The sequence below is a fragment of the Herbaspirillum sp. Her3 genome (assembly GCF_057961275.1).
In genome coordinates this window covers 857,788-968,559 of sequence record NZ_CM176328.1, presented here as the reverse complement: position 1 = coordinate 968,559, position 110,772 = coordinate 857,788, and the positions used below count along the sequence as shown (strand labels likewise).

Genomic DNA, 110,772 nt, shown 5'->3' with positions numbered 1-110,772 from the left:
ATCTTCCACCGCGCGCACGCCGCCCCCCACGGTCAGGGGAATGAAGACCTGCGAAGCCACGGCTTCGATGATGTCCAGGATCAGGTCGCGGCCGTCGGAGGAGGCGGTGATATCGAGGAAGGTCAGCTCATCGGCGCCCTGCTCGTCATAGCGGCGCGCGATTTCAACCGGATCGCCGGCATCGCGCAGCTCCAGGAAGTTGACGCCCTTGACCACGCGACCTGCGGTCACGTCCAGGCAAGGGATGATGCGTTTTGCAAGGGCCATGTTATTTGCTGCCGGACAGGCGGTTGGCTTCCAGTTCGCGCGTCAGTTCATCCGCACGATCCTGGCCGCTGCGCAGGTCCAGCGTACCTTCGTAGATGGAACGGCCGCAGATGACGGCTTCGATGCCTTCATCCTCGACCCGGCACAGCGCCTCGACGTCGCCCACGTTGTGGACGCCGCCCGAAGCGATGATGGGAATGGTCACCGCCTGCGCCAGGCGCACGGTGGCCTCGATATTGACGCCGCCCATCATGCCATCGCGGCCGATGTCGGTGTAGACGATGGCTTCGCAGCCATAGCCTTCGAACTTCTGCGCCAGGTCCACCACTTCGTGGCCGGACAGCTTGCTCCAGCCATCGGTAGCGACCTTGCCGTCCTTGGCATCCAGGCCGACGATGATCTGGCCGGGGAAGGCGCTGCAGGCATCATGCAGGAAGCCGGGGTTCTTCACCGCGGCAGTACCGATGATGATGTAGGACAGGCCATCGTCCAGGTAGCGCTCGATGGTATCCAGGTCGCGGATACCGCCACCCAGTTGCACCGGGATTTCCTCGACCTCGTTTTCCTCGGCGAAGCGGGCGACGACTTTCAGGATGGACTTCACCGCGGCCTCGTTCTTGGGCTTGCCGGCGAAGGCGCCGTTCAAGTCCACCAGGTGCAGGCGGCGCGCGCCCTGCTTGAGCCAGTGCAGGGCCATTTCCGCCGGATCTTCGGAGAAAACGGTGGCTTGTTCCATATCACCTTGTTTGAGGCGTACGCAATGACCGTCTTTCAGGTCGATGGCGGGTATGAGCAGCATGGCTAGGGGATGACTAGTCAGTAAAAAAGAAGGGTTGGCGACGCTCTGCGGCGAAGTTCTTGCCGGAAAGGCAAAAAATCAAGGTTTCCAGTGTACGAAATTCCGATACAGCTGCAAACCCGCCGAGGCACTTTTTTCCGGGTGGAACTGGGTTGCAAAGATATTATCGCGTGCCACGGCACAAGCGAAATCACGACCATACGGCGTCTGGCCAACGACGTGCGACGCATCGGCCGGGACGGCGTAATAGCTGTGGACAAAATAGAAGAAGGCGGTATCGGCGATGCCTTCCCACAGCGGGTGGGCGCTGGTCTGGTGCACATGGTTCCAGCCCATCTGCGGCACCTTGAACAGCGATCCATCGTCCTGGCGCACGCCTTCGAGCTCGAAGCGCACCACCTTGCCGGGCAGCAGGCCCAGGCCGGGGGTGTCGCCTTCTTCACTCCAGTCGAACAGCATCTGCTCGCCCACGCACACACCGAACAGCGGCTTGGTGCGGGAGGCTTCGAGCACGGCATCCTGCACGCCGGATTCACGCAGGCTGCGCATGCAATCGGGCATGGCGCCCTGGCCGGGCAGGACCACGCGGTCAGCGGCGCGGATATCGGCGACTTCGCCGGAGATGCGCACGTCGGCTTCGGGCGCGACATGGCGCAGCGCCTGCGCCACCGAGCGCAGGTTGCCCATGCCGTAATCGACTACAACAATTTTATTCATGGCGACATTGAACGGTGCTCGCGCACCGGGAAACCCAGATGATGTTTAGCGATACCCTGCGATTTACAGGCTGCCCTTGGTGGACGGAATCGTACCAGCAGCGCGCGGATCGAGTTCGACGGCCATGCGCAGCGCGCGGCCGAAGGCCTTGAACACCGTCTCGGCCTGGTGGTGGGCATTCACGCCACGCAGGTTGTCCACGTGCAGGGTCACCTGCGCATGGTTGACGAAACCATGGAAGAACTCGCTGGTCAGGTCCACATCGAAGGAACCGATCATCGAGCGGGTAAAGGGAATGTGGTATTCCAGGCCGGGACGGCCGGAGAAATCGATCACCACGCGCGAGAGTGCTTCATCCAGCGGCACGTAGGCATGGCCGTAGCGGCGGATGCCCTTCTTGTCGCCGATGGCCTTGGCAAAGGCCATGCCCAGGGTGATGCCCACGTCTTCCACCGTATGGTGCGCGTCGATGTGCAGATCGCCCTTGGCGTGGATATCCAGGTCGATCAGGCCATGGCGGGCGATCTGGTCCAGCATGTGGTCCAGGAAAGGCACGCCGGTATCCAGCTTCTGCTGGCCGGTGCCATCCAGATTGATCGCAACGCGGATCTGCGTCTCGTTGGTGTTGCGGACGACTTCCGCGGTTCTCGGTGTAGACATGGTAGAGGTTAGACGGGTTCTATCGTTGGGTAATGCCTGGTGCCAGCTTGCCTGGGCGCGAGCGTACATCCTTCAATGCTCGCGCAGTGCCTCTTTCAGGGCCGTCAGGAAGATGGCGTTTTCTTCATCTGAACTGACGGTAATGCGCAAACAGTTTTGCAGCAATACGTGCATTCTACCGACATTTTTGACAAGTACCCTGCGCGCCAGCAAGGCGGCGCAGACTTTATCGGCATCCGGGACGCGAATCAAGATGAAATTGGCCGCCGAGGGGAATACTTCCACCCCCTCCAGCGCCGCCAGTTCAGCCGCCAGCACCCCGCGCGCTTCACGCAGCTGCGCCGCCTGCGCCTCCAGCACCGGCAAGTGCTCCAGCACGAACAACGCTGCCGCTTCGGTAAGCACGTTGACGTTGTAGGGCGGGCGCACCTTGTCCAATTCGCGCAACAGGGCCGGGGCCGCCGACAGGTAGCCCAGCCGGATGCCGGCCAGTCCCAGCTTGGAGACGGTGCGCATGACCAGCAGATTGTTGTGCTGCGGCAATGCCGGCATCAGCGTCGAGGCGGCGAAGGGCTGGTAAGCCTCATCCACCACCACCAGCCCGTACGGAGCAGCGGCCTCGATGATGCGCAGCACGTCAGCCATCGGATAGAGCGTGCCGGTCGGATTGTTGGGATAGCCCAGCCAGGTGATGACCGGCTGGTGCTCTTCGATGGCAGCCAGCATGGCCGGCAAGTCCAGCGTGAGGTCCGCGCGCAGCGGCACGCCCACATAGTTCAGTCCGGCCATCGCTGCCGAGATGCCGTACATGACGAAGCCCGGTTCCGGCGCCAGGACAGTACGCCCCGGAATCGCGCAAGCCACCGAGAGCATGGTGATGAGCTCATCGGAGCCATTGCCCAGCAAGACGTCATAACCGGACGGCACGCCGAGCTGCGTGCAGATGGCCGCCTTGAGCCGGGTATAGGACGGCACCGGATAACGGTTGAGCTCCAGCGCGGCCAATCGCTGCGCCAGTTCCTCGCGCAGCGCAAGCGGCAACACGTAGGGATTCTCCATTGCATCGAGCTTGACCAGCCCTTCGGCCGAGGGCACGTGATAGGACTGCCAGCCACGCACCACGGGACGGATCACATTGGCAAGCAGTTGGTCCACGGTCTCAGGCTTGGAGGGATTCATCGTCTTGACTCACAGGGGCCGGCGCGTCGAGGGCATCGATACGCTGGCGGATCAGTTCGCAATAATCGGGATTGAGTTCGAAACCGGTGAAGTGCCGCCCGCAGCGCCGCGCCGCGACGGCCGTGGTGCCGCTGCCCATGAAGGGATCAAGCACCACACCACCCGGCGGGCAGGAGGCCTTGACCATGCGCTCCACCACTTCCAGCGGCTTTTGCGTGGGATGGTCGGCGCGCTCCTTGTGCTCGCGGTGCAGGCGCGAGACGCTCCACACATCCTTGGGGTTGTAGCCCATCTCCAGCCACTTGGCGCCGACGAAGATGGAGCGTGAGCGCGCCTTCTTGGTCTGGGCATCGTAGGGAATGCGGATGGCATCGAGGTCGAAAAAGTAATCCTTGGCGCGCGCGAAGAAACCGATGGTGTCATGCACCGACGAATAACGCCGGGTGCTGCCGCCCATCGAGGGCACGCGACGGTCCCAGATGATCTCGTTGACCATGGTCATGCGCTGCTTCAACATCACGAAGATCTCCGGCGAATTGCGCCAGGTCAGGAAGATGTAGAGGCTGCCATTGGGCTTCAACTTGGGCAGCGCGGCATCGACCCATTGCTCGGTCCAGGCCAGGTAGGCGGCGGTATCGAGCTTGTCGGAATCGTTGCCGTAATCCTTGCCCAGCCCATACGGCGGATCGGCGATCAGCAGATCGACACTGCCATCGGGAATGCGCGCGAGACCAGCCTCGACGGCCAACGCGTCCTCGCAAAAAACGCGGTCCAGCCAGCCGGCGCCTGCGAGGGAGTCGGTGGCGGAGGTCATGTCACTTCTTCAGGCGCAATTCGGCCGAGCGCGCGTGCGCCTGCAAACCTTCGCCATAGGCCAGTTCGGCGGCGATCTTGCCCAGCGTCTGCGCGCCCTCTTCCGACACGCGGATGACGCTCGAACGCTTCTGGAAGTCATACACGCCCAGGGGCGACGAGAAGCGCGCCGTGCGCGAGGTCGGCAGCACGTGATTGGGACCGGCGCAATAATCGCCCAGCGATTCGGAGGAGAAACGGCCCAGGAACATCGCACCGGCATGACGGATCTGGTCAGCCCACTGCTGCGGTTCCTGCGCGGAAATTTCCAGGTGCTCGGCGGCGATCATGTTGGCGATCTCGCAGGCTTCCTCCATGTCGCGCACCTTGACCAGGGCGCCACGGTCGGTCAGCGAGGTGCGGATCACGTCCTTGCGCGGCATATCTTCCAGCAGGCGGTTGATCGAGGCTTCCACCTTGGCGATGTAGTCGGCGTCGGGGCACAGCAGGATGGATTGCGCCAGCTCATCGTGCTCGGCTTGAGAGAACAGGTCCATGGCGATCCAGTCCGGATCGGTAGCACCATCGCAGATCACCAGGATCTCGGAGGGACCGGCGATCATGTCGATGCCGACCACACCGAACACGCGGCGCTTGGCAGCAGCGACGTAGGCATTGCCCGGACCGACGATCTTGTCCACCTGCGGGATGGTGGCGGTGCCATAGGCCAGTGCGCCCACGGCCTGCGCACCACCGATGGTGAAGACGCGATCCACGCCGGCAATGGCGGCGGCGGCCAGCACCAGTTCATTCTTCACGCCATCCGGAGTCGGCACCACCATGATGACTTCCTGCACGCCGGCCACCTTGGCCGGGATCGCATTCATCAGCACCGATGACGGATAAGCCGCCTTGCCGCCCGGCACGTAGATACCCACGCGATCCAGCGGTGTGACCTTCTGGCCCAGTTCGGTGCCATCGGCTTCCCGATAGAGGAAACCATCGGAGCCGCATTCCTTCTTCTGACGCTCATGATAGGCGCGCACGCGATCAGCGGCAGTCTGCAGCGCATGGCGGCGTGCCTCGGGCAGCCCGGCCAGCGCTGCTTGCAGCGCGTCCTTGCCGATCTCAAGGCCGGCCACGGAAGCGGCCTGCACGCGGTCGAAGCGCTGGGTATATTCCAGGACGGCGGCGTCACCGCGCGCCTTCACGTCGGCCAGGATGGTGGCCGCAGCGCGGTCGATGGCTTCGTCCTCGCTGGCTTCGAAGGCCAGCACGGCCGACAGCTTGTCACGGAAGCCGGCATCGGCGGAATCGAGTTTTCGGATGGCAATGCTCATGGTCTCACCTGCTCTGCGAGGATGTCTGGGATCGTGGGAATTACTTGGCCTTGGAAGCCTTCTCGAAGGCATCGAGAATCGGCTGCAGGCGCTCGCGCTTCAACTTCAGCGCGGCCTGGTTCACCACCAGGCGCGAGGAGATGTCGATGATGTGCTCGACTTCCACCAGCTTGTTGGCGCGCAGCGTACCGCCAGTGCTGACCAGATCGACGATGGCATCCGACAGGCCCACCAGCGGGCCCAGTTCCATGGAGCCGTACAGCTTGATCAGGTCCACGTGCACACCCTTGGCAGCGAAGTGCTCGCGCGCGGTATTGACGTACTTGGTCACCACGCGCAGGCGCGCACCCTGGCGCACTGCACTGGCGTAGTCGAAACCTTCCTGCACCGCCACCGACAGGCGGCACTTGGCGATGTTCAGGTCGATGGGCTGGTACAGGCCTTCGCCACCATGTTCCATCAGCACGTCCTTGCCGGCCACGCCGAAATCGGCCGCGCCGTATTGCACGTAGGTCGGCACGTCCGAGGCGCGCACGATGATCACGCGCACGTCGGGGTCATTGGTGGGCAGGATCAGCTTGCGCGAGGATTCCGGATCCTCGGCCACGGTGATGCCGGCGGCTTTGAGCAGCGGCAAGGTCTCTTCGAAAATACGGCCCTTGGAGAGCGCCAGCGTCAGTTGTTGGGTCATGATGGTGTGCTTTTTCTGGAATCCGTCAAACTTGCTTGATGCGTTCGATATCCGCGCCGATGGCCGACAGCTTGGCTTCCATGCGGTCATAGCCACGGTCGAGGTGATAAATGCGCTCCACCACCGTCTCGCCCTGCGCCGCCAGGCCGGCGATGACCAGCGAGGCCGAGGCGCGCAGGTCGGTGGCCATCACGGGAGCACCGATGAATTTTTCCACGCCGGTAACGATGGCGGTATTGCCTTCCACATCGATAGCCGCGCCCAGGCGATTCAACTCCTGCACGTGCATGAAGCGGTTTTCGAAAATCGTCTCGGTAACGTGGCTGGTGCCTTCGGCCAGGCAATTCAGGGCCATGAACTGCGCCTGCATGTCGGTCGGGAAGCCCGGATATTCGGTCGTGCGGAAGCTTACCGCCTTGGGACGGCGCGCCATCTGGATGCGGATCCAGTCCTCGCCCGTGGTGAGGATGGCACCGGCTTCGCGCAGCTTGTCCAGCGCGGCATCCAGCAATCCCGCGCGGGTACGGCGCAGGGTGACGTCACCGCCAGTGGCCGCGACAGCACACAGGAAGGTGCCGGTCTCGATACGGTCGGCGATGACTTCATGCTCGGCGCCGTGCAGCTTGTCCACGCCCTGGATCACCAGGCGGTCGGTGCCGATGCCCTCGATCTTCGCGCCCATCTTCACCAGCAGGTTGGCCAGGTCGCCCACTTCGGGTTCGCGCGCGGCGTTTTCCAGCACGGTCTCGCCCTCGGCCAGCACGGCGGCCATCAGCAAGTTCTCGGTACCGGTGACGGTGATCATGTCGGTGACGATGCGCGCGCCCTTCAGGCGTTTGGCCTTGGCATAGATGTATCCGGCTTCGATATGAATTTCCGCGCCCATCGCCTGCAGTCCCTTGATGTGCTGGTCCACCGGACGTGAACCAATCGCACAGCCGCCGGGCAGCGACACCTTGGCCTGGCCGAAGCGCGCCAGCAAGGGGCCCAGCACCAGGATCGAGGCGCGCATGGTCTTGACCAGTTCATAGGGCGCTTCGGGGCGGGTGATGTCATTGCCGTTCAAGACCAGCTGCTCGCCGTTCTCGCGTACGCGCAAGCCCATCTGGGTCATCAGCTTGGTGATGGTGGCCACGTCCTGCAGGTGCGGCACATTGGAAAGCACCAGGTCGCCATCGGTCAGCAGGCCCGCGCACAGGATAGGCAGCGCGGCATTCTTGGCACCGGAAATGGTGAGGTCACCGGAGAGGCGCTTGCCGCCACGGATCAAAAGCTTGTCCATCGTGTTGCCTTATTTCTGGAATTCTTCGGGAGTCAGGGTCTTCATCGACAGCGCGTGAATTTCTTCGCGCATGCGGTCACCCAGCGCGGCATAGACCAGCTGGTGACGCTGGATCAGGCGCTTGCCGGCGAATGCCTCGGCGACGATGACGGCGGTGAAGTGCTGGCCATCGCCCTCCACTTCGAGGTGCTGGCACTCCAGGCCGGCGGCGATGTAGCTTTTGACGAGTTCAGGTGTGGGTAGCATGTTGAGGCTCTTCACGGGAATGGGGGAGATGGCAAGTCGCAGCGTGTTCAATGCGAACCGGCGCGCAGCTTGTAGCCGCTCTTGAGCATGCGCACGGCCAGGGTAGACAGCGCCACGAAGAACACGGCGACGATACCGAGGCTGGTCATGGGAGGGATGTCGGACTGGCCGAAGAAGCCGTAGCGAAAGCCATCGATCATATAAAAAAACGGGTTGAAATGCGATACCGCCTGCCAGAACGGGGGCAGCGAGTGTATCGAATAGAACACGCCGGCCAGGAAAGTCAGCGGCACGATCAGGAAATTCTGGAACGCGGCCAGCTGGTCGAACTTCTCGGCCCAGATACCGGCGATCAGCCCCATGGTGCCCAGGATGCCTGCGCCCAGCAGGGCAAACACCAGGATCCACAGCGGCGCCACGAAGTCCAGGTGGCCGAACCACGCGGTCACCACGAACACGCCCGCGCCCACCATCAGGCCGCGCACCACGGCCGCCAGCACGTAGCCGCCGAACAGTTCCCAGTGCGACAAGGGCGTCAACAGCACGAACACCAGGTTGCCGGTGATCTTGGACTGGATCAGCGAAGACGAACTGTTGGCAAAGGCATTCTGCAACACGCTCATCATCACCAGGCCCGGCACCAGGAAGCCGGTGTAGTTCACCCCCGGATAAACCTGCACGCGATCCTGCAGCACATGGCCGAAGATCAGCAGATACAGCAGGGCCGTGACGATGGGCGCGGTGATGGTCTGGGTGGCGACCTTCCAGAAGCGCAGGATTTCCTTGTAGAACAGGGTACGGAAGCCAATCATTTTTCATCTCCCATGATCTGGATGAAGACGTCTTCCAGGTCGGCCTGCTGCAACTGCAGATCGTCGATCTCCGCGCCCGAGGCGCGCAGCGTGGCCAGGATGGGTTCGACTTCCTTGTAGTCCGTCACGCGCAGCGTGAATTTATTGCCCGACAACAGCTCTTCCGGATGGGTGACCAGCGCCTTCAAGCCATCGGGCAGGCTACCGCGCTTGAGGCGCAGCAGCATCTGCGAACCGGAGATGCGGCGGATCAGCCCCTCGGTCGAATCCAGCGCCACCACCTTGCCGAACTTCAGCATGGCGATGCGGTTGCACAGGGCCTGGGCTTCTTCCAGGTAGTGCGTGGTCAGCACGATGGTATGGCCTTCGCGGTTCAGGCGTCCGATGAATTGCCACAGGGTCTGGCGCAGTTCCACGTCCACCCCGGCGGTCGGTTCATCGAGCACGATCACGGGCGGCTTGTGCACCAGCGCCTGGGCCACCAGCACGCGCCGCTTCATGCCGCCGGAGAGCGCGCGCATGTTGGTATCGGCCTTGTTGGTGAGGTCGAGGTTTTCCATCACCTCGTCGATCCACTTGTCGTTGTTGGTCAGGCCGAAATAGCCGGACTGCATGCGCAAGGTCTCGCGCACGGTGAAGAAGGGATCGAACACCAGTTCCTGCGGCACCACGCCCAGGTTCATGCGGGCGCCGCGATAGTCGCTCACCACGTCATGCCCGTGGATGGTGACCGAGCCCGAATCGGCCCGGTTCAGCCCGGCGATGATGGAAATGAGCGTGGTCTTGCCAGCGCCATTGGGGCCGAGCAGACCGAAGAATTCACCTTCTTCGATCGCCAGCGACACCCCGCCCAGCGCCTGCAGGGACTGGTAGCGCTTCTTGATGTCTGTGATTTGGAGAGCGGCCATTGCCTCGCCCGTTCAATACGTTACTTGCCAGAAATAAATAAGGAGGCAGGAGTTCCACCGGGGAATCCGCTGTCCGCCTCGCCCTGGCTACGTCAGGCGCTCCGCTGGGGAGGCGTGCAAGCGCAGCCATGTTGTCGTTGTGCTATGGGAATAGCGTGGTGTTTCGGTATTGCAGACCGGTGGGATACGGCATGGGCGGAAAGGAAAACCGCCGTCAACGCTGCCAGCGCGCCTGCAAAACCTTCGATTATAGGGGAATTCGATATTCCGGGCCGCCCGGGCACGGGCTTCCCGGCGCCCGGGAGACCGGACCAGAGGGGAGAAAGCGATCAGTGATGTCGATCGGTAGCGGAGGTCGGCGCGGCTGCGCCTTGCAGCAAGGCGCTCACGCCGTACAAATCGGCCAGGCTTTGCAGGTTGGCCGGCAAGGCACCGAAGTCCAGCGCCGCGCCACGGCCGGCAGCGGCGCGCCGCCAGGCCAGGAGCGTGGCCACGGCCGAGGAATCGACCACCGCCACCTCGCTCACGTCGATGCTGGCCTGGCCGGCGGCGATGGCCGAGAGGCCCTCGCGCAGGACCGTGCTGGCATTGGTGAAAGTCAGCGAGGCGCCGGGCTTGAACATGATGCGCTCTTTCGGATCAGTGGTCGGGTGTGGATGGCGATGAACGGTGACGGCGATTACTTCTTGCCGTTGCTGCGTGCGGCCAGTTGCTGGTTCTTGTCTGCCAGGGCCTTGATCAGGCCGTCGATGCCGCCCTTGCTGATCTCGTTGGCGAAGGTGCCGCGATAGGCTTCCACCAGCCAGGCGCCCAGCACGTTGACGTCATACAGCTTCCAGCCGTCGGGCTTCTTTTCCAAGCGATAGCTCAGCTGGATCGGCTCGCCGCCACGGGCGGAGATCACCTGCGAGTTCACTTCCACTTCGGTATCGGTCGGGGCAGCGCGCAGCGGCTTGAATTCGATCTTCTGGTCACGCACCTGCGACAGCGCGCCGGAATAGGTGAACACCAGCAGGCTGCGGAACTGGGTGATCAGCTGCTTCTGCTGGTCCGGCGTGGCCTGGCGCCAGTAGCGGCCGGCGGCCAGTTGGGTCATGCGTTCGAAGTCGACGTAGGGCAGGATCTTCTGCTCCACCAGTTCCATGATGCGGTTGTTGTTGCCGGACTGGATGTCCTTGTCGTTCTTGGCGGTATCCAGCACTTCCGAGCTGATGCGCTTGACCAGCGCATCCGGAGCTTCCTGGGCCGAAGCAGCGCCCGAGAAGGCGAGCGCGGGAACGGCGAAGGCGGCGATGGCAAAAAGTTTGGTAAGCATCTTCATAAGTCAGTTTCCATTCGAGTCAGCAGAAGGCGCCGGGGCTGCACGGGTGCCGTCGCAATGACGGGCGTGCAGCACAAGCAGGAGCCGGCATGTCCTTCGAAGCCCGCCCGGGAGCGGGGTTCCCGCGCCGTCACAGTTCGGCACGGATGTTACAGATTGCGCAGCACAGGCTGCAGGGAATACGTAGAGTGCGCAGATTGGGCAGTTGCGCCGCATTTCAAGGCCACGGCTCCCCGGCGGGCGGCGTGGCCTGTGCGGCCTTCCCTTGCCATCCAGCCATCAGGGCTTGATGGTTTCTTCCTTCTGCTCACGGCTGCCACCGGCAGCGCCGTTGATCTGGCTCTGGCGGCGCTGCAGGTAGGCGTCGCGCACGAAGTCATACTTGTCCAGCGCGGCGTCTTCCAGCAGGGTCGAGGCGTCCAGCAACTGGGCGCGGCGGTCGACGATACGTACCACCGTACCGACGTTGCGCCAGCGGGTCGGACGCTTGTAGGTCCACAGGTCGCCGTAGAAATCGACCGGCAGGCCGGCAGTATCACGCACCGTGGACGGACCAAAGAACGGCAGCACCACGTAAGGACCGGAGCCTACGCCCCAGCGGCCCAGGGTCTGGCCGAAGTCGGATTTCTCGCGCGGCAGGCGGGCTTCGGTCGCCACGTCCAGCACGCCGCCCAGACCGAAGGTGGTGTTGATTGCCACGCGCATGAAGGTCGAGACACCCTGCTCGATCCGGCCCTGCAGCAGCTGGTTGATGGATGACCAGACATCGCCGAGGTTGCCGAAGAAGTTGCCCACGCCATGCTGGACCGGGGTCGGCACCACGGTGTCATAGGCTTGCGCGGCCGGCTTCAGGGCCACGCGGTCCAGCGTGTCGTTGAAACTGAACATGCTGCGGTTGAAGCCTTCCAGCGGATCATTCGGATTGCTGTTGGTGCTGGCGCAGCCGGTCAGGGCGGCGGCCGCCAGGGCGAAGGCGCCGAGGCGTCCTGCGTTGGCGGTGCTGATGGTTTTTTTATTCATTTGATTCATTTGGAATCATCCTTTCCCTCTGCCGCTTTGCTGTACAGGAATTGACCGATCAGGTTTTCCAGCACGATGGCGGATTGCGTCATCTTAATCGTATCGCCCGAGGCCAGGTTAGCAGTATCGCCGCCCGGCTCGATGCCGATGTATTGTTCACCCAACAGACCCGAAGTAAGAATCTTGGCCGAGCTGTCCTTGGGGAATTTGTAGCTGGCGTCCATGTTCAGCGTGACCACGGCACGGAAGGTCTGGTCATCGAAGCGGATCGAATCCACCCGCCCCACCACCACGCCGGCGCTCTTGACGGCCGCACGCGACTTCAGGCCGCCGATGTTGTCAAAATTTGCCTTCAGGGCATAGGTCTTCTGGCCGAACGACATCGAGCTCATGTTACCGACCTTGAGCGCCAGGAAAGCCAGTGCAGCCACACCGGCCAGCACGAAGATCCCGACCCAGGCATCCAGAGATTTACGTTGCATATTGAACCCTTTTTCAACCCTTTTATTCACATCGTTGCGCCCTCACCGGGCGCTTGTCCAAGCATTGCGGCCGATCAGCTGAACATCAGTGCAGTCAGCAGGAAATCCAGGCCCAGCACGGTGAGCGAGGCGATCACCACGGTCCGGGTGGTGGCGCGGGCCACGCCTTCGGGCGTAGGCTGCGCTTCATAGCCCTGGAACAGCGCCACGAAGGTCACCGCCACGCCGAAGACGATGCTCTTCAACACGCCGTTGGCGACGTCGCTCCACAGATCGACCCCGCCTTGCATCTGCGACCAGAACGCCCCTTCATCCACCCCGATCAGCAGCACGCCGACCACATAGCCGCCCAGCACACCCACCGCACTGAAGATGGCTGCCAGCACCGGCATGGCCACCACACCGGCCCAGAAGCGCGGGGCCACCACGCGTTGCAGCGGGTTCACGGCCATCATTTCCATGGCCGACAGTTGCTCGCCCGCCTTCATCAGACCGATTTCGGCGGTCAGCGAGGTCCCGGCGCGCCCGGCAAAGAGCAGTGCCGTCACCACCGGCCCCAGTTCGCGGACCAGCGACAAGGCCACCAGCAGGCCCAATGCCTGTTCCGAACCGTACTTGTTGAGCGTGTAATACCCTTGCAGACCCAGCACGAAGCCCACGAACAGGCCCGACACCGTGATGATCACCAGCGAATAGTTGCCGATGAAGTGGATCTGGTCGGTGATCAGGCGCGGCCGGCGCAGCAGGCCCAGCGAGGCACCCAGCATGTTGATGAACATGCGCGCGGCAAAGCCCACGCCGACCACCAACTCGCGCAGGCTGCGGCCCAGGCCGCTGACGAAGTTGACGATCATGCGCCACCTCCCAGGCCCAGATCCTCGGCCAGCGACTTGCCGGGATAATGGAAGGGCACCGGGCCGTCAGCCTGGGCATGGACAAATTGCTTCACATAGGGATCGGTGGATTCACGCATCTCTTGCGGCGTCCCTTGCGCCACGATCTTGCCGGCCGACAGGAAATACACATAGTCGGCAATGGCGAAGGATTCATTCACATCGTGCGACACCAGGATCGAGGTCGAGCCCAGTGCATCATTGAGCCGGCGGATCAGGTTGGCCGTCACGCCCATGGAAATCGGATCGAGCCCGGCGAAGGGTTCGTCATACATGATCAGCGCCGGGTCCAGCGCGATGGCCCGTGCCAGCGCCACGCGGCGCGCCATGCCGCCGGAGATCTCGGCCGGCTTCAACGAGGCGGCGTTGCGCAGGCCCACGGCGTTGAGCTTCATGAGCACCAGGTCACGGATGAGCGCTTCATCCAGATCGGTATGCTCGCGCAGCGGGAAGGCCACGTTGTCGAACACCGTCATGTCGGTAAACAGCGCGCCGTTCTGGAACAGCATGCCCATCTTGCGGCGCAGCAGATACAGTTGCCTGGTCGCCAGCGAGGGCACGTTCTCGCCATCCACTTCCACCTTGCCCTGCTGCGGCTGCAACTGCCCGCCGATCAGGCGCAGGATGGTGGTCTTGCCGGATCCGGAACCGCCCATCACCGCCACCACCTTGCCGCGCGGGAAGTCCATATGCAGACCGGTCAGAATGGGCCGGTCGCCATAGCGGAAATGCAGATCGCGGATTTCGACGATATTAGTCAAAGGGATTCTTTGAGGTCTTGGGAAAACCGACATTGTAGAGCAAATTTTACAAATCGCTTTCAAGAAGGCAATACAGCCTGTAAATCACGGCCGCCGAAAAGCGCCGTTCTTAACAAGTTGCATGCATGTTCACTACAAATAACAACTATTTCCAGCAACCAACTTGATGACGAACGAGTCAGTTAAATATTGCATTGGTAAATAATTTCTCATTGCGTGGTGTGCCTGCAACGAAATGGTGCATTCCTGACAAGTCAAAGATGCGATGTATCGCTCGCATGTTACCAGTGATGGCGCGATATGACAGCGCGGGGGCGAATCGATGCTGCATCGCAAAGCTGTGGGTTGGGGCGTGCGGCTTGATACAATGTCGGTTTTGCTTTCGGAAGAATCTGTCATGAGCCTCAAATGCGGCATCGTGGGTCTGCCCAACGTCGGTAAGTCCACTCTTTTCAACGCGCTGACCAAGGCGGGCATCGCCGCCGAGAACTATCCGTTCTGCACCATTGAGCCCAACGTCGGCATCGTGGAAGTGCCCGATCCGCGCCTGAAGGCGCTGGCGGAGATCGTCAAGCCCGAGCGCATCCTGCCGGCTGCGGTAGAGTTCGTCGACATCGCCGGCCTGGTGGCGGGTGCTTCCAAGGGTGAAGGCCTGGGCAACCAGTTCCTGTCGCACATCCGCGAGACTGACGCCATCGTCAACGTGGTGCGCTGCTTCGAAGATCCGAACGTGATCCACGTGGCTGGCCGCGTGAGCCCGCTGGACGACATCGCCGTGATCCAGACCGAACTGGCGCTGGCCGACATGGGAACCGTCGAGAAAGCCATCCACCGCGAACAGAAGAAGGCCCGTTCCGGCGACAAGGATGCCGCCAAGCTGGTGGCCCTGCTGGAGCGCATCATGCCGGCGCTGGACGAAGCCAAGCCGGTGCGCGCGCTGGGGCTGGATGCCGAAGAGATGCTGCTGATCAAGCCGCTTTGCCTGATCACGGCCAAGCCGGCGATGTATGTGGCCAACGTCTCCGACAGCGGTTTCACCAACAACCCGCTGCTGGACCAGCTGACCGCCTACGCCCAGGAACAGAACGCGCCCATCGTGGCCATCTGCGCGGCCATCGAAGCCGAGATCGCCGACCTGGACGACGCCGACAAGGCCGACTTCCTGGCCGACATGGGCATGGAAGAACCGGGCCTGGACCGCCTGATCCGCGCGGCCTTCAAGCTGCTGGGCCTGCAGACCTATTTCACCGCCGGCGTGAAGGAAGTGCGCGCCTGGACGATTCCGGTAGGCGCCACCGGCCCGCAGGCGGCTGGCGTGATCCATACCGACTTCGAGCGCGGCTTCATTCGTGCGCAGACGATTGCCTTTGAGGACTTCATTGCCTTCAAGGGTGAGGCTGGGGCCAAGGAAGCGGGCAAGATGCGCGCGGAAGGCAAGGAGTATGTGGTCAAGGATGGGGATGTGATGAATTTCTTGTTCAATGTCTGAGCACACGAATAGATAGGAGACTAACCGTCATCCTTACTCTCAGCCCTATCTAAAAGCCGCGTAGTTCAGCGGCTTTTTCGCTTTTTGTAACGAGCAACCGGACTTGCTCCCAACCTCATGCCATTAGCGCAGAACTAAGCCGGCACTCTGAAAGAAACGATATCATCGGCGTGGCTGAGAGATCCAGCGCACAAGGGCCGTAAGTCCCGCAATATAACAAATGCGTTTGGCGATTGAAGTCAACTGCCAAAATGTGAAAACTATTTGAATCAGGGGGATTGCAATGAAGTTCATTAGCAACGTCGGCACCGATCGCGTCGCGGACCTAATCCGACCATGGCTCAAACGTGAGCATATGTTGGATATGGTCTCTTCCTCCCTGTCGCTCTTCGCATTTTCCGAACTGCTTGAAGATTTATTTTCACTGGATCAAGTACGCATCGTGATCCCTCCGGCTGTGGCAGTGGACGGTGCTGGCGCACCTTCATCTGACCAACTAGGCTTACTCGGCGGCACTGCTGACCGAACATCCCGCAATACGCTACAAGCCCGTTGGCTCGCTGGACAATTCTTGCATTGGTTAGAAACCAAAACAGAGATTCGTAGCGCCAAAGACTCCATTCCGCAAGGAACGATAGTGCTGCGCGACAAGAGCGGCACCGCGCGCCAAGCAGCGTTAGGGCCTTTCGGATTCAACAGCGAAGGTCTTGGGATTGCACCAGGAAATCCTCTGTCCTTGATACAAGCCTCCGAGAACGAGACAGAAGCGCAGGTTCTAAGTCAATGGTTCGAGACACAATGGGCGCAACTCGATACACAACCGCACGCCAAATCTAATTTGCTCAATGAGCTCAAGGCACTGGCCTCGCATCGCGATGCAGCCAGTATCTACGCTTTGGTCCTGCATCGTCTCTTCGCAACCGAGGAGCTTGACGAAGAAAAGATCGTCAAATCTGCAACCGGCATCAGAAACACCATCGTCTGGAAGAAACTCTATAAATTTCAGCGCGATGGCGTCGTCGGTGCGATAGAAAAATTGGAGCGCTTCGGCGGCTGCATCATTGCCGATAGCGTTGGCTTGGGTACCCTCACAGACTTCCGCATCGATCTGGCCGACTATGCCAGGGAGCATCCGGCAAAGCTGGAGGCAATGCCGCTAGGCTGTTTCGCCGTCACGACCAGCATTGACTCCGACATCGCTCCTGGCATCCTGTTCTGCCTGCGCGCAGAGGGCGTGAGTGCCGAGAAGAGCATCGACCCGAACTACCCCTTGGCACCCCACTATCTCGTTCATGTCAGCGATGAAGGTGCGGTTTTGCTTCCCTATACACAAGCCAAGCGTTTCCTTGATCGGCTCAAGCGCCTATGCGTTGGCCGCGACATGCCCGACGCCAGTGCATGTGCCCGGTTTGACCGTCTCAGCAAATTCGGCCAGGACATGCGACACGCGCAACGGCTACTGGCGGCAGCGGTTTCCTCTGTCGTAGGGAAGTCCGAGGAGCGTGCCCTCGCCAGCTTGTTCACCCCGGGTGGCACGCATGCCATGAAAGGTGAGTTTGCAGGCACTAACGACTTCGAGCTGATCGCCTACGTAATCGTATTGGCACCGGAACAAAAGGACGCAAACGCATGACCGCCCAGCATTTCCGTCTGGAGCGATTGCTGAAAGCGCTCGCCATACCTGCCGCAGCCCTGCTTGAGCAACGAATACCTGACGGCAAAGACCGGGGAAATTCCCAACGTGCGCGAGGTGTACATCGCCTTCAAGAGCTACGCCAGAGATTTCGCCGGCGACATGCGCGATCTGGTCGCGGACATCCACGCCTATGCCTCCTACTATTGCGCCATCGCGTTGGACGATGAAAAAGATGCGGGCCTCAAACAGGCTTTTCATGACCTCCGCGAATTGAAGGTCGATGTGTCCTATCCGTTCTTGCTGGATGTTTATCACGACTATCAGCAAGGAAGGCTAAACAACGAGGAAATCTTGCGCATCGTGCGCCTGGTCGAGAGCTATGTATTCCGCCGCGCCATCTGCACCCTTCCGACCAATTCGCTCAACAAGATCTTTGCCGGCATGAGTCGCTCGCTCAAGAAAGATCGCTATCTTGAAAGCGTACAGGCCGAATTTCTGCTGCTCCCCTCGGCGACTTCAAACGCAATCCGTAACAATTCATTGAACTGGCGGCTGATGCCATCAACCGATGCAAACGAATGGCCTTGGTTGACGGCATCAAATATCAGCGCCTGGGGCAGGATGAATACTATGCGCAAGAGCTTTTCGAAAGCCAGGAACTGACTGGATATCTGAAAAACCTGGTGCAAGATACGAAGAAGTCCGTTTATCAGCACGTCGTATACGACTCGGCCATTGAGCGCGATTTTGCCGTGGACCTGGAGCGAAATGAGGCCGTCAAGGTTTATGCCAAGCTGCCCGCCTGGTTCAAGGTACCCACTCCACTGGGAACTTACAACCCGGACTGGGCGGTGTTGATCGAACTGGATGGCCAAGAAAAGTTATATTTCGTGGTGGAAACCAAGAGCAGTTTGTTTGATGATGACTTGCGAACTCGTGAAGGCGGCCAGATCAAATGCGGTGCGGCCCACTTCAATGCTCTGGCTGCAGAGGAAAACCCGGTAATTTATGAAAAGCTTAAAGATGTGGACGGCTTGATCAATCGGGCGCGTGGTCTAAGTTAAATTCGGCTTTCATCAATATCGTCTAGAGACGCAAATCGCTCGAAGATGCCGTCAAGAAATGGCAACAAGGTATCTTCGAGCGCTCTCTATTCTGCATTGACCGCCAGAGCACGCAACTTATCTTCTGCCGCTAGTGAGCTGCGGCGTCAAAAACGACTGCCTGAAATACTCCCGCACCGCCTCCATCGCCGGCGTAAAACTCACCCCCTTGCGCCACGCCAGCCCCACATTCATGGCCGGCACGTGATCCATCAGCAGCACCGTCTCGATACGCAACCCCTCCAGCGACCAGGGCCGATACACCAGGTCCGACAAAATCGCCACCCCCGACCCATTGGCCACCATGCTGCGCACCGCCTCGATGGAACTGGTGCGCATGATGATGTTGGGCTTGCGTCCGCTCTGGTTCCAGTAGCGCAACGCAGTCTTGTCGGCCTCGTCCACCGTCAGCAGGATGAAGGGCTCATTGACCACCTCGGAGAGATTTACCACCGAGCGCTCCCCCAGCGGATGGCGCGCCGGTAGCCACAGCCGGCGCACCGAACCGAACAGCGTCTCATAGGCGATCTCGCGATGGCGCAGGTTGGAAGTCAGCACCACCGCCATGTCGATGTCGCCCTCCACCAGGCTCTGCTCGATCTCGGCACGCTCCTTCTCATGCACATGCAGCTTGATCCCCGGATAGGACTGCGACAACCGCTGCAAATGGTGCGGCAAGAAATACCCCAGCACCGTGTAACTGGCCGCCACCCGCAAGCTGCCGCTGGCGGTGTTGTCCGGCAGCGGACTCTTCATCGCATCGTCCACGCTGCGCAGAATCGAATACGCATGATTCAAAAAATGCCGCCCGCTGTCGGTCAAGATCATCCCCTGCGGCGAACGGATGAACAGCGGCGCGCCCAGCAAGGACTCCAGTTCCTGGATGGCACTGGTGACCGACGACTGCGAAATGTGCAGGTGGATCGCCGCCTGCGAAATCTGCCCCACTTCCGCTGTGGCAACGAAATAGCGGATCTGGCGGAGGGTGATGGCCATGTTTGATGCCCTTCATAAACTATCGGATTTTTCGATATCAAGCCCTCTGATAATACATCTATCCAATACCGTGGCCGATTTCTATACTCATTTTCACGCGCTGATTCCGGCAGCGCAGGAGACCACGAGATGAGAACAATCGATCTGAATTCGGACATGGGCGAAGGCTTCGGCCCCTGGACCATCGGCGATGGCGTCGATGCAGCCATCATGCCCCTGATCAGTTCAGCCAACATCGCCACGGGCTTTCATGCGGGCGATCCCAATACCATGCGGCGCACGGTGGAACAGGCGCGGCAACACGGTGTGGCCATCGGTGCGCATCCGGGCTTCCGCGATCTGGTCGGCTTCGGCCGCCGCCACCTCAACGCCCCGGCCACCGAGCTGGTCAACGACATGCTCTACCAGCTCGGCGCCCTGCGCGAATTCGCCCGCCTCAACGACATGGCCCTGCAACACATCAAACCGCATGGCGCGCTCTACATGCACCTGGCCCGGGATGAAGAGGCCGCACGCGTCTTCGTGCAGACCCTGCGCCAGCTGGACCCGAACTTGCTTCTGTTCTGCATGCACGGCTCGGCCGTCTGGCGCGTGGCCCGGGAACTGCAGCAGGCCGTGGTCTGCGAGTTCTACGCCGACCGCGATTACGACAACAGCGGCTCCATCGTCTTCACCCGCCGGGTCGGTGCGCTCGATCCGGCACAGGTGGCGGCCAAGGTGCTGCGGGCCTGCCGCGAAGGCGTGGTGCGCACGGTCGAAGGGCGCGATATTCCCATCGCCTTCGAGTCCGTCTGTATCCACAGCGATACACCGGGTGCCCTGGCGCTGGTGCAGGCCACGCGCAAGAGCCTCGAAGCCGCCGAGATCGTCATCGCCGCACCGCGCTGATCCACATCATTCATCACACGAAGGAGAAAAGTCATGGCAGTCCAAGAAGTGCACTCCCCTTTGCCCGGCACCTTCTATCGCCGGTCCAGCCCGGAGGCCCCACCCTATGCGCAGGAAGGCGACCTCATCCAGGCCGGTGCCGTGATCGGCCTGATCGAAGTGATGAAACAATTTACGGAATTGCAGGCCGAGCAAGGCGGCACGTTGCTGGCCTTCCACGTCGAGAACGGCGATCCGGTCGAACCCGGCCAGCTGGTCGCCGTGATCGAGACGGCAGGCTGAGGCGGCATCATGAGCACGTCCATCACCAAACTCCTGATCGCCAATCGCGGCGAGATCGCCGTGCGCATCCTGCGCGCCGCGCAAGCGCTGGGTATCCCGACCGTGGCCGCCTGCAGCGAGGCCGACGCCGATTCGATGGCTGCGCGCATGGCCGATGAAGTCCAGATCATCGGACCGGCGCGCGCCGACCGCAGCTATCTCAACGCAGATGCACTGCTGCAGGCCGCACGCGCGACCGGTGCCAATGCCATCCATCCCGGCTATGGCTTCCTCTCCGAGAACGCCGCCTTCGCGCAAGCGGTCACCGCGGCCGGGCTGATCTTCGTGGGACCGGAGGCCGATACCATCCGCCGCATGGGCGACAAGGCCGAAGCGCGCCGTACTGCGGCCGCTGCCGGCGTGCCGGTGGTGCCGGGATCGCCGGGTGAACTCGATGATCTCACCGCCGCCCTGAGCTGTGCCGAACAGGTCGGCTATCCCCTGCTGATCAAGGCCTCGGCCGGCGGCGGTGGTCGCGGCATCCGCATGGCGCGCGATGCCAACGAACTGGCGCGGGAATTTCCGATTGCACAGAGCGAAGCGCAGGCCGCTTTTGGATCAGGCGCGGTGTACCTGGAGCGCTTCATCCGCAGAGCGCGCCACATCGAAGTGCAGATCCTGGGCGATGGCCAGCGCGCCGTACACCTGTTCGAACGCGAATGCTCGCTGCAACGGCGCCGCCAGAAGGTCTTCGAAGAAGCGCCCTCCCCCGCGCTCACGCCCGCACAGCGGCAAGCCCTCTGCGAGAGCGCGGTGCGACTGGCCGAACAGTTGCACTATCGCGGCGCCGGCACGCTGGAATATCTCTTCGATGACGAGAGCGGCGAGTTCTTCTTCATCGAGATGAATACGCGCATCCAGGTCGAGCATCCCGTCACCGAAATGATCACCGGCATCGACCTGGTGCAGGCCATGCTGCGCATCGCGGGCGGCGAGCCGCTCGGCTTGCGGCAATCCGACGTCCGCATGCTGGGCGCAGCAGTGGAAATGCGCATCAACGCCGAAGATCCGGAACGCAATTTCTTCCCCTGCCCAGGCACCGTGACGGACCTGCACTGGCCGCAAGGCGAAGGCATCCGCGTGGAGAGCCATCTCTATGCCGGCTATCGCATTCCCCCGTATTACGATTCGCTGCTGGCCAAGCTGGTGGTGCATGGCAAGGACAGGGCGCAGGCCATCGAACGCGCCCAGGCGGCAGTTGCCGCCACGCGGGTCAGCGGCATGGCCACCACACTGCCACTGCATCATTGGCTGCTGGCCGATGCGCGCGTGCAGGCGGCGCGCTTCGATACCGGCGCGCTGGAAACCTGGCTGGCCGAACGCGCAGCCGAGCGCACCGCGCAACTTGAGGAGGCCTGAGATGAACAGCCCACAATCCCAGCGCTGCGCCCCCATCCGCTACAGCATCGCCGGTGACGAACACCTCTTTGCGGAAGTATCCGAATCGATGTCGCTGGAAGCCTTCTTCCGCGCCATGGCCATCACGCGCGCCGTGGAGCAACTGGCGCTGCCCGGCGTACTGGATGTCTGCCTGGCCAATGCCTCCTTCCAGATCCGTTTCAACCCCGACCTGATCCATCCGCTGACCCTGCTGGAACAGGTCAAGGCGCTGGAAGCCAGCACTACCGCCGAGCGCCGCATCCAGACCCGCATCATCGAAGTGCCGGTGCTGTATGGCGATCCCTGGACCAATGAAACCCAGGCGCGCTTCCGTGACCGCCACCAGGACCCGTCCTCCACCGACCTGCAATACGCGGCGCGCATCAATGGCTATGACGAGGTACAAGCCTTCATCGCGGCCCACTGCGGCACGCCCTGGTTCGTCTCCATGGTCGGTTTCGTGGCGGGGCTGCCCTTCATGTACCAGATGGTCGGGCAGGACAAGCAACTGCAGGTGCCCAAGTACCTGCGTCCCCGTACCGACACGCCCAGGCTGACCCTGGGCCACGGCGGCTGCTTCGGCTGCATCTACTCGGTGCGCGGCGCTGGCGGCTACCAGATGTTCGGCGTCACGCCCGCGCCCATCTACGATCCGGCGCAGGGCCTGCCCTATCTGCAGGAGTCGATGGTGTTCTTCCGTGCCGGTGACATCGTGCAGTTCAAGCCCATCGACCGTGCCGGGTATGACGCCGCCATCGCGGCGGTCGAGGCCGGCCGCTTCGACCTGCGCATCCGTGCGGCCAGTTTCGATCTCGATGCCTTCCAGGCCGATCCGGCGGCCTGCATCCATGCTCTCAAGGAGGCCCTCCATGACGATTAAGGTGAAACAGCCCGGCCTGGCCACCACGGTGCAGGACGGTGGCCGCGAAGGCTACTACCACCTGGGCATCCCGCCCTCCGGCGCACTGGACCAATACGCCCTGCGCAGCGCCAACCTGCTGGTGGGCAACCCCGCCACCAGCTCGGCCCTCGAATGCAGCCTCTTGGGGCCGCAACTGGAGTTCCAGTGCGATGCGCTGGTCGCCGTCACGGGTGCCCGCATGCAGCCGCGCGTGGATGGCAGCGACCGGCCGCTCGATACCGCCTTCAAGGTGCGCAGCGGCCAGGTGCTCAGCTTCGACTACCCCAAGGCCGGCGCGCGCAGCTATCTCGCCATCGCCGGTGGCATTGACGTGCCGCTGGTACTGGAAAGCCGCGCCACCTATGCCCTGGGCGCACTCGGTGGATGGCATGGCCGCAAGCTGGCCAAGGACGACGAACTGCCGCTGGGGCGCGCGTCCTCCCAGGCCGTCGAAGGGCGTGCCCTGCCGCTGTCGCTGGTGCCGGTGTTCGACCGCGAAGCCACGCTGCGCGTGGTGCCGGGGCTGTATATACATCGCCTCACCGAGGACGCCGTGGAGCGTTTCTTTGCCGATACCTGGACCGTGGCCTCGGAAGCGGACCGCATCGGCTACCGCTTCAAGGGCGGCCAGCCCATGCAGTTCCGGCCGCGTGAACAGCCCTTCGGCGCCGGCTCGGATCCGTCCAACATCGTCGATGCCTGCTATCCCATCGGTTCGATCCAGATCCCCGGTGGCGTGGAGCCCATCGTGCTGTTGCGCGATGCCGTTTCCGGCGGCGGTTACGCCACCATCGGCACCGTCATCAGCGCCGACCTCGACCTGATCGGACAACTGCAACCCAACCACAAGGCGCAGTTCGTGCGCGTGACGCTGGAGCAGGCGCTGGAGGCCCGGCGCCAGTACCAGCAGCGCTTCCAGCGCCTGGGCAGTCTCTTGACCAGCTAAGAGCGGCACAGCCGCGCATCCCTCCGTTTGACCCCGCCCCGGGCCGGCGTTCAGCCGCTGCCCCGGGATGGGAGCGGCTTTGCCTGCGAGTTTTGCGTACGCAAATCCGTTTGTATTTCGCTTCGGTTTTTTCGCTTTCGTTTTTCGCTCTCGCCTCTCATCCGCCTCATTGAATCATCGCTTCAACGTCTCAGGAGAAACTGACATGGCCGGCTTATCACAAACGCAGAACAAGGAAATCGACCTCTCCACCCACAGCGTTCCCGCCAGTGCGCGCATGGGCAAACTCTCGCTGACGATGGCCTGGTGGGCCGTCTGCAGCGCCATCTTCTACATCGTCGTGGGGGCGTCGCTGGCGCTGACCTATGGCGCCCGCAATGCCCTGATCGGCATGGTGCTCTCGGTCATCAGCTACGGGCTCATCAATGCCTGCATCAGCCGCTATGCCATGCGCACCGGCCTGTCGGTGGCCTTGTTCTCGCGCATCCTGTTCGGACGGCTGGGCGCCTCGCTGGCCACGCTGATCTTCTTTTCCACCGCGATCTATTACGCCGTCTTCGAGGGCTCGGTGATCGCAGTGGCCCTGCATCATCTCTACCCGTCCCTGCTCTATCCGGTGGCCGCGCTCATCGTGGTGCTCTACAGCGTGCCGCTGGTCTTCGGCAGCGTGCAGCACTGGCTCGACAAGTTCAACGGCGTGCTGCTGCCGTTCTACCTGCTGGGCCTGCTGATGGCGCTGGTACTGGCGGTGAGCCAGTACGGCTACCAGCCGCAGTGGCTGGACTTCGGCCCGGCGGTGCCGCCTGCCGATGGCTGGTGGAGCTGCTTCACGTACTACATGGGCGTGTGGGTGCTGATGATGTTCACCTTCGACTATGCCCGCTTCGGCAAGCCGGAAGATGCGACGTATCACGGCCGCTTCAATTTCGGCATGCCCTTCTACCTGGTCACGATCCTGCTCAATGGCGCAGCCGGCATCTACCTGGCCAGCGGCATTCCGCAGGATGGCCCGCTGTCTGAGGTATCGGTGGTGATGGCCATCCTCAAGCTCATGGGATTCTGGGGATTGCTCTTCGTCTGGGTCACGCAGACGCGCATCAACACCGCCAACTACTATCTCGCCACGGTCAACATGCAGGCCTTCTTCGGCAACCTGCTGGGCCTGCACGCGTCGCGCCTGGTGTGGGCGGTAGTGGTGGGTGTCGTCGTGTATGCGCTGATGCTGGCCGACGTGTTTTCCTACCTGCTCAAGGCGCTGGCCTATCAGGGTGTGTTCGTGGTGGCGTGGGTCGGGGTGGCACTGGCGCACATTCTCACCGCGGGCGACCATGGCACCGCGACTGATGGCGCAGCGGGCATCAACCGTGTCGGGCTGGGCGCCTGGTTCTGCGGCGTCGTGCTGGGCTTCGTGCTGATGGAAACGGGCGGCTTCTGGCTGTCGCTGTCGGCACCGCTGACCTTCGTGGCATCGATGGGGGTGTATGCCTTGCTGCAGCAGCGGGGACGGACAGGGAAAACCTTGCAGGCCGCAGAGTGACCGCCTGATTGCCGTTCATTCGCCGCATTTCTTACGGCAAATACCCTTGCCCCTGCGGCGAATCCCCCGCATAATCACCGCATGAATCGCGGTGATTACATCTATCTCTGGCAGGCTCCCGATTGGCCCCACTGGCGCTACGACCTGGCCGCCCTGGCTGAGCCGATGGCCCAGGTCAGCCATGCGCAAGGGCTGCTGCTGGGGCGACTGGCTGATGTGGGCCTTGGTCTGCGAGACGAAGCCAACCTGCTGGCCCTGACCGACGATGTTCTCAAGACCAGTGCCATCGAGGGCGAGCAGTTGAATCTGGCCTCGGTGCGTTCCTCGGTAGCACGGCGGCTGGGCGTCGACATCGGTGCCCTGGCCCCGGTGGACCGGCACGTGGAGGGTGTGGTGGACATGATCTTCGACGCCACCGCCCACCATGAAAAACCGCTGACCGCCAGGCGCCTCTTCGGATGGCATGCCGCCTTGTTTCCGACCGGCTACTCAGGCATGAGCGAAATCATCGTCGGCGACTGGCGTGACGACGCGCAAGGACCGATGCAAGTCGTTTCCGGTCCGCTGCATCGCCAGAAAATCCATTACGAAGCGCCACCGGCCCGGCGCCTCGGCCGCGAAGTGACCCGCCTGCTCAACTGGATCAATACCGCAAGGCCGACCGAACCTGCATTGCTGCGGGCCGGCCTGGGCCACCTTTGGTTCGTGTCCCTGCATCCCTTTGATGATGGCAACGGCCGCATCGCCCGTGCCATCGGTGACCTGCTGCTGGCGCGCGCCGATGGCAGCACCCAGCGTTTCTACAGCCTCTCGGCCCAGATCCAGCGCGAGCGCAAGGCCTACTACGAGATCCTGGAACGCACCCAGAAAGGCGACATGAATGTGACCGCCTGGCTGCTGTGGTTCCTGCAGATGCTGGCCGAAGCGGTGAACCAGGCGCATCGCACGCTCGATGCAGTACTGGTCAAGGCGCGCTTCTGGCAAAGGATGGCGGGCACTCCCCTCAATGCGCGCCAGGTGAAGGTGCTCAATCGCCTGCTCGATGGCTTCGAGGGCAAGCTGACCAGCAGCAAATGGGCGACCCTGGCAAAGTGCTCGTCCGACACCGCCTTGCGCGACCTCAATGAGCTGGTGGCGCTGGATCTTCTGCAACGTTCCGCAGCAGGGGGCCGCAGCACCAGTTATGAACTGACGCTGCGCTGAACCAGGCTCACCGTCTCTCTCGCTACCCCCAGATAACTCTCCACGATCTTCTTGTCCGTCGCCAGCACCCCGGCCGCCCCCTCGCAGACAATCTCCCCCATCTCCAGCACATACCCATAATCGGCCACCTGCAAGGCTGCGCGCGCATTCTGCTCGACCAGCAAGGTCGCCACACCGGTACTGCGCAACTGGCTGATGATGGAAAGGATTTCCCGCGTGATCAGCGGTGCCAGTCCGAGGCTGGGTTCATCCAGCATCAACACCTTCGGCTTGGCCATCAGCGCGCGCCCCACGGCCAGCATCTGGCGCTCGCCACCGGAGAGCGTGCCGGCGGCCTGCTTGCGCCGCTCCTTCAGACGCGGGAAGAGCGCATAGACGAATTCCTGCTGATCCAGATAAGCGGATTCGCCATTGCGCCGCCGCTTGTAGGCGCCCAGCAAGAGATTGTCTTCCACCGTCATGGAGGTAAACAATTCCCGCTTTTCCGGCACCAGCGACAGGCCACGCGCAACCCGCTCTTCCACTTCCATCTGGCTCACGTCCTCGCCCTCGAAAGCGATGCGTCCGCTGGCCGCCGCCCCCGCTGGCAGCGCACCCATCATGGCATTGAGCAAGGTGGACTTGCCCGCGCCATTGGGTCCGATGACGGTCACGATCTGGCCGGCACGCAGCGACAAGGCCGCCCCGGTCAGGGCCGGCACCTTGCCATAGCGGGCCGAAAGAGCAGTGACTTCCAGCAGCACGGGGGCGGTCGTGGCGTGGACCTCGGGCGCGGCGCCGGCAGAGGTCATCATGGTGGCGACGGTCGTCATTGGGCTCCTCCCAGATAGGCTTCCAGCACGGCCGGGTGGACCTGGATCTGGGCCGGCGTGCCCTCGGCAATCTTGCTGCCGAATTCCATGACCACGATGTGGTCGGTCAATTGCATCACGAAATCCATGTCGTGCTCCACCAGCAGCACCGCCATGCCCTCGCCGCGCAGCTTGTCCAGCAAGGCGGCCAGGGCCTGCTTCTCCTGCAGGCGCAGACCGGCAGCAGGTTCGTCCAGCAGCAGCAGGGCCGGATCGCAGCACAGCGCCCGGGCGATTTCCAGAATGCGCTGCTGGCCCAGTGCCAGGCTGCCGGCAGGCCGATCGATCAGCTCACCCAGGCCCACACGTTCCAGTTGCCGCCGTGCTTCGCTGAGGATGCGCGCTTCTTCCTTGCGATTGCCACGCACCAGGCTGGCCAGGATGCCGCGCTGGGGCGCAAACTCGCCGCGTCGGAATGCGCCCATGGCGGCGTTCTCCAGCACGCTCATGCCCGGCACCAGGCGCACGTGCTGGAAGGTGCGCGCAATGCCACGACTGGAGATGGCGCGCGAAGACAATCCGGCCAGCGACTGCCCGCGATAATTGAGCTTGCCGCTGGTGATGGACTGCACCCCGGTGACCAGATTGAAGGTGGTGGACTTGCCGGCACCATTCGGACCGATCAGCCCGACGATCTCCCCTGCCCTGACCGAGAAGCTCACATCATTGACCGCCACCAGTCCACCGAACTGCTTGCGCGCGGCTTCCACCTCCAGGATCACCTCGCCGCGCACCGGCTTGGGAAGCTGCGTCAGCGGGGCTGCATCCACCGGCAACTGACGCGGCAAGCGACGCGCAAAGCGCGCCTGCAGACGCGGCCACAAGCCCTCGTTGGCGAACTGCAGGAAGATCACCAGCGCGATGCCAAAGACGATGGCCTCGAAGTTGCCGCCCGTGCCCAGCACGCCCGGCAGCCACTCCTGCAGGAAATTGCTCAGCACCGCCAGCAGCCCCGCACCGAGAAGGGCGCCCCACACGTGACCGGCACCACCGACCACCACCATCAGCAGATAGTCGATGCCGTATTTCAGGCCGAAGGGCGTAGGATTGACCGCCTGTTGCAGGTGCGCATAGAGCCAGCCGGAAATGCCCGCCAGCACGGCCGCATAGACGAAGACGACGATCTTCAGCCGCGCCGTGTCCACCCCCATCGCTTCAGGCATCACAGTGCCGAACCTGAGCGCACGCACTGCGCGGCCCGCGCGTGAATCGAGGAAGTTGACCACCGACAGCAGCGCCACGATCACCACGGCCCAGATCAGCAGGTACATCGACGCCCCATTGCCGAACGTGAAGCTACCGATGGCAATGGCGGGAATGCCATTGATGCCGTCATGCTTGCCCAGCATCTCCAGGTTGCCGAACAGGTAGTACAGCGACAGCCCCCACGCAATCGTGGACAGCGGCAGGTAATGCCCGGAAATGCGCATCGTGAGCGCGCCGATCAGAAAGGCCGACAGCCCCGTGAGCGCAATACCGGCCAGCAGTCCGAGCCAGGGCGAAAGGCCGAACTGCGTCGTCAGATACGCCGTGGTATAGGCACCGATGCCGACGAAGGCCGCCTGCCCGAACGAGATCAGCCCCGCCACGCCGGTCAGCAGCACCAGCCCCAGCGCGACGATGGCGTACAGACCCACATAGGACAGCAGCGTCACCCAGAACGGTGGCAGGCCCAGCAGCGGCAGCGCCAGCACGATGGCGAAGAACAGCGCCGGCACGGCGGCGCGATGCGATGTGAATGCAGTCATGGCGGCGTCCTCAGGCTTCTTCGTCAATGTGGTGGCTGGTCAGCGAGCGCCACAGCAGGATGGGGATGATGACGGTAAAGACGATCAATTCCTTGAAGGCGCTGGCCCAGAAGGACGAGAAACTCTCGATCAGTCCCACCGCCACCGAGCCCAGCGCCGCCACCGGATAGCTGGCCAGGCCACCGAAGATGGCACCGACAAAGCCCTTCAAGGCGATGATGAACCCCGACTCATAGTTGACGATGGTGAAGGGCGCAATCAGGATGCCGCACAGCGCGCCGATCCCCGCCGACATCGCAAAGGAGAGCTTGCCCGCCTGGTTGATGCCAACCCCCACCAGGCGCGCACCGAGACGGTTGACGGCGGTGGCGCGCAGAGCCTTGCCGGTCAGGGTGCGTTCGAAGAAGACGTAGATCACGCCAATCAGCGCGGCCACCGTCACCAGCACGATCACGCTCTGGCCGGAAACCGGACTGTCGCCGAGATTGAATTGCAGCTCGGTGAAGGGCTTGGTGTTGGTCCCTTCCGGGCCGAACATCAACAGGCCCAGGCCGACCATGGCCAGATGCACGCCCAGCGAGACGATCAGCAGCACCAGCACGCTCGAATGCGCCAGCGGCTGGTAAGCCACGCGATAGATCATCGGTCCCATCGGCACCACGATCAACAGCGCCAGCAGGATCTGCCAGGGCATGGCCAGGGCTTGCAGATCGATGAAGCGCGTGAAGGCATACAGCGTCAGCGGCACACCGATCTGCGCCGCCAGCAGCAGCGGCAGGCGACGCGGCAAGCGTGCGCGGTGCGCCGCCTGCCGCAAGGCGGTGACTACCTCCACGGCCAACGTCGTGCCACCGAGCGCCACCAGCAGCAAGGCGGTAGCGGGCGCCTGGCCATTCTGGATGGCAGCCAGGGTCAAGGCGCCGAAGGCGACGAACTCCCCCTGCGGCAGGAAAATCACCCGCGTCATCGAAAACACCAGCACCAGCGCCAGCGACAGCAGCGCATAGATGGCGCCGGTCGTGATGCCGTCCTGGATCAGCACGGTCAGAATGCTCGAATCCATTTGTCTCCTCCTGTCATGGCCGGCCGCCGCAGATCGGGCTGCGGCGTGCCGGTTAAGCCCGGTTCTTCTCAAAAGTGAACCTTTGGGCTGGGTACCTTGGGTCTGGCGCGATTCCCGCCAGGCACATGAAGCTTTCTGTCAAAAAACGGGAAATTTCACCCCGCCGGTTTCTTGGCCACCAGCGTCAGGATGTCGTAGGAAGCCACCAGCTCGCCCTCCTGGTTGCTCACCTCCACGTCCCAGGCCACCACACCCTGGCCCTGGCCATTGGCATCCTTCTTGTTGCGGTCGATCTTGCGCTTGCAGGTCAGGCGTGCACAGAGGGTGTCGCCGATGCCCACCGGCTTGACGAAGCGCAGCGTGTCCAGCCCGTAGTTGGCCAGCACCGGACCGGGGGCGGGCGAGACGAACAGCCCGGCCGCCGCCGAGAGCACGAAGTAGCCATGCGCGATGCGCTTGCCGAAGGGCGACTGGCGCGCCGCGACCTCATCGAAGTGCATGTAGAAATGGTCGCCCGAGAGGCAGCCGAAATTGACGATATCGGCCTCGGTCACGGTACGGCGATGCGTGGCAAGCGAATCGCCGATCTGCAAATCTTCGAAGTAATGACGGAAGGGATGGATCTCCGATTCACGCACCTGTGCACCGCGCACGTGCTCGCCCACGACAGCGGCCAGCATGGTCGGCGAACCTTGCACGGCGGTGCGTTGCAGGTAGTGCTTCACGGCGCGCGAACCGCCCAGCTCCTCGCCGCCACCGGCACGGCCGGGACCGCCATGCTTGAGCTGCGGCAGGGGTGAACCGTGTCCGGTGGATTCCGGCGCGGCTTCGCGGTCCAGCACCAGCAGGCGGCCATGCCAGGCCGCCGCCACCGGAATGGCACGCGCCGCTACCGCCGGGCTGCGCGTGACCAGGCTGCCGACCAGGCTGCCGCGTCCACGCGCGGCCAGGGCCAGGGCTTCGTCGAGATCGTCATAGGGCAGGAGGGTGCTGACCGGGCCGAAGGCTTCCACTTCGTGGACCGGGCTGCCCGCCGCCGTATCGCGTGCCAGCAGCAGCGTGGGCGCAAAGAACGCCCCCTCGGCCACGCCCTCACCCTGCGGCTGGAAGCCGCTACCCGCACCGAGGATCAGCTCGGCGCTCTGCTTCAGCAGGGCCACGCGCTCCTGCACGTCACGCTGCTGCGCAAGCGAAGCCAGCGGGCCCATACGCACCGTTTCCAGTGCCGGATCGCCGGTCACGATCTTGGACAGGCGCGCCACCAACTTCCCGGCCACCGCATCGATATGCTGGCGCGGCACGATGGCGCGGCGAATCGCCGTGCATTTCTGGCCGGCCTTGGTGGTCATCTCGCGCGCCACTTCCTTGACGAAGAGATCGAACTCTTCATCATCGGCGGTGACGTCCGGACCGAGGATGGCGCAGTTCAGCGAATCGGCCTCGGCATTGAAGGGAATCGAATGGGCGATCAGGTTGGGATGCGCGCGCAGTTTGGCCGCCGTATCGGCCGAGCCGGTGAAGGTCACCACGTCCTGCGCCTGCAGCCGGTCCAGCAGATCGCCGGTGCTGCCGATGACCAGTTGCAGCGCGCCTTCGGGCAAGAGCCCCGACTGCTGGATCAGGCGCACTGCCGCTTCGGCGAGGTAGCTGGTGGCAGTGGCCGGCTTGACGATGCAGGGCATGCCGGCCAGGAAGGTCGGGGCGAATTTTTCCAGCATGCCCCAGACCGGGAAGTTGAAGGCATTGATGTGCACGGCCACGCCACCGCGCGGCACCAGGATGTGGGTGCCGGCAAAGCGGCCCTGCTTGCCCAGCGGCAGGGCCGGGCCTTCGTGGACCAGGTTGGAGGACGGGAATTCATTGGTGCCGATGCTGGCATAGGTGAACAGGGTGCCGCTGCCGCCTTCGATGTCGATCCAGCTGTCGGTGCGGGTGGCGCCCGTGTGCGCCGACATCGCGTAGAGCGTTTCCTTGTGGTCCACCAGGTATTTGGCCAGCGCCTTGAGGATCGCGGCGCGCTGCTGGAAGTCCAGCGCCATCATCGCGGGCAGGCCCTTCTTGCGGGCGTGTTCCAGCGCTTCGCCGAAATCGATGGCCTCATCGTGGGTGCTGGCCACGGGGCGGCCATTGACGGCGCTGTGCAGCGCCTGGGACGGGGTTGCGCCTAGCCAGCGGCCGGCGATGAAACTCTGGAGCAGGGGTGGTCGGGTGGTCATTGGAGACTCCTGATGAGGGATAAGGAATGAACAGTTTCAAGATCGGGCGGCAGCTGTTGGAGAACCGCGTGCGAATTGTTCAATGCATCCGGCGTTTGTCTAAAAATGCTCCGCTGACCGTTCGACCTGAGTAGGCCCTACGGGCCGTATCGAAGGCGCTGCGGAGTTTGTACCGTAGTCACGCCTTCGATACGCGGCTACGCCGCTACTCAGGTCGAACGGTCAGTGGGGGCTGCAAGCGCAGTCGCTACCAGCCCTCAGGGCTGGTAATGCCAGGCGCCATCGACGATCTTGACCATCACCGTGGCGCGCTGATCCAGGCCCAGGTGGTCGGTGGCCGACATGTTGTAGACGCCATGCACGCCCGTGACTTCCTTGGTGGTTTCCAGTGCATCGCGCAGGGCCGCGCGGAATTCCGGCGTGCCCGGCTTGCCGCGCTTCAAGGCCACGGGAATGGCCGACTGCAGCAGCACGCCGGCATCCCAGGCATAGCCGCCGAAGAGCGACACGCTGTCCTTGCCATGGGCAGCTTCGTACTTGCCGGTGTAGTCCAGCGCGACCTTGCGGATGGGATTGTTCAGCGGCAGTTGCGCCGCCACCAGCACCGGGCCGGCCGGCAGCAGCGTGCCATCCAGCATCTTGCCGCCCACGCGCAGGAAGTCAGCATTGGCCACGCCGTGGGTCTGGTAGATCTGGCCCTTGAAACCGCGCTCCTTCAACGCACGTTGCGGCACCACGGCCGGTGTGCCGGAAGCGGCGATGAGGATGGCATCCGGCTTGGCCGCCACCAGCTTCAAGGCTTGCGCGGTGGCGGAGGTATCGTTGGGTGCGAAGCGCTCATTGGCCACCAGTTCCAGTTTCTTGAGGCCGGCGGCCTTCTTGAATTCTTCATACCAGCCTTCGCCATAGGCATTGGCATAGCCGATGAAGGCGATGCGCTGGTAGCCACGGGCCACCATGTCCTTGGCAATGGCCAGCGACATCATGATGTCGTTCTGCGGAGTCTTGAAGACCCACTTCTTCTTCGCATCCATGGGCTCGACGATGCGCGCGGCGGCAGCCAGCGAGATCATCGGGGTCTGCGCTTCGGCGGCCACTTCGGTCATCGAGATGGAGTTGGGGCTGATGGACGAACCGACGATGACGTCCACATTGTTTTCGGTGACGAAGCGACGCGCATTCTTGACCGCCTGCGTGGTGTCGGAGGCGTCATCGAGGACGATGTAGTTGATCTTCTGCCCGGCGATGGTGGTGGGCAACAGCGCAATGGTGTTCTTCTCGGGGATGCCCAGCGAGGCGGCCGGGCCGGTGGTGGACACGGTGACGCCGACGTTGATGTCGGCGCGTGCGGCGAGCGCGCAGCCGGCCAGGGCCAGCGCGAGCAGGGGGCGAGCGAACTGCATGAAGGTCTCCTTGATGTGTTGTCATTGTGGTGCTGCACGCCTGCAATGACGCCACCGGTCAAGGGTTCACGTCATCGTTTCTTCTTTCCCGCGCCGTCCAGGCTCACGGCGCCGATTCCGCCAAACAGCAACTCCGACACGACCACCGCCATGCGTTCATGGGTCAGTTCGCCCTCGGGCTTGAACCACATGAACATCCAGTTGATCATGCCGAACAACAGCATGGCCAGCGGCTTGGCCATGCGGCTGCGGTCCAGTTCCGGCCGCACCGCGCACATCGCGTCAGCCACCGCCTTGACCACCTTGCGCTCGCCGTTGAGGATGCGCTTCTGGTCGGCCGGCTCCAGAAAACGCACGTCCTCGGTCAGTACCCGATGCTCGTTCTGGGCATCGCGGTATTCCTCCACGAAGCGCTGGATCAACAGGCGCAAACGCGGTTCAGGCGGCAACTCCTGCTGCGCGACTTCATCGACCAGCCCGCACAGGCGGTCGATGTGGTCCTCGCAGATGTGCATCAGCAACTGATGCTTGTCGGCAAAGTAGTGATACAGCGAGGCCTTGGACAGGCCGCAGGCCAGCGCTACCTCATTCATCGATGTGCCCACGAACCCATTGCGCGCAAACAGGGCCGCTGCCTGTTCGACGATGGTCTCGCGCTGGTTGTCATATCCCGCTGCACGCTTGCGTGGCATAAGTGCGTCCTCTTCGATATCTCTGCAAAAGTCATGATTGTGCCGTAAATCAAAACTCTGGCGAAACATCTCCGATCTGCCTGCACCAGCCGCCCTGCCCTTCCCGATACGTCAATGCATCTTCAGCCCGGTCAGCAAAAATCTTCAAAAACATTATTGACCAACCGGTCGGTCGAAATTATTATTCCTCAAAAAACAGCGGCAAGCAAATGGTTTTTCCGCGCAGCCGGAAGAGCCGGCAAAGGAGACAGCAATGCCTTGTTATTCGTTGGAAGGCGTGATTCCGGTGGTCGATGCGACTGCCTACGTGCATCCCACGGCGGTGCTGATCGGCGACGTCATCGTCGGTCCCGGTTGCTATATCGGCCCGGCTGCCTGCCTGCGCGGCGACTTCGGCCGCATCGTGCTGGAGCGTGGTGCCAATGTGCAGGACACCTGCGTGATCCATGGTTTCCCCGGCCACGCGACGGTGGTGGAAGAAAACGGCCACATCGGCCACGGCGCCGTGCTGCACAGCTGCACCGTCAGGCGCGATGCGCTGGTGGGGATGAATGCGGTGGTGATGGATGAGGCGGTGGTGGGTGAACAGGCCATCGTGGCGGCCTGCGCCTTCGTGCGCGCCGGCATGCAGATTGCCCCGCGCACCCTGGTGGCGGGCTTGCCGGCCAAGGTCGTGCGCGAATTGTCGGCAGAAGAAATGGCCTGGAAACAGGAAGGCACCCGCACCTATCACGACCTGGCCCGGCGCAGCCTGCACAGCCTGCGCGAGGTCAGCCCCTTGCGCGAGATCGAGGCCGACCGGCCATCGCTGGCCGCGCCCATGGTCGAGCCGCTGATTGCGGCCAAGCGGGCTTAGCAGCGGACTTAGCAACAAGCGTTACCAGTTTTCCAGTTTTGTGATTTCAGTTTCAAGCACCCGAAGCGGGCCAAGCGGCCAGGACCTCGTTCGTCCATCGTCCGGCGTGCCATTTTTCATGGAGAAGCACCATGTATGCACAACTCGTAGAAACCGGACTGTCCAAGGTGCGCAGCATCGAGGACATGTCCCCCGAAGAGCAAGCCTTCCAGGCACGCATCGATGCAGGCGTGAAGATCGAACCCAAGGACTGGATGCCCGAGGCCTACCGCAAGACGCTGGTACGCCAGATCTCGCAACACGCCCACTCGGAAATCGTCGGCCAGCTGCCCGAGGGCAACTGGGTGACGCGCGCCCCCACGCTGGAACGCAAGGCCATCCTGCTGGCCAAGATCCAGGACGAGGCCGGCCATGGCCTGTATCTCTACAGCGCGGCTGAAACCCTGGGCGTATCGCGCGATGACCTGCTGGCCGAGCTGCATGCGGGGCGCGCCAAGTATTCCAGCATCTTCAACTATCCCGCCATCAGCTGGGCCGACATGGGCGCCATCGGCTGGCTGGTGGATGGCTCGGCCATCATCAACCAGATCCCGCTGTGCCGCTGTTCCTTCGGGCCCTACTCGCGCGCCATGGTGCGCGTGTGCAAGGAAGAGTCCTTCCATGCCCGCCAGGGCTACGACATCATGCTGGCGCTGTGCCGTGGCACGCCGGAGCAAAAGCAGATGGCGCAGGATGCCCTGAACCGCTGGTGGTGGCCGGCGCTGATGATGTTCGGGCCGTCGGACGCCGATTCGGTCAACAGTGCCCAATCGATGCAATGGCGCATCAAGCTGTTCTCCAACGATGAACTGCGCCAGCGCATGGTGGACCAGACCATCCCGCAGATCGAATACCTGGGCCTGACCGTGCCCGACCCCGACCTGAAGTGGAATGCCGAACGCGGCCGCTACGACTTCGGTGCCATCGACTGGGACGAATTCAACAACGTGGTGCGCGGCAACGGCCCCTGCAACCGCGAACGCCTGGCCACCCGCAAGAAGGCCTATGACGACGGTGCCTGGTTCCGCGATGCGCTGGTGGCGCATGCCGACAAGCGCGCCGCGCGCAAGGCGGCCTGAGCCGTCGACACGCATTTTCTGAATCACTTCATCTCACAACCATGCCAGTGGCCGCCAGCCAAGCACGGTGGCCCGCCAACAAGGAAACGCATCATGAGCAAGGAATGGCCTCTCTGGGAAGTCTTCATCCGCAGCCAGCACGGTCTGGCCCATAAACACGTCGGCAGCCTGCATGCCCCCGATGGCGAGATGGCCATCAACAATGCCCGCGATGTCTACACCCGCCGCAACGAAGGCGTGGGCATCTGGGTAGTGCGTGCGGCCGATATCGTCTCCTCCAGCCCCGGTGACAAGGCGCCGCTGTTCGAACCGGCCAACAGCAAGGTCTATCGCCATCCGACCTTCTTTCCCATGCCGGCTGAGCTGAAGAACCTGTAAGAGGCGCACCATGACCGACAAAACCGATTACGTGCGACGCCTGGGCGACAACGTCCTGGTGCTCTCGCAACGTCTCTCCGAATGGTGCGGCAAGGGGCCGGCGCTCGAAGAAGACATGGCCTTGATCAACGTCTCGCTGGACCTGATCGGCCAGGCCCGCCTGTGGCTGGCCTACGCCGCCGAACTGGAGGGTGCGGGCCGCAACGAAGACCAGCTGGCCTTCCTGCGCGATGCCCACCAGTTCCACAACCTGCTGCTGGTGGAGCTGCCCAATGGCAGCTATGCCCACACGCTGGCACGCCAGTTCCTCTTCGACGTGTGGCATTACTTCCTGCTGGAAGGCCTGTGCGAAAGCCGCGATGAGCGCATCGCCGAGATCGCCCACAAATGCCTCAAGGAAGTCACCTATCACGTGCGCCGCAGCACCGACCTGCTGATCCGGCTGGGCGACGGCACCGAGGAAAGCCATCGCCGCATGCAGGACGCCATCGATGCGCTGTGGATGTACACCGGCGAACTGTTCGCCGCCGACGCGCTGGATCAGGTCATGCAGGCCAATGGCCTCGCGCCGGACCTCGGAGAGCTGCAGCAGAAGTGGCAGCAGCACGTCGTCGACGTGATGGGCGAGGCCACGCTGCACCTGCCTGCTGCCGGCCTGTGGATGCAGAGCGGCGGCAAGGCCGGCCGGCATACCGAGCACCTGGGCTACCTGCTGGCGGAGATGCAGTTCCTGCAGCGCACCTATCCGGGAGCGAACTGGTGAGCGAGCTCACTGCTCCCGCGCCGGCGCTGCAGGCGCAGATCTGGGCATGGCTGGAAGCCATCCCCGATCCGGAGATCCCGGTCATCTCGGTGGTGGACCTGGGCATCGTGCGCGAGGTCGAGGTGTCCGATGAGGATGCCGGGACCGCGCGCTGCACGGTGGTGATCACGCCGACCTACTCGGGTTGCCCGGCCATGGGCGTCATCGCGCAGGAGATCCGCGCTGCACTCAGGCAGCACGGACTGGCCGAGGTGGCCATCCGCACGCAACTGGCACCGGCCTGGAACACCGACTGGATGAGCGAGAAAGGCCGCCGCAACCTGCAGCAATACGGCATTGCACCACCGGCGCAGCAGGTCATCGACATCCGCGGCATCAGCATCAGACGCCAGGCCGCGCCCCAGGTGCAATGCCCGCATTGCGGTTCGATGCAGACGGTGTGCGTGAGCCAGTTCGGTTCCACCTCCTGCAAGGCGCTGTACCAGTGCAAGGACTGCCGCGAGCCGTTCGATTATTTCAAGGCGCATTAAGCCACACATTAAGCCGCGTTTAATGCCCCAGAACCAAGGCACAACATCATGAGCAAATTCTATCCACTGACCATCTCGGGCGTGAAACAGGAAACGCGCGATACCATCGTGGTCTCCTTCGCCGTCCCGCCCGAGCTGCAGGACACCTTCACCTATGAGCAGGGCCAGCACCTGACGCTGCGCTCGCAGTTGCAGGGCGAGGAACTGCGCCGTTCCTATTCGATCTGCTCGGCGCGCCAGGACAAGCAGTTGCGGGTCGCCATCAAGCGCGTGCCCGGTGGCCTCTTCTCGAACTGGGCCAATGAATCCTTTGCACCGGGCCAGCGCATCGAAGCGATGCCGCCCATGGGCCATTTCAACGTGCCGCTGGACGCCGCCAACCGCAAGCACTACCTGGCCTTCGCGGCCGGCAGCGGCATCACGCCGATGCTGTCGATCATCAAGACCACGCTGCTGGCCGAGCCGCATAGCCAGTTCACGCTGGTCTATGCCAACCGCGCCTCGTCCTCGGTGATCTTCAAGGAAGAGCTCACCGACCTGAAGGATGCCTACCTCGAACGCTTCAACGTGGTCTACGTGATGAGCCGCGAACAGCAGGACGTGGAATTGTTCAACGGCCGCATTGACCGCGCCAAGTGCGATGCCTTCTTCGCTTCCTGGATCAATCTCAAGGACATCGATTCCGCCTTCCTGTGCGGTCCGGAAGAGATGGTGCAGGCGGTGTCCGAATCGCTGCAGGCGCATGGCATGTCCAAGGCGCAGATCAAGACCGAACTGTTCGCCGCCAGCACACCGGCGCGCGAGCACGTATCGCGCCCGGTGGTGGGCAAGAAGGAATGCGAAGTCACCGTGATCGTCGATGGTTATCACAACGTCTTCACCATGGACAAGGAAAAGGAATCGGTGCTCGATGCGGGACTGAAGCACGGCATCGACCTGCGCTATTCCTGCAAGGGCGGCGTGTGCGCTACCTGCCGCTGCAAGGTGGTCGAGGGCAAGGTGGACATGGATACCAACTACGCGCTGGAAGACTACGAGATCGCGCGCGGCTTCGTGCTGAGCTGCCAGTCCTTCCCGGTGAGCGACAAGCTGCTGCTGGACTTCGACCAGGACAACTGACCATGGGCTACCAATCCATCCTCTTCGAGAACCATGACGGCGTGGCCGTCGTCACCCTCAACCGCCCCGACAAGCTCAACAGCTTCACGGTGGCCATGCATCTGGAATTGCGCGAGGCCATCGCCACCCTGCAAGCCGACCCCACGGTACGCGTGCTGCTGCTCACAGGCGCCGGACGCGGCTTCTGCGCCGGCCAGGACCTGGGCGACCGCGCCGTCAAACCCGGCGACGATGCGGTGGACCTGGGCGAATCCGTCGACAAGTACTACGGCCCGCTGGTGAAGTCGCTGCGCGCACTGCCCTTCCCGGTGATCTGCGCGGTCAATGGCGTGGCCGCAGGCGCGGGCGCCAACCTGCCGCTGGCCTGCGACATCGTGCTGGCAGCTCGGTCAGCCAGCTTCGTGGAAGTGTTCTGCAAACTGGGGCTGATCCCCGACACCGGTGGCACCTACTTCCTGCCGCGCCTGGTCGGCACGGCGCGCGCCATGGGCATGGCGCTGCTGGGCGAGAAGATCAGCGCCGAACAGGCCGAGCGCTGGGGCCTGATCTGGAAATGCATCGATGACGACAAGCTGATGGAAGAAGCCCGCGCCATGGCCGCACACTTCGCCTGCGCTCCGACCAAGGGTCTGGCCGCGACCAAGGCCACGCTGTACGCCAGCCCGGCGCATACGCTGAGCGAGCAGCTGGACCTGGAACGCGACACCATGCGCGCACTCGGCCACAGCCGCGATTACCGCGAGGGCGTGACCGCCTTCCTGGAAAAGCGCACACCGCACTTCACGGGACAATGACATGAGCGCACTTGAGAACAGCCTCGCCCTGCCCGCCAGCGCTGCCGTGGCCATCATCGGCGCCGGCACCATGGGTGCAGGTATCGCCCAGGTGGCGGCCATGGCCGGCCATCCGGTGCAACTCTACGACAGCCGCGAAGGCGCCGCCGCCAAGGCGATCAGCGAGATCCGCGCCAGCCTCGACAAACTGGCCAACAAGGAGAAAATCCCCTCGCAACTGGCTCAGGACGCCAGCGGCCGACTCGCGGTCGCCGGCACCTTGCAAGACCTGCGCGGCGCGCGCCTGGTGGTGGAGGCCATCGTCGAGCAACTGGCGGCCAAGCAGGAATTGTTCGGCAAGATGGAAGCCATCGTCGATGCGCAATGCATCCTGGCCAGCAATACCTCCTCGATCTCGATCACCCACATTGGCGCCGCGCTGCGCCACCCCGAGCGCCTGGTGGGCATGCATTTCTTCAACCCGGTGCCGCAGATGGGGCTGGTGGAAATCATCCGTGGCCTGGCCAGCGATGCGGCCGTGGTGCAATGCCTGCACGATACCGCACGCGCCTGGGGCAAGGTGCCGGTGGTAGCCCGCTCGACACCGGGTTTCATCGTCAATCGCCTGGCCCGGCCCTACTACGCCGAAGCCCTGCGCGTGCTGCATGAGTGCGGCGCCCAGCCGGCCACCATCGATGCCGTCATGCGCGAAGCCGGGGGCTTTCGCATGGGTCCCTTCGAGCTGATGGACCTGATCGGGCATGACGTCAATTTCACGGTGACGCAATCGGTGTTCCAGGCCTACTTCAACGATCCGCGCTTCACGCCCTCGCTGATCCAGCAGGAGCTGGTGCACGCCGGCCACCTGGGCCGCAAGAACGGGCGCGGCTTCTATCGCTACGGCAGCGGCGCCGAGCTGCCCCAGCCCGCGACCGAGCCGCCGTTCGATCCGCCCACGGTGCCGTTGCAATTGTTCGGCACGCATCCGCTGGTGGAAGTGGTGCGCGCACGCTACCAGGGCCGGGTGGAATATTGCGCCCCGCGTGCCGACCATCTGCTGATGAAGGCCGGTCCCGCCCGCGTCTACCTGACCGAAGGCCGTACCGCGACCCAGCAATCCTACGACTACAACATGCCCGACGTGGTGCTGGTGGACCTGGCGCTGGACTATGCCCGGGCCACCCGCCTGGGAATCACCCGCGCCGACCAGTGCCGCGACCGCGCCTACGAGGTGGCTGCGGGCGTACTGCAATCCTGCGGCTTTGCACTCTCGCCGATGGAGGACGTGCCGGGCATGGTGGTCATGCGCACCGTCTGCATGCTGATCAATGAAGCCGCCGATGCGGTCAACCAGGGTGTCTGCAGCAAGGCCGACGCCGACCTGGCCATGCAGAAGGGCGTCAACTATCCGCGCGGTCCGCTGGCCTGGGCCGATGCCATCGGCGTCAATACGGTTGCCGACGTGTTGCGCCAGCTCGGTGCCACCTATGGCGAGGACCGCTATCGGCTCTCGCCCCTGCTGCAACGACTGCAAGCTTCCGGGAGGAAATTCCATGAATGAGGCCGCACTGTCTTTCCCATCAAACGAGATGGACCCGCAAGCCCTGGCCGAAGCCACGGTGCAGGCGATGTACCCGCGCGACAACGCTTCCCAGGCACTGGGGATGAAGATCCTCGACATCGGCCCGGGCCGCGCGCGCATGAGCATGCTGGTGCGCAGCGACATGCTCAATGGCCATGCCACCTGCCACGGCGGTTTCATCTTTGCGCTGGCCGACAGCACCTTTGCATTTGCCTGCAACAGCCGTAACCTGAGCACGGTGGCATCGGGGTGCAGCATTGATTACGTGGCGCCGGCCGTGCGCAACGACGTCCTGACGGCCGAGGCACAGGAACGCACATTGGCCGGCCGTACCGGGGTCTACGACATCACCGTGAGCAACCAGGACGGCAAGATCATCGCGCTGTTCCGGGGCAAGTCCTATCGCATCCGGGGCGAGGTGATCAACGGCCTGCAGGCCGCGCAGTGAGCACACCGCAACAACAAGAACACAAACACCAACACAGAGAGGAGACACCATGACCACCCGCACTCCACAGCCCGGCGATCTGGAGCCCATCGAAACCGCCAGCCGCGACGAACTGCAGGCGCTGCAACTGCAACGCCTGAAATGGTCCTTGCAGCATGCCTATGACAACGTACCGCACTACCGCAACGCCTTCGACCAGGCGGGCGTGCATCCGGACGATTTGAAGAGCCTGGCGGACCTGGCCAGATTCCCCTTCACCACCAAGCAGGACCTGCGCGACCACTATCCCTTCGGACTCTTTGCCGTACCGCGCGAACAGGTGGTGCGGGTGCATGCGTCCAGCGGCACCACCGGCAAGCCGACCGTAGTGGGCTATACGCGGAAGGACATCGACACCTGGGCCACGGTAGTGGCGCGCTCCATTCGCGCAGCCGGTGGACGGCGCGGTGACATCGTGCAGATTTCCTATGGTTACGGGCTCTTCACGGGCGGGCTGGGTGCGCACTATGGTGCCGAAAAACTGGGCTGCACCGTCATTCCCATGTCGGGCGGGCAGACCGAGAAACAGGTGCAGCTCATTCGCGATTTCAAGCCCGGCATCATCATGGTCACGCCTTCCTACATGCTCAACGTGATCGAGGAATTCCAGCGCCAGGGACTGGACCCGGCGGCCAGTTCGCTCAAGGTCGGCATCTTCGGCGCCGAGCCCTGGACCGACGCCATGCGCGGCGAGATCCAGCAGCGCGCCGGCATCGATGCGGTGGACATCTATGGCCTGTCCGAAGTGATGGGGCCGGGTGTGGCCAGCGAATGCATCGAGAGCAAGGATGGCCCGGTGATCTGGGAAGACCATTTCTATCCCGAGATCATCGATCCCGATACCGGCGAAGTGTTGCCCGATGGCGCCGAGGGCGAACTGGTCTTTACCTCGCTGACCAAGGAAGCGCTGCCGATGATCCGCTACCGTACCCGCGACCTCACGCGCCTCCTGCCGCCGACCTCGCGCTCCATGCGCCGCATCGGCAAGATCACCGGGCGCTCGGATGACATGCTCATCATCCGGGGGGTGAACGTCTTCCCCACCCAGATCGAGGAACTGATCCTGAAGCTGCCGCAACTGGCCCCGCAATACCAGTTGCAGATCGAACGCCACGGCCACATGGACAGCATGTGCGTCTTCGCCGAACTGCGCGAGGATGCCTCCACCGAACACGTGGAGGCGCTGGAGAAGGAACTGCAGCACAGCATCAAGACCTATGTGGGCATCTCCACCAAGGTGACGGTGGTGCCGGCCGGGATGATCGAGCGCACCTCCGTGGGCAAGGCCAAACGGGTCATCGACCATCGCAAGAAGGCCGACAGCGCCGTCGCGTCGGCCCTCCCGGCCTGATGCACGGCCCGCAAACCCTTGATCCTGGAAGAAAGAGACCTATGCAAGCATTGATCTGTGACGCCATCCGCACACCGTTCGGCCGCTACGGTGGCGCCCTGGGCGCGGTGCGCGCCGACGACCTGGCCGCCGCGCCCATCCGCAGCCTGATGCAGCGCAACCCCGGCGTGGACTGGAGTCGCGTGGACGACATCCTCTACGGCTGCGCCAACCAGGCCGGTGAAGACAACCGCAACGTGGCGCGCATGGCGGGCCTGCTGGCGGGCCTGCCCATCGGGGTGCCGGGCACTACCCTGAACCGCCTGTGCGGCTCCAGCCTGGATGCGGTAGGCATGGCCGCGCGCGCCGTCAGGTCGGGCGAAGTGCAACTGGTGATTGCCGGGGGTGTGGAGAGCATGACGCGCGCACCCTTCGTGATGGGCAAGGCGGAGTCGGCCTTTGCGCGCAGTGCGGCGATCTTCGATACCACCATCGGCTGGCGCTTCGTCAATCCGCTGATGAAGGCGCAATACGGCATCGACTCCATGCCCGAGACAGCCGAGAACGTGGCTACCGAGTTCGGCATCAACCGCGCCGACCAGGATGCCTTCGCCCTGCGCAGCCAGCAGCGCTGGGCTGCGGCGCAGGCGGCGGGCTTTTTTGCGAACGAAATCGCGCCGCTGGCGATCCCGCAGAAAAAGGGCGATCCGCTCATCGTCACTACCGACGAACATCCGCGCCCGGACACCACCCTGGCCACGCTGGCCAAGCTCAAGGGCGTGGTGCGGCCCGATGGTACGGTCACTGCCGGCAATGCCTCCGGCGTCAATGACGGTGCCTGTGCCTTGCTGCTGGCTTCGCCGCAGGCCGCCGACCTGTATCGTTTGAAGCCCCGTGCCAGCGTGCTGGGCATGGCCACGGCCGGGGTGGCGCCGCGCATCATGGGTTTCGGCCCGGCACCGGCAGCGCGCAAGGTGCTGGCCCAGGTGGGCCTGACGCTGGCGCAGATGGACGTGATCGAATTAAACGAAGCCTTTGCCGCGCAGGGGCTGGCCGTCATGCGCGAGCTCGGCCTGCCGGACGATGCGGCGCACGTCAATCCGAATGGCGGCGCCATTGCCATCGGCCATCCGCTGGGCGCGTCCGGCGCACGGCTGGTGACCACGGCCCTCAACCAGCTGGAGCGCAGCGGTGGCCGCTATGCGCTGTGCACCATGTGCATCGGCGTGGGCCAGGGTATTGCGTTGGTGATCGAACGGGTGGCATAAGGCGGGCGAGCCTGCTGCCTGCGGCGATATTTGCCGACAGGCAACAAGCTCGCGTCCGGCGCTGCACTTCACGAGGTTGACATCGGGATCGGGTAAAATGCCCGGCCACGGCAGGCTTTCGCCGAGCTTGCGCTCGCCGCCCTGCCCCGAGTCCAACCCGCCGGCCCCTGCGCCGGCCCCTTCGCCAGTGCAGCACCATGAGCAAGCAATCCCCCAACGCCTCCGGACGCCAGCAGCGCCCGGGCAAACCCGCCGCAGAGAGCGCCGCGCAGGCACATGAAATCCGGCCCGGCCAGTCCATCGAGCTGTTGAAGGAACTGCACATCCTCACCCGCGACGGCAAGCTGAACCAGGACAGCCGCCGCAAGTTGAAGCAGGTCTATCACCTCTACCAGTTCATCGAACCGCTGCTGCAGGAAGTGCTGGACGATCATCCCGACGTGAGCCTGGTGGATCATGGCGCGGGCAAGTCCTATCTCGGTTTCATCCTCTACGACCTGTTCTTCAAGGGCCTGGCCGGTGCGCCGCGCATCTACGGCATCGAGACCCGCGAAGAGCTGGTGCGCAAGTCCGAAGAACTGGCCGCGCGCCTGGGCTTTGGCGGCATGTCCTTCCTCAACCTGTCGGTGGCCGACTCGATCACCTCGCCCGAGCTGCCGGAAAAGATCGATGTGGTCACCGCACTGCATGCCTGCGATACCGCCACCGATGACGCCATCCATTTCGCCCTGGCCAAACAGGCGCGTTTCATCGTGCTGGTGCCGTGCTGCCAGGCCGAAGTGGCCTCGGTCCTGAACCGCAACAAGGGCAAGTCGCTGGCCAATTCGCTCACCGAGATCTGGCGCCATCCACTGCACACGCGCGAATTCGGCAGCCAGGTCACCAATGTGCTGCGCTGCCTGCAACTGGAGGCGCACGGCTACAAGGTCAGCGTGACCGAGCTGGTGGGCTGGGAACATTCGATGAAAAACGAACTGATCGTCGCGCAATACCGCGACCTGCCGCGCCGCCGTCCGGCCGAGCGCCTGCAGGAGGTGCTGCGCACGCTGGGGCTGGAAGAAATGGGCGAACGCTTCTTCGCCCCGCAGGCCGCATAAGGGCCGCAAGCAAGCGCGGGAACGCTTCTTGCAGCGCATCGGGGACAAGGCGGGAAGGCTTCATTTACCGCCGTGCTTGCCGATAACATGGGATCGGACACGGCAGCACCAGCAGTCAGGCCGCACGCTACCCGCGTGGCAGGCCGAACGGAGACCGGGCGACCGGTTTGGGCAAGGGGCCGGCGACACGCCGGAAAATGCAGACGAGCACATGAGAGCCACCATCGATATGGAATCGCTGATTGCCGACAACGCGCAACTGAGAAGCGAACTGAAGGATCTGCTGCAGCAGGCGCACATCAACCAGTCCATCATCGAGCGCCACCAGGCCTTCGACCTGAAACTGATCGGCGCCAGCGAATTCCGCGAACTGATCGACGTCATCCTGACCGTGATGCCGGGCGTGTTCAGCCTGGAGACGGTGACGCTTTCCCTGATCGATGGCGACTACGCGATCCAGCGCATCCTGCGCGACCTGCAGATCGGGGTCAACGAATTCCCCAAGCTGCTGTTCCTGAAAGACCCGCTGCACTTCATCGATGAAGAAGGTCCGCTGTCGGCCGAAAAGCCGCGCCTGGGCCAGTACGCGCCGGCCCTGCACGGGCCGCTGTTCCCGCATTACCAGCCGGTGAGCGTGGCGGTACTGCCGCTGGTGCGCCAGCACCGGCTGCTGGGCTACCTGTCCTTGGGCAGCGCCTATGGCGAGCGTTTTACGCGCTCGCTGGCCACCGATTTCATCCAGCGCCTGGCCACCGTCGCCGCGATCTGCCTGGAAAACGTCATCAACAACGAACGCCTGAAGCACATCGGCCTGACCGATCCGCTCACAGGCGTGAACAACCGCCGCTACATCGAGCAGCGCATGCAGGAAGAAGTGGCGCGCAGCCAGCGTGACCGCTCGGCCTTGTCTTGCCTGTTCATCGACATCGACCATTTCAAGCGCGTCAATGATCAGTTTGGCCACCAGAGCGGCGACGACGTGCTGCGCGAAGTGGCTGCCCGCATCAAGAAGGAATTGCGCCTGTCGGATGCGCTGGCGCGCTTCGGCGGAGAAGAATTCGTGGTGCTGCTCACGCACGCCACCCGCGACGATGCCGCGCGCATCGCCGAACGCATTCGCGCCGGCATCTGCAGCCGCGGGGTGATGATCGAAGGCTCGCGCGATCCGCTGCGTATCACGGCCTCCATCGGGGCGGCCTCGCTGTCGCCGCCCGAGCGCAGCCGCCCGGCCGTCGATGTCAAGCAAGCCATGCTCAAGGCGGCCGACCTGGCGCTCTACCAGGCCAAGCAGGGCGGGCGCAACCGGGTCATGCTGGCGGACTGATCAGGCCGGCTGCACTGCTGCCTGGCGATCCCGCACGATCCACGGCGCGGCGATGATGAGCACGCCGCCGATCAGGTCTTGCGGCCGCAATTCGGCCGCCCCCAGCATCCATGCAGAGAAGGTCGCCACCAGGATTTCTGCCAGCATGATGACGGCCGCGATGTTGGCCGGCAGGCGCGCCACGCCGTATTGCAGGCACAGGTTGGAGACCAGGAACAGTCCCGCCCACAGCGCCACCACCGGCCCGGCGGCCAGCGACACGGGCAGCGGCCAGGCAATCACGCCGCCTGCCGACAGGAGCACCCCCAAAAGGCTTGCCAGCAGGCCGCTACCGGCCAGCATGGCGACCGCCCGCGCACCGTCGGAGAGCCCCTGCATGCGGCGCAACAGCACGTTGGTCAGCGCAAAGAGCAGACCCGCCAACACCGCCATCCAGTCCGGCAGGCTCTGCGGCAACGGCAGGCCCAGGCGCGGCTGGTACAGCACGATGAAGGCGCCGCCCAGCCCCAGGGCCACGCGCGCCAGTGAACGCGGGGTGATGGCTTCGTGCAGCATCAGGCGCGCCAGGATCACGGTCCATACCGGCATCAGGTAGAACAGCAGGATCACCCGCACCACATCGCCATAGGCCACCGCCATGTTGAAGGAGCAATTGGTCAGGCCCGTGGCCAGCCCCACCCACAGCAGCGCCGGATGGCGCCACAACAGCGGCAGCTCGCGGTAGTGCCGGCTCAGCAACAGCAGCGCGCAGGTGCTGAAGATGGCGGCAGTGATCCAGACCGGGTGCAGGCCCATACCTTCCAGCGCGCGCGTGCCGGTCCAGGACAGGCCCCAGATGAACGTATTGAGCAGCAGTGCCGCTACGGCGGGCTTGGGGAGGTGGTGCATGTCTCGGTGAATGGAGGGGCGCCTGGCGCTGATATCAGTATTAATGCTGGCTTAATGCTCTGCACGCGAGCATTAACAAAATCAAAATGCCGTTCAGTGCAACACTGAACGGCATTTCCTGGCGATGTCGAACGAAAAGTGTCAGCTGCTCTTGGCCTCGGCCTGCAGGCGTTCGTACTTTTCCATCAACTGCTCACGGCTTTCGCGCCAGGCCGGGTTGAAGGGGATGCAGGCCACCGGGCAGACCTGCTGGCACTGCGGTTCCTCGAAATGGCCCACGCACTCGGTGCATTTGTCCGGATCGATCTCGTAGATCTGCGGCCCCATGTAAATGGCCTCGTTGGGGCATTCCGGTTCGCAGACGTCGCAGTTGATGCAATCGTCGGTAATCATCAGTGCCATTGCCGCACCTCGCTTGCTTGAAACATCATTGCCCTAGCTTTTGCTTCCCTTCCTGTACATCGCCGGCCTCATTGCTTGGCGATCTTTTCCTTGAGCCACTTCTCCACCGAGGGGAACACGAACTTGGAGACGTCGCCGCCCAGCTGGGCGATCTCGCGCACGATGGTGCCGGAGATGAACTGGTACTGGTCAGAGGGCGTCAGGAACAGGGTTTCGACGTCCGGCAGCAGGTAGCGGTTCATGCCGGCCATCTGGAATTCGTATTCGAAGTCCGAGACCGCGCGCAGGCCGCGCACGATGACGCGGGCATTGTTCTGGCGCACGAAATCCTTCAACAGGCCCGAAAAGCTTTCCACCTGGACGTTGGGATAGTGTCCCAGCACTTCATTGGCAATCGACAGGCGCTCTTCGAGCGAGAAAAAGGGCTTCTTGTTCTTGCTGTCGGCTACGCCCACGACCAGCTTGTCAAACAATCCGGATGCGCGGCGAACCAGGTCCTCGTGCCCACGCGTCAACGGATCGAAGGTCCCCGGATATACAGCTGTGACCATGGTGTCTCCTCACCGGCTATTGAATCAGAAGGCGCATTATGCCTCAATTTGGGCACTGCTTTTGCGTTGCAATAAATGATAGAAGACCATGCCGGCCTTGTCGGAGCGCACCACTTCCCAGGCTTGCATCCATTCGGGGGCGTCTTCTCCATCGAGCGCATATTCGGCTTCGGCATAGACCAGGCCGGAGGGACTGAGCAAAGGGATGCACGCAGGCAACACTTTCTCCAGCCAGCCCTGGTGGTAAGGCGGATCGATGAAGACCAGGCCAAAGCCGCCCGGCTCGCGCTGGGCGGCGTTCTGCACGGCAGCCAGGGCGTCGCCGCGGAGGATGGCCAGCGTGTCGGCTTTGAGCTTGTCGCGGTTGGCTTCCAACTGGCGTACGGCCGGGCCGCTGTGTTCCACCATCACCACGCGGCGTGCGCCACGGCTGGCGGCTTCGAAGCCGAGCGCACCGGAACCGGCGAACAGGTCAAGGCAGGCGACCTGGTCCCACTGCCCATCGATGAGATGGGTGATCCAGTTGAAGACGGTCTCGCGCACGCGGTCGGGCGTGGGGCGCAGGCCTTCGGCATCCAGCACCGGCAGCGGCGTGCGCTTCCACTGGCCGCCGATGATGCGCACCTGGTGCGGGCCACGGTTGACGGGCTTGGCCGGCTTGCCGCCGGGGGCGGGGCCGGATCGCGGGGGACTGCTCTTGCGCATGACTTTCCTTGCTGCGGGCGGCGCGGGGCCGCCGATGCCAAATGAGGTAAATAATTTACTCGGCGGTTTCGCCGACGATGACCGTCGACAATTCTTCCGGATGCACGTGCTTGCGGAAGGCCGCGCGTACGTCCTGCACGCTCACGGCGCGGATGCGTTCGATCCAGTGGTCGAGGTAATCCAGCGGCAGGCCGTAGAAGCCGATCACGGAGAGGTTTTCCAGCAGCTTGGCATTGCTGTCGATGCGCAGGGCGAAGCCACCGGCGAGGTTGTCCTTGGCGGCCTTCAGTTCGGCGGCTGTCGGTCCTTCCTGCAGGAATTTGTCCAGTGTGGCGCGGGTTACGCGCAGGGCTTCGGCGGTCTGCTCCTTCTTGGTCTGCAGGCCGATCTGGAAGGGACCGGGCTGGGCCAGCGGCGAGAAATAACTGTAGACGCTGTAGCTCAGGCCGCGCTTCTCGCGCACTTCATCGGTCAGGCGCGAGACGAAACCGCCACCGCCCAGCACGTAATTGCCCACGGTCAGCGCGAAGAAATCATTGTCGCCACGCTGGATGGCCGGCGCACCGATGAGGATGTGCGATTGCGAGGCCGGATGGGCGATACGCTGCTCCGCCCCCTTGGGCGCGGCGACCGGCGGCAGCGCCGGCAAGGCGGTGCCCTGCGGCAGGTCGCGCGTGAGTGCGCTGGCGATGGCGCGCGCCTGCGCTTCGGTGACGTCACCGATCAGGGCGATGACGGCGCGGTTGGCCACGTAGTGGGCACGATGGAAGGCCAGCAGGTCCTCGCGGGTGATGGCTTGCAGGCTGGCTTCGCTGGCCTCGACGGCATAGGGATGGCTGCCGTAGGCCGCCGCCATGAAGGCCTTTTCAGCGATGGCCTCGGGCTTGGTCAGCTCTTCCTTGAGGCTGGCGATGGCCAGCGCCCGGTCGCGCTCCAGGCCGGCCTGCGGGAAGGCGGGATGGGCCAGCATGCGGGCCAGCAAGCCCAGCGCGGCATCGCGTTCGGCAGGCGAGGACAAGGTGCGCAGGCTCACGCCGGCGCGGTCCTCGCCGGCACCGCCATGCTGCTGGGCCGCCACGTCGGCAAAGCCGTCGAGGATCTGGGCTTCGGTCAGTGCGGGCGCGCCGCTGGCGGCATCCACACCGCGCGTCAGGCTGGCCACGGTCAGTTCGGCCAGACCGGCCTTGGTGGCCGGGTCGCGGCGCTTGCCGGCATCGAACTGCACGCTCACGTCCAGCATGGGAATGGCATGGTTGGCCACGAACAGCACACGCGCGCCGTCGGGCTGGGTCCAGGACTGGATGGCCAGGGCCGCCGAAGCGGGCGCGCTGGCCAGGAAAGCCAGCGGGAGCAGCAGGAGAGGGAAGATTTTTTTCATGGAAAGCGAAGGGTCATGCGTTCTGGTCAGTGGGCGGCTGGCCGGCCAGCCACTGCAGGATGGGCTGCCATTGTTCGAGATCGCGCTGCACGCGCGAAGGCGCGATATCCCACAGGGTCAGGCCGTGGGCGGCCAGTTGCACGTAGTTCTGGGTGTCGCGCAGATGGCCCAGCACCGGCAATTTCAGGCCTTCGATGAAGCGCTGCAATTGCTCGGCCGAGCGGGTGCGGGCATCGACGCGCATGCCGACGATACCCACATCGATCTCGCCATCGCGCACCGCCTTTTCATTGGCCAGCCGGCGCAGGAAATCCTGGGTGGCGAGGATGTCGAAGATCGACGGCTGCAGCGGCACCAGGATCTTGTCGGCCAGCTTGAGCGCATCGTTGAGGCGCCAGCCATGCAGCCCGGCCGGGGTATCGAGGACCACGTGGCTGGTGCCTTTGGGGGGCTTGGCCACGTAGTCTTCGTTGATCTCCCAGGTGGCGATGGGGCGCGCCTGTTCGGGGCGAATCGACAGCCAGGCGCGCGAGGACTGCTGGCGGTCGATGTCGCCCAGCAGCACGCCATGGCCAAGGCTTGCGAAATAACCGGCCAGGTTGGTGGCCAGAGTGGTCTTGCCTACGCCTCCCTTGGGATTGGCGACGACGATGACGGGCATGGTTTTCTCCGTGAAGAACAGAAGCCGATCAATCAGATCAATCAGGAATGGGTGAACTGTGTCACCCGGCATTCATTGAGCATTCATTGAGCATTAATGCTGTGGCAATCACCATTAAATCATCCTTAATGGTGCCAACACGCCTGCGTTCAATGCAGCAGGCCCGGCGGCGGCGCGGCAGGCTTCCTGCCGTCCAGCGGCAGGGGGACCAGCGTGGCCACGGTCAGGCTATCGTCCTTGAAGTATTTCTGCGCCACCGCCTGCACCTGCTCGGCCGTCACGCTGTTGAGACGGTCGATGATGCGGTCGATGTTCTTCTGGCCCAGGCCGATGGTTTCCATCATGCCGATTTCCATGGCCTGGCCGAAGACGGAATCGCGCTTGTAGACCTGGGAGGCGATCAGTTGCGTCTTCACGCGCTGCAGTTCCTGGTCGGACACGCCTTCGCTGGCGATGCGCCGGACCTCGGCACGCAGCAGGCCTTCCAGCTCTTCGGTGGTGACGCCATTGGCCGGGCTGCCTTCCAGCGTGAACAGCACCGGGCCGCGCGCCACGCCGCTGTAGCTGGCGCCGACTGCCGTGGCCTTGCCGCTGCTGCGGATCAGGCTGGCCGTCAGGCGGGCATTGTCATAGCCATCCAGCACGGCCGAGAGTACATCGAGGGCGTAGGCTTCCTGGTCGGCTTCGACCTTGCGCAGGGCCGGCACCTTCCAGGCCATCACCACGTAGGGATTCTCGGCCGGCGCCTTGACGGTGACGCGGCGCATACCCAGCTGCCCGGGCTCGTTCTGCGGCTTGCCCTGCGGCAAGGGATGGGCGGGGATCTTGCCGAAATATTTCTTCGCCAGCGCCAGCACGCGCTGCGCATCGACGTCGCCGGCCACGACCAGGGTGGCGTTGTTGGGGGCGTACCACTGGCGGTACCAGCTGGCGATGTCCTGCACGGTCATGTGCTGCAGGTCGTCCATCCAGCCGACCACCGGATGGTGATAGGGATGGGCGGTCCAGGCGGCGGCGTTCAGGGCTTCGTTCAACAGGCCCATGGGCTGGTCATCGGTGCGCCAGCGGCGCTCTTCCATGATGACGCGGATTTCCTTGGCGAATTCACTGGCATCGAATTGCAGGTTGGCCATGCGGTCGGCTTCCAGGGCCATCACTTTTTCGAGGTGGCTTTTTTCGATCTGCTGGAAGTAGGCGGTGAAATCATTGGCCGTGAAGGCGTTTTCCTGGCCGCCCAGCTCGGCCACGAGGCGGCTGAATTCGCCGACTTTGTGATGCTTCGTGCCCTTGAACATCATGTGTTCCAGCGCATGCGACACACCCGTGGTGCCGTTGAGTTCATCGATGCCGCCGACCTTGTACCAGACCATCTGCACGGCCGTGGGGGCGCGGCGGTCTTCCTTGACGACGACCTTCATGCCGTTGGCCAGCACGAATTCCTGTGCCGGCTCGGCCCGCACCTGGGCTGCCGTGCTGGCGAGCAGGCTCAGCAGGGCGGTGGCCAGGAGGGCTCTGATCTTCGATTTCATGGGCTGTGCTCTGATAAAATGCAGGATTCATTGACCCTGGCGGCCATGCGCGGGTCTTGTGGAGGGGGCAATTGTAACCTGTCCACTGCGGTTGTCAGGGCAGCCACGCGCCTGCCGTCCCGCCCTCCCCGCCCCGGCCGCAGCCACCATCCTGCCTATCCGCCATCCGATGTTCAGTTTCTTCAAGAGAAAACCCAAACCGGAAGCGCAACCCGCGCTGCCGCCCCAGGCCGAGCCGGCGCCCCAGCCTGTACCTGATGTTCCGGCTGCCCCTGCCGCCCCTGCCGCTCCTGTTTCCGCGGCGCCAGCCCCGGTGGCTGCGCCTGCCCCGCAACCCGAACCTGTGCCCGCCGTGGAAGAGACGGCAGAAGAGGTCGAGATCGTCGCCGCCCCGGAACCTGCCCCCGAGGCCAAGCGCTCCTGGCTGTCGCGCCTGAAGGCCGGGCTGTCCAAGACCTCGAACAACCTGACCACGCTGTTCGTGGGTGCGCGCATTGATGAAGACTTGTACGAGGAGCTGGAATCGGCCCTGCTGGTCTCGGACGCCGGGGTCGAAGCCACCCAGTGGCTGCTGGACGAACTGAAGAAAAAAGTCAAAAACGAGCGCCTCACCGAAGCCGCCCAGGTGCGCACTGCCCTGCGCACCCTGCTGATCGACCTGCTGCAGCCGCTGCAGCGTCCGCTGGTGCTGGGCCGTGACAAGCCGCTGGTGATGATGATTGCCGGCGTCAACGGTGCCGGCAAGACCACCACCATCGGCAAACTGGCGCTGCATCTGCAGGCGCACGGCCAGTCGGTGCTGCTGGCTGCGGGCGACACCTTCCGCGCCGCTGCCCGCGAGCAGCTGGCGGTCTGGGGCGAGCGCAACAACGTGCAGGTGATTGCGCAGGAATCCGGCGATCCGGCTGCGGTGGCCTATGACTCGGTGCATTCGGCCCAGGCGCGCGGCACCCACGTGGTGATGGTCGATACGGCCGGCCGCCTGCCCACGCAACTGCACCTGATGGATGAACTCAAGAAGATCAAGCGGGTCATTGCCAAGGCCATGAATTCGGCGCCGCACGAAGTGCTGCTGGTGATCGACGGCAACACCGGCCAGAACGCGCTGGCCCAGGTCAAGGCCTTCGATGATGCGCTGGGGCTGACCGGTCTGGTGGTGACCAAGCTGGATGGCACGGCCAAGGGCGGCATCCTGGCCGCCATCGCCAAGACCCGCCCGGTGCCGCTGTACTTCATCGGCGTGGGTGAAAAGATCGAAGACCTGCAACCCTTCAACGCCACCGAATTCGTCGACGCCCTCCTGAGTTGAACCGATGATTGAATTTACCCGGGTTTCCAAGCAATACGCGCGCGAGGTCTATGCCCTGCGCGACATTACGTTGTCGGTGAAGAAGGGCGAATTGATCTTTCTGGCCGGCCCTTCCGGCGCCGGCAAATCGACCCTCCTGAAGATGATCGCCGCCATCGAGCGGCCCACCTCGGGCAAGCTCACCGTCAGCGGTACCGATATCGTGGGGCTCAAGGCATCCGGCCTGCCCTATCTGCGGCGCAACCTGGGGCTGATCTTCCAGCAGCAGAAACTCTTGCTGGACCGCAATCTGCTGGCCAACGTGATGCTGCCGCTGATCGTGACCGGCTCTTCCCGCCAGGACGCCGAAAAGCGCGCCCGCGCCGCGCTGGACAAGGTAGACCTGCTGGACAAGGCCCGCTGCGAACCGCTGGAACTGTCCGGTGGCGAGCAGCAGCGGGTGGCCATTGCGCGCGCCATCGTCAACCGGCCGCAGATCATCCTGGCCGACGAACCGACCGCCAACCTGGACCGCGCCAATGCCAACAAGGTGCTGGCAGCGCTGAAATCCTTCCATGGTGTGGGCGTGACCTGCCTGATCTCGACCCATGACGAGAATTTCCTGACCGGTGCCGACCGCATCATCTACCTGGACCGTGGCCGCATCGTCGATGGCTGGCACAACGGCGTGGCCAATCCCGTGGAGGTATCGCCATGAACTGGCTCGGACAGCATTTCGCCGCCATCGCCGATGCGCTGCGCCACCTGCTGCGCTCGCCCGGCAATTTCGTGCTCAACGTGCTGGTGGTCTCGATTGCGCTGGCCCTGCCCTTTGCGGGCCTGTCGGCGCTGGAAAACGTGCGGCCGATCTCGGACCAGATGTCGGTGGAGCCGGAGATCAGCATCTTCATGAAGCCCGACGCCAGCCGAGAGGCAGCCCAGGCGGTGGGCAAGACCATCAGCCAGATCCTGAAGGACGGCAAGACCAACGGCAAGGTCGAATTCATCCCGCGCGAGAAGGCTTTTGAGGCGATGAAGAGCAAGACCGGCCTGGCCGACGTGCTCGCCACGCTGGGCAGCAATCCGCTGCCGGACAGCTACGTGGTGCGCCTGCCGGGCTTCGAGAACGCCATGAATGCCACCCGCGTGGATGACATCGCCCAGCAGTTGAAGAAGCAGCCGGGCGTGGACACGGTGCAGATCGATTCCGAATGGGTCAAGCGGCTGGCGGCACTGCTGCGCATCCTGCGGCTGGTGTTGCTGTTCCTGGGCATCACGCTGGGCGCGGTGGTGGTGGCGGTGGTGTTCAATACCATCCGCCTGCAGGTGATGACGCAGCGCGATGAGATCGAGGTGTCGCGCCTGTTCGGGGCAACCAATTCCTTCATCTATCGGCCCTTCTACTACACCGGCGCCCTGCTGGGCTTGTGCGCCGGGCTGGTGGCGCTGGGACTGGTGGTGGCGGCGCAGCAGCCGCTGAACGAAGCGATTCTGGATTTTGCCCACTTGTATGCATCGGAATTCCAGCTGGCCCTGCCCAGCCCCATGGCCATCGGCCTGCTGCTGGCCATCAGCGGCTTGCTGGGCTTGTTCGGGGCGATGCTGTCGGTGCGCAGGCAGTTGGCCAGGAAGGCTTGAGCGGCGCGCTGATCGCTGATCAGAAGAAGTAACGGTGCAGGCCTCGTGATGCGCTCTGCTTGAGGAGCGTTCGCCGCCGCGCCGCCATGGCGGGACTGGGTGGCCTGGTCACTTCCAGTACCAGGCGATAGGTTCCTGCCCGGCCGCCAGAGCGGCGATACGTCGCCAGTGCCTGCCGGTCCAGCAAGACCTGCAACGACCACCAGTGATCGCTGTTGCGCAGATGCCGGGAGATGACCGGATCAATCCAGCCTGCGAACCACGATAAATTGTCCACAAGGCGCCGCAGGCTGTTGACGGTGTGCCGGGGCCGGCGCGGGATGAGGCCGAGGATGCCGAACTGGTCGAATTCCGGAATGGTCCAGATGGCGTCGTGGTGCCCGATGCGGTTGCGTACGTCGCGGATTCTCTTGAGCAGGCTGACGACCCGTCTCCTGAATTCGGGACTGCCGTAGGTAAAAAGCTGGCTGTCAGGCGCATACGGAAATACCGCTGCCAGAATCGCAGCCTGCAATCCTGATGGCTGTGAACGATGAGCCAGTCCACCAATCAGTACTTCCCAGAAGCCGAAAGGCAAGGCCGCCACCACATCATCAGGGGTGACGACATAGGCCGACGGCTTTTTGCCGGCGACTTTTTCCATCGCACAGAGAACGTCGACACGCGATTTCGAGCTCAGCTTGTGCAATGGCGGCAGTACGCCGGGTGCGGCTGGATTGATCGCGTGCGCTGGATTTGGCCTGGGCATCATCCAGCCGAACGAGTCCACGGCACCGTAATATCGCGACAGCGCGCCGTGCAAGGCATTGCGCAGCGACACCTCGACATCGGCAAGCAATGGCAGCATCCCTGCGGCAACCGCCTGGGTCCAGGCATAACAACCCAGCGTATCCTTGTGCGAGCTCGTGAGAAAAAATCGCTGGAGTGTGGACAACCGAGGAGCCGTGAGATGTTTCAGCATGCCGCCTGCCTGTTGAAAATGATGAACGCGGAGTGATATACTCGAGCGCATAGAGACAGGGGTTTTCCAAGCAATTGGTCGTGCCCCTGTAAATTGAGGACAAAGCCCGCTTTAGCGGGCTTTGGACTTTCTGGCGGGAAATTTTAGCCAGCATGGCTTCCCACAACAATAAACCGCCGGCTCACGCGTCTCCTTAACAGACCCAATCTCGTCGTTTGACGAGTTCAGGCGCTACGATCTGTTCTTCACTACGACGCTTGGCATCACGGCTGCTGCGCTTTCCGATGGCCTTTGCGCTGCAAAAATTGTTACAAGTTTCTGAGCCGCTTTTGACCCCCATCGCAACTTTTGTCGCTCAAAGGCGACTAAGATGAAGGGGAATTAATGCAATGGTTAGCTGAACAGCAATAGATCTTGGCTATCAGCGCTTCACTATCATGCAATTAGCACTCCCGGGTGACGAGTGCTAAAATACTTTATCGAATTGCTCCAGTTTTAGGGGAGCACTGCACCAAACAGCGTCTGGCCGCGTTGGCCGGGCCGGGGAAGTTGACCACATTGCCCCCGGCAACTGAAGCATCCGCTTCCTACCGTTTCATACTGTTTCCGTAAAGGAACCAAGGAGAATCCATGAAAACTGCGTCTGCACACACTGCACTCATGCCTGCCGAGTCCAATGCACTCGCGCTGGGTTTTTCCGGCAGCCTGGGCAACATCGACGCTTATATCTCGGCAGTGAACCGCCTGCCCATGCTGACCCAGGAAGAAGAGGTCAAGCTGGCCCGCGATCTGCGTGAGAAGAACGACCTGGGCGCCGCTCAGAAGATGGTGCTGTCGCACCTGCGCCTGGTGGTGTCGATCGCCCGCGGCTATCTCGGCTACGGCCTGCCGCACGCCGACCTGATCCAGGAGGGCAACATCGGCCTGATGAAGGCGGTCAAGCGCTTCGACCCGGCCCAGAACGTGCGCCTGGTGTCCTATGCCATGCACTGGATCAAGGCCGAGATCCACGAGTACATCCTGAAGAACTGGCGTCTGGTGAAGGTTGCTACCACCAAGGCCCAGCGCAAGCTGTTCTTCAACCTGCGCAGCCACAAGGAAGGCCTGGACGCGATGACGCCGGCCCAGGTCGAGGCCCTGGCCAAGACCCTGGACGTCAAGCGCGAAGAAGTGATCGAGATGGAAACCCGTCTGTCCGGTCGCGACATCGCCCTGGAATCGCCCACCGATGATGACGATGACAAGTTCGCGCCCATCGCCTACCTGTCTTCGGAGAATTCGGAACCGACCCGCGTGATCGAGGCCAAGCAGTACGACCGCCTGCAGTCCGAAGGCCTGGAAGCCGCACTGTCCAAGCTGGATGACCGCTCGCGCCGTATCGTCGAAGCCCGCTGGCTGGCCAATGACGATGGCTCGGGCGCCACCCTGCATGAACTGGCAGACGAGTTCGGGGTCTCCGCCGAGCGTATCCGCCAGATCGAAGCGGTGGCGCTGAAGAAGATGAAGACTGCACTGCAGGCTTATTCCTGATCGGTTCTTCACCCCCGATTCAGCAGAAACAAGAAAGGCGCCCTCGGGCGCCTTTCTTTTCATCCAAACGATTTATATCGTTTATTTCTTTTCCTGCACCATCACGACAGCAACAGCTTGATGTCATGCGCCAGCGTCTGCGGTCCCTGGCCATGCTTGACGAACAGGCGGATGTGTCCCTGCGGATCGAACACGTAGCTGCCCGCAGTGTGATCCATCGTATAGCTGCCCGGCTGCTTGCCCGGCACCTTCTGGTAGAACACCTTGAATTCCTTGGCGACCTTCTCGGTCTGCTGCAGATCGCCGCGCAGGCCGAGGAAGCGCTTGTCGAAGGCCGGCACGTATTGCGATAACACTTCCTGAGTATCGCGCTCGGGATCGACGGTGACGAAGAGCACCTGCACCCGATCGGCATCCGGACCCAGTTCCTTCATGACGTTGGACATCTCGGCCATGGTGGTCGGGCACACGTCGGGGCATTGCGTATAGCCGAAGAACATCACCACCACCTTGCCCTTGAAATCGGCCAGGGTGCGCGGCTTGCCGTTGTGGTCGGTGAGCGCGAAGTCCTTGGCATAGTCCAGGCCGGTGACATCCGTATTGTTGAACTTCAGTTCAGGCTTGGACGGCCCGCAAGCCGCCAGCAGCGTCGCGCAGCCAGCCAGCAGCAGTGCCGAGAAAAATCTTTTCATGAGTTCAGAAGCTGCGGAACAGGAAATAGTGGTCCACCAGCAGCACCGCAAACAGGATGGACAGGTAGATGATCGAATAGGCAAAGGCCTTGCGCGCGATCAGGTCGGTGTAATGGCGATAGATCTGCCACGAATACCAGAAGAAGATCCCGCCCAGCACGATGGCCGTGCCCAGGTAGATCAAGCCGCTCATGCCGATGGCGAAGGGCAGCATGCTCACCGCCAGGAGCGCAATGGTGTACATCAGGATGTGCAGCTTGGTCACGTCCATGCCATGCGTGATGGGCAGCATCGGCAGGCCGGACTTGGCGTAGTCGTCGCGGCGGTACATGGCCAGCGCCCAGAAGTGCGGCGGGGTCCAGATGAAGATGATCATCACCAGCACCCAGGCCTGCATCGGCACGTCATTGGCCATCGCCGCCCAGCCCAGCGCGGGCGGCATGGCGCCGGCCAGGCCGCCGATGACGATGTTCTGCGAGGTCGCCGGTTTCAGGATGATGGTGTAGATGATGGCGTAACCGACGAAGGTGGCGAAGGTCAGCCACATGGTCAGGGGATTGACCAGGTTGTACAGCACCCACATGCCCAGGCCGCCCAGCACGCCCGAGAACACCAGGGTCTGACCCACGGTGATTTCGCCGCGCGCCATCGGGCGGCGCGCCGTACGGGCCATGCGCGAATCGATCTCGCGTTCGACCAGGCAGTTGATGGCGAAGGCCGCGCCGGCCAGGAGCCAGATGCCCAGCGTGCCGAAGATGACCTTGTGCCAGTCAGGCAGTTCAGGCGTGGAGAGGAACATGCCGATCACGGCACAGAACACCGCCAGCTGCGTCACGCGCGGCTTGGTCAGTGCCCAGTACTGGGCGATGCGGTTGGGTTGGGCGGTCAATGTGGTCATGGCGTGACGGGCCGGGCGTGCACTGGTGGAGCAGCGGTGGCCAGGCTGGAGGGTGCGTAACGGACCTTGTAGTTTAACATGACCATCAGGATGACCAGCAGCGCCGCACCGCCGTTGTGGATCACGGCAATGGCCAGCGGCCAGTTCAGATAGATGGTCGCCAGGCCAGTACAGAGCTGCAAACCCAGCACCGTCAGCATCCAGCGGGCGGTCTTGCGCAAGCCCTCATCGCGCAACGCCCGGTGTGCCAGCCATACAACATACAAGATGACGACAAAGGCAAAACTGCGATGCACCCAATGGATCGCGGTCAGCGCTTCGACCGGTAGGTAATCGCCGGAAGCGGTCATGCCGAGGTGGCGCCAGAGCGTAAAGCCGTGTTCAAAATCCATGTCCGGCACCAGCTTGCCATTGCAGAGCGGGAAGTCCGAACAGGCCAACGCCGCATAATTGGTGCTGACCCAGCCGCCCAGCGCGATCTGCAATCCCAGCAGTGCGGCCCCCACGGTGGCCGGCACCATCAGTGCGCGACCGCTCGCAGAGACGGGCAGGTGCTGCTCCTGCCGCGCTGCCAGCCAGGCCAGCATCGCCAGTAGCGTCAGGCCCAGCAGCAGGTGCGTCGTCACGATGATCGGCTGCAGCTTCATGGTCACGGTCCACGCACCGAAAGCCCCCTGCAGGCAGACGAAGCCCAGCAGCGCAGTCGGGAACCAGGGACGGAACTGCAGTTCGGTCTTGCCCGACCTGATCCAGCGGCGCCACGCCACCACCATCAGCACGATGATGAGGAAACCCACGGCCATGGCGAAATAGCGATGGATCATCTCGATCCAGGCCTTGGCCCAAGTCACGGGACCAAAGGGCATGGCCTCTTCGGCGGCATTGATGTGCTCATGCGCCAGGAGCGGATTGGCATGGCTGTAGCAGCCCGGCCAGTCAGGACAACCCAGCCCCGAGTCGGTCAGGCGCGTGAAGGCGCCGAACATGATCAGGTCGAAGGTAAAGAACAGCGTCACCCACACCAGCTTGCGGTATTTGTTGGCCACACCCTGCGCGCGCCGCACCAGCGCGAGCGGAATCAGGGCGACCACGAGCCCGGTCAGGCCCAGTTGTATCAGCGTCGTTGCATTCATCTTGAGTCAAACTTGCGTCACGGTGCGCCGGGTTCCCTCGGCATCAGCCGATGGAAGAGGCGCGCAGCAACTTGGAAATGTCCTTCTTCATCTTGCCGGGATCGGGGTCCTTGGGGAAACGCATCATCAGGTTGCCCAGCGGGTCGATCAGGTAGATGTGGTCCCGGGCGGTGGTCCCGGCATCGGCCGGCAACCAGGACTGCAATTTGCCAGCGTCAACCCGAAGGATATCGGTTCCGTCGTATTCGCGCAGCAGCAGGGTCGCAATCGGGGTGCGGTCGGTGACCAGCCAGACCCGTTCGATGCGGTCCATTTCCTTGCCTTGCATGAGCCGCAGCTGGCGCATGGTCAGCAGTTTGTTCTGGCAGGTCTCGCCGCAGTCGCCGCCATCGACCTGCAGCATCACCCACTTGCCCTTGTAATCCTCCAGCCTGGCCGGGCTGCCATCGATGGCGCTGCTGCCGAGATCGGGAATCGGATACTGCCGCGGATCGATCAGCGCGCCATAGTTGTTGCGGCTCTGCGGCTTGATGACGTAATAGGTGAGATAAGACGCGATCAGCGGTGCCGCGCACACGGCGACCACGGCCAGCATCTTCCAGCGTCCGATGCGGCGGCGGCGCGCCTCCTCGTTGGATGCGGACGGCTGGGGGACTTCAGGCTTTGTCATGACGACCACGTTTGAATCCTGTGACGATGAAAAAAAGAAGGGCCATCGCCGCCAGTGCGTACCACTGCACGGCATAGCCGCGATGACGGTCGATGCCCAGCGAGGGCGCAGGCCAGTCGCGCACCAGCGTATCGCCCGCTGCCCCGCCCTGCTCGAGCACCAGCGGTGCGATGGACAGCCCGCTCGCTGCCGCCAGCGCCGGCAGGTCCAGGTTCTGCAGGATGGCCTGCGGGCGCGGCGCATCGGCCGTGCCCAGCTGCATGACGTGGCCGGCATCCTTGCGCAAGATGCCTTCCACCTCGGTCATGCTGGACGGCGGCGGCACTTGCGGCACGCGTGTGCGATCAGCGGCATCGCGCGGCGCCCAGCCGCGTGCCACCACGACGGCCTGCGCACTGCCCTCGGGCTGGAACAGCGTGAGCACATGGAAACCCACGGCGCCGTTGTAGGGGCGGTTTTCCAGATAGAGCGTCCATTGCGCAAGGAACTGGCCGCGCAGTTGAACGTGCCGGAATTCAGCATCGGCAACATCTGCGGGCAGCGCACGCAGTGGCGCTTCACCGGAGCGCGCCTGCATGCGCTGCTGCAAGGCCAGCTTCTCCTGGGCGCGATGCGTCTGCCACTGCCCCAGCGCGATGCCGGCGGCGGCCACGATCAGCGTGGCGCAGAAAGGGATGAAGCGGAAAACGAATCGGTTCGGCATCGATGAAGTTTGGCCTTACAATGAAGCGCACACGGGACAAGAACAATCACATACACACCAGCGTCGCAGCATACCGCATGCACGCCTTCGGAGACAGGGTTCCATCCTCATGAAAATCGTCGTCGCCATCGCCTTCATCCTCATCCTGGCCAGCCTGGCCTCGGCGCTGATCTTCCTGATGCGCGACAAGGGCAAGAGCAACCGCACCGTGCAGGCGCTGACCTTGCGGGTCGGCTTTTCGGTGGCGCTGTTCCTGTTCATCCTCCTGAGCTACAAGCTGGGCTGGATACAGCCGACCGGCATCCGCTGATCTGCAGCGCGCCGCGCATGAAAAAGCCGCACCGAGGTGCGGCTTCTGCGCAGGCCACCGGCACGCTTACAGCCAGTACACCACCACGTACAGCCCCAGCCACACCACGTCCACGAAGTGCCAGTACCAGGCCGCGCCCTCGAAGGCGAAGTGATGCGTGGGCGTGAAGTGCCCGCGCAATACGCGATAGAGCACCACCGACAGCATGATCGCGCCCATGGTCACGTGGAAGCCGTGGAAGCCCGTCAGCATGAAGAAGGTCGAGCCATATATGCCGGAACTGAGCTTGAGGTTCAGCTCGGTATAGGCATGGATATATTCATACGCCTGGAATCCCATGAAGACCGCGCCCAGCAGGATGGTCAGGAACAGCCACACCGCCGTCTGCGCGCGATGGCCGGCGCGCATGGCGTGGTGCGAGATGGTCAACGTCACACCCGAACTCAGCAGCAGCAAGGTGTTGATGGTGGGGATGGGGAACGGCCCCATGGTGGTGAAGTTCTCCACCGTACCGGCCGGGCCGACATTGCCCCATTGCCCGGTGTAGTCGGGCCAGATCACCTTGTGATCGAGATCGGACAGCCACGGCATGGTGATGCTGCGGGCATAGAACAGCGCACCGAAGAAGGCACCGAAGAACATCACCTCCGAGAAGATGAACCAGCTCATGCTCCAGCGATAGGACAGGTCGATACGCTCGCTGTAGAGCCCGGATTCCGATTCGCGGATGGCATCGCCAAACCAGTAGTACAGCACCACCAGCACCATCAGGATGCCGAAGAGATTGACGTAGGGCGCCCACGAAACGCCATTGACCCAGGCCGAGGCCCCGATCATGGTGATGAGCATGGAAATGCCCGCCATCATCGGCCAGCGCGACGGGCCCGGAACGAAATAATGGGGTGCCTTGGCTTGCTGAGAACTCATGTTCTTCTCCCGGTACGAAATCTGACTGCATTGGCTGGCGGCTCGAGCATTAAGCTGCGTTGAATGCTCTTGCGATCCAGGTTCACTTTTCCTTAATGCTCTTTGAAAACCGGGCAGCTCATCCACCCGTCGCGCTGCGCAGCACCAGCTTGACGATGCTCACCAGCACGCCCACGAAGATCACCGCACCGAGGATGCCGGCGATGATCACGTGGACCGGGTTCAGTTGCGCCGCATCCGATTCATAATCCTTGCGCTTGCGCACGCCGAAGAAGGACCAGAACACCGCCTTCATCGTCGCGCCGAAGGAGGCCTTGCGCCGGGCCGCCTGTTTGAGCTCATCGTTCACACCATCTCCTCACGGCGGCTCAGCCCGCCGTCTTGTCCTTGCCGTTGATCTCGAAGAAGGTATAGGACAGCGTGATCGTCGTCACTTCCTTGGGCAGCTTGGGATCGATGTAGAACACCACCGGCATCTGCTTGGCCTGGTTCGGCCCCAGCGTCTGCTGGGTGAAGCAGAAGCACTCCACCTTCTTGAAGAAGGCCGCCGACTGCATCGGCGCATAGCTGGGGATGGCCTGGGCATCGACGTTGCGCGGCTGGGTATTGACCACTTCATAGGTGACCTGGGTCATCTCGCCCGGATGCACCTGCAGGCTGGCCACCGTCGGGCGGAAGCGCCACGGTCCCTGGGCATTGCCATCGAACTCGACCGTGATGGTGCGCGACTTGTCGACCTGCGTATTGGCCGGTGCTTCCACCGTCGCATCCTTGGGCGTGAGGAAGTTCACCCCGGTCACTTCGCAGATCTTGCGATAGACCGGAATGAGCGCATAGCCGAAGCCGAACATCAGCACCGCCACCACCAGCAGCTTCCTGAACATCACGCGGTTCAGGCCGCGTGATGCGCCGTCTTCGACCGGATCATCGTTTCTGCTCATTGCGCAAACCAGATGCGGTTGATGAAGATGCCAACGAAGAAGGCCAGCGCCACCATCCCCAGCAGCAGGCCGGTGCGCAGGTTGTTGGGTTTCTTGCGTTCGGTCATGGGCGTTGCCTTTGCATCAGGTGTGATGACTTGTCTTGTCCACAGGCGATCACTTCACCACCGGCGGTTCCTCGAAAGTGTGGAAAGGCGCCGGGCTGGGCACGGTCCATTCCAGTCCTTCCGCGCCTTCCCAGGGCTTGGCCTCGGCCTTCTTGCCGCCCTTGATCGAGGGAATCACCACGAAGAACAGGAAGTACACCTGCGACAGCCCGAACCCGAAGGCGCCGATGGAGGCGATCATGTTGAAGTCGGTGAACTGCGCCGGGTAGTCCGCATAGCGGCGCGGCATGCCGGCCAGCCCCAGGAAGTGCATCGGGAAGAAGGTGATGTTGAAGGTGACCAGCGAGGCCCAGAAGTGGAACTTGCCACGCCATTCGTTGTACATGAAGCCGGTCCACTTCGGGCCCCAGTAATAGTAGCCGGCGAAGAGCGCAAACAGCGAGCCCGCCACCAGCACGTAGTGGAAGTGCGCCACCACGTAATAGGTATCCTGCATCTGGATGTCGATGGGCGTGACGGCCAGGATCAGGCCAGTGAAGCCACCCATGGTGAAGACGAAGATGAAGCCCACCGAGAACAGCATCGGCGTCTCGAAAGTCATCGAGCCGCGCCACATGGTGGCGATCCAGTTGAAGATCTTCACGCCGGTCGGTACCGCAATGAGCATGGTGGCGTACATGAAGAACAGCTGCGCGGTCACCGGCATGCCGGTAGTGAACATGTGGTGCGCCCAGACGATGAAGGACAGGATCGCAATCGAGGCAGTGGCGTACACCATCGAGGCATAGCCGAACAGCGGCTTGCGCGCGAAGGCCGGGATGATCTGCGAGACGATGCCGAAGGCCGGCAGGATCATGATGTAGACCTCGGGATGGCCGAAGAACCAGAAGATGTGCTGGTACATCACCGGGTCACCGCCACCGGCGGCGTTGAAGAAGGAGGTGCCGAAATGGCGGTCGGTCAGCGTCATGGTGATGGCACCGGCCAGCACCGGCATCACGGCGATGAGCAGGTAGGCGGTGATGAGCCAGGTCCAGCAGAACATCGGCATCTTCATCAGCGTCATGCCGGGCGCGCGCATGTTCAAGATGGTGACGATGATGTTGATCGAGCCCATGATGGACGACGCGCCCATGATGTGCATGGCGAAGATGCCCATGTCCATGCCGGGGCCCATCTGCGTGGACAGCGGCGCATACAGCGTCCAGCCGGCCGCGGTGGCACCGCCCGGCACCAGGAAGGAACCCGCCAGCAGCAGCGCCGCAGGCGGCAGCAGCCAGAACGAGAAGTTGTTCATGCGCGCAAAGGCCATGTCGGAGGCGCCGATCTGCAACGGGATCATCCAGTTGGCGAAGCCCACGAAGGCCGGCATGATCGCGCCAAACACCATCACCAGGCCGTGCATGGTGGTCAACTGGTTGAAGAATTCCGGACGGAAGAACTGCAGCCCCGGCTGGAACAGTTCAGCCCGGATCAGCAGTGCCAGCACGCCGCCCGAGAGCAGCATGGTGAACGAGAACCACAGGTAAAGCGTGCCGATGTCCTTGTGGTTGGTGGCGAAGAGCCAGCGACGCCAGCCGTGCGGATGATCGTGCGCGTGGTCGTCATGTGCATGCCCATGCCCGTGATCGTGGGAATGATCGGGGGCGTGATCGACGGTGGTAGTCATGTCCGGTTCTCCAAACGATTACTTGCGGGCGGCCAGCACTTCGGCCGGCTGCACGATGTTTTCCTGGGCCTTGTTGGACCAGTTGTTGCGCGTATAGGTGATGACGGCGGCAATCTCGGTGTCGTTCAGCACACCCTTCCACGCCGGCATGGCGTTCTTGCCGTTGAGCAGGATGTGGATCTGGCCATCCTTGGGGCCATTGACCACGGCACTGCCATCGAGCGCCGGGAAGGCACCCGGCACACCCTTGCCGTTGGCCTGGTGGCAGGCTACGCAGTTGGCGGCATAGACCTTCTCGCCGCGCTGCTTCAACTCGTCGACCGTCCAGACCTTGTTGGGATCATCGGCCTTGGCGGCCATTTCCTTCTTCTTGCCGTCGACCCATTTCTTGTAATCGTCTTCGCTGACCACGTTGACCACGATGGGCATGAAGGCGTGATCCTTGCCGCACAGCTCCACGCACTGGCCGCGATAGGTGCCGATCTTCTCGGCGCGGAACCAGGTGTCGCGCACGAAGCCGGGGATGGCATCCTGCTTCACGCCGAAGGCGGGAATGGTCCAGGAGTGGATCACGTCATTGGCGGTGGTCACCAGGCGCACCTTCTTGTTGACGGGCACCACCACCGGATTGTCCACTTCGATCAGGTAGTTGTCGTTTTTCTTCAGGCTCGGATCGGTAACCTGCTCGCGCGGCGTAGCCAGGCTGGAGAGGAAGGAGATGCCTTCACCATCACCCTTCAGATAGTCATATCCCCATTTCCACTGCATGCCGGTGACCTTGATGGTGAGGTCGGCATTGGAGGTGTCCTTCATCGCCACCACCGTCTTGGTGGCCGGCAGCGCCATGCCGATCACGATCAGGAAAGGCACCACGGTCCAGGCGATTTCCACGGTCGTGCTTTCGTGGAAGGTGGCGGCCTTGTGGCCGACCGACTTGCGGTGCTTGATGATGGAATAGAACATCACGCCAAACACGGCCACGAAGATGACCAGGCAGATGATCAGCATCAGGATGTGCAGGTCATAGATCTGCTCGGCGATCTTGGTCACCGGCGGCTGGAAATTCATCTGCCGTACGGCCGGCCCCCCCGGACTGTCCACCACTGCCCAGGCCGGCAAGCCGGCCGCCAGCAGCGAGGCACCGAGGGTCAAGGATTGAAGGCGCTTCGCAAGTTTCATGGATTTCCTCTAGAGCCCAAAATTATAAGAATGAGGGTGCTGCCATCCCGCCACCCCTGGCGGCCAGTTCCTGTTGCAGCTCCTGCACGAAAGCGCGCCGTTGCCACAAGCTCATGAACCGACCAATTTCCACGCGCCGCCCCCGGCTTTCCAGAGCCACCAGCGACTGGCGACCGACAGGAAAAGCGATGCGCATGCCATGCAACTGCAAGCTGCTGCGGGTCGAACGACTGCCCTGGATCACTTCCACCTCCAGGCCATGATCGGCCAGCACCACTACTTCGCGATCGGTGGCGTGACGGGCGTAGACCAGCATGGCCGCGCCCACCGCCATCAGTTCAATGCATGAAAAAACCAGGATGATCCATGCGCCACGCAGCGTGAAGCCCAGCGCGACCATGAGTGAAACCGTACAAAGGATTGCGAAGACCCACGCCAACTGGCGTGGCGCAATCGAACAATTGCGCTTCAGTATCCATTCCCGCGTCTCCATAGCACCTCGCCAGCATGATTGGCGGTCGAGCGTGTCTGTGTGTCTCTGTCTCTGCTTCTAATTCTATTTCTCACCGCAGGAACATTCACTGGATGCGGGCGGCCCGGTCTGGCTGGGGACGTCCCTGGTATGGCGCTATCCGTGGCTATTCGTTTTGCGGTGCTTATTTATTCTTGCTATTCGTCTTGCCGGAATTTCTTTGTATGAATTTTTTTACCCATTTGAGTATAAGGGCTAACGTCGCCATGGATCAAGCACGCACCGCCGCATTGGCAACGGTGGCGCGCAAAAGCCGCCAGGGGCGTGGCTTTGCGACGCACGCAGGGGTGCGAAAGGAGGCGCGACGTGACGATAGGGCAACTATCCGGCAGGCCGGAGCGGGTTGCAGGACTGAGCCTTTATGAAGGATCCGGCTATCGCGAGGGCCGCTCGAAGCGGATGATGCTCTCGCCGGCCGCCGTGGTCTTGGGCACCGGGCGGAAGGCGTGACCGTAGACGATCTCGAAGGTCAGCGGGATCTTGCCGTCGGGCTTGCGCATGGCCTCGAAGGCGGCCAGCAGGCGCTGGTACTGGCTGCGGCTCAACATGCTGCGGCGCCGCGATTCCAGCGGATTGCCGCCCCAGGCGCGCACGTCTTCGAGCAGCCGTTGAGGGGTCTCATAGGTCACGGTGATGGTTTCCATGTCCATCACCGGCGTGGAAAAGCCGGCATTGACCAGCATGTCGCCGAAGTCGTGCATGTCGACGAAGGGCAAGGTGTGCGGTGCAAGATCGATCTGTTCGAAGGCACTGCGCACCTCGCGCAGCGTATCCGGGCCGAAGCAGGAAAACATCAGCAGGCCTTCCACCCGCAGCACGCGGCGCCACTCGGCGAAGACGCGATCAGGCTGCGGATGCCAGTGCAGGGCCAGGTTGGACCAGACCAGATCCAGCGCATTGGCCGCCAGCGGCAGGCGGGCGAAATCGGCGCAGGCCAGGGCCGGGCCGCTGCCGCCACTGGTCCCGGCGCCCAGCCATTTGTTGATGGAGCCAAACAGACGGTTCATCGCCGTCTGCGCGCCGCGCTGGTGTTCGGCGGCCTTGGCCAGCATGCCGTAGGCGCCGTCCAGACCGATCACCTGGGCCTCGGGATAGCGCTTCTGCAACACCGGCAGGTCGGCGCCTTCGCCGCATCCGGCGTCCAGGACTTCACGTGGGGCAATTTTCACCAGCGCCAGGCGCTCCTGCATGCGGGCCGAGACTTCGCGGCGCAGGAAATCGGATTCGGCCACGCGCTGCGGCTGGCCGAAGCGGCGGCGCACCAGGGGCAGGTCGATGGGAGCGCTCAGCTTGGCGCTGGCAGAAGGCGTTGGCAGGGACATGGGCAATGAAACAGGCAGATGGGGACAGCGCAGCAGTGTGGCGGCATGGGGCTGATGCGATAATGCGCGTAGTTTAGTCGAAATCCATTTTTCCCGGGCGCACCTCACATGGATCTCAAACCCACCAAACCCGCCGCCGCATCGCCCCAGGCCAAGCCTGGCACCGCTTATCGGGCCGTCGGCGGCAAGCCGGCCGGACCGGGCAAGGCTGCATCCGGCCCCGGCTGGCTGCAACGTCTGCTGACGTACCTGCCGCCTCTGCTGCCGTCCTCCTGCGCGCTGTGCGGCGCGGCCGGGCGCGAGACCCTGTGCGCGCACTGCCACAAGCGCTTCTATACGCGCCAGCATCGCCGCTGCATCCAGTGCGCCCTGCCCATGCCGGTGACCGGCAAGGACCTGCGCTGCGGCGCCTGCATGAAGGACCGCCCGGCCTTCGATGCCACCATCGTGGCCACCGATTATTTCGCCCCGTCCGACCAGTTGGCGCTGGCCCTGAAGTTCGGTGGCGACCTGCGCCTGGCGCCGCTGCTGGCCAGGTTGATCTTCGATGCCACGCGCCGCAATCCGGTGCCGGGTAGCGACGTGCAGTTACCGCTTCCCACCCTGCTGGCCCCGGTGCCACTGGGACTGGCGCGCCTGCAGGAACGCGGTTTCAACCAGGCGCTGGAAATCGCCCGCCCGCTGGGCAAGCTGCTGGATATCCCGGTCCAGCCGCGCCTGCTGGAACGCAAGAAGGAAACCCAGGCGCAATCGGCCCTGCCGGTCGGTGCGCGCGCCCGCAACGTGCGCTCGGCCTTCGTCCTGCCCTTTGCCGCCATGGACCAGGTGCGCGGATTGCATGTGGGCATCGTCGATGACGTCATGACCACCGGGGCTACCTTGAATGAAGTGGCGATCGTGCTCAAGCGGCACGGCGCCCGGCGCGTGACCAACCTGGTCTTTGCGCGCACCCTGCCGGTCTGAATCCGGCCCTCTTTTTTCAGCAGGAGAAGTTTTTTGTTCCACGTCGTCCTGGTCGAGCCGGAGATCCCTCCCAATACCGGCAACATCATCCGCCTGTGCGCCAATACCGGTGCGCAATTGCATCTGGTGGAGCCACTCGGCTTCCCGCTCGACGATGCCAAGATGCGGCGCGCCGGGCTGGATTATCACGAATACGCCAACATGCAGGTCCACAAGGACTGGGACCAGTTCCTGGCCTGTCGCCGCCAGGATCCGCAGTTTGACCAGGCACGCATGTTCGCCATGACCACGCATGGCTCCACGCCCTTTGCCGGCCTGGCCTTCCGGCCGGGCGACACCTTCGTGTTCGGTTCCGAGACCCGCGGACTGGCCCCTGAGCGGCGCGAATCCTTCCCCACCGCACAGCGCATCCGCCTACCGATGCGGCCGGGCAATCGCAGCATCAACCTCTCCAATACGGTGGCGGTGGTGGTGTACGAAGCCTGGCGGCAGAATGGCTATGACGGTGGCAGCTGATCTGCCGCCGTGCCCATGAAAAACGGCTCCCGAGGGAGCCGTTTTCGCTGGTGTCGTGATGACGCCGGGTCAGCCCAGCAGGAGAGCATCATCCGACAGCTTCTCCCCGCGCGTCTGCTCGAACATCTTCAGCAGGTCCGGCACATCCAGCCCGGCGCGTTCCGGACCGGACACGTCCAGCACCACGCGGCCCTGGTGAAGCATCACGGTGCGGTCGCCGTAGTCCAGCGCCTGGCGCATGCTGTGGGTCACCATCATGGTGGTCAGCTTGGCCTCCGAGACGATCTTGGCCGTCAGCTCCAGCACAAAGGCCGCCGTCTTGGGATCCAGCGCGGCCGTGTGCTCATCCAGCAGCAGGATGCGCGACGGCTGCAGCGAGGCCATCAACAGGCTCACCGCCTGGCGCTGGCCGCCCGAGAGCAGGCCGATGCGGTCGGTCAGGCGATTCTCCAGCCCCAGGTTGAGGATCGCCAGCTTCTCGCGGAACAGCTCGCGCATCTTGCCGCGAATGGCGAAATTGAAACCACGACGACGGCCACGCGCCATCGCCAGGGCCATGTTCTCTTCGATGGTCAACGCCTCGCAGGTGCCGGCCATCGGGTCCTGGAACACGCGCGCCACCATGCCGGCGCGATCCCAGGCCTGCTTGCGGGTGACGTCGGTACCGTCGATCTCGATCTTGCCGGTATCGACCAGCAGGTCACCGGAGATCGCATTGAGGAAAGTGGACTTGCCCGCACCATTGGAGCCGATCACGGCCACGAACTGGCCGGTCGGGATTTCCAGCGAGAGGCCGCGCAGGGCCGGGTTCTCGATGGGGGTGCCGGGATTGAAGGTGATCTTGAGATCGGTGGCTTTCAACATGTCAGGCTCCCTTTCTCAGCAGTTTGAGCTTGCGCTTGCCCATGGGCAGCACCAGCGCCAGCATCACCAGCACGGCGGTGACCAGGTTCAGGTCCTGCGCCTGCAGGCCGATGAAGTCGCTGTTGAGCGCCAGCGCGATGAAGAAGCGATACAGGATCGCCCCCAGGATCACCGCCAGCGTAGTCCACACCAGGCGGCGCGCCGGCAGGATGTTCTCGCCGATGATGACGGCCGCCAGGCCGATGACGATGGTACCGATGCCCATCGAGATGTCGGAACCGCCCTGGGTCTGCGCAAACAACGCACCGGCCAGTGCCACCAGCGCATTGGCCAGCGCCATGCCGGCCAGCGTGGCGCGGCCGGTGGCGATGCCCTGGGCGCGCGCCATGCGGGCGTTGGCGCCGGTAGCGCGCATGGCCAGGCCGATCTCGGAAGAGAAGAACCAGTCCAGCAGCAGCTTGGCGGCGGTCACCACCACCAGCAGGATCAGCGGACGGCCGACGTAATCGGGAATCCAGTCCGGCTGCAGGATGGTGAAGATGGTCGGTTCGGAAATGAGCGGCACGTTGGGCTTGCCCATCACGCGCAGGTTGATCGAGTACAGCGCGATCATCATCAGGATACTGGCCAGCAGGTCCATGATCTTGAGCCGTACGTTGAGCCAGGCGGTGATGAAACCGGCCAGCGCCCCGGCCAGCAGGGCCACGAAGGTGGCGAGGAAGGGATTGTAGCCCGCCGCGATCATGGTGGCGGCAACCGCGCCGCCCAGCGGGAAGCTGCCATCGACGGTCAGGTCAGGGAACACCAGGATGCGGAAGGAGATCAGCACGCCGAGGGCCACCAGACTGAAGATCAGGCCGATCTCCAGCGCGCCCAGGAGGGTATACAGCGACATAAAAGGACTTTCTAAAAAAAACACATTCGGCACGGCGCGGTACGCCGATGCCGAATGTCTTCTGCGTGGCGCCGGCGCTGCACGGGTGGTGCGGCGCCGGCGGTGCATGGCCGACGGATCAGACTGCGGTCATGCTTAGTTGAGCACCTTGGTGGCCGACTTCAGGAACTCCGGCGACAGGGTGACGCCCTGCTTTTGCGCCGCCGAGGTATTGACGTACAGCTCCAGGTTCTTCACCGGCGAAGAGGCGATCTCGCCAGCCTTCTCGCCCTTCAGGATACGGGCCACGACCTTGCCGGTCTGGCGGCCCATGTCGTAGAAATTCACACCCAGGGCGGCCACCGCACCGCGCTTGACGCTGCCGGTGTCCGACGCGATCAGCGGGATCTTGGCATCATTGCAAACCTTGGCCAGCGACTCGAAGACCGAGACCACGTTGTTGTCGGTGGTGGTGTACATCACGTCGATCTTGCCGATCAGGCTCTTGGCGGCCGGAGCGACGTCCACCGAACGGGGCGCGGCAGCTTCCACCAGGGTCAGGCCGGCTTTCTGCAGCTCACCCTTGAGGTTGTTGAGGGCCGACACGGAATTGGCTTCGCCCGGATTGTAAACCACCCCCACGCGCTTGGCCTCGGGCACGACGCGCTTGATGATCTCGACCTGCTTGACCGGATCCAGCATGTGCGACAGGCCGGTCACGTTGGTGCCGGAGGGCTTCCAGTCCTTGACCAACTGCGCGGCCATGGGATCGGCGATGGCCGAATAGACGATGGGGATGGTCTTGGTGGCGGCCACCATCGGCTGCGCCGAGGGGGTGCCGATGGCGACGATCACGTCCGGATTGTCACCCACGAACTTCTTGGCGATCTGGCCGGCGGTGCCGGCATTGGCCTGGGCGCTCTGGAAATCCCACTTCAAATTCTTGCCGGGCTCGAAGCCTTCGGCGATCAGTTCGTCCTTGGTGCCGTCGCGCACGGCGTCCAGGGCCGGGTGTTCGACGAAGGAAGTGATGGCCACCACCTTCTCGGCCGCCAGGGCCGATGCACAGATGGCGCTCAGCGCCAGCGCACCGGCGATGGCGCGCAATGACTTGGATACTGCAAACATGGTCCTCTCCTCATTCATGGTAGTCAGGCCTCGGCGTTCCTCTCGACCGGGCCCGTTATGGGTATGGGCAAACGCTTGATACGATGCTGCCGCCGGATAAAGAAGATCCCGCGTCGCAGCGGGATCTTCACTACCGGGCTCGGTTTATTGCTTGATGACGGTCTTGGCCGAATTCACCAGCTCCGGCGACAGGGTGACACCCTGCTTCTGCGCGGCGGCGGTGTTGACGAACAATTCCAGCTTGCTGCTGGTGGCCGAGGCGATGTCGCCGGGCTTTTCACCCTTGAGGATGCGGCCGACCACCTTGCCGGTCTGGCGGCCCAGGTCGTAGTAGTTCACACCCAGGGCGGCGATGGCGCCACGCTTGACGCTATCGGTGTCGGAGGCCACCAGCGGGATCTTGGCGTCGTTGCCGACCTTGACCAGCGCTTCATAGGCCGAGACCACGTTGTTGTCGGTGTTGGTGTAGATCACGTCGACCTTGCCGATCAGGCTCTTGGCGGCCGAACCGACGTCCACCGAACGGGGCGCAGCGGCTTCCACCAGCGTCATGCCGGACTTGGCCAGCAGTTCCTTCAAGGCCTTGACCACCACGGCCGAGTTGGCTTCACCCGGGTTGTAGACCATGCCCACGCGCTTGGCATTGGGCACGACGCGCTTGATCAGGTCGACTTGCTTGTCCAGTTCCAGCAGGTCGGACACACCGGTGACGTTGGTACCGGAGGCTTTCCAGTCCTTCACCAGTTGCGCGGCCACCGGATCGGTCACGCCGGAATAGACCACCGGGATGCTCTTGGTGGCCGCCACCACGGCCTGGGCCGAAGGGGTGGCGATGGCCACGATGGCGTCGGGCTTGTCACCGACGAACTTGCGGGCGATCTGGGCGGCGGTGCCGGTGTTGCCCTGGGCGCTCTGGTATTCCCACTTCAGGTTCTTGCCGGCTTCGAAGCCTTCTTCCTTCAACTCGTCCTTCACGCCGTCACGGATGGCGTCCAGGGCCGGGTGCTCGACGATGGCGGTCACCGCGACCGACTTGTCGGCAGCCATGGCCGGGGCCGCACAGACGGCAGCCAGGGACAGGGCGGCAACCATGGCGCGCAGTGTCAGCTTGGGGTGGTAGGACATGCAGTCTCCCTTGCAAAAATGTGAATGAAATACCCGAAATCCTGAAAAGACGCTAAGTCTAGCCTAGCGCATGTGAACAATCAATTTGCATGAGGACGCGCCCGGCCGCCGCCATGGCAGGCCAGACGGGGCACTCGCATTGGTGAACACACCCTGATCGGCATCAAGCCTGGCGCAGGGCAAACGAGGGGCCGGTTGCTATAATCTGGCCCCATGTCTTCCCGCCTGCGCCCCTCTTCCACGCGACCTGCGCCCTGCCGCCCCTGGCTGCGGGCGCAAGTGTGGGCCAGCCTGATGCTGGTGCTGGCGATGGTGGCCGCGCCCTGGTGGCAGCAGGCCGCCGCGCGCACGCTACGGGACATTCCCGCCATGGCCATCTGCAGCGTGGGTGGCGGCACGCCCGCGAATGCCCCGGCGCACCTGGCGGCCAGCCACTGCCCGCTGTGCTGCGGCAGCCATGCGGCTTCGCCGGCGCCGGCGTCTGCCTTCTTCGATACCACCGTCTTGCCCGGCATCAGCTATCCGCTGGCGCGCGCCGTCACACGAGTGCGCTCGGCCAGCCTGGCGCCAGGATCGCCCCGGGCCCGCGCGCCCCCTGCCTGAACAGCGCCGTCCCTGGCGCCTTTGCACCGACCACTGCGGGCCGCGAGCCCGCATTCCAGACATGAACGAGACAACCAGGAATCCTATATATGAAGCATTTTGTCAAAATCCCGGCCGCTCTGGCCATGGCTTCCGCCCTGCTTTGCGCAGCCCCGCTGTCGCAGGCCCATGAATACAAGCTGGGCCAGCTGGAAATCGGCCATCCTTATGCCCGCGCGACCGTGCCCGGCCAGCCGGCCGCAGGTGCCTACATCAGCATCGAGAACAAGGGCAGCACGCCGGATCGCCTGATCGCCGTGTCTTCGCCCGTGGCCAAGTCGGGTGAAATCCACACCATGGCCATGGAAGGCAACGTCATGAAGATGCGCGAGCTCAATGGCGGACTGGAGGTCAAACCCGGCCAGAAGATCGCCATGCAGCCGGGCAACGGCTACCACATCATGCTGATGGGCCTGTCCAAGCCGCTGCAGGCGGGCGACAAGGTGCCGGCCACGCTGACCTTCGAGAAGGCCGGCAAGGTCGAGGTGACCTTCAACGTCGAGGACCGCAATGCCCCGGCAGCGGGCATGGATGACATGAAGGACATGAAGGGTCACATGCATCACTGATGCAGGCCGGCGCGCGGCGCCGAACCTGGAAACGGCAAGGCCGGCAGCGAGCGATCCATGCTCCTGCCGGCCTTGCCGTTTGGGGGAGCGGATCAGCCCGCCAGCTTGCGCACCTTGGCCAGCAGCTTGGTGGTGGAGCGGTCATGCTCGAAGGCGATCGCCAGCACCTGGCCGCCATAGGCCGCCACGGCCTGGCCTTCGCGAATGGCGTGCATGTCGTAGTCGCCGCCCTTGACGTAGATCTCCGGACGCGCCTGCTGCACGGCTTCCAGCGCCGTGTCTTCATCGAAAGGCACCACCAGCGAGACCGACTCCAGGGCGGCCAGCACCGCCATGCGGTCTTCGCAGGTGTTGATGGGCCGGTCATCGCCCTTGCCCAGGCGCTTCACCGACGCATCGGTATTGGTCGCCACCACCAGCGAGGCACCCTGGGCGCGGGCTTGCGCCAGGTAGGTCACGTGGCCGCGATGCAGGATGTCGAAGACGCCATTGGTCATCACCACCGGCTTGGGCAATTGGGCCACGCGCTGCTGGAGTTCGTCGCGGGTGCAGAGTTTGGATTCGAAGTCGGCCATATTGATCGGGATCGTTGCGGGATGAAAAAAGCCGCAACCAAACAGGTTGCGGCTTTGCGATTGTACTGCCTGTGAAGGATTTTCCCCGATCAGGCTGCGGCTGCGCCAGCCGGCATGAGGCGCTGGGTCACTTCCTTGCGGTAGCGGTTCAGCTCCTGGACGTTGCTGAAGGTACGTTCGAACAGCAGCGACATGTTGTGCAGGATGCGGTCGACGACCTTCTTTTCCCATTCGCCGTCGAACTTGATCTGGCTGTCCAGCCAGCGTTCCAGCCATTCCGGATCGGGCAGGCGGCTTTGCACGGTGTCGTTGGGGAACAGCGCCTGGTTCACGTGCAGGTTGGTCGGGTGCAGCGGCTTTTCGGTGCGGCGGGCCGAGGCCATCAGCACGCCGATCTTGGCGAAGGCCGCGCGGGCCTTGTCGCCCACTTCGTTCAGGGCCTTCTTCATGTAGCGCAGGTAGGCGCCGCCGTGGCGGGCTTCATCCTGGCTGATGATCTTGTAGATCTGCTTGATGACCGGCTCGGTGTGCCAGTCAGCGGCACAGCGGTACCAGTGGTTCAGGCGGATCTCGCCGCAGAAGTGCAGCATCAGGGTTTCCAGCGGCGGGGCGGGATCGAACTCGAAGCGCACGTTGTGCAGCTCTTCTTCGGTCGGGCACAGGTCCGGACGGAAGCGGCGCAGGTATTCCATCAGCACCAGCGAGTGCTTCTGTTCCTCGAAGAACCATACCGACATGAATGCCGAAAAATCGCTGTCCCCGCGATTGTCGCGCAGGAACATCTCGGTGGCGGGCAGGGCCGACCATTCCGTGATCGCGTTCATGCGGATGGTCTGCGCCTGTTCGTCGGTGAGCAAGGAAGCGTCGAACTTGTCCCAGGGAATATCCTTATCCATATTCCAACGGACCTGCTCTAGCGATTTGAACAATTCTGGGTACAGCATCTCTGTGTGTGCCTATATGCGTTAAGTGTTTGATTTTAACAAGATTTTCCTGCCCCATCCTAAAACGCCCAGGTTTCAGCAATATGACAGAGGCCCCGGCGCATTCGCGCCCGGGGCAAGGCTCTGCCATGGCGAGGATCAGGGGGAAGTTGGCTTGCGGGAGGCTGGCTTCTTGTTTTGCCCGGATTGTACAACAGCCGTCCTGACCGGCGCGCTCGTATTTTCCGCACGCTTGGGCGCTTTCTTGGGCGCTGGCTTGGCCGCCGCCGGCCTGGCTCCCTTGGCCGGCTTGGAAGCCCCGGCCGGCTTGGCTTTCGGGCCAGCCTTGGGCTTCGGGGCAACTGTCTTATTTTCGCTACGTTTGGGCGCCCTGGCGGGCTTGGGGGCCTTGGCAGCCTTGGGCGGCTTGGCCGGTTTGAGCAGCGGTTCCTGCTCGGGCAGGCTGCCGGCCAGGGCATTGCCGACGGCGTGCTTGAACTGCTCCTGCAAGACGTTCCACCAGGCATTGGGGTTGGCGATGGCCGATTGCAGATCGGGGGGCGGCGGCGCTGCGCTCTCCTCTTCAGCGACGGGTTCGGGTCCGGATTCGGCATGCGGCGAGGAAGCTTGCTCCTCTGCAACATCAGGCGCATCGGCAGCATCGGCGTGCGGCTCTTCCTCTTCTTCACCCGCCTCCTCCGGCTTGCCGCCTGCACCCGGCCACATCGGGAAGCCGAAGGGGAAAGCCGGCGCCGGGCGGTCTTCCTCATCGGCCTGCGATGGCGCTTCCGGGGCACCGCGCGAGGCCATGATCTCGCTCATGGCCTGCAGCGTGGAGAGGGTGGCGCTCTGCACTTCCAGCGTCTGGATGGTGGCCTTCAACATGTTCAGGTTCAGCTCCAGCCAGGAGGCCACGGTCTTCAGGTCAGCGATCTTCTTGTTGATGTCCTCCACCGACAGCGAGGGCGTGGCCATGGCGGGCGCGCCCATGCTGCTCCACATCTTCTTCATGAAATCGAGGGTATCGGCTACCGAGCCTGCGCCCGGCATCTGGTCATGATTCAGCATTGATCGCTCCTGTCGTTGTGGTGTCGTTGTCAGCGAGGCGGCCGCTGCATCCGGCAAGTGCTCGGCAGTGCGGTCTGCTCGGCCGGGATGAAGCGCTCGGTGCGGAATCCGAAGCCGCTGCCCTCATTGTCGAAACGGATGCCGCCGCTGTCGGCGCGCTGCATCTGCATCAGGTAGAGCGGCTGGATCAGCTGGTGATCCTCGGCCCGCATGCTCGCCTCGTGGAAGGCATTCTGATAATGCGCGCCTTCCAGGGCATATGCAACCGCCTTGGGATCGGTAGTCTTGGCTTTTTCGATGGCCTTGACCAGCATGTCGATCATCACCTGCATGCGCAGGTAGAGGTAATCATCCTTGGGCTGCGGGTAGCGCTTGCGGAACTCCTGGTAGTAGGCATCGCTGGGCGAACCGGGATTCCCCCCCGCATTGGGATGCCACTCGGCCACCGCGCGCACCACGCCCACACCGGCGTCGCCAATGGCAGCCGGCGCACCGAGACTATTGGCATAGAAGGTATAGAACTTGGCCTTGAAACCGGCATCGCGCGCAGCCTTCACCAAGAGCGTCAAGTCATTGCCCCAGTTGCCGGTGATGACGGCATCGGCCCCGGCGCTGCGCATCTTGGCGATGTAGGGCGCGAAATCCTTGATCTTGCCGATGGGGTGCAGCTCATCGCCGACGATGGCGATGTCGGGCCGCTTGGCCGCCAGCTGCTCGCGCGCCGCCTTGGCCACCTGGCGGCCGAAGCTGTAGTCCTGGCCGATCAGGTAGACCTTCCTGGTGGCGGGATCGGCCTTGATGGCTTCGGTCAGGGCCTGCATGCGCATGTCGGCGCTGGCATCGAAACGGAAATGCCAGAAGCTGCATTTCTCATTGGTCAGCGCGGGATCGACCGCCGAATAATTGAGGAACAGCACGCGATGATCCGGTTCGCGCTGGTTGTGCTTGTTGACCGCATCGATGAGTGCAGCGGCGACGGCTGAACTGTTGCCTTCGATCAGGAAGGGGATGCGCTCATCGGTCAGCTGGCGAAACTGCACCAGCGAGTCTTCCACGCCCAGCTTGTTGTCGAAGGTGGAGAGCTGCAACAGGTGCTTGCCATCGGGCAGGCTCACGCCGCCACGCGCATTGACGCGCTCGATGGCATAGCTGATGTTGCGCACCACCGCTTCACCGGCATTGGCAAAGGGACCGGAGAGGCCATCGATCATGCCGATGCGCACGGGTGGCAAGGGAGCAGCGGAGGTGGAAACAGCGGCCAGCACCATCAGGGCGGCCGACAACATGCGCAAAGGCAGGCGGGAAGACAGGGACAGGTTCATCGATCTGCAAAGGGCAACGGCAAAAAGCGCATTGTACGTTGTTTGAATTGGCCTTCCTTTGAGGTGCGCCCGCACGACGGCGCGCACCTGATCCGATACACTGGCGGGCATGAGCGAAGTTTCCCGTCCCACCCGGCGCTGGCCGCGCCTGCTGATCCTGATTGCATTGAGCCTGGCGCTTCACGCCCTGCTGGTGGACTGGGGCCGGCGCCACATCATCGTGCCGGGCCAGACCGATGCACCGACGCCCACCCTCACCGTCGAACTGCATCCGGTGCCGCCGCCCGAGCAGCCGGTTGCGCTGCCGGTGCAGCCCAAACCGGCCAGACCGGCGATCTCCCGCAGCCATCCCGCCCCGGCCCCCCGCCGCACGCCCGAGCCCTCGGTCGAACCACCCGACGAACCGATCCGCGAAACCGTCGAGCGCATCACCACACCTGCACCTGAAGCACCGCAAGCGGCTGCTCCTGCAGCGCCCGCCAATGGCAGCAGCCAGGCTGCGCAGGGGAGCGGCGAAGGGACAGGCAGCGCCCCCGGCACCGGCAGCAGCGATGGCCAGGACGCGGCCCCCGGCAAACAATACCAGACCAGTGCCCCGCCCAGCGTCTTGCTGGAATACGACGTCACCGGCACCAAGGACCAGCAGCCCGCCTACGGCCGCGGCAGCATCGCCTGGACCAACGAAGGCAGCCACTATCGTGTCGAGGGCAAGGCCAAGGCGCTATTCTTTACACTGCTCAATTTCACCAGCGTGGGCGAACTCGATGCCTGGGGCGTCTCGCCGGAGCTCTACACGGAACAGAAGGGCTTCAAGTCCGCCACCAATACCCACTTCAACCGCGAGCGCAATGAGGTCAGTTTTTCCGCCTCCACCACGCGCTACCCGCGCCACGGCGGCGAACAGGACCGCGCCAGCCTGATCTGGCAGCTGGCCGCCATCGGCCGGGGCGATGCCGCGCAGTTCCAGCCCGGCACGGTGATCGACCTGTTCGTGGCCGGGGTGCGCGATGGCGAAATCTGGCGCGTGCAGGTGCTCGGGCAAGAGGACATCACCCTGCCCGTCGGCCACGTGCAGACCTGGCACCTGGTGCGCATGCCCAAGCCCGGCTCCTATGACGATCGCGTGGATATCTGGCTGGCCCCCCAGCATGAGTGGTATCCGGTGCGGGTGCGCTATACCGACCTGCGCCCCAACGGCGACTACACCCAGCTGGACCTGTCGGACCTCAAAACGCCGGGCGCATGAGGGCAATTCAGGGCCGATTCTGCAAGTCCTGTCAAAATCGGAAACAATTGCGCACAATTGCGCGGCAAACCGGCAGAACCGTCTTCCGGCATTTTGGTCGTATTCCTTCATACGGCCAAACCCTGCCTCGCCGCCAAAGACCCGATAGAGACCAACACGAAGAATCCGCCATGAAACAACTTTCATATCGCCTCCTGACCACCCTCGCTGCGCTGCCGCTGGCCGCCCTGCTGGCGAACGCCCCCGCCCTGGCCGCCGACGGCCCACATCCGGTGGAAAAACGCCCCTACAACCTGCCGCCCTCGGCCGAGCTGCATTACGCCATCAGCGCCAAGCAAAGCGGCCTCGACCTCAAGGGCGAAGGGCTGGTGAAGTGGACCCAGAGCAAGACCGCCTACAGCGTCAACACCGAGACCCGTGCCATGCTGCTGGGCAAGATCCTGGAAACCAGCAGTGAAGGCGCCATCGATGCCTATGGCCTGGCCCCGTCGCGCTTCGTCGAAAAGCGCCTGCGCCGCGAACCGACCACCACCACCTTCAACCGCGAACAGAACAAGATCACCTTCACCGAATCGGCAGACAGCTTTCCGCTGCAGGGCGGCGAGCAGGACCGTACCGGCATCACCTGGCAGTTCGTCGCCATTGCGCGCGCCAATGCGGCCAAGATGAAGCCGGGTTCGGAATGGAAATTCTTCGTGGCCGGTCCGCGCGATGCCGAGCAGTGGACCTTCAAGGTGATCGGCCGTGAAAAGGTCAGCACCGCCCAAGGCGAGACCGAAGCCCTGCACGTGTTCCGCAATCCGCCGCCGGATGACCAGGCCCAGAAGCTCGATATCTGGCTGGCGCCCAAGATGGAGTGGTATCCGGTGCGCCTGAAGTTCACCGATCCCAATGGCGACTATATCGAGCAGGTGCTGGATTCGGTCAAGAAAACCAACTAAGCTAGCCGCTGTTGAACGCGCGGGGCCTGGGCTGGCAGCGATGCCGCCCGGCCCCGCGCCGATTTTTGCGAATCCATTCTCCCCATTACGTGTTTACGTGTCGAGCCCGTCCATGTCCGCTACTCCCGCCATCGCCCCCACCCTGAACACCCAGAGCGCCCTGGTGCTCTTCTCCGGCGGCCAGGATTCCACCACCTGCCTGGCCTGGGCGCTGTCGCGCTACCAGCGCGTGGAAACCATCGGCTTCGACTACGGCCAGCGCCATGCCATCGAACTGGAAGTCCGCCCGGCCCTGCTGGAAAAGATGAAAGCCTTCTCGCCCGAATGGCAGGCGCGTTTGGGCGAGGACCACATGATCGACCTCTCGCTGATCGGCAAGATTTCCGACACGGCCCTGACCCGCGACGTCGAAATCGCCATGCAGGACAATGGCCTGCCCAATACTTTCGTGCCCGGCCGCAACCTGCTGTTCATGACCGTGGCCGCCACCCTGGCCTATCGCCGTGGTCTGAACGTGCTGGTGGGCGGCATGTGCGAGACCGATTTCTCCGGCTATCCCGATTGCCGCGACGACACCATGAAAGCCCTGCAAGTAGCGCTGAACCTGGGCATGGCTACGCAACTGAAAGTGGAAACGCCGCTGATGTGGATCGACAAGGCCCAGACCTGGGCCCTGGCCGAATCGCTGGGCGGCGCGCCGCTGGTGGACCTGATCCGCGCCGACACCCATACCTGCTACCTGGGCGAACGCGGCCAGCTGCATGACTGGGGCCATGGCTGCGGCAAGTGCCCGGCCTGCGAACTGCGCGCACGCGGCTACCAGCAGTACGCGGCGCGCAAAAGCGCCGGGTAATCGGGCACAATAGGCTCACCATTCCAAGAACGAGCCTCATGCCCCACGCCCGCACCACCACCCTGCTGGCCCGCTGCGCCGCCGCGCTGCTGGTGCTGCTGGCCGGCGCCGAGATCGGCCGGCGCATCGCCGACCTGCCCAGCCTGCCGACCCTGGTCGACCTGCAATTCGACCTGACCCCACGCAGCCAGAGCTACAAGGTCTTCGACTCCAATCCGATTGCACGCTCCTCGCATCCGCAGCCGCTGCCCACGGCGTTGCGTGCGCTGGACCTCGACGTGCCGTGGAAAGAGGGCAAGCGCCTGCCCCTGCTCGATTTCATCAAGGGCACGGCGGCCCACGCCTTCGTGGTGATCCAGGATGGCAGCGTGATCTACGAGCGCTACATCGATGGCTATGACGCCCATTCGCGCTTCACCTCGTTCTCGGTCTCCAAGTCCTTCGTCTCGGCCCTGACCGGCGTGGCGCTGAAGCAGGGCAAGATCGGCTCGCTCAACGATCCCATCGGCCGCTATCTCAAGAGCGACGAGATTTCACCGGCCTACGCCAACATCACCATCGGCCAGTTGCTGGACATGCGCTCGGGCATCGACGTGGAGGAAAACTACGGCGGTTCGCTGGCCTCGCCGGTGGTGCGCATGTTCGTCAGCACCGACCTGCACCGATTCATCGCGCGCCGCAGCGGGCTGCGCTTTGCGCCCGGTTCGCGCTTCGAATACCGCAGCGTCGATACGCTGGTGCTCTCGCGCGTGCTGGCGCGCGCGACCGGCATGCGCCTGTCCGACTTCGCCCAGCAAGCCCTGTGGGAACCGCTGGGCATGGAGGAGGATGCCAGCTGGAGCGTCGACAGCCGCCAGCACGGGGTGGAAAAAGCCTTCTGCTGCCTCAACACCACCGCCCGCGACTTCGCCCGCCTGGGCTTGCTGTATCTGCATGGCGGACGAATCGGCGGCCAGCAGATCGTCAGCCCCGCGTGGGCGGCCGAGCCGCGCCAGCCGGTCAACAACGGCAATGCCCTGGACTACCACGATGGCTGGTGGATTCCGCCGGGCAATGCCGATGACCGCGATTTCGCGGCCATCGGCGTATTCGGCCAGTACATCTACGTCAATCCGGCCACGCGCACGGTCATCGTCAAGCTCAGCGACTATGGGGTGGAACAGGATGAGGTGCTGACCATGCTGGCCATGCGCAGCATCAGCCATGCGGTGTCCGGCAAGGACTGAAAAAACGCACGCCCACGCCACGCATGCCCATGAAAAAACCGCCTGTCTTGCAACAGGCGGTTTTTTCGCTGGAGGACGCAGCCGTCAAAAATATAAACGATATAAACCTTTTATATTTTTTATAGCATCAGAACAATTCGTTCTTCATCTGCGTCTTGGCCTTTTCTTCTTCCGGCGTCATCCCGCCGTGGTCGCCCATGCCCAGGTCACGCACCATGGCGCTGGGCGGGAACTCGGCATAGTAGTACTCGCCGCCCGATTCGATCACGCCGTCCGGTACCTTGCGATCCACATTGGGCACGTCCTTGAGGACCTTGGACATGTAGCTGATCCACACCGGCAAGGCCAGGCCGCCACCGGTTTCGCGGTCGCCCAGGCTCTTGGGCTGGTCGTAGCCGATCCAGGCAATGGCGGTGAGTCCGGGCTGGTAGCCGGCGAACCAGGCATCCATGGAATCGTTGGTGGTACCGGTTTTGCCGGCCAGGTCGGTGCGCTTCAGGGACAGCGCCTTGACCGCCGTGCCATGGCGCACCACGTCGCGCAGCATGCTGTCCATGATGAAGGCATTGCGCGCATCGATGACGCGGTTGGATTCATCGTCGGCAGTGGCCGGCTTGGCCTGCGAGAGGACTTCACCATTGCTGTCGGTGACCTTGGTGATCAGGTAGGGATTGATCTTGTAGCCGCCGTTGGCGAACACCGAATACGCGCCCACCATCTGCAAGGGCGTCACGTTGCCCGCACCCAGCGCCAGGGTCAGGTAGGGCGGGTTCTTGTCGGCATCGAAACCGAAGCGGGTGATGTATTCCTGCGCATACTTCACGCCCACGCGCTCCAGGATGCGGATGGAGACCAGGTTGATCGACTTCTGCAAGGCGCGGCGCATCGAGATCGGGCCTTCGAACTTGCCGCCATAGTTCTTGGGTTGCCACACCTGGCCACCGGTCTGGGTGAAGGTCAGTGGTGCATCATTGATGATGGTGGCCGGCGACAAACCCTTTTCCAGCGAGGACGAATAGATGAAGGGCTTGAAGGACGAACCCGGCTGGCGCCAGGCCTGGGTGACGTGATTGAACTTGTTGCGGTTGAAGTCGAAGCCGCCCACCAGCGAACGGATCGCGCCATCCTGCGAATTGACCGAGACGAAGGCTGATTCCACCTCCGGCATCTGGGTGATGATCCAGTTGTTGCCGTCCTGGAACACGCGGATGATGGCGCCACGGCGGATCTTCTTCTGCGGCGGTGCCTTGTCCGAGAGCAGGTTGGCGCCAAAGCCCAGGCCGGCACCAGAGATGCTGATCTCTTCGCCCGTGGAGAGCATGGCGGTGATTTCCTTGGGCTTGGCCTCCAGCACGACGGCGGCCACCATGTCGTCGCTGTCGGGGTGGTCGGCCAGTTCCACTTCGACCGCATCTTCCACGACTTCCTTGGAGGCGTTCTCCGGCAGGTCCATGTAGCCTTCCGGACCGCGATAGCCGTGGCGGCGCTCGTAATCGATGATGCCGCGCCGCAGGGCGATGTAGGCGGCATCCTGGTCGGTCTTGGTGATGGTGGTGAAGACGTTCAGGCCGCGCGTGTAGGTCTCGTCCTTGTACTGCGCATAGACCAGCTGGCGCGCCATTTCAGCCACGTATTCAGCATGCATGCCGAAGGCCGAGCTGTCGCCCTTGACGCGCAGTTCCTCATCCTTGGCATCCTGGTACTGGACCTCGGTGATGTAGCCCAGCTGGCGCATGCGCAGGAGGATGTACTGCTGGCGCGCATGCGCACGCTTGGGATTGACCACCGGGTTGTAGGCCGAGGGTGCCTTGGGCAGGCCGGCCAGCATCGCAGCTTCGGCGATGGTGATGTCCTTGAGCTGCTTGCCGAAATAGATCTGGGCGGCCGAGGCAAAGCCGTAGGCGCGCTGGCCCAGATAGATCTGGTTCATGTAGACCTCGAGGATCTGGTCCTTGGTGAGGTTGTTCTCGATCTTCCAGGCCAGCGGGATCTCGTAGAAGAACTTGCGCACCGCCTTCTGCAGGAAGGTCGGCTCGTTGCTGGTCAGGAAGAAGTTGCGCGCCACCTGCTGCGTGATGGTGGAGGCACCGCCGCCACCGCCGGAGAGGTTGGAGAAGGTAGCGCGGGCGATGCCCTGGTAGTCGACGCCGCCGTGTTCATAGAAACGGTCATCCTCGATGGCCAGCACGGCCTTCTTCATGATGTCCGGGATGTCCTTGAAATGGACCAGGTTGCGGCGTTCCTCGCCAAATTCGCCGATCAGCACGCCATCGGCCGAGAAGATGCGCAGCGGGATCTTGGGGCGATAGTCGGTCAGCGTATCGAGATCGGGCAGCTTGGGATAGGTCAGGGCGACGATGAAGGTCACGCCCAAAAGCACCATCACCACCAGGCCCAGCACGGTACCGAACAAGCCCAGGAGGATGCGCAGCGACCAGTGCATGCGCTTGCGGGGCGCCTTTTCTGCGGGGGCCTCGGCCGATGCCGGTTTGCGTTGATCGCCGCCGTTGGAAGATGAAGACATTCGAATTAAGCGTTAAAGCAGGCCGAAGCTGCAGGCCAGAGCCGGAGTGGAAGAAACAAGCCCGCATTATAGCGGCTCGCCCAGAGGCGTCGCGCGGCCAGGTGTTGCAAATAGACCAAAGGACAATGGGGCGGTTCCGGGGAGGAGGCAGGAAGTGCGGCATTGGCTGCACATTGCCGCATGAATTGCTGCGAATTTGCAGACATTCCTCAAGTTTCCTCTATTCCCGCCTCGCCGCGCCAGCCGGACAATCCGAAGCTTCCCTTTGCAAGAGAACCGCATATGGCTGGCTTCCCCCTCTTCTTCGGCCGCAGCACCACGCGCCTGTGCGCGGGCCTGGACATCGCCCCCGACCGTGTGCGCCTGGCGCTGCTGCGCCGTACCGGCCGGCACGCGCAACTGCTGCGGGTGACCCAGCGGCTCACGGGCGGGGTGATCTGCCAAAACGGCCAGATCACCGACTTCGACGCGCTGGTCCTGATCTGCCGCTCCCTGCTGGAGCAACCCGGCTGCGAGCGTGCCACCGTGGCGCTGGCCGTCCCGGCCCGCTGCCTCATCGGCCAGCGCCTGGTGCTGCCGGCCGGGGCCCATCCGGTGCAGCGGCTGCAGCAGGTGCACGCCGAGATGGCTGCCCACGGCATCAGCACCGATGACCATGCACTGGATTACTGCGAACTGGGCCCACAGCCGGGCTCTGGGCTGGACCAGCAGGTGCTGGCCGTGGCGGCTTCGCGGCTGGCCATCGAAGACCGCCTGTCCCTGGCCGCTGCCATCGGGCGCCCGCTGGCCACGCTGGCGCCCGAAGACCTCTGCCTGGCGGCCTGGCTGCGCGAAGACAGGCGAGCCGACCAGAACGCCGTGCTGCGGCTGGACCGTAGCGGCCAGTGGCTGCTGCATGGCGAGGGTCCCAGCCATGCCATGCCGCCCGTGGCCGCCAGCACGGCCCACCTGGCCTTGCTGGCCCAGGCCGCGCCGCTGCTCAAGCCGCTGCCGCGCCGGCTGATGCTCAGCGGCGACCATCCTGCGCTGGCCGCGATTGCACGCGCCTTCACCAAATACGCGGGACTGGAAGCGCGCGTGGCCACGCCCCCCTTCTCGCTGATGCTCGCACCGCAGATCGCGGCGCAGATGCCCGCCGACTATCACCTGGCACTGGCCCTGGCCTGGGAGGGACTGGCATGAGATGCGGCATGGATTTTTCACGCTCGCCGGCGCAGCGGAGGCGGGCACGTGAACGGGATTTCTATCGCATGCTCGCCTGCGCCCTGCTGTTGGGCGTCACGCTGGCGGCTTTGCCGGGCATGCGCATTGTCTTGCACACGGCGTCCCTGCAGCAGGCCAATGCCCTGCTGACAGGGAAATTGCAAGCCTTGGCGCCGCAGGCAAAGCAAGCTGCCGTCTTGCGCAGCCGGATTGCCGCGCTGGAAAAGCAGCTCAGCAGCCACCAGCAGCTCGGCCGGCGCCGTCACCAGGCCGGACTGCTGCTGCGGGCAGCGGCACAAGCCGCGCAGGCGAGCCGCAGCAGCATCCGCCTGCAACGCATCCTTCTGCAAGGCGACCGGGGTGAATTACGGGGCCAGGCCGCCAGCGCCGAGGAAGTCCGGGATTTTGCGGCCGCCCTCGCCGCAGCCGGACTGGAGGGCAGCGCCCTGCATGAGCTGCAGGCCGAAGACGGCGCCTATTCCTTCACCCTGGCCATCCCCCTGGCCCCGTCCCTGCCTGCCTCCGGGGGAGCCGCACCGTGAGCCAGACCCGCTGGCGCACGCATCCCGCCCACTGGCCGCTGGTTGCGCGCCTGGTGCTGTGGCTGCTGGTCGTGCTGCTGGTCGCCGCCAGCGGCGTGTTGATGGCCGTGGCCGAACTGGACGACGGCCGGCAGGCAGCGCGCCAGCGTCAGCAGGATCTGCGTCTCCAGTACCAGGCGGCGCTGACGCAAATGGGGCAGCAGCCGTCCCTGCAATCCCGCGAACGCATGCTGGCCGTACAACTGGCCGGGCAACAGGCGCAGATCTGGCCAGCCGACCAGGCACAGCCGGACCTGCTGCAAGCCAAGCTGGCCCGCCGCGCCGGCGAATGCGGGCTGACGCTGGAATCCTTCAAGCCCTTGAGCGGCAAGCTGGCTGCCACCATCGTGCTGCGCGGCAGCCATGCCGGCCTGCTGCGCTTCGTTGAACTGGTGAGCAGCCTGCCCCTGCCGGTGCTGTTCGAGCGGCTCGACATCAGCGTGACTGAACAAGGCGGCCAGGCAGTGCTGCAGATGAATGCCACCGTCAGCGCTCCCATGGCCGTCCCCCTCTCGCCCACGGAGTCGAAGGAGCCCGCACCATGAGCCTGCCCTGGCTGGCATCGCTGCCGCTGTTGCTGGCGGGCGTTGTGTATGGCGCCCTGCTGGCCGTTGACCATCCCGATGAAGTGAAAGCCACCAGGGCATGGAGCGAGCGAACACTGCAATCGGCAGCGCGGCCCGCCCCGGCCGCGCTGTCCGAACCATCCACCGATGAGGCGGACAACGGCGACCACGCCGAATTGCCCGATCCCTTCCGGCTCAGTGAAGTCGCGCCCGCCATCCCGTCCAGGCGCACCGCCGTCCGCGTTCGTGAGCATGACGATGACGACGATGAGCGTGGCCCAGCCCAGGTTGCGGCGCCCGTCATTGCCGTCTCACCGCCCGCTCCCACCGTGCGCCTGCTGGGCACGCTGCGCCGCGACCAGGACTGGATCGCCATCGCCGAACTGGAGGGCACAACCCGGCAATTGCAGGCCGGGGATGCGCTGCCCGGTGGCCTGGGCCGCGTGCTGGCGGTACGCGAAGAGGCCATCGACATCGGTCATGACGGCCAGCAGCAGACCATCGCCATGACCACCCTGCCGCCGCCCAGCACCTTGGCGCTCGTGCCTTCGCGCCCGCCTGCCCGCAGTGGCCGGGTTGCCCGGCGCCGCCTGATTCGTCCCGGAGTCTCGCCATGAAGATGATCCTGCTCCTGCTCACCCTGCTGCTGAGCCAGGCCGCCACAGCCGGCAACCGCTTGCTGGCCATCCACGTCCACCCGGGCAGCGACGGGGCGACGCTGGAACTGCGGCTGCAAGATCCGTTGGAGCCGGCCCAGGTCGAGGCTTTCCAGCTGATCGATCCGCCCCAGCTGGTGCTCGATCTGCCCCAGACCAGTGCCGCAGAAGCGCTCACCCGCACCATGGCCGGCAGCGGCCTGGTCAAGCGCATCCAGCTCGCGGCAGACGATGAACGCCTGCGCCTTCAGGTCTCGCTCAAGCAGGCCTTCACACATCGCCTGCGCGCCGAGGGAGATCGCCTGATGGTAGACATGGCACTGCGTCCCGCGCCCGATCCGGCCGCACTGCAATCGATGGACCTGCGCCGTGGTCCGCTGGGTGAGGCGCGCCTGAGCGTGGAAATGGGCAGCAGCGAGCACACCGTACAAGTACGCCAGCTCGGTAGCCGGCTGATTGCCGACATCGCCGGAGCCACCGTGCCGCTGGCCTTGCGGCGACAAGTGCAGGCCGGGCAACTGGGCACGCCAGTCACGCAATACAGTGCTCTTTCCCATCAGGATGGCGCACGCCTGGTGCTGGAAATGCAGGGCCCATGGCGCTACCAGGCCTACCAGAGCCGGCAGCGGCTGATGATCGACGTGTTGCCGGTCAGTGCAGGCAGCGCGACAGCGGGCTTGCCGGAAGGCAAGAGCTACGGCGGCCAGCGGCTGTCGCTGAATTTCCAGAACATCGACGTGCGCACCGCCCTGCAGGTGCTGGCCGAGCACAGCGGCGTGAACATCGTGGCCAGCGACACGGTGTCGGGCCAGTTGAGCCTGCGCCTGAAGGACCTGCCCTGGGACCAGGTACTGGACCTGATCCTGCAGGCCAGGGGCCTGGAAATGCGCCGCCATGGCGAGGTGCTGTGGATCGCGCCGCGCGACGAGATGCTGGCGCGCGAACGGATGGAGCTGGAGCAGAAAGCCACGATCGCCGACCTGGAACCGTTGCACGCCGAGAGCTTCCAGCTCAATTACCAGCGTGCCGATACCCTGCGCAAGGCCCTGGGCATCGGCGAAGACGGCAGCACCCAGGCCAATCGCCGCAATGCCCTGCTCTCGCGCCGGGGCAGCGCCATGATCGACAACCACACCAACCAGTTGCTGGTCACCGATACCCTGGCCGTGCTGGCCAATGTGCGCAAGCTGATCGAGCGGATCGACGTGGCCTCGCGCCAGGTCCTGATCGAAGCCCGCATCGTCGAGGCCGATGACAGCTTCTCGCGCAACCTGGGCGTCAAGCTCGGACTGGCGGCTACCACGCGCGGCGCGGCCGTGGGCAATGGCTATGCCGCCATCGGCGAGCACAGCGGCCAGACGCCGGCCACGCCCGACCTGTACCTGCGCGAACCGGCCCTGGACCTGCGTGCCGAAGCCCTCAGCGGCGCAACGCCCGGCAGCTTCGCCTTCACCCTCTTCAATGCGGCGGCCCAGCGCTTCCTCAACGTCGAACTGTCGGCGCTGGAAGCCGACGGACGCGGCAAGATCGTCTCCAGCCCGCGCCTGATCACGGCCGACCAGCAGGCCGCGCTGATCGAGCAGGGTGAAGAAATTCCCTACCAGCAAGCCGCCGGCAATGGCAGCACCGCCACTGCCTTCAAGAAAGCCAACCTGAAGCTGGAAGTCACGCCCCAGATCACCCCGGACGGCAACGTGATCCTGGACGTGGACGTCAACAAGGACAGCCGGGGCAGCATCACGCCGGGCGGATTGGCCATCAACACCAAGCACATCAAGACCAAGGTCCAGGTCGAGGACGGCGGCACCGTGGTCATCGGCGGCATCTATACCCAGACCGACAATGACCATGAGACCCGGGTGCCGCTGCTGGGCGAAATCCCGGTCCTGGGGGCGCTTTTCCGCAGCCAGAGCAAGGTGCGCGACAAGACCGAACTGCTGATCTTCCTGACACCCCGCATCGTCGCCGCGCCGCGCCCGTATTGAGCCGGACGCCCCGGCAGACGGGATTTTTCCCCGATGGCGGGGCAAAGGACGGTAAAATCGCTGTTCCAGGCCCGCCGCGCCGGGCGCAAGCCCGCCCGCAGCCGGCCTGGCAGCCGTCCACCGGGCGGCAGGCGACCGTGCCGGCAGACGTGCGGCGCCGTGACATTGGCCAGTAGCGCAAAGCGCAGAATTCTTAGATATGACTGGAAGCATCTTCCTGGTCGGCTTGATGGGAGCCGGCAAGACCACCATAGGCCGGGCCCTGGCCAAAAAGCTGAACAAGCGTTTCGTCGATTCGGACCACGAAATCGAAGCGCGGACCGGCGCCACCATCCCGGTGATCTTCGAGATCGAGGGCGAGGAGAACTTCCGCCGCCGCGAAGCCGAGGTGATCCGCGAGCTGGCGGCCCTGCCCGACATCGTGCTGGCCACGGGCGGCGGCGCGGTCCTGCGCGCCGAGAATCGGGACAATCTCAAGAAGGGCGGCACCGTCGTCTACCTGCGCGCCAGCATCAACCAGATCCTGCAGCGCACCGGGCGCGACAAGAACCGCCCGCTGCTGCAAACTGCCGACCCGCGCCGCAAGCTCGAAGAGCTCTCGCGCCAGCGTGATCCGCTGTATCGCGAAGTGGCCGATTTCGTGGTCGAGACCAACCGGCCCAATGTGCAATTCCTGGTGCAGACCATCATCAGCCACCTCGAACTCTCCCCCAAGGAAGGCGCCTGGCAACCTGTTCCAGAACCTGACGAAACCGTCGTATTCGAGACCAGCAGCGCTTTACTGACCCAGGCCGCCGATGGCACCACCACGCTTTCCAGCAGCCACTCCACCCAGATCCTTCATGGCGCTGCCAGCGCCGAATCCAGCCTTCGCAGCATGAACCAGAACACCGCCCCCGCCGCTACTTCGATCGCCGCCCTCACCCTCAACGTCGACCTGGGCGAGCGCAGCTATCCCATCCATATCGGCCGTGGCCTGCTGGATGACGCCAGCCTGCTGCCGCAATACGTCAAGGGCAAGCGCGTGGCCATCGTCACCAACGACAAGGTGGGCCCGCTCTACCTCGATAAAGTAGCGCACGCCCTGCGCGCGGCCGGCAAGCAGGTTACCGAGATCGTGCTGCCCGATGGCGAGGAAGAAAAGAACTGGGCCAGCCTGATGAAGATCTTCGATCGCCTGCTGGCCGACAAGTGCGACCGCAAGACCACCCTGATCGCCCTGGGCGGCGGCGTGATCGGCGACCTGACCGGCTTTGCGGCGGCGTCCTACATGCGTGGCGTACCCTTCGTGCAAGTGCCCACGACGCTGCTCTCGCAGGTGGATTCGTCGGTGGGTGGCAAGACCGGCATCAACCATCCGCTGGGCAAGAACATGATCGGTGCGTTCTACCAGCCGCAGGCCGTCATCGCCGATACCGCCACGCTGCACACCCTGCCGGCGCGCGAACTGTCGGCCGGCATTGCCGAAGTCATCAAGCACGGCGCCATCATCGATGCGCCCTTCTTCGACTGGATCGAAACCAATATCGACCGCCTGGTCTCCAAGGATGATGCCGCCCTGGCCTATGCCATCCAGCGTTCCTGCGAGATCAAGGCCGAGGTGGTGCGCCAGGACGAGCGCGAAGGCGGCCTGCGCGCCATCCTCAACTTCGGCCACACCTTCGGCCACGCCATCGAAAATGGCCTGGGCTATGGTCAATGGCTGCATGGCGAAGCGGTGGGCTGCGGCATGGTGATGGCGGCCGACCTGTCCCAGCGCCTGGGCTACATCGATGGCGCCACGCGCGAGCGCATCCGCGCCGTGACTGCTGCGGCCGGCCTGCCGACGGTGGCGCCGGACCTGGGCACGGACCGCTGGCTGGAACTGATGGAAGTGGACAAGAAGAACGAAGGCGGCCAGATCAAGTTCATCCTGATCAAGCCGCTGGGAAGCCCCTTGATTACCAACGCGCCGCAGGAACTGCTCTTGCAAACCCTGGCGGCCTGCACCGGAGAATAAACATGCACACTGAAGCGCCCGACCATCTCGCCCCTTATGCCGCCCACTCGGCAAGTTCGCGAGGCCGGCGCTACAGTGAAACCCCACCCGGTTCGCGCAGCGAGTTCCAGCGCGACCGTGACCGCATCGTCCATTCCACTGCCTTCCGCCGTCTCGAATACAAGACCCAGGTCTTCGTCAACCATGAAGGCGACCTGTTCCGCACCCGCCTGACCCACAGCATCGAAGTCGCGCAGATCGCCCGCTCCTGCGCGCGCAACCTGCAACTGAACGAGGACCTGGTGGAAGCCATCTCGCTGGCCCACGACCTGGGCCATACACCCTTCGGCCACGCCGGCCAGGATGAGCTGAACCACTGCATGAAGCATCACGGCGGTTTCGAGCACAACCTGCAGAGCCTGCGTGTGGTCGATGAGCTGGAGCAGCACTATGGCGCTTTCGATGGCCTGAACCTCACCTTCGAGACCCGCGAGGGCATCCTCAAGCACTGCTCCCTGCACAATGCGCGCCAGCTGGGCGAGATCGGCGTGCGCTTCCTGGAGAAGAAGCAACCCTCGCTGGAAGCGCAGCTGGCCAACCTGGCCGACGAGATCGCCTACAACAACCACGACATCGACGACGGCTTGCGTTCGGGATTGTTGACGATGGAGCTGATGAGCGAAGTCGATTTCTTTGCACGCCATCTGCGCGAAGTCGAACAAGCCTATCCTGGCATCACCGGCCGCCGCGTCATTCATGAAACGGTGCGGCGCATGATCAATGCACTGATCGTCGACCTGATCCAGACTTCGCGCAGCCGCATCGCCGAGATCGCCCCGCGCGACATCGAAGACGTGCGCAATGCCCCGCAGCTGATCGCCTTCTCCGACGCCATGGCGGCCGAAGCGGCCATACTGAAAAAATTCCTGCGCGAGAAGCTCTACCGTCATTACCAGGTCAACCGCATGACGGCCAAGGCGCGCCGCATCATCGCCGAAATGTTCGAAGCCTTCATCGGCCAGCCCAACCTGCTGCCGCCGGATTACCAGGTCAAGGGCATCGCCGACGATACCCAGCGTCTCGACAAGCAGGCGCGCAAGGTGGCCGATTACATCGCCGGCATGACGGACCGCTATGCGATCCGTGAACACCGTCGCCTGTTCGTGATGGAGTGAATCCGCAACACTGAACGCAGCGTTTCGATACGCTGCGTTTTCTCCGGGCGCCTCCTAGATGTGTTCTGCGGGTGATTTCATTGCACGCACGCAAGAAAACGCCTGCGCCCCCTCACCCTCCCACATCTCGTTACATTTTTCTTCCATATTATTTTCGCGCCCGGCTCGGCTTGATGGCACGGAACGGCTCGCCGCAAACCCTTGCCTGGCAAGGGTTTTCATCATCTTGCACCAATGCGCGACCGCAGCGGCAAGCGCATCGGCGCTGAAACTGCGACGTGTAAATTTTTGTCAATATCAAGTCCGCTTTGAACGGGCCGTTATGCAGGAACGGAGTGGATGCGCATGGTGCGCAGCCCGGCTTCGCTGGATCCGTCTTCCCCCCTTGATGCCCGGATCCCCTTTCTTTTTCAGGAGACCGTCATGGCTATCGGCAACACCACCGGCGTGGACACCAAGTCCCTGCTGCCCGGCACCAACTCTTCCATCGCGTCGGGCTCGGCCAGCGACACGCTGCCCGCGACCACGAGCGACAGCACCAGCGGCGACAAGATCGCCGAGGCGCGCCAGTCCAACCTGCTCACGGTCAGCGGCGCCAAGGCGCAGCTCAACTTGTCCATCGTGCAGTCATCGCTGGAAGTGTCGCTGCAGACCCAGAACGATCCCCTGTCGCTGGTCTACAAGACCGCCATCGAAAACATCAACGACATCCTTCGTCCGCAGCTGGGCGACAACGCAATCCAGACGGCGGCAACGCAGGACAATTCCCCTGAAGCCACGGCCGGGCGCATCGTCTCCTTCATCACCAACATGTTCGACCTCTACAAGAAGAACAACCCGGACAAGGATGACGCCAGCAACATCGATGACTACATGAACCTCATCTTCAAGGGCGTGGACCAGGGCTTCAAGGAAGCACGCGGCATCCTGGAGAGCCTGAACGTACTGCAAGGCGATATCGCCAGCAACATCGACAAGACCTATGACCTGGTGCAGAAAGCACTGGGCGACTTCATCAACAAGGTCAAGGGTGGCAAGCAGGAGGGTGAGGATGATGCAGGCAGCGATGGCAACGCTGATGGCCAGGGCGGCACGGTGGTGGCCAGCGAGACGACGGTGAGCATTTCGGTGTCGGTGAGTCAGACGCGGATCAGCACGAGCGCGTGACTGGCCTGTCCGTCGTATCCCATTTCTTCCAAAACCTAATAAAAAAGAGGCTGATTCCTAGGGAACCAGCCTCTTTTTACTAAGTTTTCATTGTATCGGCAAGCATCGAAAAGTTCGCTCTCGATACTTCAGAAAAACATCACCCACGCAACTTGGCAAACGCCGCCGCCATCGCATTGTTGGCCGGTGCCTGCTCGCGGCCGCGCTGGTTCTGGTGTTGCGACAGGCGGCGCGAATCAGTACGGTCGCCGCGCTGTTCGTTGCGCGCGCCCGGGGCCGGCGCGGTATCGTTCAGGCGCATGGTCAGGGCGATGCGCTTGCGCTTCTCGTCCACTTCCAGCACCTTGACCTTGACCACTTGGCCCGCCTTGACCACGGTGTGCGGGTCCTTCACGTAGCTGTTGGACAGCGCCGAGATGTGGACCAGGCCATCCTGATGCACGCCGATGTCGACGAAGGCACCGAAGGCCGCCACGTTGGTGACCACGCCTTCCAGGATCATGTCCACGCGCAGGTCCTTGATCTCTTCCACGCCTTCCTTGAAGGTCGCCGTGGTGAATTCAGGACGCGGGTCGCGGCCGGGCTTGTCCAGTTCCTTCAGGATGTCGGTGACGGTAGGCACGCCGAACTTCTCATCGGCATACTTGGCTGGCGACAGGCCCTTCAACAGCGAGGTCTGGCCCAGCACGCTCTTGACGTCCTTCTTGATGTCGGCCAGGATCTTTTCCACCAGCGGATAGGATTCCGGGTGCACCGCCGAAGCATCCAGCGGGTTCTCGCCATTCATCACGCGCAGGAAGCCGGCGGCCTGTTCGAAGGTCTTCTCGCCCAGGCGCGGCACCTCGCGCAGGGCTGCCCGCGAATTGAACATACCCTTCATATCCCGGTAGGACACGATGCTCTGCGCCACGCTGGCGTTAAGCCCCGAGACGCGCGCCAGCAGGGGCGCGGAAGCCGTGTTCACATCGACTCCAACCGCGTTCACGCAGTCCTCCACCACCGCGTCCAGCGAGCGGGCCAGTTGCGACTGGCTCACGTCGTGCTGGTACTGGCCCACGCCAATCGACTTGGGATCGATCTTGACCAGCTCGGCCAGCGGATCCTGCAAACGGCGCGCAATCGAAACCGCGCCACGCAGCGACACGTCCAGGTCCGGCAATTCCTTGGAGGCGAATTCGGAAGCGGAATACACCGACGCACCCGCTTCGGAGACCACGATCTTGGTGAGCTTGAGTTCGGGACGCAGCTTGATCAGGTCCTGCGCCAGCTTGTCGGTTTCGCGCGAGGCGGTGCCGTTGCCAATCGAGATCAGCGAGACATTGTGCTTCTCGGCCAGTTGCGACAGGGTGTGCAGCGAACCGTTCCAGTCGTTGCGCGGCTGGTGCGGATAGATGGTATCGGTGGCCACGACCTTGCCGGTGGCGTCCACGATGGCCACCTTCACGCCGGTACGCAGCCCCGGGTCCAGGCCCATGGTGGCGCGCGGGCCGGCCGGTGCGGCCAGCAGCAGGTCCTTCAGGTTGCGGGCGAAGACGTTGATGGCTTCGGCTTCGGCCTTCTCGCGCAGGTTGGTCATCAGCTCCGTTTCCAGGTGCATGAAGACCTTCACGCGCCAGGCCCAGCGCACGGTGTCGGAGAGCCACTTGTCGGCAGCACGGCCCTTGTTCGAGACGCCAAAGCGCGAGGCGATGCGGCCTTCGCAGGGGTTGTGCGGGGCGTCCCACTTCGGCTTTTCTTCCTCGGTATCCAGGCGCAGCACCACGTTCAACATCTCTTCGCGGCGGCCACGGAACAGCGCCAGCGCACGGTGCGACGGGATGGTGGAGTAGGTCTCGGAGTAATCGAAGTAGTCGGCGAATTTTTCACCGGCATCCTGCTTGCCTTCGATCACCTTGGATTCGACCACGCCATGTTCGGTGAGGTATTCACGCAGGCTCTGCAGCAGTTCGGCATCTTCCGAGAAGCGCTCCATGAGGATCTGGCGCGCGCCATCCAGTGCCGCCTTGGTATCGGGCACGCCGGGATTGTCGCCGTTGTCGGTGGTGAAGGCGGGCTTGATGAACCTGGCCGCTTCTTCTTCGGGATTGAGGGTCGGATCGTTCAACAGCGCATCGGCCAGTTCGGTCAGGCCGGCTTCGGCGGCGATCTGGGCCTTGGTGCGGCGCTTCGGCTTGTAGGGCAAGTAGAGGTCTTCCAGGCGGGTCTTGTCTTCCGCGTGGGTGATGGCATCCAGCAGCACGGGCGTCATCTTGCCCTGCTCTTCGATGGAGGCGATGATCGCGGCGCGGCGGCTTTCCAGCTCGCGCAGGTAACGCAGGCGTTCTTCCAGCAGGCGCAGTTGTACGTCGTCCAGGCCGCCGGTGACTTCCTTGCGGTAGCGGGCGATGAAAGGAACGGTGGCACCTTCGTCCAGCAAGGCGATGGCGGCAGCGACCTGAACCGGCTTGGCGGCGAGTTCAAGGGCGAGTCGTTGTTCGATAGAAGGCAGCATGGTGAAACCCAGTCAACAGTTAAGCAATTAAGCGGTTATGCGGTGAGCAAAAACAAGCGATGGATGATACGCAATTCAGGCAGCCACGCCAATCTTGACATTGCCCGATTGCACGCCCAAGCAGGCCGCACGGGCACATCCGGCGCGCAGGGAATTGGACGGCGGCGGCCAAAGCCGGGATAATCGGCGCTTTCGCCTCGCGCGTCCTTGTCTTTTTGCACCATGTCCATCCGTCTCATCGTCGGTCTCGGCAACCCCGGCCCCGAATACGAACAAACCCGCCACAACGCCGGCTTCTGGCTGGTCGACAACCTCGCCGGTCCGGTGCGCCTGACACGCGAGCAGCGCTTCAACGCCCTGGCGGGCAAGACCAGCATCGCCGGCAATGAGGTCTGGCTGCTGGAACCGCAGACCTACATGAACCGCTCCGGCCAGTCGGTCGGCGCGCTGGCGCGCTTCTACAAGATCAATCCGGATGAAGTGCTGGTGGTGCATGACGAACTGGATCTGCCGCCGGGTGCGGCCAAGATCAAGAAAGGCGGTTCCTCGGGCGGACACAATGGCTTGAAGGACATCACCGCCGCCCTCGGCACCCAGGACTACTGGCGCCTGCGCCTGGGCATCGGCCATCCGCGCACGCTGGGCCTGCAGCAGCCGGTGGCCGACTTCGTGTTGCACCGGCCGCGCAAGGAAGAGCAGAGCCTGATCAACGAAGCACTGGACAAGAGCCTCAACGTCATTCCCCTGCTGGTGCAGGGCAAGTTCGAACAGGCCATGATGGAACTGCATACCGGGAAGTAAGCGCCGGCAGAGCGCAGATGAACGAAGGGCGCCCGCGATGCGAGCGCCCTTTTCTTTATCCGCTTACTTCAGCGAGGACAGTTTCTGTTCCAGCCCCTTGGCATCGACCGCACCCGGGATACGCGAGCCATCGGCAAAGAAGATGGTCGGTGTACCGGTGACCTTGAGCTTCTTGCCCAGCGCCAGCACTTCTTCATGCGGTGCATTGCAGGAGGCCGGGGCCGCCGGGACGTCCTTGCCGTTGAGCATCCATTCGTTCCATGCCTTGCTCGGATTGGGCGCGCACCAGATGTTGCGCGACTTCACGATGGAGTCCGGCGAGAGGATGTTGTACTGGAAGGTGTAGTAGGTAATGTTGTCCACTTCCTGCAGGGTCTTGTGCAGGCGCTTGCAGTAGATGCAGTTGGGATCTTCGAAGATGGCGATGACGCGCTTGCCATTGCCCTTGACGGTCTTGATGGCCTTGTCCAGCGGCAGCGCCGAGAACGGCACCTGGTTCAGCGATTCGATCTTTTCCTTGGTGTAATCGCGGTAGGTCTGCGAATCGACCACGCGGCCGATGAAGAGGTACTGGGCCTTGGCATCGGTATAGATGACGTCGCCATCGATCTGGATTTCATAGAGGCCGGCATAGGGCGTCTTGGTCACCGAATCGACCTTGGCATCCTTGCCCAGGCGCGGTTCGATCAGCTTCTTGATGGTGGCCTCGGTGCTGTCGGCCGCCTCGGCTTGCGCATGGGCGCTCACGCCCACGAGGGTGGAAGCCAGCAGCAGCGCCGCCATGCTCAGATGGCGCAAGGAGCTCGCACCTGCGGTCAAAAATTTTTTCATACTCGTCCTGATTCAAATCAAACGCGCATCCAATCTTCGGAGCATCGGCCGCAAAGCCGCGCCAGCACTGGATTCGCACATGTCTTTCAATAATGTCGGGGGGAGGTGTTTTGCTGGCGAAGACAGCCGCAACAGCGGCCGCGCTTCGCCAGAGGCCCTACCTTACCTGAAATCGGCGCCGCTTACTGCCCCAGCGCGTGGGCGATCAGGCGGCGTTTCAGGATGGGCAGGCGGTTGACCAGGCTCATGCCGAGGTTGCGCACCAGGCGCACCGGCTCGGCCTCGGTGGAGAAGATGCGATGCAGGCCATCGGTGGCGATCTGCATCAGCAACACTTCTTCCTTGCGGGCGCGGGCATAGCGGCGCAGCACGCGCTCGTCGCCGCAATCGTACTGGGGTTCGCGCTTCTGCAGGATATCGATCAACGCGGCCACGTCACCGAAGCCCAGGTTCATGCCATGGCCGGCCATGGGATGCACCACGTGGGCAGCGTCGCCGATCAAGGCCACGCGCGGGGCGATCATCGCGTGCGGCTTGATCAGGCGCAGCGGGAAGGCCTTGGCCACTTCCGGCTGCAGCGGCGTCAACGCACCCAGCACCGGCGCGGCCCATTGGGCCAGGCGTTCGGCCAGGGCCGACAGCGGCAACTGAAGCAACTGATCGGCCAGTGCCTGCGGCGCGGACCAGACCAGGGAGACGCGGTTGCCCGGCAGCGGCAGCAGCGCGATCACCCCTTCGGTGGGGCTGAACCACTGATAGGCCACGCCGCGATGGGGCAGCTCGCAGGAGAAATTGGTGACGATGGCGTTCTGGCCGTAGCTGCGGTAATCGAGCCCGATATCGCACTGGCCGCGCACCCAGGAGTTGGCGCCATCGGCCCCGACCACCAGGGATGCTGACAGGGACTGGCCGGACTCCAGCGTCAGGGTCGCGGTGTCACCGGCGACAGTAAGCGCCGTGGCGCGGCCCTGCACGACGCGTACATTGGGGGCGAAGCGCAGGGCGGCGTCCAGCGCCTGGTCCAGGTTGCGGTCTTCGATGATCCAGGCCAGCGCATCGGTACGGGCCGCGTAGGCATCGAAGGTGAGCAGGCCAGGCCGGGCTTTCTCCGGCACGCCATCGCCGTGAACGGTCATGTTATCCACAGGGGCGATGCGCGAGGCATCCATGGCATCCCAGACGCGGACCGAGGACAGCAAGCGATGGGCGGTATGGTTCAGGGCGTAGACCCGCACGTCCCAGCTGGCGGGGTCCGGCGTGGCGGCCTGGGGCGGGGGGGCCAGCAGGGTCACCTTGAAGCCCGCCTGGGCCAGCCCCAGCGCCGCCGTCTTGCCGACCGCGCCGTCGCCGACGATGCAGATTTCAGTGCCAGCCGCAGCCGGCGAAGAGGAATGGGTGTGTGCTTGGGTAGTCATGCCGGCGATTATAAACGGGGTGGCGAAAACTATTTTTCAAAAAGGACTTGCATAATTTTTTAAAGTGTCTATACTTGTCCGTCTTGGCCTGGTAGCTCAGTTGGTAGAGCAGAGGATTGAAAATCCTTGTGTCGGTGGTTCGATTCCGCCCCGGGCCACCAAATATGAGGCGGACTAACTGTGAGTAACGGCTAGTCCGCTTTTCTACATTTAGCACCTGTTTTCTACAATTTCCTTGATAATAAAAACCAACCACTGGTTCGGTTACATCAATAAAAAGGAAAATAGATGGCAGTTGACCCTCGCGACGAAATTTGGAATGCAGCGTATCTAACTCACTACGAGTGTTATTACGCAGAAATTTTGGAAGACGCGCTAATCGGGCGATGGTCACACCTCGATTACACCTCAAAAATCATTTCGGCAGTAACGTCTGGCAGTTCGGCCCTAGCCGGCTTGGCCCTCTGGAAACATACGAATTACTCGTGGATGTGGCCTGTTCTCACTTCGATCAGCGCCTTATTAGTGATATTTTCCCGGCAGTTGTCCGTTGCAGAAAAACTCAGAGATCATCCCAATAGCCGCGTTGCATTTTCCAGCCTTAGAATCGAGCTAGAGAGCTTCCGATTCAAAATGCGCATCAATCCCGACTTCCCGGTAGAAGTATTTCAAAAAGAGCTTCTGTCATTCAGAAAACGATATGCTGAAGAAATCAAACGTGTGAAGTATGACGTCCTGGCAACTGAAAGGCTCAGAGTAAGGTGCCAAGAAGAACTCAACCGACGGATTTCCCCAAATTAGCAGCACGCCGAAACCATGACAAAGCCAACAAGTAATACCCCGATCCCGCACACTGAGAGACATGCGCCTCCAAGCCCGCCACCGCCGCCACCCACTCGACCAAAGTGACCGCAGATGAATAAATCAAACTCACTCCCGCTCGTTAATGAAGTTTATGTAACAACTAAGACTTCAGCAAATCCGTTTGGCATCAATCCACAAATCGGCACCCATTATGTAATCGAAGATGTTCAGACCTCTACTGAAGATGAGGATGAAGAATTTTCGCTAATCATCGTCGTGCAAGAAGAAGATAAAAACGATATGAATGCAATCGCAGAAGAACTCTCCCTTGAAGAATGGCTCGACTTTTCTGCGCAACTTGGTCTCAAGAAGGTCAGCACTTAAGCTTCGCCTTCCCTGAAATGACCACTATGTGGCCACACCAACTCCCCCTGCCTTTCTCTTGTATATATTTCAGTGGTGGTGCGGTTTTTATAACCCAGCAGTTTTTGTGCGTTAGTCAAATCTCCCGTATCAGTTGCTGCCATCTCAAATCTTAAAGTTCATTTGGATACTTAAACGGCAAAGCGACGTAGCGAAAGCGATCAACGCCTACATCATTAGTACCAACTACCAAATGAGTGACACTACATTGCCTGAAGACGATGGGAGAGATGACTTTTCTCCCTCAACAAAGGATCTACTAGCCAAACGCTCTGGCTACGTTTGCGCTTATCCCGGTTGCAGGCGAATGACGATTGCCGGCTCAGAAGATCGGAAATCAGGCCTAACAATGGTAGGTGTCGCAGCACACATTACTGCCGCGTCAAAAAAAGGGCCGCGATACGATGACGCTATGAGCCCTGAAGAACGTTCTAGCGAGACAAACGGAATTTGGACATGCCAGATTCATGGCAAGTTTATCGATGACAATCCAAGCAAATGCACAGTCGACGAACTTCGCCGCTGGAAAGCGCAACACGAAAAATGGGTTTTCGAGCGAGTTGAAAGCGGCCCAGAACTGTTTAATCAAGGAGTCAGCAGATTAAGTTTCCGGAACGTCGGAATTTTTTCGGGTGAATTTACAGTTCCATTTGGTAGAAACAATGTTCTTGTAGGCCGCAACGAATCTGGAAAAACGACACTTTGCGAAACTCTATCGGCATTTTCCGGCGGCAATCACTGGCGAGATTTTAACAACAGATTCAGCCTTTCCAAGAACTCTACCAACGGCGCCTATATTCAACTATTGCATCAAAGCGATCATACAAGAACATCCATTCGGATCAGTCCCGAAGCCATGTCCACTAGAAAAAGAAAAGCAAGGAATGCAACTCAGCGAATCCATATTGAAGTTAACGGTTGCCCCTCCGCCGACTGGCCCCGCTCCCTATGCCGGACACTGTATTTCAACACCCAGCTATATCACGTGCATCATTCAGAACCAAAAGATACTTTTGTTAAAGCCCTGCGCTATTTAGCCGACGTGCTTGGAACAGAAGAGGATTTGGTGTGGGATGCTCTTCGTGAAGAGTTATTTGCTAGCGCCACATTTGGCAACCGATTTAAAAGAAGTGGGCATCGCAAGGTAGAAGTACTGGTTCCCGATGGCCGCGATTTCTTTCTGCCCGTTGGATTATTGAGTTTCACAGAAAAACAAATAGCATTCCTCGACATAGCATTAAAGCTAATGTCATGCACCTCAAAAAGTGAACATTGGATCATCGTCTTCGATACGGCATTTTTTCAGAGATTTGATGAAGAGAAAAAATCATTTGTATTTAAGAAACTAACCGAATACGACAGTCGCAACATACAAACTCTTTTTTGTCTTAATTCGACAGAAGATGCTGAGGTCCTTAAAGTAATTCAGGCTGACAAATGGGTTAATGCCACGCGTGTTGGGGACTTAACCCTTCATTCCTTTTTATAAAAATCAGGTTTGCAAACACAATATCGCAGGGCCCACTGAATCGGCCACCTTGCAGATGCAGGCCAATACCTTGGTCTCGACCATAGGCCGCTTAAGGATCTCCTGAGCATCAGCCTTGACTGGCTTGTCGTCAGCGTACGCGTTCCGCTAAAGACGACCGGCCGAGTTCTGCGTCAGACCGTCCCGAGATGCGCTCATCGGTCCAAGCGAAGGGGCGCTTGCGAGCTGATTTCACTCCGGCGACAATCGCCTCATGCGCTCGCCTCTCCTTGCCCAATTACGACTCTTCCCCGCCGCCATCCTGGCGAGCCTGGCCCTATTGACCGCCTGCACCAGCGACCTCGTACACCGCGCCGACACCCTGGCCGCCCCCTCCGGCCTGCAACGCGAAGAAGTACGCGGCGGCCCCTTCGTGCTGACGGCCTATGTCCACGCCCGGCCAAAACCTCCCCTGCTACGCATCTACCTGGAAGGCGACGGCCGCGCCTGGATCACGCGGACCCAGCTCTCACCCGATCCCACGCCCCACACGGCCATGGGCCTGCGCCTGGCCGCCAGCGATGGCGGCGACGTGGTGTACCTGGCGCGGCCCTGCCAGTTCACGCCGATGGAACGCAATCCGGCCTGCCAGCCAGCGTACTGGAGCGGCCTGCGCTATTCCCCCGAAGTGGTGAACGCCATGAATGAAGCCATCAACCGCTACGTGGCGCGGCTGCAGCCAGCACGGCTGGAACTGGTGGGCTATTCGGGCGGTGGCACCATCGCCGTGCTGCTGGCGGCACAGCGCAAGGATGTGAGCGCCATTCGTACCGTGGCCGGCAATCTGGATCACGTGGCCGTCAATGGCTGGCACCAGGTCTCGCAGATGCCCGGCTCGCTCAACGCCATCGACTTCGCGCCGCAAGTGGCGCGCATCCCGCAACTGCACGTGAGCGGCGCCGAGGATGCCGTGATCGTCCCTGCCATCACGCGCAGCTTCGTCGCCCGCACGGGCCGCTGTGCCGCCCTGATGATCGTGCCGGGCATGGCCCATGATGGCGACTGGGACCGCAGCTGGCCGGCCCTGCTGAAGCTGCCGCTGCCTTGCTCGGCCAACGGCGCACTATGAAAAAATGGGTAGCCGGCGCGAACCGGACTACCCATTTTTCAGTTTCCTGATTTTTCTAACAAAACTTCATATTCCGGTCGCCTGAAAAACAGGCAGCCCGCCATCAGAGCGCCATATCGGCCGATGCATTGGCTTTTGGCTTGTCCATGCTGCCAGCGCCCTGGCCAGCGGCCTTGGGAGCGATCACCGGCGGCGGCATCAGTTGCAGCACTTCGGCGGTATAGGCCCATTCCTTGGCAACCTGGTCCGGATGGTCGTTGAGCTTGATGCCGTAGCTGGGCACGATCTGGCGCACCTTCTGCTGCCATTCTGGCGTGGCCAGCTTGTCCTTGAAGACTTTCTGCAGCACCGTCAGCATGATCGGCGCAGCCGTCGAGGCACCCGGCGAGGCACCCAGCAGGCCGGCAATGCTGCCATCGGCCGAGGCCACGATCTCGGTACCCAGCTTCAGGACGCCGCCCTTGGCCTCGTCGCGCTTGATGATCTGCACGCGCTGGCCGGCTTGCCACAGGCGCCAGTCTTCCTTCTTGGCGTTGGGGAAGTATTCCTTCAGGGCCGCAAAGCGCTGGTCGTCGGACAGCATCAGCTGGCCGGCCAGGTATTCCACCAGCGGGTATTCATCGATACCGACACGGGCCATCGGCCAGGCGTTGTGGGTGGTGGTGGCCGAGAACAGATCCCACAGCGAGCCTTGCTTGAGGAACTTGGTCGAGAAGGTGGCAAAGGGCCCAAACAGGATCACGCGCTTGCCATCGAGCACACGGGTATCCAGGTGCGGCACCGACATCGGCGGCGCGCCCACGGAGGCCTTGCCATAGGCCTTGGCCAGGTGGCGCTCGGCGACGGCCGGGTTGTCGGTGATGAGGAAGGAGCCGCCCACCGGGAAGGCCGCGTAATCACGCGCCTCGGGGATGCCGGACTTCTGTAGCAGCTTCAGTGCACCGCCACCTGCGCCGATGAAGAGGAACTTGGCATCGGTCTCGGTGGTGCTGCCATCCTTCAGGTTCTTGTAGGCGACGCGCCAGGTGCCATCGGCATTGCGGGTGATCTCGCGCACTTCGCTGGAGAGCTTCAGGGCAAAGTTGGGACGGCTCTGCAGGTAGGCGGCGAACTGGCGGGTGATCTCGCCGAAGTTGACGTCGGTGCCCAGCGGGCTCCAGGTGGCGGCCAGCTTCTGGTTCGGGTCGCGCCCTTCCATCATCAGCGGCACCCACTTCTTGATCTGCTCGTGGTCTTCCGAATATTGCATGCCGGCAAACAAGGGGCTGGCCTGCAGCGCCTGGTAGCGCTTCTTCAGGTAGGCCACGTTGTCATCGCCCCAGATGAAGCTCATGTGGGGAGTGGAGTTGATGAAGGAGCGCGGATTCTTCAGCACGCCGTTCTTGACCTGCCAGGACCAGAACTGGCGCGAGATCTGGAAGGATTCGTTGATCTCGATGGCCTTGGCGATCTGGATCTTGCCATCCTTGTCTTCGGGCGTGTAGTTCAGTTCGGCCAGGGCCGAGTGGCCGGTGCCGGCGTTGTTCCAGCCGTTGGAGCTTTCCTCGGCCACGCCATCGAGGCGCTCGACCATTTCCATCGACCAGCCCGGTTCCAGTTCATTGAGCCAGACCGCCAGGGTGGTGCTCATGATGCCGCCGCCGACCAGCAGCACGTCGACCTTCTTGACGTCGGCCGCCTGCGATGCTGGTGCGGTGACCAGCGCAACTACGAATCCCAGCAAAGCCAGGAAGGATTTTTTCAACATTGTCTAATCCGTTTGTGATGAGAGAGGGCTGCCTCCCCTGCGCCAGGGCGGGGAGTCGGACAACCGGTGCATGGCGCAAGACCCTGCGCCTGCCGTGGAGGGCAGGAATGGATGGATGCGTCATGGGCGTCGCAAGCGCGCGCAACGCCAGCCGGGCGTGGCCGCGCGGGGCCACGGCACACGGGCCAGAACGCTTGCCTGGGCCGTGCCTGCCGGGTTCAACTGCCTGTCCGATGCCTGTCTCCGGCATTTGGGGAATGCCTGTACAAATCGTCTCCGTCAGAGCGGACCGGGATCGGGTCATGTCGAGGGGGCGAAGCGTACCACGGCGTGGGAGTAAACGGGGATTGCGGATATCCCTCATTAACGCGGGAGCGCAAGCCTGTTCTCGCCCTGGGCCTCGGGAAATCCCCGATATCGGCCGGGCCATGCCTGCCTGACAATGCAGAAACCAACAACACTCACCATCCCTCATCGGGATGGGCACAACAGCCATCAGGGGCCCGTATGCAGACCGTCATCAACAAGCCGGAAAATTTCGCTTCCTATCTGTACCACGACCGGGCCTTCAACTGCGACACCGCCAAGATCCTGCCGGGCGAGTACTTCTACACGGGCCAGGACATGATGATCGTCACCGTGCTGGGTTCGTGCGTATCGGCCTGCCTGCGTGACCGCGTGACCGGCGTGGGCGGGATGAACCATTTCATGCTGCCCGACGGCGGCGGCGAAGCCGACAGTCCGGTCTCTGCCTCGATGCGCTATGGCACCTATGCGATGGAAGTGCTGATCAACGACGTGATCAAAGCCGGCGCCCGGCGCGAGAACCTGGAATGCAAGGTCTTCGGCGGCGGTGCGGTGTTGCGCGGCATGAACGCCATGAACGTGGGCGAGCGCAATGCCGCCTTCGTCAAGAATTACCTGTCGGCCGAGAAGATCCGCGTGGTGGCCGAAGACCTCAACGACATCTGGCCGCGCAAGGTGCACTTCTTCCCGCGAACCGGCAAGGTCCTGGTCAAGAAGATCAAGGAAGCCGGCGCCGACCTGGCCAGCCGGGAGCGTGAATATGCGTCCAGGCTGCAGGCCAAGCCGGTGGGCGGGGAGATTGATTTGTTCTGATTCAGACACCGGTTCAGATTCACTGCCGCTACGACGCTGGCAGGCTCGTCATTTCACGATATTCCCTCCCGGATAAGCGGCTACTTCTGGCGCGATGTATCCATCTGGATACAATGCTCGCACCTCAAGGGAGTCACCATGACCAGCCGAAAATTCAGCGCCAAGGACCTGCAAGTCTCTGCGTTCGATCCCGCGATCTATCTCGACAGCAAGGAGATGATGGCAGCCTACCTGGAAGCTGCCCTCGCAGAAAACGATCCTGCTTTCCTGATGGCCGCGCTCAATGACGTCATCCGCGCGCGCGGTATCGCGGAGGTGGCAAGCAAGGCCGGATTAGGTCGCGAAAGCCTCTACAAGACACTCAAGCCTGGTGCCGAACCCAGGCTGGGTACTGTACTTCGGTTGTTCGGTGCACTCGATGTCCGATTGAGCATCGCTGCACCTCATCCACCACGCAAGACCAAACGGTCCGCTACCCCAAAGTCCGCCCTGAAACCCGTATCGGGCAAGAACCGGGCACGGGAGCAAGCCGCGCGCACCGCGCGGACACCGACAAAAAAGGCAGCCACCAAAAGGCCTGCAAAGACAGGCACGGCACGCAATCAGATGCCCGCTTGAACAAGCGATAAAAAATGCCGCCCGGCTCGACACCGGGCGGCATTCATACTACGCAACCCGCTCCTGTTCCGGAGCAGTTAAATTCTTACTTCTTCAGTGTAGTCAGCCCCTGCTCCGCCAACGCCTTGAGCCAACCCAATCCCGCCGAGGTAGCACCGGCCGGATTGTATTCACAACCGATCCAGCCCTGGTAACCCAGGGTATCGATCAGCTTCAGCAGATACGGATAGTTCAGCTCACCCACATCCGGCTCGTGGCGCTCGGGCACGCCGGCGATCTGGATATGGCCGATGCCGGGCATGTCGCGCTTCAACTTCACGGCCACGTCGCCTTCGACGATCTGGCAGTGGTAGCAGTCGAACTGCACCTTCAGGTTGGGCGCGCCCACTTCGGCGCAGATGGCCTGGGCATCGTCCTGGCGGTTCAGGAAGAAGCCCGGAATGTTGCGCGTGTTGATCGGCTCGATCACCACGGTCAGGCCGGCGGATTCGGCCTGGTGCGCCGCATAGGACAGGTTGTCCAGATACACGGCGCGGTGACGCGCGCGATCCTGCTCGGGCTTGATCAGGCCGGCCATCACGTGCAGGGTCTTGTTGCCGATGACGGAGGCGTACTTCAGCGCAGTCTCGATGCTGCGCTTGAATTCGTCTTCGCGACCCGGCAGCGAGGCGATGCCACGCTCACCGGCAGCCCAGTCGCCCGGGGGCGCGTTGAACAGCGCCTGGGTCAGGCCGTTGGCCTCCAGGCGCGACTTGATTTCTTCAGGCTGGTAGTCGTACGGGAACAGGAACTCGACGCCGGAGAAGCCATCCTTGGCGGCGGCGGCGAAGCGGTCCAGGAAATCGTGTTCCACGTACATCATGCTCAGGTTGGCAGCAAAACGCAGCATCGGGTTCTCCTTGATAACGAAGGGGGCCAGTGTAGCGCGATCAACGCAAAGATCGGCGCCATCACCGGCAGTGCAGAAAACGTCAAAGCCCGCAGGCACAGGCATGCGGGCTTCGACGGGGGCTTGGCTTACTTGTTGACCAGACCGGGCTTGGTGGCCAGGGTGGCAATGGAACCGACCACCAGCATCACCGCCAGCATGTACATACCGGTGGCGTTGTTGTGGGTCAGGTCCTTCAGGTAACCGATCAGGTAGGGGCTGACGAAGCCGGCCAGGTTGCCCACCGAGTTGATGGCCGCAATACCGACGGCCGCCGCCGCGCCCGACAGGAAGGCGGTCGGCAGCGACCAGAACAGCGGTGCGCAGGTCAGCACGCCCGCGGCGGCCAGCGACAGCGAGGCGATCGAGACGGCGGTGTTGTCGGCAAACAGCGCAGCACCGACGAAGCCCACGCCACCCATCAGGGCCGGGATCACCAGGTGCCAGCGACGCTCACGCATGCGGTCGGCGCTGCGGCCGATCAGGTTCATGGCAATGATGGCGCAACCGAACGGGATGGCCGACAGCAGGCCGATTTCGAGGTTG

Annotated in this window: 111 protein-coding genes, 1 tRNA gene and 1 pseudogene (2 of these 113 cut by a window edge); 52 read left to right on the top strand and 61 right to left on the bottom strand. The window is 63.1% G+C overall.

The window, feature by feature from the left end; translation table 11 throughout:
* The 18 genes from hisF to ACVC5H_RS04395 all read right to left on the bottom strand — a co-directional run.
* Window positions 1-267 carry the start of an imidazole glycerol phosphate synthase subunit HisF gene (gene hisF, locus ACVC5H_RS04480; RefSeq protein WP_017453776.1) on the bottom strand. The gene continues 498 nt to the left of window position 1, outside the view, so the window shows 267 of its 765 coding nt (coding positions 1-267); it begins with the start codon at window positions 265-267; its stop codon lies beyond the left edge, outside the window.
* Between the two features lies 1 nt (window position 268).
* Window positions 269-1,066 carry a 1-(5-phosphoribosyl)-5-[(5-phosphoribosylamino)methylideneamino]imidazole-4-carboxamide isomerase gene (hisA, locus tag ACVC5H_RS04475; protein ID WP_489621196.1) on the bottom strand — a complete coding sequence of 266 codons (798 nt, stop codon included), beginning with the start codon at window positions 1,064-1,066 and terminating at the stop codon, window positions 269-271.
* Window positions 1,067-1,144: 78 nt separating this feature from the next.
* The gene (gene hisH, locus ACVC5H_RS04470; protein ID WP_489621195.1) at window positions 1,145-1,783 is read right to left on the bottom strand and encodes an imidazole glycerol phosphate synthase subunit HisH; all 639 of its coding nucleotides are present in this window, start codon (window positions 1,781-1,783) and stop codon (window positions 1,145-1,147) included.
* 63 nt (window positions 1,784-1,846) lie between these two features.
* On the bottom strand, window positions 1,847-2,443 hold the full coding sequence (gene hisB / locus ACVC5H_RS04465; RefSeq protein WP_013235995.1) for an imidazoleglycerol-phosphate dehydratase HisB: 597 nt from the start codon (window positions 2,441-2,443) through the stop codon (window positions 1,847-1,849).
* Window positions 2,444-2,515: 72 nt separating this feature from the next.
* Window positions 2,516-3,622 carry a histidinol-phosphate transaminase gene (hisC, locus tag ACVC5H_RS04460; RefSeq protein ID WP_489621194.1) on the bottom strand — a complete coding sequence of 369 codons (1,107 nt, stop codon included), beginning with the start codon at window positions 3,620-3,622 and terminating at the stop codon, window positions 2,516-2,518.
* Window positions 3,603-4,436: a DNA-methyltransferase gene (locus ACVC5H_RS04455; protein WP_489621193.1), complete on the bottom strand. Its 834-nt coding sequence runs from the start codon at window positions 4,434-4,436 to the stop codon at window positions 3,603-3,605. Before ACVC5H_RS04455 ends, hisC begins: the two co-directional genes overlap by 20 nt.
* Before the next feature lies 1 nt (window position 4,437).
* Window positions 4,438-5,754 (bottom strand): histidinol dehydrogenase, encoded by a 1,317-nt coding sequence (gene hisD / locus ACVC5H_RS04450; RefSeq protein WP_489621192.1) that lies wholly within the window; start codon window positions 5,752-5,754, stop codon window positions 4,438-4,440.
* A 40-nt stretch (window positions 5,755-5,794) separates the two neighbouring features.
* Window positions 5,795-6,445: an ATP phosphoribosyltransferase gene (hisG, locus tag ACVC5H_RS04445; RefSeq protein ID WP_134223469.1), complete on the bottom strand. Its 651-nt coding sequence runs from the start codon at window positions 6,443-6,445 to the stop codon at window positions 5,795-5,797.
* Window positions 6,446-6,470: 25 nt separating this feature from the next.
* Window positions 6,471-7,727, bottom strand: coding sequence for a UDP-N-acetylglucosamine 1-carboxyvinyltransferase (gene murA / locus ACVC5H_RS04440; RefSeq protein WP_489621191.1), 1,257 nt, complete (start codon window positions 7,725-7,727; stop codon window positions 6,471-6,473).
* Window positions 7,728-7,736: 9 nt separating this feature from the next.
* Window positions 7,737-7,973 carry a BolA family protein gene (locus ACVC5H_RS04435; RefSeq protein ID WP_008332475.1) on the bottom strand — a complete coding sequence of 79 codons (237 nt, stop codon included), beginning with the start codon at window positions 7,971-7,973 and terminating at the stop codon, window positions 7,737-7,739.
* 47 nt (window positions 7,974-8,020) lie between these two features.
* Window positions 8,021-8,785, bottom strand: coding sequence for an ABC transporter permease (locus tag ACVC5H_RS04430; protein WP_008332476.1), 765 nt, complete (start codon window positions 8,783-8,785; stop codon window positions 8,021-8,023).
* Window positions 8,782-9,693 (bottom strand): ABC transporter ATP-binding protein, encoded by a 912-nt coding sequence (locus ACVC5H_RS04425; protein ID WP_489621190.1) that lies wholly within the window; start codon window positions 9,691-9,693, stop codon window positions 8,782-8,784. The genes ACVC5H_RS04430 and ACVC5H_RS04425 overlap by 4 nt, the downstream gene beginning before the upstream one ends.
* A 329-nt stretch (window positions 9,694-10,022) precedes the next feature.
* Window positions 10,023-10,316: an STAS domain-containing protein gene (locus ACVC5H_RS04420; RefSeq protein WP_489621189.1), complete on the bottom strand. Its 294-nt coding sequence runs from the start codon at window positions 10,314-10,316 to the stop codon at window positions 10,023-10,025.
* Window positions 10,317-10,372: 56 nt separating this feature from the next.
* Window positions 10,373-11,014 carry an MlaC/ttg2D family ABC transporter substrate-binding protein gene (locus tag ACVC5H_RS04415; protein WP_489621188.1) on the bottom strand — a complete coding sequence of 214 codons (642 nt, stop codon included), beginning with the start codon at window positions 11,012-11,014 and terminating at the stop codon, window positions 10,373-10,375.
* Window positions 11,015-11,293: 279 nt separating this feature from the next.
* Window positions 11,294-12,034 (bottom strand): MlaA family lipoprotein, encoded by a 741-nt coding sequence (locus ACVC5H_RS04410; RefSeq protein ID WP_489621187.1) that lies wholly within the window; start codon window positions 12,032-12,034, stop codon window positions 11,294-11,296.
* Between the two features lie 5 nt (window positions 12,035-12,039).
* Window positions 12,040-12,516 (bottom strand): outer membrane lipid asymmetry maintenance protein MlaD, encoded by a 477-nt coding sequence (gene mlaD / locus ACVC5H_RS04405; RefSeq protein WP_489621186.1) that lies wholly within the window; start codon window positions 12,514-12,516, stop codon window positions 12,040-12,042.
* A gap of 74 nt (window positions 12,517-12,590) precedes the next feature.
* Window positions 12,591-13,370 carry a lipid asymmetry maintenance ABC transporter permease subunit MlaE gene (gene mlaE, locus ACVC5H_RS04400; RefSeq protein WP_489621185.1) on the bottom strand — a complete coding sequence of 260 codons (780 nt, stop codon included), beginning with the start codon at window positions 13,368-13,370 and terminating at the stop codon, window positions 12,591-12,593.
* Window positions 13,367-14,170: an ABC transporter ATP-binding protein gene (locus ACVC5H_RS04395; protein ID WP_489621184.1), complete on the bottom strand. Its 804-nt coding sequence runs from the start codon at window positions 14,168-14,170 to the stop codon at window positions 13,367-13,369. The genes mlaE and ACVC5H_RS04395 overlap by 4 nt, the downstream gene beginning before the upstream one ends.
* 397 nt (window positions 14,171-14,567) lie before the next feature.
* Between ACVC5H_RS04395 and ychF the strand changes: the two genes are divergently transcribed.
* The 3 genes and pseudogenes from ychF to ACVC5H_RS04380 form a co-directional block, all read left to right on the top strand.
* Window positions 14,568-15,659, top strand: a complete 1,092-nt coding sequence (gene ychF, locus ACVC5H_RS04390; RefSeq protein ID WP_017453759.1) for a redox-regulated ATPase YchF — start codon at window positions 14,568-14,570, stop codon at window positions 15,657-15,659.
* Between the two features lie 283 nt (window positions 15,660-15,942).
* The gene (locus ACVC5H_RS04385; protein WP_489621183.1) at window positions 15,943-17,292 is read left to right on the top strand and encodes a phospholipase D-like domain-containing protein; all 1,350 of its coding nucleotides are present in this window, start codon (window positions 15,943-15,945) and stop codon (window positions 17,290-17,292) included.
* A gap of 509 nt (window positions 17,293-17,801) precedes the next feature.
* Window positions 17,802-18,359 (top strand): annotated as a pseudogene (locus tag ACVC5H_RS04380) (restriction endonuclease); the annotation flags it as partial.
* A 117-nt stretch (window positions 18,360-18,476) separates the two neighbouring features.
* Here the strand turns inward: ACVC5H_RS04380 and ACVC5H_RS04375 are convergent.
* On the bottom strand, window positions 18,477-19,394 hold the full coding sequence (locus tag ACVC5H_RS04375) for a LysR family transcriptional regulator (protein WP_489621182.1): 918 nt from the start codon (window positions 19,392-19,394) through the stop codon (window positions 18,477-18,479).
* 129 nt (window positions 19,395-19,523) lie between these two features.
* Between ACVC5H_RS04375 and ACVC5H_RS04370 the strand changes: the two genes are divergently transcribed.
* The 7 genes from ACVC5H_RS04370 to ACVC5H_RS04340 all read left to right on the top strand — a co-directional run bounded on the left by ACVC5H_RS04370 (window position 19,524) and on the right by ACVC5H_RS04340 (window position 26,570).
* Window positions 19,524-20,282, top strand: a complete 759-nt coding sequence (locus tag ACVC5H_RS04370; protein WP_489621181.1) for a 5-oxoprolinase subunit PxpA — start codon at window positions 19,524-19,526, stop codon at window positions 20,280-20,282.
* A gap of 33 nt (window positions 20,283-20,315) precedes the next feature.
* Window positions 20,316-20,564, top strand: coding sequence for an acetyl-CoA carboxylase (locus tag ACVC5H_RS04365; protein ID WP_489621180.1), 249 nt, complete (start codon window positions 20,316-20,318; stop codon window positions 20,562-20,564).
* A gap of 9 nt (window positions 20,565-20,573) precedes the next feature.
* Window positions 20,574-21,962 (top strand): acetyl-CoA carboxylase biotin carboxylase subunit, encoded by a 1,389-nt coding sequence (locus ACVC5H_RS04360; protein WP_489621179.1) that lies wholly within the window; start codon window positions 20,574-20,576, stop codon window positions 21,960-21,962.
* A 1-nt stretch (window position 21,963) separates the two neighbouring features.
* Complete coding sequence (locus ACVC5H_RS04355) at window positions 21,964-22,863, top strand: 5-oxoprolinase subunit B family protein (protein WP_489621178.1); 900 nt, start codon at window positions 21,964-21,966, stop codon at window positions 22,861-22,863.
* The gene (locus ACVC5H_RS04350) at window positions 22,853-23,830 is read left to right on the top strand and encodes a 5-oxoprolinase subunit C family protein (RefSeq protein ID WP_489621177.1); all 978 of its coding nucleotides are present in this window, start codon (window positions 22,853-22,855) and stop codon (window positions 23,828-23,830) included. The genes ACVC5H_RS04355 and ACVC5H_RS04350 overlap by 11 nt, the downstream gene beginning before the upstream one ends.
* A gap of 205 nt (window positions 23,831-24,035) precedes the next feature.
* Window positions 24,036-25,367, top strand: a complete 1,332-nt coding sequence (locus ACVC5H_RS04345; protein WP_489621176.1) for a purine-cytosine permease family protein — start codon at window positions 24,036-24,038, stop codon at window positions 25,365-25,367.
* 81 nt (window positions 25,368-25,448) lie between these two features.
* Window positions 25,449-26,570 (top strand): Fic family protein, encoded by a 1,122-nt coding sequence (locus ACVC5H_RS04340; RefSeq protein WP_489621175.1) that lies wholly within the window; start codon window positions 25,449-25,451, stop codon window positions 26,568-26,570.
* On the opposite strand, the gene ACVC5H_RS04335 is transcribed toward ACVC5H_RS04340, so the two are convergent.
* From ACVC5H_RS04335 to ACVC5H_RS04310, 6 genes are all read right to left on the bottom strand, one after another.
* Entirely contained in the window at window positions 26,549-27,382 is an 834-nt protein-coding gene (locus ACVC5H_RS04335) for an ABC transporter ATP-binding protein (protein ID WP_489621174.1), read from the bottom strand. The two genes, ACVC5H_RS04340 and ACVC5H_RS04335, sit on opposite strands and share 22 nt — an antisense overlap.
* Entirely contained in the window at window positions 27,379-29,169 is a 1,791-nt protein-coding gene (locus tag ACVC5H_RS04330; protein WP_489621173.1) for a branched-chain amino acid ABC transporter ATP-binding protein/permease, read from the bottom strand. Before ACVC5H_RS04330 ends, ACVC5H_RS04335 begins: the two co-directional genes overlap by 4 nt.
* Window positions 29,170-29,179: 10 nt before the next feature.
* Window positions 29,180-30,232 carry a branched-chain amino acid ABC transporter permease gene (locus tag ACVC5H_RS04325; RefSeq protein ID WP_489621172.1) on the bottom strand — a complete coding sequence of 351 codons (1,053 nt, stop codon included), beginning with the start codon at window positions 30,230-30,232 and terminating at the stop codon, window positions 29,180-29,182.
* A 155-nt stretch (window positions 30,233-30,387) separates the two neighbouring features.
* Window positions 30,388-32,448 (bottom strand): phenylacetic acid degradation bifunctional protein PaaZ, encoded by a 2,061-nt coding sequence (gene paaZ / locus ACVC5H_RS04320; protein WP_489621171.1) that lies wholly within the window; start codon window positions 32,446-32,448, stop codon window positions 30,388-30,390.
* A gap of 257 nt (window positions 32,449-32,705) precedes the next feature.
* Window positions 32,706-33,851, bottom strand: a complete 1,146-nt coding sequence (locus ACVC5H_RS04315) for an ABC transporter substrate-binding protein (protein WP_489621170.1) — start codon at window positions 33,849-33,851, stop codon at window positions 32,706-32,708.
* Between the two features lie 71 nt (window positions 33,852-33,922).
* Window positions 33,923-34,543: a TetR/AcrR family transcriptional regulator gene (locus ACVC5H_RS04310; RefSeq protein ID WP_489621169.1), complete on the bottom strand. Its 621-nt coding sequence runs from the start codon at window positions 34,541-34,543 to the stop codon at window positions 33,923-33,925.
* A gap of 253 nt (window positions 34,544-34,796) precedes the next feature.
* On the opposite strand from ACVC5H_RS04310, the gene paaY reads away from it, so the two are divergent.
* The 13 genes from paaY to ACVC5H_RS04245 all read left to right on the top strand — a co-directional run bounded on the left by paaY (window position 34,797) and on the right by ACVC5H_RS04245 (window position 47,168).
* Window positions 34,797-35,399: a phenylacetic acid degradation protein PaaY gene (gene paaY, locus ACVC5H_RS04305; protein ID WP_489621168.1), complete on the top strand. Its 603-nt coding sequence runs from the start codon at window positions 34,797-34,799 to the stop codon at window positions 35,397-35,399.
* Window positions 35,400-35,530: 131 nt separating this feature from the next.
* Window positions 35,531-36,517, top strand: coding sequence for a 1,2-phenylacetyl-CoA epoxidase subunit PaaA (gene paaA / locus ACVC5H_RS04300; RefSeq protein WP_489621167.1), 987 nt, complete (start codon window positions 35,531-35,533; stop codon window positions 36,515-36,517).
* A 93-nt stretch (window positions 36,518-36,610) separates the two neighbouring features.
* Window positions 36,611-36,895: a 1,2-phenylacetyl-CoA epoxidase subunit PaaB gene (paaB, locus tag ACVC5H_RS04295; protein WP_008332574.1), complete on the top strand. Its 285-nt coding sequence runs from the start codon at window positions 36,611-36,613 to the stop codon at window positions 36,893-36,895.
* Between the two features lie 10 nt (window positions 36,896-36,905).
* On the top strand, window positions 36,906-37,658 hold the full coding sequence (gene paaC, locus ACVC5H_RS04290; RefSeq protein WP_489621166.1) for a 1,2-phenylacetyl-CoA epoxidase subunit PaaC: 753 nt from the start codon (window positions 36,906-36,908) through the stop codon (window positions 37,656-37,658).
* Window positions 37,655-38,188 carry a 1,2-phenylacetyl-CoA epoxidase subunit PaaD gene (gene paaD / locus ACVC5H_RS04285; RefSeq protein WP_489621165.1) on the top strand — a complete coding sequence of 178 codons (534 nt, stop codon included), beginning with the start codon at window positions 37,655-37,657 and terminating at the stop codon, window positions 38,186-38,188. Before paaC ends, paaD begins: the two co-directional genes overlap by 4 nt.
* Before the next feature lie 48 nt (window positions 38,189-38,236).
* Complete coding sequence (gene paaE, locus ACVC5H_RS04280) at window positions 38,237-39,307, top strand: 1,2-phenylacetyl-CoA epoxidase subunit PaaE (RefSeq protein WP_489621164.1); 1,071 nt, start codon at window positions 38,237-38,239, stop codon at window positions 39,305-39,307.
* A gap of 2 nt (window positions 39,308-39,309) precedes the next feature.
* The gene (gene paaG, locus ACVC5H_RS04275; RefSeq protein ID WP_489621163.1) at window positions 39,310-40,101 is read left to right on the top strand and encodes a 2-(1,2-epoxy-1,2-dihydrophenyl)acetyl-CoA isomerase PaaG; all 792 of its coding nucleotides are present in this window, start codon (window positions 39,310-39,312) and stop codon (window positions 40,099-40,101) included.
* Between the two features lies 1 nt (window position 40,102).
* The gene (locus tag ACVC5H_RS04270) at window positions 40,103-41,641 is read left to right on the top strand and encodes a 3-hydroxyacyl-CoA dehydrogenase (RefSeq protein ID WP_489621162.1); all 1,539 of its coding nucleotides are present in this window, start codon (window positions 40,103-40,105) and stop codon (window positions 41,639-41,641) included.
* Complete coding sequence (paaI, locus tag ACVC5H_RS04265; protein WP_489621161.1) at window positions 41,634-42,110, top strand: hydroxyphenylacetyl-CoA thioesterase PaaI; 477 nt, start codon at window positions 41,634-41,636, stop codon at window positions 42,108-42,110. The genes ACVC5H_RS04270 and paaI overlap by 8 nt, the downstream gene beginning before the upstream one ends.
* Window positions 42,111-42,159: 49 nt before the next feature.
* Window positions 42,160-43,500, top strand: a complete 1,341-nt coding sequence (gene paaK / locus ACVC5H_RS04260) for a phenylacetate--CoA ligase PaaK (protein WP_489621160.1) — start codon at window positions 42,160-42,162, stop codon at window positions 43,498-43,500.
* A gap of 41 nt (window positions 43,501-43,541) precedes the next feature.
* Window positions 43,542-44,747, top strand: a complete 1,206-nt coding sequence (gene pcaF / locus ACVC5H_RS04255) for a 3-oxoadipyl-CoA thiolase (RefSeq protein WP_489621159.1) — start codon at window positions 43,542-43,544, stop codon at window positions 44,745-44,747.
* Window positions 44,748-44,944: 197 nt separating this feature from the next.
* Window positions 44,945-45,844, top strand: coding sequence for a class I SAM-dependent methyltransferase (locus tag ACVC5H_RS04250; protein WP_489621158.1), 900 nt, complete (start codon window positions 44,945-44,947; stop codon window positions 45,842-45,844).
* A gap of 211 nt (window positions 45,845-46,055) precedes the next feature.
* Complete coding sequence (locus ACVC5H_RS04245; RefSeq protein WP_489621157.1) at window positions 46,056-47,168, top strand: DUF484 family protein; 1,113 nt, start codon at window positions 46,056-46,058, stop codon at window positions 47,166-47,168.
* Here the strand turns inward: ACVC5H_RS04245 and ACVC5H_RS04240 are convergent, their stop codons facing one another.
* The 7 genes from ACVC5H_RS04240 to ACVC5H_RS04210 form a co-directional block, all read right to left on the bottom strand.
* Window positions 47,169-48,056: a DMT family transporter gene (locus ACVC5H_RS04240; protein ID WP_489621156.1), complete on the bottom strand. Its 888-nt coding sequence runs from the start codon at window positions 48,054-48,056 to the stop codon at window positions 47,169-47,171. It abuts the gene before it with no gap.
* Window positions 48,057-48,197: 141 nt separating this feature from the next.
* Entirely contained in the window at window positions 48,198-48,458 is a 261-nt protein-coding gene (locus tag ACVC5H_RS04235; RefSeq protein ID WP_489621155.1) for a YfhL family 4Fe-4S dicluster ferredoxin, read from the bottom strand.
* Between the two features lie 68 nt (window positions 48,459-48,526).
* A complete protein-coding gene (gene coaD, locus ACVC5H_RS04230) occupies window positions 48,527-49,009 on the bottom strand; it encodes a pantetheine-phosphate adenylyltransferase (protein WP_006461533.1) in 483 nt (160 codons plus the stop codon).
* Between the two features lie 36 nt (window positions 49,010-49,045).
* A complete protein-coding gene (gene rsmD, locus ACVC5H_RS04225) occupies window positions 49,046-49,714 on the bottom strand; it encodes a 16S rRNA (guanine(966)-N(2))-methyltransferase RsmD (RefSeq protein ID WP_489621154.1) in 669 nt (222 codons plus the stop codon).
* Between the two features lie 55 nt (window positions 49,715-49,769).
* Window positions 49,770-51,092, bottom strand: a complete 1,323-nt coding sequence (locus tag ACVC5H_RS04220; protein WP_489621153.1) for a M16 family metallopeptidase — start codon at window positions 51,090-51,092, stop codon at window positions 49,770-49,772.
* Between the two features lie 13 nt (window positions 51,093-51,105).
* Entirely contained in the window at window positions 51,106-51,753 is a 648-nt protein-coding gene (locus ACVC5H_RS04215) for a nucleotide-binding protein (protein ID WP_489621152.1), read from the bottom strand.
* 149 nt (window positions 51,754-51,902) lie between these two features.
* Complete coding sequence (locus tag ACVC5H_RS04210) at window positions 51,903-53,282, bottom strand: M16 family metallopeptidase (RefSeq protein ID WP_489621151.1); 1,380 nt, start codon at window positions 53,280-53,282, stop codon at window positions 51,903-51,905.
* 169 nt (window positions 53,283-53,451) lie between these two features.
* Between ACVC5H_RS04210 and ftsY the strand changes: the two genes are divergently transcribed.
* The 3 genes from ftsY to ftsX are packed head-to-tail and all read left to right on the top strand — an operon-like array spanning window position 53,452 to window position 56,208.
* On the top strand, window positions 53,452-54,591 hold the full coding sequence (gene ftsY, locus ACVC5H_RS04205; RefSeq protein WP_489621150.1) for a signal recognition particle-docking protein FtsY: 1,140 nt from the start codon (window positions 53,452-53,454) through the stop codon (window positions 54,589-54,591).
* Between the two features lie 4 nt (window positions 54,592-54,595).
* Window positions 54,596-55,288 carry a cell division ATP-binding protein FtsE gene (locus ACVC5H_RS04200; protein ID WP_489621149.1) on the top strand — a complete coding sequence of 231 codons (693 nt, stop codon included), beginning with the start codon at window positions 54,596-54,598 and terminating at the stop codon, window positions 55,286-55,288.
* Window positions 55,285-56,208: a permease-like cell division protein FtsX gene (gene ftsX / locus ACVC5H_RS04195; protein WP_489621148.1), complete on the top strand. Its 924-nt coding sequence runs from the start codon at window positions 55,285-55,287 to the stop codon at window positions 56,206-56,208. Before ACVC5H_RS04200 ends, ftsX begins: the two co-directional genes overlap by 4 nt.
* A gap of 19 nt (window positions 56,209-56,227) precedes the next feature.
* Here the strand turns inward: ftsX and ACVC5H_RS04190 are convergent, their stop codons facing one another.
* Window positions 56,228-57,169 (bottom strand): hypothetical protein, encoded by a 942-nt coding sequence (locus ACVC5H_RS04190; RefSeq protein ID WP_489621147.1) that lies wholly within the window; start codon window positions 57,167-57,169, stop codon window positions 56,228-56,230.
* A 630-nt stretch (window positions 57,170-57,799) separates the two neighbouring features.
* On the opposite strand from ACVC5H_RS04190, the gene rpoH reads away from it, so the two are divergent.
* Complete coding sequence (gene rpoH / locus ACVC5H_RS04185; RefSeq protein WP_489621146.1) at window positions 57,800-58,699, top strand: RNA polymerase sigma factor RpoH; 900 nt, start codon at window positions 57,800-57,802, stop codon at window positions 58,697-58,699.
* Window positions 58,700-58,800: 101 nt separating this feature from the next.
* Here rpoH and ACVC5H_RS04180 read toward each other — a convergent pair whose 3' ends face one another.
* Genes ACVC5H_RS04180 through ACVC5H_RS04160 form a run of 5 tightly spaced genes read right to left on the bottom strand, consistent with a single transcriptional unit; the run spans window position 58,801 to window position 62,795 of the window.
* Window positions 58,801-59,391, bottom strand: a complete 591-nt coding sequence (locus ACVC5H_RS04180) for an SCO family protein (protein WP_489621145.1) — start codon at window positions 59,389-59,391, stop codon at window positions 58,801-58,803.
* Window positions 59,392-59,395: 4 nt separating this feature from the next.
* Window positions 59,396-60,289, bottom strand: coding sequence for a heme o synthase (gene cyoE, locus ACVC5H_RS04175; RefSeq protein WP_489621144.1), 894 nt, complete (start codon window positions 60,287-60,289; stop codon window positions 59,396-59,398).
* Complete coding sequence (locus ACVC5H_RS04170; RefSeq protein ID WP_489621143.1) at window positions 60,286-61,422, bottom strand: COX15/CtaA family protein; 1,137 nt, start codon at window positions 61,420-61,422, stop codon at window positions 60,286-60,288. The genes cyoE and ACVC5H_RS04170 overlap by 4 nt, the downstream gene beginning before the upstream one ends.
* Window positions 61,423-61,465: 43 nt before the next feature.
* Window positions 61,466-62,092: an SCO family protein gene (locus ACVC5H_RS04165; RefSeq protein WP_489621142.1), complete on the bottom strand. Its 627-nt coding sequence runs from the start codon at window positions 62,090-62,092 to the stop codon at window positions 61,466-61,468.
* Window positions 62,079-62,795, bottom strand: coding sequence for an SURF1 family protein (locus tag ACVC5H_RS04160; protein WP_489621141.1), 717 nt, complete (start codon window positions 62,793-62,795; stop codon window positions 62,079-62,081). The genes ACVC5H_RS04165 and ACVC5H_RS04160 overlap by 14 nt, the downstream gene beginning before the upstream one ends.
* 109 nt (window positions 62,796-62,904) lie before the next feature.
* Between ACVC5H_RS04160 and ACVC5H_RS04155 the strand changes: the two genes are divergently transcribed.
* Window positions 62,905-63,105, top strand: coding sequence for a twin transmembrane helix small protein (locus ACVC5H_RS04155; RefSeq protein WP_013236083.1), 201 nt, complete (start codon window positions 62,905-62,907; stop codon window positions 63,103-63,105).
* A gap of 66 nt (window positions 63,106-63,171) precedes the next feature.
* On the opposite strand, the gene ACVC5H_RS04150 is transcribed toward ACVC5H_RS04155, so the two are convergent.
* From ACVC5H_RS04150 to ACVC5H_RS04115, 8 genes are all read right to left on the bottom strand, one after another.
* The gene (locus ACVC5H_RS04150) at window positions 63,172-64,032 is read right to left on the bottom strand and encodes a cytochrome c oxidase subunit 3 (RefSeq protein WP_489621140.1); all 861 of its coding nucleotides are present in this window, start codon (window positions 64,030-64,032) and stop codon (window positions 63,172-63,174) included.
* 118 nt (window positions 64,033-64,150) lie between these two features.
* Entirely contained in the window at window positions 64,151-64,327 is a 177-nt protein-coding gene (locus tag ACVC5H_RS04145) for a DUF2970 domain-containing protein (protein ID WP_489622648.1), read from the bottom strand.
* 73 nt (window positions 64,328-64,400) lie between these two features.
* Window positions 64,401-64,973 (bottom strand): cytochrome c oxidase assembly protein, encoded by a 573-nt coding sequence (locus ACVC5H_RS04140; RefSeq protein WP_489621139.1) that lies wholly within the window; start codon window positions 64,971-64,973, stop codon window positions 64,401-64,403.
* The gene (locus ACVC5H_RS04135) at window positions 64,970-65,080 is read right to left on the bottom strand and encodes a cytochrome oxidase small assembly protein (RefSeq protein WP_338716715.1); all 111 of its coding nucleotides are present in this window, start codon (window positions 65,078-65,080) and stop codon (window positions 64,970-64,972) included. Before ACVC5H_RS04135 ends, ACVC5H_RS04140 begins: the two co-directional genes overlap by 4 nt.
* Window positions 65,081-65,129: 49 nt before the next feature.
* A complete protein-coding gene (gene ctaD / locus ACVC5H_RS04130) occupies window positions 65,130-66,749 on the bottom strand; it encodes a cytochrome c oxidase subunit I (RefSeq protein WP_489621138.1) in 1,620 nt (539 codons plus the stop codon).
* Between the two features lie 18 nt (window positions 66,750-66,767).
* Window positions 66,768-67,928 (bottom strand): cytochrome c oxidase subunit II, encoded by a 1,161-nt coding sequence (gene coxB / locus ACVC5H_RS04125; protein ID WP_489621137.1) that lies wholly within the window; start codon window positions 67,926-67,928, stop codon window positions 66,768-66,770.
* Window positions 67,929-67,950: 22 nt separating this feature from the next.
* Complete coding sequence (locus ACVC5H_RS04120) at window positions 67,951-68,421, bottom strand: DUF2244 domain-containing protein (protein ID WP_489621136.1); 471 nt, start codon at window positions 68,419-68,421, stop codon at window positions 67,951-67,953.
* Between the two features lie 413 nt (window positions 68,422-68,834).
* Window positions 68,835-69,782 (bottom strand): methyltransferase domain-containing protein, encoded by a 948-nt coding sequence (locus ACVC5H_RS04115; protein ID WP_489621135.1) that lies wholly within the window; start codon window positions 69,780-69,782, stop codon window positions 68,835-68,837.
* 108 nt (window positions 69,783-69,890) lie between these two features.
* Here ACVC5H_RS04115 and ACVC5H_RS04110 point away from each other — a divergent pair, with 108 nt between their 5' ends.
* The gene (locus tag ACVC5H_RS04110) at window positions 69,891-70,745 is read left to right on the top strand and encodes a double zinc ribbon domain-containing protein (RefSeq protein ID WP_489621134.1); all 855 of its coding nucleotides are present in this window, start codon (window positions 69,891-69,893) and stop codon (window positions 70,743-70,745) included.
* Window positions 70,746-70,778: 33 nt separating this feature from the next.
* A complete protein-coding gene (locus tag ACVC5H_RS04105) occupies window positions 70,779-71,261 on the top strand; it encodes a tRNA (cytidine(34)-2'-O)-methyltransferase (protein ID WP_489621133.1) in 483 nt (160 codons plus the stop codon).
* Window positions 71,262-71,330: 69 nt separating this feature from the next.
* Here ACVC5H_RS04105 and ACVC5H_RS04100 read toward each other — a convergent pair whose 3' ends face one another.
* The 4 genes from ACVC5H_RS04100 to ACVC5H_RS04085 all read right to left on the bottom strand — a co-directional run bounded on the left by ACVC5H_RS04100 (window position 71,331) and on the right by ACVC5H_RS04085 (window position 75,252).
* Window positions 71,331-72,125, bottom strand: a complete 795-nt coding sequence (locus ACVC5H_RS04100; RefSeq protein ID WP_034331301.1) for an ABC transporter ATP-binding protein — start codon at window positions 72,123-72,125, stop codon at window positions 71,331-71,333.
* A gap of 1 nt (window position 72,126) precedes the next feature.
* Window positions 72,127-73,020 carry an ABC transporter permease gene (locus ACVC5H_RS04095; protein ID WP_171940746.1) on the bottom strand — a complete coding sequence of 298 codons (894 nt, stop codon included), beginning with the start codon at window positions 73,018-73,020 and terminating at the stop codon, window positions 72,127-72,129.
* Between the two features lie 135 nt (window positions 73,021-73,155).
* Window positions 73,156-74,127 (bottom strand): ABC transporter substrate-binding protein, encoded by a 972-nt coding sequence (locus ACVC5H_RS04090; RefSeq protein ID WP_489621132.1) that lies wholly within the window; start codon window positions 74,125-74,127, stop codon window positions 73,156-73,158.
* Between the two features lie 144 nt (window positions 74,128-74,271).
* Window positions 74,272-75,252 (bottom strand): ABC transporter substrate-binding protein, encoded by a 981-nt coding sequence (locus ACVC5H_RS04085; RefSeq protein WP_489621131.1) that lies wholly within the window; start codon window positions 75,250-75,252, stop codon window positions 74,272-74,274.
* 213 nt (window positions 75,253-75,465) lie between these two features.
* Between ACVC5H_RS04085 and ACVC5H_RS04080 the strand changes: the two genes are divergently transcribed.
* Entirely contained in the window at window positions 75,466-75,855 is a 390-nt protein-coding gene (locus ACVC5H_RS04080; RefSeq protein ID WP_489621130.1) for a DUF2946 family protein, read from the top strand.
* Between the two features lie 89 nt (window positions 75,856-75,944).
* Window positions 75,945-76,463: a copper chaperone PCu(A)C gene (locus tag ACVC5H_RS04075; protein ID WP_489621129.1), complete on the top strand. Its 519-nt coding sequence runs from the start codon at window positions 75,945-75,947 to the stop codon at window positions 76,461-76,463.
* A gap of 92 nt (window positions 76,464-76,555) precedes the next feature.
* Here the strand turns inward: ACVC5H_RS04075 and rfaE2 are convergent, their stop codons facing one another.
* The 4 genes from rfaE2 to ACVC5H_RS04055 form a co-directional block, all read right to left on the bottom strand.
* Window positions 76,556-77,038, bottom strand: a complete 483-nt coding sequence (rfaE2, locus tag ACVC5H_RS04070; protein WP_489621128.1) for a D-glycero-beta-D-manno-heptose 1-phosphate adenylyltransferase — start codon at window positions 77,036-77,038, stop codon at window positions 76,556-76,558.
* 89 nt (window positions 77,039-77,127) lie between these two features.
* Entirely contained in the window at window positions 77,128-77,982 is an 855-nt protein-coding gene (locus ACVC5H_RS04065) for a ferritin family protein (protein ID WP_338716731.1), read from the bottom strand.
* Window positions 77,983-78,120: 138 nt separating this feature from the next.
* Window positions 78,121-79,029 carry a PhaM family polyhydroxyalkanoate granule multifunctional regulatory protein gene (locus tag ACVC5H_RS04060; RefSeq protein ID WP_489621127.1) on the bottom strand — a complete coding sequence of 303 codons (909 nt, stop codon included), beginning with the start codon at window positions 79,027-79,029 and terminating at the stop codon, window positions 78,121-78,123.
* Between the two features lie 29 nt (window positions 79,030-79,058).
* Window positions 79,059-80,351 carry a branched-chain amino acid ABC transporter substrate-binding protein gene (locus ACVC5H_RS04055; protein WP_489621126.1) on the bottom strand — a complete coding sequence of 431 codons (1,293 nt, stop codon included), beginning with the start codon at window positions 80,349-80,351 and terminating at the stop codon, window positions 79,059-79,061.
* Between the two features lie 109 nt (window positions 80,352-80,460).
* On the opposite strand from ACVC5H_RS04055, the gene ACVC5H_RS04050 reads away from it, so the two are divergent.
* From ACVC5H_RS04050 to ACVC5H_RS04035, 4 genes are all read left to right on the top strand, one after another.
* Window positions 80,461-81,597, top strand: a complete 1,137-nt coding sequence (locus tag ACVC5H_RS04050) for a DUF3108 domain-containing protein (protein WP_489621125.1) — start codon at window positions 80,461-80,463, stop codon at window positions 81,595-81,597.
* A 170-nt stretch (window positions 81,598-81,767) separates the two neighbouring features.
* The gene (locus ACVC5H_RS04045) at window positions 81,768-82,538 is read left to right on the top strand and encodes a DUF3108 domain-containing protein (protein ID WP_489621124.1); all 771 of its coding nucleotides are present in this window, start codon (window positions 81,768-81,770) and stop codon (window positions 82,536-82,538) included.
* Window positions 82,539-82,650: 112 nt separating this feature from the next.
* Window positions 82,651-83,391, top strand: a complete 741-nt coding sequence (queC, locus tag ACVC5H_RS04040) for a 7-cyano-7-deazaguanine synthase QueC (protein WP_489621123.1) — start codon at window positions 82,651-82,653, stop codon at window positions 83,389-83,391.
* 38 nt (window positions 83,392-83,429) lie between these two features.
* Window positions 83,430-84,617, top strand: a complete 1,188-nt coding sequence (locus ACVC5H_RS04035) for a serine hydrolase domain-containing protein (RefSeq protein ID WP_489621122.1) — start codon at window positions 83,430-83,432, stop codon at window positions 84,615-84,617.
* Between the two features lie 127 nt (window positions 84,618-84,744).
* Here ACVC5H_RS04035 and ACVC5H_RS04030 read toward each other — a convergent pair whose 3' ends face one another.
* Window positions 84,745-87,060 carry a penicillin-binding protein 1A gene (locus ACVC5H_RS04030; RefSeq protein WP_489622647.1) on the bottom strand — a complete coding sequence of 772 codons (2,316 nt, stop codon included), beginning with the start codon at window positions 87,058-87,060 and terminating at the stop codon, window positions 84,745-84,747.
* A 363-nt stretch (window positions 87,061-87,423) separates the two neighbouring features.
* Between ACVC5H_RS04030 and pilM the strand changes: the two genes are divergently transcribed.
* From pilM to ACVC5H_RS03990, 8 genes are all read left to right on the top strand, one after another.
* Entirely contained in the window at window positions 87,424-88,323 is a 900-nt protein-coding gene (pilM, locus tag ACVC5H_RS04025; protein WP_489621121.1) for a type IV pilus biogenesis protein PilM, read from the top strand.
* 68 nt (window positions 88,324-88,391) lie between these two features.
* A complete protein-coding gene (locus tag ACVC5H_RS04020; RefSeq protein ID WP_489621120.1) occupies window positions 88,392-88,886 on the top strand; it encodes a pilus assembly protein in 495 nt (164 codons plus the stop codon).
* The gene (locus tag ACVC5H_RS04015) at window positions 88,883-89,470 is read left to right on the top strand and encodes a hypothetical protein (protein ID WP_489621119.1); all 588 of its coding nucleotides are present in this window, start codon (window positions 88,883-88,885) and stop codon (window positions 89,468-89,470) included. The genes ACVC5H_RS04020 and ACVC5H_RS04015 overlap by 4 nt, the downstream gene beginning before the upstream one ends.
* Window positions 89,467-90,108: a hypothetical protein gene (locus ACVC5H_RS04010; protein ID WP_489621118.1), complete on the top strand. Its 642-nt coding sequence runs from the start codon at window positions 89,467-89,469 to the stop codon at window positions 90,106-90,108. Before ACVC5H_RS04015 ends, ACVC5H_RS04010 begins: the two co-directional genes overlap by 4 nt.
* Window positions 90,105-92,132 (top strand): type IV pilus secretin PilQ, encoded by a 2,028-nt coding sequence (locus ACVC5H_RS04005; protein ID WP_489621117.1) that lies wholly within the window; start codon window positions 90,105-90,107, stop codon window positions 92,130-92,132. Before ACVC5H_RS04010 ends, ACVC5H_RS04005 begins: the two co-directional genes overlap by 4 nt.
* Before the next feature lie 199 nt (window positions 92,133-92,331).
* Window positions 92,332-94,131, top strand: coding sequence for a bifunctional shikimate kinase/3-dehydroquinate synthase AroKB (gene aroKB / locus ACVC5H_RS04000; RefSeq protein WP_489621116.1), 1,800 nt, complete (start codon window positions 92,332-92,334; stop codon window positions 94,129-94,131).
* Window positions 94,132-94,133: 2 nt separating this feature from the next.
* A complete protein-coding gene (locus tag ACVC5H_RS03995) occupies window positions 94,134-95,285 on the top strand; it encodes a deoxyguanosinetriphosphate triphosphohydrolase (protein WP_489621115.1) in 1,152 nt (383 codons plus the stop codon).
* Between the two features lie 423 nt (window positions 95,286-95,708).
* Window positions 95,709-96,452 carry a DUF5610 domain-containing protein gene (locus ACVC5H_RS03990; RefSeq protein WP_489621114.1) on the top strand — a complete coding sequence of 248 codons (744 nt, stop codon included), beginning with the start codon at window positions 95,709-95,711 and terminating at the stop codon, window positions 96,450-96,452.
* A gap of 139 nt (window positions 96,453-96,591) precedes the next feature.
* Here ACVC5H_RS03990 and ACVC5H_RS03985 read toward each other — a convergent pair whose 3' ends face one another.
* On the bottom strand, window positions 96,592-98,943 hold the full coding sequence (locus ACVC5H_RS03985; protein WP_489621113.1) for a Tex family protein: 2,352 nt from the start codon (window positions 98,941-98,943) through the stop codon (window positions 96,592-96,594).
* 222 nt (window positions 98,944-99,165) lie between these two features.
* On the opposite strand from ACVC5H_RS03985, the gene pth reads away from it, so the two are divergent.
* Window positions 99,166-99,744: an aminoacyl-tRNA hydrolase gene (gene pth, locus ACVC5H_RS03980; protein ID WP_489621112.1), complete on the top strand. Its 579-nt coding sequence runs from the start codon at window positions 99,166-99,168 to the stop codon at window positions 99,742-99,744.
* Window positions 99,745-99,807: 63 nt separating this feature from the next.
* Here the strand turns inward: pth and ACVC5H_RS03975 are convergent, their stop codons facing one another.
* Both ACVC5H_RS03975 and ACVC5H_RS03970 read right to left on the bottom strand, forming a co-directional pair.
* Window positions 99,808-100,575, bottom strand: a complete 768-nt coding sequence (locus ACVC5H_RS03975) for a DsbC family protein (RefSeq protein ID WP_489621111.1) — start codon at window positions 100,573-100,575, stop codon at window positions 99,808-99,810.
* A gap of 182 nt (window positions 100,576-100,757) precedes the next feature.
* Window positions 100,758-101,990, bottom strand: coding sequence for a UbiH/UbiF family hydroxylase (locus ACVC5H_RS03970; RefSeq protein WP_489621110.1), 1,233 nt, complete (start codon window positions 101,988-101,990; stop codon window positions 100,758-100,760).
* 85 nt (window positions 101,991-102,075) lie between these two features.
* On the opposite strand from ACVC5H_RS03970, the gene ACVC5H_RS03965 reads away from it, so the two are divergent.
* The 5 genes from ACVC5H_RS03965 (at window position 102,076) to ACVC5H_RS03945 (ending at window position 105,814) form a co-directional block, all read left to right on the top strand.
* Window positions 102,076-102,151, top strand: a tRNA-Phe gene (locus tag ACVC5H_RS03965).
* Window positions 102,152-102,278: 127 nt separating this feature from the next.
* On the top strand, window positions 102,279-102,791 hold the full coding sequence (locus ACVC5H_RS03960) for a hypothetical protein (protein ID WP_489621109.1): 513 nt from the start codon (window positions 102,279-102,281) through the stop codon (window positions 102,789-102,791).
* Window positions 102,792-102,905: 114 nt separating this feature from the next.
* Window positions 102,906-103,178, top strand: a complete 273-nt coding sequence (locus tag ACVC5H_RS03955; RefSeq protein ID WP_489621108.1) for a DUF8087 domain-containing protein — start codon at window positions 102,906-102,908, stop codon at window positions 103,176-103,178.
* A 232-nt stretch (window positions 103,179-103,410) separates the two neighbouring features.
* Window positions 103,411-104,706, top strand: a complete 1,296-nt coding sequence (locus ACVC5H_RS03950; protein ID WP_489621107.1) for an AAA family ATPase — start codon at window positions 103,411-103,413, stop codon at window positions 104,704-104,706.
* Window positions 104,707-104,959: 253 nt separating this feature from the next.
* Window positions 104,960-105,814 (top strand): alpha/beta fold hydrolase, encoded by an 855-nt coding sequence (locus ACVC5H_RS03945; RefSeq protein ID WP_489621106.1) that lies wholly within the window; start codon window positions 104,960-104,962, stop codon window positions 105,812-105,814.
* Between the two features lie 103 nt (window positions 105,815-105,917).
* Here the strand turns inward: ACVC5H_RS03945 and mqo are convergent, their stop codons facing one another.
* A complete protein-coding gene (mqo, locus tag ACVC5H_RS03940; protein ID WP_489621105.1) occupies window positions 105,918-107,561 on the bottom strand; it encodes a malate dehydrogenase (quinone) in 1,644 nt (547 codons plus the stop codon).
* A gap of 507 nt (window positions 107,562-108,068) precedes the next feature.
* On the opposite strand from mqo, the gene cheD reads away from it, so the two are divergent.
* Complete coding sequence (gene cheD / locus ACVC5H_RS03935; protein ID WP_338716784.1) at window positions 108,069-108,680, top strand: chemoreceptor glutamine deamidase CheD; 612 nt, start codon at window positions 108,069-108,071, stop codon at window positions 108,678-108,680.
* A 138-nt stretch (window positions 108,681-108,818) separates the two neighbouring features.
* The gene (locus ACVC5H_RS03930) at window positions 108,819-109,298 is read left to right on the top strand and encodes an addiction module antidote protein (protein WP_489621104.1); all 480 of its coding nucleotides are present in this window, start codon (window positions 108,819-108,821) and stop codon (window positions 109,296-109,298) included.
* 85 nt (window positions 109,299-109,383) lie between these two features.
* Here ACVC5H_RS03930 and otnI read toward each other — a convergent pair whose 3' ends face one another.
* Both otnI and ACVC5H_RS03920 read right to left on the bottom strand, forming a co-directional pair.
* Window positions 109,384-110,187, bottom strand: coding sequence for a 2-oxo-tetronate isomerase (gene otnI / locus ACVC5H_RS03925; protein ID WP_241821231.1), 804 nt, complete (start codon window positions 110,185-110,187; stop codon window positions 109,384-109,386).
* Between the two features lie 128 nt (window positions 110,188-110,315).
* Window positions 110,316-110,772, bottom strand: the final stretch of a protein-coding gene (locus ACVC5H_RS03920; RefSeq protein ID WP_489621103.1) for an MFS transporter. It continues 857 nt past the right edge of the window; 457 of the gene's 1,314 nt are visible here — the last part of the coding sequence; its start codon lies beyond the right edge, outside the window; the stop codon is at window positions 110,316-110,318.

Bases quoted from the DNA above. Each gene is read 5' to 3' on its own strand.
- ACVC5H_RS04145 (WP_489622648.1), bottom strand. From the start codon at position 64,327: ATGAAGGCGGTGTTCTGGTCCTTCTTCGGCGTGCGCAAGCGCAAGGAT.
- ACVC5H_RS04365 (WP_489621180.1), top strand. From the start codon at position 20,316: ATGGCAGTCCAAGAAGTGCACTCCCCTTTGCCCGGCACCTTCTATCGC.
- ACVC5H_RS04120 (WP_489621136.1), bottom strand. From the start codon at position 68,421: ATGGAGACGCGGGAATGGATACTGAAGCGCAATTGTTCGATTGCGCCA.
- ACVC5H_RS04080 (WP_489621130.1), top strand. From the start codon at position 75,466: ATGTCTTCCCGCCTGCGCCCCTCTTCCACGCGACCTGCGCCCTGCCGC.
- ACVC5H_RS04115 (WP_489621135.1), bottom strand. From the start codon at position 69,782: ATGTCCCTGCCAACGCCTTCTGCCAGCGCCAAGCTGAGCGCTCCCATC.
- ACVC5H_RS04035 (WP_489621122.1), top strand. From the start codon at position 83,430: ATGCCCCACGCCCGCACCACCACCCTGCTGGCCCGCTGCGCCGCCGCG.
- ACVC5H_RS04110 (WP_489621134.1), top strand. From the start codon at position 69,891: ATGGATCTCAAACCCACCAAACCCGCCGCCGCATCGCCCCAGGCCAAG.
- ACVC5H_RS04435 (WP_008332475.1), bottom strand. From the start codon at position 7,973: ATGCTACCCACACCTGAACTCGTCAAAAGCTACATCGCCGCCGGCCTG.
- rsmD (WP_489621154.1), bottom strand. From the start codon at position 49,714: ATGCGCAAGAGCAGTCCCCCGCGATCCGGCCCCGCCCCCGGCGGCAAG.
- paaZ (WP_489621171.1), bottom strand. From the start codon at position 32,448: ATGACCACCCGACCACCCCTGCTCCAGAGTTTCATCGCCGGCCGCTGG.
- hisD (WP_489621192.1), bottom strand. From the start codon at position 5,754: ATGAGCATTGCCATCCGAAAACTCGATTCCGCCGATGCCGGCTTCCGT.
- ACVC5H_RS04410 (WP_489621187.1), bottom strand. From the start codon at position 12,034: ATGAATAAAAAAACCATCAGCACCGCCAACGCAGGACGCCTCGGCGCC.
- ACVC5H_RS04315 (WP_489621170.1), bottom strand. From the start codon at position 33,851: ATGCAGTTCGCTCGCCCCCTGCTCGCGCTGGCCCTGGCCGGCTGCGCG.
- paaG (WP_489621163.1), top strand. From the start codon at position 39,310: ATGGGCTACCAATCCATCCTCTTCGAGAACCATGACGGCGTGGCCGTC.
- cheD (WP_338716784.1), top strand. From the start codon at position 108,069: ATGCAGACCGTCATCAACAAGCCGGAAAATTTCGCTTCCTATCTGTAC.
- ACVC5H_RS04135 (WP_338716715.1), bottom strand. From the start codon at position 65,080: ATGACCGAACGCAAGAAACCCAACAACCTGCGCACCGGCCTGCTGCTG.
- ACVC5H_RS04065 (WP_338716731.1), bottom strand. From the start codon at position 77,982: ATGCTGTACCCAGAATTGTTCAAATCGCTAGAGCAGGTCCGTTGGAAT.
- paaK (WP_489621160.1), top strand. From the start codon at position 42,160: ATGACCACCCGCACTCCACAGCCCGGCGATCTGGAGCCCATCGAAACC.
- ACVC5H_RS04210 (WP_489621151.1), bottom strand. From the start codon at position 53,282: ATGAAATCGAAGATCAGAGCCCTCCTGGCCACCGCCCTGCTGAGCCTG.
- paaE (WP_489621164.1), top strand. From the start codon at position 38,237: ATGAGCAAATTCTATCCACTGACCATCTCGGGCGTGAAACAGGAAACG.
- pth (WP_489621112.1), top strand. From the start codon at position 99,166: ATGTCCATCCGTCTCATCGTCGGTCTCGGCAACCCCGGCCCCGAATAC.
- ychF (WP_017453759.1), top strand. From the start codon at position 14,568: ATGAGCCTCAAATGCGGCATCGTGGGTCTGCCCAACGTCGGTAAGTCC.
- ACVC5H_RS04030 (WP_489622647.1), bottom strand. From the start codon at position 87,060: ATGCACTGGTCGCTGCGCATCCTCCTGGGCTTGTTCGGTACCGTGCTG.
- ACVC5H_RS04075 (WP_489621129.1), top strand. From the start codon at position 75,945: ATGAAGCATTTTGTCAAAATCCCGGCCGCTCTGGCCATGGCTTCCGCC.
- ACVC5H_RS04020 (WP_489621120.1), top strand. From the start codon at position 88,392: ATGCTCGCCTGCGCCCTGCTGTTGGGCGTCACGCTGGCGGCTTTGCCG.
- ACVC5H_RS04060 (WP_489621127.1), bottom strand. From the start codon at position 79,029: ATGCTGAATCATGACCAGATGCCGGGCGCAGGCTCGGTAGCCGATACC.
- ACVC5H_RS03990 (WP_489621114.1), top strand. From the start codon at position 95,709: ATGGCTATCGGCAACACCACCGGCGTGGACACCAAGTCCCTGCTGCCC.
- mlaE (WP_489621185.1), bottom strand. From the start codon at position 13,370: ATGATCGTCAACTTCGTCAGCGGCCTGGGCCGCAGCCTGCGCGAGTTG.
- ACVC5H_RS04010 (WP_489621118.1), top strand. From the start codon at position 89,467: ATGAGCCTGCCCTGGCTGGCATCGCTGCCGCTGTTGCTGGCGGGCGTT.
- ACVC5H_RS04340 (WP_489621175.1), top strand. From the start codon at position 25,449: ATGAATCGCGGTGATTACATCTATCTCTGGCAGGCTCCCGATTGGCCC.
- ACVC5H_RS04350 (WP_489621177.1), top strand. From the start codon at position 22,853: ATGACGATTAAGGTGAAACAGCCCGGCCTGGCCACCACGGTGCAGGAC.
- hisA (WP_489621196.1), bottom strand. From the start codon at position 1,066: ATGCTGCTCATACCCGCCATCGACCTGAAAGACGGTCATTGCGTACGC.
- ACVC5H_RS04095 (WP_171940746.1), bottom strand. From the start codon at position 73,020: ATGTCGCTGTATACCCTCCTGGGCGCGCTGGAGATCGGCCTGATCTTC.
- ACVC5H_RS04165 (WP_489621142.1), bottom strand. From the start codon at position 62,092: ATGACAAAGCCTGAAGTCCCCCAGCCGTCCGCATCCAACGAGGAGGCG.
- ACVC5H_RS03975 (WP_489621111.1), bottom strand. From the start codon at position 100,575: ATGAAAAAATTTTTGACCGCAGGTGCGAGCTCCTTGCGCCATCTGAGC.
- aroKB (WP_489621116.1), top strand. From the start codon at position 92,332: ATGACTGGAAGCATCTTCCTGGTCGGCTTGATGGGAGCCGGCAAGACC.
- ACVC5H_RS04180 (WP_489621145.1), bottom strand. From the start codon at position 59,391: ATGAAAAGATTTTTCTCGGCACTGCTGCTGGCTGGCTGCGCGACGCTG.
- ACVC5H_RS04090 (WP_489621132.1), bottom strand. From the start codon at position 74,127: ATGTTTGCAGTATCCAAGTCATTGCGCGCCATCGCCGGTGCGCTGGCG.
- ACVC5H_RS04245 (WP_489621157.1), top strand. From the start codon at position 46,056: ATGAGAGCCACCATCGATATGGAATCGCTGATTGCCGACAACGCGCAA.
- mqo (WP_489621105.1), bottom strand. From the start codon at position 107,561: ATGTTGAAAAAATCCTTCCTGGCTTTGCTGGGATTCGTAGTTGCGCTG.
- ACVC5H_RS04155 (WP_013236083.1), top strand. From the start codon at position 62,905: ATGAAAATCGTCGTCGCCATCGCCTTCATCCTCATCCTGGCCAGCCTG.
- ACVC5H_RS04215 (WP_489621152.1), bottom strand. From the start codon at position 51,753: ATGCCCGTCATCGTCGTCGCCAATCCCAAGGGAGGCGTAGGCAAGACC.
- ACVC5H_RS03960 (WP_489621109.1), top strand. From the start codon at position 102,279: ATGGCAGTTGACCCTCGCGACGAAATTTGGAATGCAGCGTATCTAACT.
- ACVC5H_RS03950 (WP_489621107.1), top strand. From the start codon at position 103,411: ATGAGTGACACTACATTGCCTGAAGACGATGGGAGAGATGACTTTTCT.
- ACVC5H_RS04335 (WP_489621174.1), bottom strand. From the start codon at position 27,382: ATGACGACCGTCGCCACCATGATGACCTCTGCCGGCGCCGCGCCCGAG.
- paaY (WP_489621168.1), top strand. From the start codon at position 34,797: ATGCCTTGTTATTCGTTGGAAGGCGTGATTCCGGTGGTCGATGCGACT.
- ACVC5H_RS04005 (WP_489621117.1), top strand. From the start codon at position 90,105: ATGAAGATGATCCTGCTCCTGCTCACCCTGCTGCTGAGCCAGGCCGCC.
- coxB (WP_489621137.1), bottom strand. From the start codon at position 67,928: ATGAAACTTGCGAAGCGCCTTCAATCCTTGACCCTCGGTGCCTCGCTG.
- ctaD (WP_489621138.1), bottom strand. From the start codon at position 66,749: ATGACTACCACCGTCGATCACGCCCCCGATCATTCCCACGATCACGGG.
- ACVC5H_RS03995 (WP_489621115.1), top strand. From the start codon at position 94,134: ATGCACACTGAAGCGCCCGACCATCTCGCCCCTTATGCCGCCCACTCG.
- ACVC5H_RS04150 (WP_489621140.1), bottom strand. From the start codon at position 64,032: ATGAGTTCTCAGCAAGCCAAGGCACCCCATTATTTCGTTCCGGGCCCG.
- ACVC5H_RS04235 (WP_489621155.1), bottom strand. From the start codon at position 48,458: ATGGCACTGATGATTACCGACGATTGCATCAACTGCGACGTCTGCGAA.
- ACVC5H_RS04330 (WP_489621173.1), bottom strand. From the start codon at position 29,169: ATGACTGCATTCACATCGCATCGCGCCGCCGTGCCGGCGCTGTTCTTC.
- hisH (WP_489621195.1), bottom strand. From the start codon at position 1,783: ATGAATAAAATTGTTGTAGTCGATTACGGCATGGGCAACCTGCGCTCG.
- paaB (WP_008332574.1), top strand. From the start codon at position 36,611: ATGAGCAAGGAATGGCCTCTCTGGGAAGTCTTCATCCGCAGCCAGCAC.
- otnI (WP_241821231.1), bottom strand. From the start codon at position 110,187: ATGCTGCGTTTTGCTGCCAACCTGAGCATGATGTACGTGGAACACGAT.
- ftsX (WP_489621148.1), top strand. From the start codon at position 55,285: ATGAACTGGCTCGGACAGCATTTCGCCGCCATCGCCGATGCGCTGCGC.
- ACVC5H_RS04415 (WP_489621188.1), bottom strand. From the start codon at position 11,014: ATGAAGATGCTTACCAAACTTTTTGCCATCGCCGCCTTCGCCGTTCCC.
- ACVC5H_RS04325 (WP_489621172.1), bottom strand. From the start codon at position 30,232: ATGGATTCGAGCATTCTGACCGTGCTGATCCAGGACGGCATCACGACC.
- ACVC5H_RS04420 (WP_489621189.1), bottom strand. From the start codon at position 10,316: ATGTTCAAGCCCGGCGCCTCGCTGACTTTCACCAATGCCAGCACGGTC.
- rfaE2 (WP_489621128.1), bottom strand. From the start codon at position 77,038: ATGGCCGACTTCGAATCCAAACTCTGCACCCGCGACGAACTCCAGCAG.
- ACVC5H_RS04200 (WP_489621149.1), top strand. From the start codon at position 54,596: ATGATTGAATTTACCCGGGTTTCCAAGCAATACGCGCGCGAGGTCTAT.
- ACVC5H_RS04270 (WP_489621162.1), top strand. From the start codon at position 40,103: ATGAGCGCACTTGAGAACAGCCTCGCCCTGCCCGCCAGCGCTGCCGTG.
- ACVC5H_RS04045 (WP_489621124.1), top strand. From the start codon at position 81,768: ATGAAACAACTTTCATATCGCCTCCTGACCACCCTCGCTGCGCTGCCG.
- paaC (WP_489621166.1), top strand. From the start codon at position 36,906: ATGACCGACAAAACCGATTACGTGCGACGCCTGGGCGACAACGTCCTG.
- ACVC5H_RS03930 (WP_489621104.1), top strand. From the start codon at position 108,819: ATGACCAGCCGAAAATTCAGCGCCAAGGACCTGCAAGTCTCTGCGTTC.
- queC (WP_489621123.1), top strand. From the start codon at position 82,651: ATGTCCGCTACTCCCGCCATCGCCCCCACCCTGAACACCCAGAGCGCC.
- ACVC5H_RS04085 (WP_489621131.1), bottom strand. From the start codon at position 75,252: ATGTCCTACCACCCCAAGCTGACACTGCGCGCCATGGTTGCCGCCCTG.
- ftsY (WP_489621150.1), top strand. From the start codon at position 53,452: ATGTTCAGTTTCTTCAAGAGAAAACCCAAACCGGAAGCGCAACCCGCG.
- ACVC5H_RS04370 (WP_489621181.1), top strand. From the start codon at position 19,524: ATGAGAACAATCGATCTGAATTCGGACATGGGCGAAGGCTTCGGCCCC.
- cyoE (WP_489621144.1), bottom strand. From the start codon at position 60,289: ATGACCACATTGACCGCCCAACCCAACCGCATCGCCCAGTACTGGGCA.
- ACVC5H_RS03970 (WP_489621110.1), bottom strand. From the start codon at position 101,990: ATGACTACCCAAGCACACACCCATTCCTCTTCGCCGGCTGCGGCTGGC.
- paaI (WP_489621161.1), top strand. From the start codon at position 41,634: ATGAATGAGGCCGCACTGTCTTTCCCATCAAACGAGATGGACCCGCAA.
- ACVC5H_RS04360 (WP_489621179.1), top strand. From the start codon at position 20,574: ATGAGCACGTCCATCACCAAACTCCTGATCGCCAATCGCGGCGAGATC.
- ACVC5H_RS04170 (WP_489621143.1), bottom strand. From the start codon at position 61,422: ATGAATGCAACGACGCTGATACAACTGGGCCTGACCGGGCTCGTGGTC.
- ACVC5H_RS04240 (WP_489621156.1), bottom strand. From the start codon at position 48,056: ATGCACCACCTCCCCAAGCCCGCCGTAGCGGCACTGCTGCTCAATACG.
- ACVC5H_RS04190 (WP_489621147.1), bottom strand. From the start codon at position 57,169: ATGCTGAAACATCTCACGGCTCCTCGGTTGTCCACACTCCAGCGATTT.
- ACVC5H_RS03985 (WP_489621113.1), bottom strand. From the start codon at position 98,943: ATGCTGCCTTCTATCGAACAACGACTCGCCCTTGAACTCGCCGCCAAG.
- ACVC5H_RS04055 (WP_489621126.1), bottom strand. From the start codon at position 80,351: ATGAACCTGTCCCTGTCTTCCCGCCTGCCTTTGCGCATGTTGTCGGCC.
- hisC (WP_489621194.1), bottom strand. From the start codon at position 3,622: ATGAATCCCTCCAAGCCTGAGACCGTGGACCAACTGCTTGCCAATGTG.
- ACVC5H_RS04100 (WP_034331301.1), bottom strand. From the start codon at position 72,125: ATGTTGAAAGCCACCGATCTCAAGATCACCTTCAATCCCGGCACCCCC.
- ACVC5H_RS04310 (WP_489621169.1), bottom strand. From the start codon at position 34,543: ATGCCACGCAAGCGTGCAGCGGGATATGACAACCAGCGCGAGACCATC.
- ACVC5H_RS04385 (WP_489621183.1), top strand. From the start codon at position 15,943: ATGAAGTTCATTAGCAACGTCGGCACCGATCGCGTCGCGGACCTAATC.
- ACVC5H_RS04220 (WP_489621153.1), bottom strand. From the start codon at position 51,092: ATGAAAAAAATCTTCCCTCTCCTGCTGCTCCCGCTGGCTTTCCTGGCC.
- ACVC5H_RS04430 (WP_008332476.1), bottom strand. From the start codon at position 8,785: ATGATTGGCTTCCGTACCCTGTTCTACAAGGAAATCCTGCGCTTCTGG.
- mlaD (WP_489621186.1), bottom strand. From the start codon at position 12,516: ATGCAACGTAAATCTCTGGATGCCTGGGTCGGGATCTTCGTGCTGGCC.
- rpoH (WP_489621146.1), top strand. From the start codon at position 57,800: ATGAAAACTGCGTCTGCACACACTGCACTCATGCCTGCCGAGTCCAAT.
- ACVC5H_RS04140 (WP_489621139.1), bottom strand. From the start codon at position 64,973: ATGAGCAGAAACGATGATCCGGTCGAAGACGGCGCATCACGCGGCCTG.
- hisB (WP_013235995.1), bottom strand. From the start codon at position 2,443: ATGTCTACACCGAGAACCGCGGAAGTCGTCCGCAACACCAACGAGACG.
- coaD (WP_006461533.1), bottom strand. From the start codon at position 49,009: ATGGTCACAGCTGTATATCCGGGGACCTTCGATCCGTTGACGCGTGGG.
- ACVC5H_RS04050 (WP_489621125.1), top strand. From the start codon at position 80,461: ATGAGCGAAGTTTCCCGTCCCACCCGGCGCTGGCCGCGCCTGCTGATC.
- ACVC5H_RS03955 (WP_489621108.1), top strand. From the start codon at position 102,906: ATGAATAAATCAAACTCACTCCCGCTCGTTAATGAAGTTTATGTAACA.
- paaA (WP_489621167.1), top strand. From the start codon at position 35,531: ATGTATGCACAACTCGTAGAAACCGGACTGTCCAAGGTGCGCAGCATC.
- pcaF (WP_489621159.1), top strand. From the start codon at position 43,542: ATGCAAGCATTGATCTGTGACGCCATCCGCACACCGTTCGGCCGCTAC.
- ACVC5H_RS04375 (WP_489621182.1), bottom strand. From the start codon at position 19,394: ATGGCCATCACCCTCCGCCAGATCCGCTATTTCGTTGCCACAGCGGAA.
- ACVC5H_RS04425 (WP_489621190.1), bottom strand. From the start codon at position 9,693: ATGGCCGCTCTCCAAATCACAGACATCAAGAAGCGCTACCAGTCCCTG.
- hisG (WP_134223469.1), bottom strand. From the start codon at position 6,445: ATGACCCAACAACTGACGCTGGCGCTCTCCAAGGGCCGTATTTTCGAA.
- ACVC5H_RS04250 (WP_489621158.1), top strand. From the start codon at position 44,945: ATGAGCAAGCAATCCCCCAACGCCTCCGGACGCCAGCAGCGCCCGGGC.
- ACVC5H_RS03945 (WP_489621106.1), top strand. From the start codon at position 104,960: ATGCGCTCGCCTCTCCTTGCCCAATTACGACTCTTCCCCGCCGCCATC.
- ACVC5H_RS04455 (WP_489621193.1), bottom strand. From the start codon at position 4,436: ATGACCTCCGCCACCGACTCCCTCGCAGGCGCCGGCTGGCTGGACCGC.
- ACVC5H_RS04355 (WP_489621178.1), top strand. From the start codon at position 21,964: ATGAACAGCCCACAATCCCAGCGCTGCGCCCCCATCCGCTACAGCATC.
- pilM (WP_489621121.1), top strand. From the start codon at position 87,424: ATGGCTGGCTTCCCCCTCTTCTTCGGCCGCAGCACCACGCGCCTGTGC.
- ACVC5H_RS04345 (WP_489621176.1), top strand. From the start codon at position 24,036: ATGGCCGGCTTATCACAAACGCAGAACAAGGAAATCGACCTCTCCACC.
- murA (WP_489621191.1), bottom strand. From the start codon at position 7,727: ATGGACAAGCTTTTGATCCGTGGCGGCAAGCGCCTCTCCGGTGACCTC.
- ACVC5H_RS04160 (WP_489621141.1), bottom strand. From the start codon at position 62,795: ATGCCGAACCGATTCGTTTTCCGCTTCATCCCTTTCTGCGCCACGCTG.